The organism is Pseudomonas petroselini (assembly GCF_045037875.1).
GTDB classification, from domain to species: Bacteria; Pseudomonadota; Gammaproteobacteria; order Pseudomonadales; family Pseudomonadaceae; genus Aquipseudomonas; species Aquipseudomonas petroselini.
On sequence record NZ_CP173614.1, the window covers coordinates 6,541,952 to 6,657,294 of the forward strand.

Sequence of the window (115,343 nt, forward strand, 5' to 3'; positions counted from 1 at the left end):
GACTACGTCGGCCTGGCCGCTGACAGCGCCCTGGCGGTGTACCTGGAAGAACAGGCGCTGCATGCCGGTTTCCGCTTGCAGACACGCATCCGTGCCGAGGGGTTTGATGGGGTGATTCGCATGGTCGCCCGTGGCGCCGGCCTGGGTATCGTGCCCCAGGCGGCACTGGAGCGTTGGCATTCAGAACGTTGCTTCAAGGCCCAGCCGCTCACGGAGGGCTGGGCCTGTCGCCGGTTACTGCTCTGCGCGCGCGCGTTCGAACACCTGCCCGGTTACGCCAAAGCCTTGTTCGACGCCTTGGCCCTGCCCTTGCGGAAAAACCCGTAGTACACCGCCGACAGAATCAGCAGGAACGGCACGCCAAACACCAGGGTCATCTTGAACGCCTCGGTGAAATAGGTGGTGACCATGACCGCGCCCATCAGCACCAGGCCCAACAGCGTGCTGTAGGGAAACAGCCGCAGTTGGAACGACAGCTTCGGCCCGCCATGGCGCCTGCGGTAACGGCGGAAGCACAGGTGCGTGAGGAAGATCATGAACCAGGTAAAGATCGCGCCAAACATCGAGATCGCCATCATCAGGGTGAACGAGCTTTCCGGGTACACCACGTTCAGCAAGGTCGCCAGGGCAATGCCCGAGCTGGACAGCAGCAACGCGTTCAGCGGAATGCCGCTCTTGCTCAAGGCGCCCATGGACTTGGGCGCAAAGCCGGCGCGGGACAGGCTGAACATCATGCGCGTGGTGATGTAAAGCTGGCTGTTCATCGCCGACAGCGCCGCGATCAGGATCACGAAATTCATCACCCCGGTGGCGCCGGGAATACCAATGGTCTGCATCACTGTGACGAACGGGCTTTGGGTCTGCCCGGCCTGGTTCCACGGCACGATGGCCAGCATCAGCGCCAGGGTCAGCAGGTAAAATACCACCAGGCGCACGATGGTCGCGCGGAAGGCTTTTTTCACCGCCTGTTCCGGATCCGCCGCTTCACCGGCGGCCACCGCGATCATCTCCACACTCAGGTAGCTGAAGATCGACACGATCACCGCGATCCACATGCCGCTCAGGCCATGGGGGAAAAAACCATCGTGGGCCGTGTAGTTCTGCACGCCGTAGTCCGGGTTGCCGGAACCAAACACCACGTACACGGCAAGGAGGATGAAGCCGACGATGGCGCTGATCTTGATCGTCGAGAACCAGTATTCGAAGTTACCGAAGGTCTTCACGCTGATGGCGTTGAGCAGGATCAGCACGCTGGAAAACGACACGATCCACACCCATTCCGGCACGTTGGCGAACCAGTACTTCATGTACATCGCCACCGCCGTAACCTCGGCGCCCACCGCCAGCACAATCGCCGCCCAGTAGGCGTAGCGCACCAGGAAACCGGCCAGCGGGCTGATGTAGAACTCGGCGTAGGCGCCGAAGGAGCCCGAGGTGGAATGGGCCACCGTCATCTCCGCCAGGCACCCCATCAGCAGCAACGTGATCAACGCGCCGATGGCGTAGCTCACCAGCACACTGGGCCCGGCATAACCGATGGCGTAGGCGCTGCCCATGAACAGCCCGGTGCCGATGGCGCCACCGATGGCGATCATGCTCATCTGGCCGGAAGTGAGCTGGCGCCGCAGGCCCAGTTCGCGGTGGGTGATCTCGGCAAAGCCCTTGTCTGGCGTGGTCACGTGGTGTGCCCCTTTATTATTGTGATTGCACCGTTTGGATATTCACGCAGATCCCCTGTGGAAGGGGGCAAGCCCCCTCCCACAGTTTGATCGGCGTTGTGTCAGGTGACGCTATTACGGACTTTGAATTGCGGTTGGTCCCAGGTGCGGTTGTCGAGGATGTCGCCCAGGATTTCGACGGCATCAAACACTTCGGTAAAGCTTGTGTACAACGGCGTAAATCCGAAACGCATGATGCGCGGCTCGCGGTAGTCACCGATCACGCCACGGGCGATCAAGGCCTGGATCACCGCGTAGCCTTCAGGGTGCTCGAAGCTCACATGGCTGCCACGCCGGGCGTGCTCACGCGGGGTGATCAACACCAGTTCATGGGCCGCGCAACGCGTTTCCACCAGCGCAATAAACAGGTCGGTCAACGCCAGGGATTTGCTGCGCAAGCTGGCCATGTCGGTCTGGGCAAAAATCTCCAGGCCGCACTCCACCATCGCCAGCGAGGTGATCGGCTGCGTGCCGCACAGGTAGCGTGCGATACCGGCACTCGGTGCGTAAGTCGATTCCATGGCGAACTGCCGGGTGTGCCCGAACCAGCCCGACAGCGGCTGACGCACCAGGTCCACCAACGCCGGGTTGACCCACACAAATGCCTGGGAGCCCGGGCCACCGTTGAGGTACTTGTAGGTGCAACCGATCGCGTAATCGGCACCGGCCTGATGCAGGTCGATGGGCACTGCGCCCGCCGAGTGCGCCAGGTCCCAGAGGCTCAACGCGCCACACTCATGGCTCAAGGCGGTCAGCGCCTGCATGTCGTACATGTAGCCGGTCTTGTAGTTGACGTGGGTGAGCATCACCACCGCCACGTCTTGGTCAATGGCCTGGGGCAATTCGTCCGGGCTGTTCACCAGGCGCAAGGAATAGCCGTGTTGCAGCAGTTCGGCCAGGCCCTCGGCGATGTACAGGTCGGTGGGAAAGTTGCTCGCCTCGCTGACGATCACCTTGCGATTCGGCTGGCGTTGACGCTGCACGCTCAACGCGGCGCTGAGCACCTTGAACAGGTTGATGGAGGTGGTGTCTGTAATCACCAGTTCGCCGTCACGCGCACCGAGCAGCGGTGCCAGGCGGTTGCCCAGGCGCTGGGACAAGTCCGCCCAACCGGCGCTGTTCCAGCTGCGAATCAGGCCATTGCCCCACTCTTCGACAATCACCGCCTGCGCCCGCGCCAACGCCGCCACCGGACGGGCACCGAGGGAGTTGCCATCGAGGTAGATCACCCCCTCGGGCAAGGCGAACTGACTGCGCAATGGCGCCAGCGAGTCCTGCGCGTCGAGGGCTTGGCAATGGCTTCGAGTGGTCATGGGCTGTCCTGGTTTTTATAAGTAAGAATGGACCAAATTTTGAACGAAGTTTTAGAGAATTTTCGTGCAAAGTGACGGGCAACAGGCTAATTAAGCTGTAGGAAATTCGAATTTAACCCCCAAACACGCGGATTTATTCTAACCATGATTCTCGACGCCACCGACCTGCGCCTCCTGCATTTCCTGCAACAGGATGGCCGCATCAGCAACCAGGAACTGGCGGAAAAAGTCGCGCTGTCGCCCTCCGCGTGCCTGCGCCGTCTGCGTCTGCTGGAGAGCGAAGGCATCATCTGCGGCTACCGCGCGGTGCTGAATGCCGAGCAGTTGGGGATCGAGCTGGAGGCCATCGTGCACCTGTCCCTGCGCCAGGATGTGGAGGATTGGCACGAGACGTTTATCAAGAAGGTGCAGGGCTGGCCGGAAGTCGCCAGTGCGTATGTAATCACCGGTGCCAGCAACTATGTGCTGCGGGTGCAGGCGCGCAACCTCAAGCACTTTTCGGACTTTATCGTGAACCACCTGAACCGCACGGCGGGGGTGATGGATATTCGCTCGGAGATTGTGTTGCAGAAAATCAAGGATAGGGATGAGGTGTTGGACCTGGTGGTACGCAAATAACCGCAACACCATCGGTCAAATGTGGGGGCTTGCTCCCGATAGCGGCGTATCAGTAGACCTATCGGTGACTGACACACTGCTATCGGGAGCAAGCCCCCTCCCACACTTTTTGACCGCGTTGATCAATCTTCCAGGGCACGCACGCGTTGCATGCGCTTCTGCTCCACCGGGGCATCCGCCACCTGCAACTCAAAGTCAAAATCAATCTGCGCAAACCGCCCTTCCACGCCAAACTCGCGCGCCAGCTGCGGATCCTCACTGAAGCGAATCTCGGCGATCAACTCATCCCGCGTCGCGTAGGCAAAATCGTCATGCAGGTACGGGTCGTCCGAGAGGTTGATCTGCGTGGTCAGGTGCCGATGCCCCGGCGCCGAAATGAAGAAGTGGATATGCGCCGGCCGCTGCCCGTGGCGTCCCAGTTGATCGAGCAACTGCTGAGTCGGCCCGGTCGGCGGGCAGCCGTAGCCGGATGGCACGATACTGCGGAATCGGTAGTTGCCCTGGGCATCGGTCTCGATGCGTCGGCGCAGGTTGAATTCGGATTGCGTCGGATCAAACCATGAATACGTACCGCCGGTGTTGGCCTGCCACACGTCCACAATCGCGCCCGCCAACGGCTTGCCGTCGGTGTCGCGCACCTGCCCACGCATGAACAGCGGCACCGCGTCGTCCTGGCCATCGTCCAGCCGCGCCTCGACCTTCGATAACGGCGCACCGGCCACATACAGCGGGCCTTCGATAGTGCGCGGGGTGCCGCCGGATTTACCGGCTTCTTCATCAGCGGCGTCCATCAGCAAGTCCAGATAATGCTCCAGGCCCAGCCCGGCGGCGAGCAGACCGGCTTCCTGGTGCTTGCCCAGCTCATTAAGGTAATTGACCGCCTTCCAGAACTCTTCCGGGGTCACGTCGAGGTCTTCGATGATGTTCACGGTGTCGCGCAGGATCCTATAGATCAGCGCCTTGGTGCGCGGGTTGCCGGCGTCGTTAAGGTTGCCGCTGGCTTCTTCGAGAAACTGTTGGGCATGGGCAGTCTGGGACAGTCGGGTGGACATGGTGCATTCCTCATCTTGTCATTATTGGGTGCATCACCGACCTAGCGGTCGTCCTCATGGATCGACGACGGGTGCCGGCACAGGGCGTTCACTTCGATGGCCATGTAGGGGTAAAGCGGCAGTTGCATCAGCAGGTCGTGCAGCTCTTGCACGCTGTCGACGTCGAACACGCTGTAGTTGGCGTAGTGCCCGGCGATGCGCCACAGGTGGCGCCACTTGCCTTCCTGTTGCAGGCGCTGCGCCAGGGCCTTTTCATCGGCCTTGAGGCTGGCAGCGCGCTCGGGGTTCATGTCGACGGGCAGGTTCACGGTCATTTTTACGTGGAACAACATGACGGGCGCCTCTTAGTGTTTGTCACGACGGAAGAACGCCAAACGCTCTTCATCAATGGCCAGGCCCAGGCCCGGTGCGTTGGAGACATGCAGTTGGAAATCGCGGTACACCGGTGGCTCGGTGAGGATGTCTTCGGTTAGCAGCAGCGGGCCGAACAGTTCGGTGTCCCACGCCAGTTTGTTCAGCGTGAGGAAAGCATGCGCCGACGCCAGTGTGCCGATGCCACCTTCGAGCATGGTGCCGCCATACAGGCCGATCCCCGCTGCCTCGGCAATCGCCGCGGTGCGCAACACCGCGCGCGGGCCGCCGTTCTTGGCGATCTTGAGGGCGAACACCGACGCCGCGCCTTCGCGGGCCAGGTTGAACGCATCCTCGACACACTCAATGGATTCATCCGCCATGATCGGCGCCGGGCTCGACAAATTAAGCCGCGCCATGCCGCCACGGTTGTTGCGTGAGATGGGCTGTTCGATCAGGTCGATGCCGTTGTCGCCGAGCACCTTGCACGCCCGCAGTGCCACTGCTTCGTCCCAGGCTTGATTGACGTCAACGCGCACACTGGCGCGGTCACCCAAGGCCTTTTTGATCGCGAGCACATGGGCCAGGTCATGGCTGACTTCGCCAGCACCGATTTTCAATTTGAAGATGCGATGGCGGCGCAGCTCGAGCATCTTTTCCGCCTCGGCAATGTCCTTTTCGGTGTTGCCGCTGGCCAGGGTCCAGGCCACCGGCAGTGCCTCGCGCACGCGGCCACCGAGCAGTTCGCTGACCGGCAGGTTCAGGCGCTTGCCAAGGGCATCGAGCAAGGCGCTTTCGATACCGGACTTGGCAAACGTGTTGCCACGGATGCTGCGCTCCAGGCGCAACATGGCGGCGTTGATATTGCTGGCGTCCTGGCCGATCAGCAGCGGCGCGAAGTGGCGGTCGATGTTGACCTTGATGCTGTCGGGGCTTTCATTGCCGTAACTCAGGCCGCCAATGGTGGTGGCTTCGCCGATGCCTTCGATGCCGTCGGCGCAGCGCAGGCGGATGATCACCAAGGTCTGGTTTTGCAGGGTGTGCATCGCCAGCGTGTGCGGGCGAATGGTCGGGAGGTCGACAATGATCGTGTCGATCGACTCGATGGGGCAAATCGGCATGGCTATACCCGCTGGGTTCTTTTTAGGTTTGAGCCGATTCTGTCCCGTATCTTTAAAGGCTTCCAATATAGAATGGGTCTCAAGCAATACCCTCAAGGTATGAAAGGAGCCATTATGGAACTGCGTCACCTGCGCTATTTCCAGGTGCTGGGGGAAACCCTGAATTTCACCCGCGCCGCCGAACGCCTGCACATCGCCCAGCCGCCGTTGAGCCGACAGATCCAGCAATTGGAGGATGAGCTGGGCGTCATTTTGCTCGAACGTAGCCGACCGCTGCGGCTGACCGAAGCCGGACGGTTTTTCTATGAACACGCCAATGCGCTGCTGGAACAACTGAACAAGGTCTGCGACAACACGCGACGTATCGGCCTGGGTGAAAAGACCTGGCTGGGCATCGGCTTTGCGCCTTCGACCCTGTACGGCGTGCTGCCGGAGTTGATTCGGCGACTGCGCAGCCATGAGGCGCTGGAGCTGGAGTTGGGGCTGTCGGAAATGACCACCTTGCAACAGGTTGAAGCGCTCAAGGCTGGGCGAATCGATGTGGGGTTCGGGCGGATTCGTATCGACGACCCGGCCATTGTCCAGCGCGTGCTGGTCGAGGACCGGCTGGTCGCCGTGCTGCCCGCTGGCCACCCGCTGCTGGGCGCGCCGGCCACGCTGGCTCAACTGGCCGCCGAACCGTTTGTGCTCTACCCCGGCAACCCACGCCCCAGCTATGCCGACCATGTGATCGCGCTGTTTGATGCCCATGGCTTGGGCCTCAAGGTGGCGCAGTGGACCAACGAGTTGCAGACCGCCATCGGCCTGGTCGGCGCCGGCATGGGCGTGACGCTGGTACCCGCCTCGGTGCAGGTGCTGCACCGCGCGGATATTGGCTATACGCCGATTGTGGAGGCCACGGCGACGTCGCCGATCATTCTCAGCCGGCGGGTGCATGATCAGTCGCCAGGGTTGAGTCATTGCCTGCAACTGGTGGAAGAGTTGATCTAGCCACGCAGGCGGCGCGCATCATTGCGCTGCAACGTCTGGCTCGGCGATTCATCGAACAGCTTGCGGTACTCCGCCGAGAACCGTCCCAGGTGGGTTAAGCCCCAGCCCAGGGCGATCTCGGAGATGGTGCGGGTGGAGCCGTGCTCAAGGATTTCCTGGCGCACGGCGCCTAGCCGGTACTTCTTCAAATAGGCCATGGGCGACAGGGCGAAGTATTTGCGAAAGGCATCGAACAGCTTGAAACGCGACACCCCCGCAGCGGCTTCCAGGTCTTCCAGGTGCACGGCTTCGCGGGCGTTGTCGTGGATGTACTGGCGCGCACGGATCAGGTAATGCGGCAGCTTCACGCCGAGGACATCGCGCAGTTCTTCGGAGTAGTTGTTCGGCTGGGCCAGGATCAGGCCCTTGATCAGCGAGCTTTCCAGGTCACGGGTAAAGGCAGCCTGCTCATACAGCTCGCTGCCGTGCTCCAGCTCGGCGATGAAGTAACGCGCCATGCGCCACCACGACGCCGACGCCCCCTCTACCGCGTCCATCACCGACTCAAAGCGCAACGGCGCTTCAATGGGCCGTTGCAGCAAACCTTCCAGCGACTCACTCATGGCCGCGCGCGTGATCACCACCTGCAACTTGCGGCAGTCGCCGGAGATCGCGAGCACCTGATGCTCGTTGGGCGAGATGATCACGCCCTGGTCGCGGTTGGAACTCAGGCGTTCACCGTTCTTGCTCAGTTCCTGCTCACCCACCAGGGGCAGGCTCAGGCTGTAGCTGCTGAAGTGCTCGGCGTCTTCGATGTCGATGGTCACGTCCGTGCCGTACTCGATCACGCCCAGGGTGGTGGCGCGGGACTTGAACACGTTGGCACTGTGGTGAAAACGCAGGCGCTCAGGCGTGGCGGTGGCCAGGCGATGGGGCCCGCAAATGCCGGACATCCAGCTGCGGGCGCCTTCCAGGTCGAAGCGTTGAATCGTTTGGCTGCTCATCAGGGTGCACCCACGGCGGTTAGGCTGTTGCGCGCTCTGGCGGCGCGTCGTTGGTGTAGGACAGCAAGTAATGCGCCACGCCAGCGCAATGGCCACTGGGTGGATAGCAACGGTCGATTAAGTGGATAAGAAGCGGTCTTTTCCGACAGTTGCCCTGCCAGACAGTAGCGCATCCCGTCACCGTGCTGCACCGGGTTGGGTATTTGCTGCCCATTTTTCGGCCCAGGTTCCCCCATTAAGCGGATAGCCCGCGCCCTGCCCCGCTGCCTCTAATAAACCACCGATTAGCCCCTATCAAAAAGGTGCCTCCCATGAGTGGTGCAAGAAGCGTCGAGCAGTGGAAAACGTTTATCGAAGGCTGCCTGGACTTTCGCCCGGCAGACGAAGTATTCCGTATCGCCCGCCACATGTTCACCGAGCCGGAACTGTTCGATCTGGAGATGGAACTGATCTTCGAAAAGAACTGGATCTATGCCTGCCACGAAAGCGAACTGGCCCATAACCACGACTTCGTAACGATGCGCGCCGGGCGCCAGCCGATGATCATCACCCGCGATGGCGAAGGCCGGCTCAATGCGCTGATCAACGCCTGCCAGCACCGTGGCACCACCCTGACGCGGGTCGGCAAAGGCAACCAGTCCACCTTTACCTGCCCGTTCCATGCCTGGTGCTACAAGAGCGATGGCCGACTGGTGAAGGTCAAGGCGCCGGGGGAATACCCGGAGGGCTTCGACAAAGCCACACGCGGCCTGAAAAAGGCGCGTATCGAGAGCTACAAAGGCTTTGTGTTCATCAGCCTGGACGTGAAGGGCACCGACAGCCTGGAAGACTTCCTGGGCGATGCCACCGTGTTCTTCGACATGATGGTCGCGCAGTCCGCTACCGGTGAGCTGGAAGTGCTGCCCGGCAAATCCTCCTACACCTACGACGGCAACTGGAAACTGCAGAACGAAAACGGCCTGGACGGTTATCACGTCAGCACCGTGCACTACAACTACGTGGCCACGGTGCAGCATCGCCAACAGGTGAACACCGAGCATGGCGCTAGCGCAGGCAGCACCCTGGACTACAGCAAGCTTGGCGCCGGCGACGCCAACACCGATGACGGTTGGTTCGCCTTCAATAACGGCCATAGCCTGTTGTTCAGCGACATGCCCAACCCCAGCGTGCGCTCCGGCTACGCCACCATCATGCCGCGCCTGATTGAAGAACACGGCCAGCAAAAAGCCGAATGGATGATGCACCGCCTGCGCAATTTGAATATCTACCCGAGCCTGTTCTTTCTCGACCAGATCAGCTCGCAACTGCGCATCATCCGCCCCGTGGCGTGGAACAAGACCGAGATCATCAGCCAGTGCCTGGGGGTGAAAAACGAGTCTGACGCCGACCGTGAAAACCGCATTCGCCAGTTCGAGGATTTCTTCAACGTGTCCGGCATGGGCACGCCGGATGACCTGGTGGAGTTCCGCGAAGCCCAGCGCGGTTTCCAGGGCCGGCTTGAACGCTGGAGCGATATCTCACGCGGCAGCCACCGCTGGGAAACCGGCCCCACGCCGAACAGCGAAGCCATCGGCATCCAACCGGCGATGACCGGCACCGAATTCACCCACGAAGGCCTCTATGTGAACCAGCATCGCAACTGGCAGCAGTTCCTGCTCAAGGGCCTCGATAACCAAGCGCTGAAATTGCGGGAGGTGGAATGATGAATGCGCAATTGCAGTACCAGATCGAGCAGTTCTTCTACCGCAAGTCCGAGCTGTGCGATGCGCAGGACTGGGACGCCTATGTGCAGCTGTTCGACCCGCAGAGTGAATTCCACCTGCCGCAGTGGGACTCGGAACACGTCTACACCCGCGACCCCAAGCGCGAGATGTCGCTGATCTATTACGCCAACCGTTCGGGCCTGGAAGACCGCGTATTCCGCCTGCGCACCGGCAAGGCGGCGTCGGCCACGCCGATGCCGCGCACGTTGCACCTGATCAACAACGTGCGCATCGCCGAGCGGGCGGATGGCAGGCTGGAGGTGAAACTGAACTGGCACACGCTGTTCTATCGCCTGGCCACGTCGGAGCAGTTTTACGGCCACGCCACTTACACCCTCAAGCCTGATGGCGACAGTTGGTTGATCACCCGAAAGCACGCGCTGCTGCTCAACGACACCATCAACTCGGTGCTGGATTTTTATCACCTCTAAAGCGCCCTTGTTGTGGTAGTGAGCGGGCTTTTTGTGGTGGTGATCGGGCTTGTTGTGGTGAGCGGGCTTGCCCCGCGCTGGGGCGCGCAGCGGCCCCTGGTGCAGGCACTACGGCTTGACTGGAGAAATGCGGTGACTTTATTGGGGCCGCTACGCGCCCCAGCGCGGGGCAAGCCCGCTCACCACAAAAAGCCCGCTCACCACAACAGGCCGTGCGTACGTTATAAATAGGCAGAGAACAACACATGAATCACAAAGTGGCCTTCAGTTTTGCCGACGGCAAGACCCTGTTTTTCCCGGTGGGCGCGAATGAAATCCTGCTGGATGCAGCGCTGCGCAACGGCATCAAGATCCCCTTGGATTGCCGCGAAGGGGTGTGCGGCACCTGCCAGGGTCGCTGCGAATCCGGCGACTACAGCCAGGACTATGTGGATGAGGAAGCCCTCTCCAGCCTCGACCTGCAACAACGCAAAATGCTCAGTTGCCAGACGCGGGTGAAGTCCGATGCGACGTTCTATTTCGACTTTGACTCGAGCCTGTGCAATGCGCCGGGACCGGTGCAGGTACGCGGCACGGTGAGCGCGGTACGGCAGGTGTCGACCAGTACGGCGATCCTGCAGGTGCAGTTGGATCAGGCGCTGGATTTTCTACCGGGCCAATACGCACGGCTGTCGGTACCTGGCACCGACAGTTGGCGCTCGTATTCCTTCGCCAACCTTGCGGGCAATCAATTGCAGTTTTTGGTGCGACTGTTGCCCGACGGGGTGATGAGCAACTACTTGCGCGAGCGCTGCCAGGTGGGCGATGAGCTGTTGATGGAAGCGCCCCTGGGCGCCTTCTACCTGCGTCACGTCACCAAACCCTTGGTGCTGGTGGCAGGCGGAACCGGGTTATCGGCCTTGCTGGGCATGCTCGACGAACTGGCCGCCAATGGCTGCGACCAACCCGTGCACCTCTACTATGGCGTGCGCGGTGCCGAGGACTTGTGCGAAGCGGCGCGCATCCAGGCCTACGCCTCAAGCATCGCGGACTTCCGCTACACCGAAGTCCTTAGCGCCCCCTCAGCGGATTGGCCCGGCAAGCGCGGCTACCTGACCGAGCATTTTGACGTGGCCGAATTGCGGGACAGATCGGCGGATATGTACCTGTGCGGTCCCCCGCCAATGGTCGAATCCGTCCAACAATGGCTGGCGGATCAGGCACTTGATGGCGTTCAGTTGTATTACGAAAAGTTCACGCAGAGTAATATCTGACCCTCAGCACTTCTGAGGGGCTGATGCGGCGTGCACTCAACCCTGAGAAAAACAAGTAGAAGGGAATGTTAATGGCGGATGACATGGTTAACCCGGTAGGCCTCAAGCGTGGCCTGAAGAACCGGCACATTCAACTGATCGCCTTGGGAGGGGCGATTGGTACGGGGTTGTTCCTCGGCTCGGCCGGGGTACTCAAGTCGGCGGGGCCGTCGATGATCCTGGGCTACGCGATTGCTGGTTTTATCGCGTTCCTGATCATGCGCCAGCTCGGCGAGATGATCGTCGAAGAGCCGGTAGCCGGTTCCTTCAGCCACTTCGCCCACAAATACTGGGGCGGCTACGCAGGCTTCCTGGCGGGCTGGAACTACTGGGTACTTTACGTCCTGGTGGGCATGGCCGAACTGACGGCGGTGGGCAAGTACATCCAGTTCTGGTGGCCGGAAATCCCGACCTGGGTCAGCGCACTGGTGTTCTTCGTGGCGGTGAACCTGATCAACACCCTGAACGTGAAGTTCTTCGGTGAGGCCGAGTTCTGGTTTGCGATCATCAAGGTGGTGGCGATTGTCGGCATGATCGCGCTCGGCTGCTACCTGCTGTTCAGCGGCACCGGCGGCCCACAAGCCTCGGTCAGCAACCTGTGGAGCCACGGCGGGTTCTTCCCGAATGGCGGCATGGGGCTGTTGATGTCCATGGCGTTCATCATGTTCTCGTTCGGTGGCCTGGAGCTGGTAGGCATCACCGCTGCCGAGGCCAGCGAGCCGCGCAAAGTGATCCCGAAAGCGATCAACCAGGTGGTGTACCGGATCCTGATTTTCTACGTCGGCGCCCTGACTGTGTTGCTGTCGCTGTACCCGTGGGACCAACTGCTGCAAACCCTCGGCGCGTCGGGCGATGCCTACAGCGGCAGCCCGTTCGTGCAGATCTTCTCGCTGATCGGTAACGACACCGCCGCGCACATCCTCAACTTCGTGGTGCTGACCGCGGCGCTGTCGGTGTACAACAGCGGCGTGTACTGCAACAGTCGCATGCTGTTCGGCCTGGCCGAGCAAGGCGATGCGCCAAAGGCGTTGATGAAACTCAACAAGCAAGGCGTGCCGCTGCGGGCGCTGGCGATTTCGGCACTGGTGACGATGCTGTGCGTGGTGGTCAACTACGTCGCGCCACAAAGTGCCCTGGAGTTGCTGTTTGCGCTGGTGGTTGCCTCGCTGATGATCAACTGGGCGCTGATCAGCATCACCCACATCAAGTTCCGCAAAGCCATGGGCGAGCAAGGCGTGACGCCGTCGTTCAAGACCTTCTGGTTCCCGTTCAGCAACTACCTGTGCCTGGCGTTCATGCTGATGATCATCAGCGTGATGCTGGCGATCCCAGGGATTCGTGAGTCGGTGTATGCGATGCCGGTATGGGTGGGGATTATCTATGTGGCCTATCGGTTGCGGATGAGAAACGCGAAAGTAGCCGTGGCGCAATAACCCCTGTGGGAGGGGGCTTGCTCCCGATGGCAGAGTACCAGTCAACCTATTAAGTGACTGACACTCCGCCATCGGGAACAAGCCCCCTCCCACATTTGTTTAGAGCGTTGAGCGTACTCGCCATAGCTCGGGGAAGAGCACGGTATCGAGCATCTTGCGCAAATACCCCACACCTTCCGTGCCACCGGTTCCTGGCTGGAAGCCAATGATCCGCTCCACCGTGGTCACATGGCGGAAGCGCCACTGGCGGAACGAATCCTCCAGGTCGATAAACTTCTCGGCCAACTGATACAAATCCCAGTAACGGTTCGGGTCGCGATACACCTCCCGCCACGCCGCCTCCACGGACTCATCGTGAACCGTCGCCGCCGTCGGGTCACGCTCGGCACGCTTGGGATCAATCGCCAGGCCCGCCTTGATCATCAGGTTGATCGCCTCGTCATACAGCGACGGCGTGGCAATCGCCACTTTCAGCTCGTTCAACAGCTCCGGCCGGTGGGCGTGAGGCCGCAACAGCGCCGCACTTTTATTGCCGAGGATAAATTCGATCTCGCGGTACTGGAACGACTGGAACCCCGACGACTGCCCCAGGAACGGGCGGATGGCCTTGTACTCCGACGGCGTCATCGTCGCCAGCACCGCCCAGGCGTGCACCAGTTGATCGAAGATCCGCGACACCCGCGCCAGCATCTTGAACGCCGGCGGCAATTCGCCCAGTCGTACGTGCTCGCGGGCAGCCTTGAGTTCGTGGAGCATCAGTTTCATCCACAACTCGGAAGTCTGGTGCTGGATGATGAAGAGCATTTCGTTGTGGTCCGGCGACAGCGGGTGCTGGGCGCTGAGGACTTTGCCCAGGTCCAGGTAATCGCCGTAGCTCATGGACTCGGAAAAATTCAGTTCGGCGTTATGCCATTCTTCGGGCGGCTGGTAATCAGCAGAGAAAGGACATTGGCTCATCGCGTGGGCTCCTTGAGCGGACGGAGAATGGCGCGGACCGGGCTCGCGTCCAGGTGGGCAAAACGCAGCGGCAGCGCGATCAGTTCATAGTCGCCTTCCGGTACGTCATCGAGCACGATGCCTTCAAGAATCGCCATGCCATGGCGGGCCACGGCGTTGTGGGAATCCATCGTCTTGGACTGCTGCGGGTCCAGCGAGGGTGTATCGATACCGATCAGGCGCACCCCCAGGCTGGCCAGCAGCTCGATGGTTTGCGGGGCAATGGCAGTGAAGTCCGCATCCCATTCGGTCAGCGGCGCTTGTGGATAAGTGCGCAGCAACACACGCTCGGGCACGTTATCCACACGCCCTTCCAACTGATGCGGCTGCACCAACGCGCCGCTGTCCAGGCAATGCAGCACCCGACACGGCCCCATGTACACGTCCAGCGACACTTCACCGATCGGTGCACCGTCGGCGCTGTAATGCAGCGGCGCATCCACATGGGCGCCGGTGTGCGGCGACAAGGTAATGCGCCCGACATTCACCGGGCACTCCGGGCCGAACTGCCACACGCGCTCTTCCTGGAACGGCGTGTCTCCCGGCCAGGTCGGGGTCGCCGTACTCAAGGGCGGGCTGATATCCCACCACGTTTTTATTGGGTTCATTTGCAGGCTCTCGGCGGTTACTGGGGTGAATGATACGAGGGCCAGCTGCGAATTTTCTTGCGAATTCTGGCGTGAAGCGGGAAATCTTTCGCACTTACTGCGAGGAAATAGCGGATTGGTGATGGGTTATATCAAATAAATACCGCTGCGCTTCTGGGCATCCCGATGTCGAGTTCAGACCACTGGTGCAACGCCCAAGGCCTTAGGGTGGATCTTTCCATTCACTGCCTCGGAGTCATCATGTCCAAGCCCATCACCGTACTGCGCGACACCCACCCACTGCCGGTCCTGGACGCGTGCAAATGGGAAAAGCTCGAAGGCGACCCGCACACCGTCAACCTCAACGCCTACACCAGCGAAGACGGCAGCAAGATCATGGGCACCTGGATCTGCACACCGGGCAAGTGGTACGTGGACTACGTGAAGTGGGAATACTGCCACTTCCAGGAAGGCTACTGCATCATCACGCCAGAAGGCATGGAGCCGATTCACCTGCGGGCTGGGGATATCTTCGTGGTGGAACCGGGGATGAAGGGAACGTGGGAAGTGGTCGAGACGGTGCGTAAGTATTTTGTGTTTGCTTGACCCGCTATGCCTTGGCGCACTGAACACGGATTCGGCCCAGTGCGCTCTTTAAGGCCCAAACTCATGGCGTATTAAGTGCTTTCCTACAGGCCTTCCGTGGGCTGATCGACAAGATCTGGACTGACTTCATCAAGCGAATTGAACAGTCGCCAGAGGGTAATCATGATCCGTACCGCGCCCCCAACTGCCTGGCCCTCAGTCATCCACCAACCGCCAGACCCGGTCAGCCAAATTGCCAAAAAGCAGGTGTTTCCCAACTCCTGCGGCGCGGCTGCCCTGCTGTGCGCGGCCAAAGAACTGGGGGTCGATAAAATCCCGGTTCTTACCGGATCAATGTCTGAGCATTTAGGCGTCGACACACTGGAGTTGGACAATCGTTGTGAAAGCGACCTGTACAGGATCACCAGCGGCTGCACAACCGTCAGGCACGGGCAGACCGACCTGGAACAAGCCGGTTATTCGATGCCGGACAGTCTTGTCATCGCGGGAAGGCTTTTGGGCTTGGACATGAAGGTGGAAAAGAACCCGGGCATGCTTGTCGCCGGGTTGAACTGGCTTTATCCGACGATCGAAAACAAGCTCAGAGGAATTGGCTGCCCTATTGACCTGCCGGGTCCCGCACTCGACAGCAACGAGGTAAAACTAGAGGCCATGGCGGTGTCGTGTGTCGGCTTGCCGATTGGATTGCACTGGGTGGTACAGCGGGCAGACGGCAGCTATATGGATCCCGCAACCGGCGAGAACCAAAAAAACTTTTCCGCGTTGAACAACAGGCTTAAAAAAGCCGCGGGCAGGGCACTCGGCTATTACCCTTCGGGGATTTCAATCGTTGCCAAATTGGCCCCCTTTAACACGGGTGTAAAAGCCGGGAGCCAGCCTTACGCCGGCCCCCCTCCCCTTAATTGGTTTTAAGGTAGCTGTTGATAATCGCTGAAAAGTCCTTGCCCCCCTCCCCGCGCTGGCTCATCGCTTGATACAGCTGCTGGGCCACGGCGCCGAGGATCACCGGCTGGTGCACCTGGCGCGCCGCTTCGGTGGCCAGGCCCAAATCCTTGAGCATCAGGTCGGCACCAAACCCGCCGGTATAGCCACGGGACGACGGCGCGGTTTCAATCACGCCAGGCCATGGGTTGTAGGTGTCGGAACTCCAGCAACGCCCGGTGGAGCTGTTGATAATTCCCGCCAGCACTTGCGTGTCGATACCCAGCGCATCGCCCAGGGCCATGGCCTCGCTGACGCCGACCATGCTGATGCCCAGCAACAGGTTGTTGCAGATCTTGGCGATTTGCCCGGTGCCCACCTCACCGCAATGCACGATGTTACGGCCCGTCTGCGCCAGCACCGGTTGCAGGGTGGCGAACAGTTCCGGGGTGGCGCCGACCATGAAGGTCAGCGTCCCTGCGGCGGCGCCGCCGGTGCCGCCGGAGACCGGGGCGTCGGCTACGACGACACCTTGCTTGGCCGCCGCAGCCGCTACGTCACGGATGGTTTGCGGGTCGATGGTGCTGCAATCCACCGCCGGTACACCTTTGCCGATACCGGCCAAAACGCCGTCGTCATTCAGCCATACGCTGCGCACATGCGCCGCCGCCGGCAGCATGGTAATCACCAGCTCAGCGTCTTTCGCCGCATCGCGTGGTGAAGCGCTGATGGTGCCGCCCAGCTCGGCCAGTTCCTTGAGCACCGTCTGGTTCAAGTCGAACAGGTTCAGCGCGTGGCCGGCCTTGATCAGGTTGCGAGCCATGGGCGCGCCCATGTTGCCCAAGCCGATAAATGCAATCTTCATGGTCGTCTCCCGAATCAGCGCAGGTTGATGGTGGTGTTAACGCCATCATTGACCGTGTCGTCATCGAACCAACGGCTGGTGACGGTTTTGGTCTGGGTGTAGAACTGCACCACTTGCTTGCCGTACGGGCCGAGGTCGCCGAGCTTGGAACCACGGGAACCGGTGAAACTGAAGAACGGCACCGGCACCGGGATCGGGATATTGATGCCGACCTGGCCGACATCGATTTCGCTCTGGAACTTACGCGCCGCCGCACCGCTCTGGGTGAACAGGCCGGTGCCGTTGCCGAACGGGTTGGCGTTGACCAGCGCGATGGCCTCATCGAGGGTCGCCACTTCCAGCACCACCAGCACTGGGCCGAAGATTTCCTGGGTGTAGATCTGCATGGAGGGGGTCACGCCCGAGAACAGGGTCGGGCCGACAAAGTTGCCTTGCTCGAAGCCCGGCACCTTGATGTCGCGGCCGTCCAGCTCCAGCTTGGCGCCTTCTTTCACGCCGCTTTCGATCAGTTCCAGGATACGTGCCTTGGCGCGCTTGGAAATCACCGGGCCCACATCCGTGCCCGCTTCGCTGCCCGCGTTGACCTTGAGCTTTTGCGCCAGCGCCTTGAGGTCTGGCAGCCATTGCTTGGACGCGCCCACCAGCACCACCACCGAGGTGGCCATGCAACGTTGGCCCGCCGCGCCGAAACCGGCACCGACCAGGGCATTGAGGGTGTGTTCGCGGTTGGCATCCGGCAGCACCACCGCGTGGTTCTTGGCGCCCATCATCGATTGCACGCGCTTGCCGTGTTTGCCGGCCAGGTCATAGACGTGGGTGCCCACGGCGGTCGAGCCGACGAAGGACACGGCCTTGATGTCTTTGTGGGTGCACAGCGCATCCACCACGTCCTTGCCGCCGTGTACCACGTTGAGCACACCGGCCGGTACACCGGCTTCCAGCGCCAGCTCCACCAACAGCATGGTCGACAGCGGGTCCTGTTCGGACGGTTTGAGTACGAAGGTGTTACCGCAGGCAATCGCCATCGGGAACATCCACAGCGGAATCATCGCCGGGAAGTTGAACGGGGTGATACCGGCGCACACGCCGATGGGTTGGCGCAGCGTGTAGGTATCGACGCCACCGGCGACGTTTTCAGCGAATTCGCCCATTTGCAGGGTGCCGATGGAACAAGCGTGCTCCACCACTTCCAGGCCACGGAAAATATCGCCCTCGGCATCGGCAATGGTCTTGCCTTGCTCGTTGCTGAGCACCACGGCGATGCGCTTGGAATGTTCACGGATCAAGGCTTGCAGCTTAAGCATGATGCGCATGCGCGCGCCGATTGGCGTCAGCTTCCAGGTTTGGAAGGCGCGGTGGGCGGCGTCGATGGCGGCGTTGACTTCATCGGCGGTGGCGAACGGGACTTTGGCCAGCACCTCTTGGGTAGCCGGGTTGACGATGTCTTGCCACTCGGTGGTCTTGGACTCGACCCACTCGCCGTTGATCAGCAACTTGACCTGTTGCACGGAAATATCGGCAGATGCGTTCATGTGGTCTCCAATCTTATATTTATACAGAGACAAGGCGCGTAACCGCCTTGGGAAATGAGGCGTTCGGACTGTTTTTGGAGTATAGATGTGCAAATCTCTAATAAGAACGCACATAAATGCCGGACCAATATGCAAAAAAACATCACGTCGCTGGGCTCCCTGAACTGGGATGACCTGAAGTTTTTCCTCGAAGTGGCCCGCACCCGCAAGGCCAGCGTGGCCGCCAAGCGCCTGGCGGTGGACTACACCACCGTGTCGCGGCGCATCAGTTCACTGGAAGTGTCCCTCGGCACCCTGCTGTTCGAAAAATCCCGGACCAACGGTTTCGTCCTCACTCCTGAGGGCCAGCGTTTGCTGGGCTACGCCGAGTCCATCGAAAGCACCCTGCACATGGCCTGCGAACAAGTCTCCGGCTCCGGCGTGGCGCTGTCCGGCCACGTGCGCATGGGCTGCACCGAAGGGTTCGGCAGCTTCTTCGTCACCCCGCAATTGAGCCACTTCGTCGACACCTACCCGGCCATCTCGGTGGACATCCTGCCCCTGCCCCACTTCATCAGCCTGTCCAAGCGCGAAGCCGACATCGTCATCGCCCTGGAACGGCCGGAACACGGGCCCTATGTGTGCTGCAAATTGTGCGACTACAAACTGCAGCTGTACGCGACCCAGGAATACCTGGACCAACACCCGCCGATCCGCAAACCCACGGATTTGGCCGAACATCCGTTTATCAGCTACGTGGATGATTTGGCGTTCAGTTCAGAGCTGCTGTACCTGGCGAACGTGGTGCCCGGCGCCAGCGCCAGCCTGCGCAGTACCAGCGTGATCGCGCAGTACGTGGCGGCGCAGCAGGGGCGGTCGATGGCGATATTGCCGTGCTTTTTGGCGGCGCAGGATCCGCGGTTGCTGCCGGTGCTGGGGGAGCAGATTGCGATTACACGGCAGTTCTGGATGTATTGCAGGGAGGATTTGCGCAAGTTGAAGCGGATTACGTTGTTGTGGGATTACATAAGGGAGGTGACGGAGCAGAATCAGGGGTTGTTGATGGGTGAGACGCGGGAGATGCGGTTCGCGGATTAAAGTGCCATCAACGACGATTCGCTTTAAATTGCAGGACGTTTCCTAGAGACTCTCTACCCCATTGCGCCTTACCGTTTGGGTCACTAGCCTCCTGACTTCGCTGCTCATCAGCGATCGGGTTTAGCGACTCGGATTAGTTGGGATGTGATGCCAAAGTATTGCCAGGCTTTTTATCTGTCTTTACCGTTTATGGCGGCTGTACGCGGGAGACCTTCGGGTCTGCCGGGTTCCCAAATTTACCGGTTCGCTAACCCGTGTACAGCTGCCACCTCTTCATGTTTAGCGACATGCCGTGGTGACCCCTACTGTAAATTTGGGAACCATCATGTCAAAAATCGTCCCCGACCCACCGCTTTCCTCCATCACCACCCTCGGCGTAGCCACCTTCGGCGACTACGGCGAAAATCAAAAACCCTTGTTCCGCGTCAACTCCGGCATGCCGATTGAGGAAGCTTTGGAACACGCCTCCACCTTACTTTTTTACTCCAAGAAACTCGCGATGGAAGCCGCCATGGATGTGCGTGGCGAGCAATACGCATGGGCTGCGCATTACCTGTGTGAGATGGGCAAAGCCGTGGTAGATGACTTGACGCAGGCGATGACGCCGGGCCGTTAAGCGATACCGTTCGAATGTGGGAGGAGCCTTGCGCCTTCCCACATTTAAACCGCACCAGCCCCGGCAATTTGCGGATACCGCGCCCGAACTTCGCGCAGAAACTTACTCGCACTGGTCTTGAGCCATTCAATCAGCCGAGCGATATCCGGCTCTGACTGCCGCCCGCTACGACAAATGATGTAGTAGGCCGCCGGCGACATCATCACGGGGCTTTTCAACGCAACCAACGCACCGTCTTCCAATTGGTCAAACACCAACGCAGTCCTGCCCAGCGCGATCCCTGTGCCTTTCACTGCCAAACTGATCGCCAGGCTCGAATCCGGAAATCGCGGCCCATGGTGATAAGGCGGCGGCGCCAACCCCTGAAACGCAAACCAGCTTTCCCACCCTGGACATACCTGATCGTCCACCCGATGAATCAGCGGGTACCGAGCGACACCCTCCAGTGAAATATCCCCCTTCAACCGCAGAAACTCCGGTGAACAAACCGGGAACACCGCGTCACGCATCAGCAGCTCAACATGATGATCCGGGTAATCGCCGTACCCCATCACCACCGCGACATCGTATTGATGAGCTTCCAGGCGGGTGTTGTTCATGTCGGCGCTGGTCAGTACCAGATCAAGGTTGAACGAGGCCTCAGTGTGCGACCCATGCAGCCTGGGGATTAGCCACGTCGAACAGAGGGAAGACGTGCATGAGAGGTACAACGGTTGGGATTTACCGGGGTTGAGGGACTGCAGTACCCCATCCAGTGCATTGAAAAAGCCATCGGTAACCGGCAATAAGGCTTGCCCCGCTGCGGTCAGCTTGACGCCGCGTGAATGCCGCTCAAACAACTGCACGCCCCACCACTCCTCCAGGCCTGCAATTTGATGGCTAATGGCACTGGCGGTAAGGTTAAGCTCAGACGCCGCACGCGAAAAACTACCGGTTTGCGCAGCACTGACGAACGCTTGAAGCATCGGTGTGGGAGGCGGACGCTGAGCCATCAGGTGCTCACTTTGATCAAGATGATCCCGCTAACAATGACGAATGCCGACAGCATCCGTCGCCAACCGAACCGTTCATGAAAGAACAGCGCGGCAATAATGGCGCCGATAATAACACTGGTTTCCCGCAGCGCTGAGACCTTGGCCACCGCGTCCAGCGACAACGCAAACAACACCAATCCGTAGGACGCCAGGTAAAAAACACCACCTAATAGGCCGATTCGCCAATGCCCACGTATCGTTTGAGCCAAGGCCGAGCGTTCTTTGGAAAACGCCAGCAGTGGAATTGGAATACTCTGGAACACCGTCAGATAGATGATGTACTGCAGCACCGTCTCACTGGCTCTTACACCCTTGGCATCCACCACCGTGTAAGACGCAATAAACGCCCCGGCGCACACCGCCATCAGGATCGGCTTGAACCTCTGCGCCGTCATCCTGCGAACAAAGGTCAGGCTGATAATTCCCGCACAAATCATCAACACTCCGGTTAAGGCCTGGAATGACAACTCTTCATGCAGCAGAAAGTAGGAAAACAGCGCGACCAGTACCGGGGGTACCCCACGCATCACCGGGTAAACCTGACCGAAGTCACCGGTTTCGTAAGCGTTGATCAGAAATAACCGATAGACCGTATTGAGGACCACGGAGACGAAGATATAACCCCCCACCTCCAGGCTCGGCACACTGACAAGCGGCAGCGCCAGCAGGCATATCACCAGCGCAGTGCCATCCACCATCGCCAAGGTCATGAAGCGACTGCTACCGGCGCGGACTACGGCGTTCCAAGTGGCGTGCATAAAGGCAGAGATCAAGACCAGCGTGATCGCAATATCGGAGTTATCCATGGGGCTCGGCTTATGGCGGATAGTGGCGGCTGCACGTTATGTGCGTCGGGGCATCATTGTTTGCGTAACCACATCCGTAGCATGTAGCGATTTAGATCACTCAAGCACTCCGAATCATCAATCACGCCACGTGGCGTATTCGTATCGATAAAGTGCGTACGGGTATGGAGAAACTTATTATCGGCTGAAATAAGTATCTGCCCTGGCTCGAGCAACACTCGATGCTGAACCGATGACTGATCAAGAACGGTGTCCAGAAAGTTTAGTGCTTGGGATTGAGCCAATGTTAATGGCACTCCCGCCTTAAGGTGAGCTGACTCAATGTAGACGCGAAAGTATCTGATCAGCGGAATACCTTCATTGGAAAAGCTAAGGATGGGCGCTTTGAACAACTGTTCCTCATCTGACATGCCGCGATTTTCAAAAAAAAAGTCGCACTTAAGTTCTTCCAGTATTTCTGGAAATGTCATCAACTCCGCGTATACCGCACTTGCATCAATCAGAATGCTCTCACCTCCCAAAAGTGCTTTCTGTCCGCAAGCCAGGATCAGGTAATCGATAGGTAACGGGTCGCTCACTCCATCGTTATGTACATAGGCGCCTTGGCGGGTTTGATGGTATCTCGCACCTTCCTCAATGCTCTTAGCGCCTCTGTCATAAACCTCGATCACCTTATGACCGAGATGGTTCTGCACCATCGGCACACCGAGTAGAGAACCAAATGTCCATATCAGCGATTTGAAACTTTCAAGTTTGTCGACTTCAAAACCTTCAAGAATCAAGACATGGCTTTCGTGATCGATCATGGTTCGAATTCTATCTAGTTCCTCACTTAGGACGGGTAATTGTAGAGGACTGATGTGGGCGACCTTGTTATCGAATCGAATGCCCTGTCTTTCAGACTCGAACAACTCTCTTGCGCTCAACAGCTCATCAAAAGCAACGTTTGAAAGCCTAGCCTTAGAAAATTTCTGGCGGAAATCACTGACGTTTATGCTCATCGCAGTCCTTTACGGTGGTTAGTTGGAGCGGCCATTTAACTAAGCCCACCCTTTGCGAAAAAGCGAAACTTCGTCAGCCTAGCCATCAAGATTCGTCATGGCAGACTTTTCCTACAGGAAAAATGCTTGAAGGTTTTTGCTGAGATTCGGTGATGGGGCATCAACGCAGGCAATGACACCGGACCGTTAAGCCAACACCAATCAAAAGGTGGTGGGGCTTGCTCCCGATGGCGGTGTGACAGTCAGCTTATCGATCACTGACCCACTGGTATCGGGGGCAAACCCTAATGCCGGTCAGTTAAGAAGTCTTAAGAGCGCAAAGTAACCTGTGGCGAGGGAGCTTGCTCCCGCTGGACTGCGCAGCAGTCCCAGTCTTTTTAAACAAAGAGCTGGGGCCGCTTCGCAGCCCAGCGCGGGACAAGCCCGCTCACTACAATATTGTGTAGATACCTTTGCTGCGATGGCGGTGTGACAGTCAGCTTATCGATCACTGACCCACTGCTATCGGGAGCAAGCCCCCTCCCACCTTTTGATCGTATTTCAGATTGAAACGGGTGAAGCCGCTCAGTCCGACATCACCACTATCGACACCCGTCGATTCTCCGTGCGCCCCGCCGCGGTGTCATTGGACGCCACCGGCTCGCTGCTGCCCAAGCCGCGCAGTTGGATGTTTTCTTCCTTCATGCCCACACTCATCAACACCGTCGCCACACTTTTAGCGCGGCGCAGGGACAGTTGCTGGTTGTAGGTTTCCTTGCCCGACGCGTCGGTGTGACCGTCGATGCGGACGCGTTCAATCCCCACGCCCAGCAGGGCCTTGCCGATGCGCTGGACGATGTCGGTGCTGGGTTGGTTGAGCGCCTCGACATCGCTGCCAAACAGCACTTTGCCGGACAAGCCGAATGCCCAGCCTTCGTCGGTCAGTTCAAAGCCTTGCTGCTTGAGAACGGCGACTTGCGCCGGGGTCAGGCCTTTGGGTGGGGCCGTCTGGCAACCGCCGAGGGCGAGCAATGACACCAGCAGGGTGATAAACATGAAACGCGCGGTCGAGAACAAGGGATCAACTCCTGTGTTTAACGTTGACGACGGGGTTCTCCGACTCCGCCGTTTGCTGGCCGCCCGAGGACAAACGCTTGGCCTGGTACATCGCTGCGTCGGCAGCATTGAGTAAGGTGCCGGGGGTGGCGCCATGATCGGGGTAGATGGCAATGCCGATACTGAGAGAGGTCAATACCTGGGTGTTGCCGGGCACGGAGATCGGCACGTCCATGCTGGCGATGATCTTGTCGGCGATGCGCTCGGCGTCTTCGACCTTGTGCAACGGCGCCAGCAGTATGGCGAACTCGTCGCCGCCCAGGCGCGCCACCAGGTCGTCTTCGCGCAATTGCGCGCGCACACGCTCGGCGACGGCCACGAGGACGGCATCACCGGCGGCGTGGCCAAAGCTGTCATTGATCTCTTTGAAGCGGTCGCTGTCGAGGTACAGCACTGCCACTTGTTCCTTGGCCTTGGCTGCGCTGCGCAGGGCGCGGATCAAACGGCCTTCGAAGAAGGCGCGGTTGGGCAGGCCGGTGAGGCTGTCGTGGTTGGCCTGGTGGGCGAGGGATTCGTTTTCGCTTTGCAGGTGGCTTTGCCAGGCTTCCATCTCGCCGAGCAAGGCGTTGAAGTCACTGCCCAGGCTGTCGAGTTCGGCGATTTTTGCCGGCGGTACGCGGCGGTCGAAGTCGCGTTCGCTGCGGGCGGCGTGGGCCACGGCGGCGAGGCTTTGCAGCGGGCCGGTGATGCCGCGCAACAAGCGTCGCGCCAGGTGCAGGGCAATCCACGCGCTGAGGGCGGTGCAGATGAAGATCCCGGCCAGGCCGCTGAGCAGGAAGCGCAGCAGGCTACCGCCGTGGCCGATGAGATGGATGCTGCCGATGGTTCGCCCTTGGTGAAGGATCGGCTGGCTGATGGGTTGTTCGAGCAGCGTATGCGCCAGCTCCAGTTCCACACGCGAGAGAAGGCCGGTATCCGGGCGTATCCACTGCGCCAGCAACTTACCATTGGCATCGAAGACTTCGGCCTGGGCCACCTCTTCGGTGGAGGCAATCAGGCTGAGGGCTTCGGTGGCTGCGGCGCTGTCGTTGAACACCACCGCCGCTTCCACGGTGTAGTTGATGGAGCGCGCGATCAGGTGCAGGTTGTGTTCGGCATACACCCGCAGCGCCAACACACCGAGCAGGGTCAGGGACACGCTGGCCAGGGTCACGGCCAACAGCGCCAGGATCAGGTGCCCTCGGCCGATGACCGAGCGCAGCGTCGGTCGCACCTTGGCGCCGCTCATTGCGCGGGCGCTCGGCGACGGGACAGTTGCAACACGCTGGGGTGAATGCGCACGCCGCTGCGGGCCACGGAGTCCAGGTTGACTTCGAAAGACACCTGTTGATCCCCCACCCGCAAGCAGAACAGGCTGCCCACGGTGCACTGGTCGCCGCCTTCGCTGATGCTGAGCACCGGGTGGCCGATCAATGCGGCGAACAGTTGGCTGCGCTCATCCGCGGAGAGTTTGCCGATGTACACCGCATCGCACGCGGTGACGATATCGGGATGGCTGGCCAGCAGGCGCTGCACCACGACCGGACGGCCGGTGGCCTGGGTAGTGCCTTTGATCAGGTCGTCGGTGTACTGGGTCGGGCCGACGATACACAGGCGCAATTGCGCCGGCTCGACTGGCCAGCGGGCATAACTGAGGATGCCAAGCACCACTTGGGTGACCGCCTGGGCGCGCTGGTCTGCAAGGTCTGCGGGATCGGGCGCCTGGGCGAAGGCGTGCGGCGCGAGCACACACAGGATTGCCAGCAGCAGGCGTCTCCAGCTCAAACTTCGCTCTGTGGGCGAGACGGCCACGTTCATGCAGCGATACTCTCAGGTGTTTTCGGGGTGATGCCGCAACGATAGCACAGCGTCGGATATTTCTGACTCCTGACCCAACTCCAGCATCAACCCACTCAAGCGCTTGACCTTGCGCCGCACGGCCTCTTCAAACACGCCGCCCCGGGGTTCGATCAGGCTGAACCAGCGTTTGGCACGGGTGATGCCGGTGTAGATCAACTCTTTGGTGAGCACCGGGTTCAGCGCATCCGGCAGGATCAGCGCCGTGTGGGTGAACTCCGAGCCCTGGGATTTGTGCACGGTCATGGCGTACACGGTTTCCACATCATTCAGACGGCTGGGCAGCACAAAACGCACGCCGCCCTGGCCATCGTTACGTGGGAACGCTACGCGCAGCACTGGGGGGCCGCCGTCGCTTTCGGGCAGTTTCAGCGCGATGCCGATGTCACCGTTCATCAAACCCAGGCCGTAATCGTTGCGGGTCATCAGCACCGGGCGCCCTTCGTACCATTGCTCGTCGCCTTCGATCAGGCGCACCTTGCGCAGGGCGGCGGTGATGCGCAGGTTGAGGCCTTCAACGCCCCAAGGGCCCTTGCGTACCGCGCAGAGCAGTTGGAAAGCATCGAAGGCTTGCAGCAGTTGTTGCGCCCAGTGGGTCCAGGCGGTGTCTTCGCGCGGGGTGGCGGCAGATGGCCGGGCGCTTTGCAACAGATTGAGGTAATAGCGATAGCCCTCGGCACCGTCACCCTGTCCGTCCAGTACCAGACGCTCCAGGGCGTAATCGTGTTCGCCTTTGAGGCTGACGCAAAACAGATCATCGTGACTACGCGCTGCCAGCAGCTTGCGGGCTTCTTCAGCGTTTTGCTGGTTGACCCAGCGCGCCAGTTGGCCGATGCCACTGCCTTCGCCGAAACGGCGTGAGTAACGCAGCATCACCACTTGCTGGGCCAGGGGATGGGTACCGTCGAGGTCTTCCTGCAAGCCACTGGCACTGAGGTCTTCGCCACTGACGGCTTGCAACCATTGGCGGGTCTCGGCGCTGTAGAAGCCGGCTTCGGCATCACGGCACAAATCACCGAGTACGGCGCCCGCTTCTACCGACGCCAGTTGATCCTTGTCGCCCAGTAATACCAGGCGAGCATGGGGTGGCAAGGCGTCGAGCAGGTTGGCCATCATTTCCAGGTCGATCATCGAGGCTTCATCCACGACCAACACATCCAGAGGCAACGGGTTACCGATGTGGTGACGGAAATGCCGCGTGCCTGGGCGACTGCCCAGCAGCCGGTGGACGGTGGTGACCTGAGTCGGGATTTTTTCCTTCACGTTGTCCGGCACTTTCAGCGACAGCACTTGCTGGCTGATGGACTCGGTGAGGCGTGCGGCAGCCTTGCCGGTGGGCGCGGCCAGGCGAATGCGCAACGGGCTGCCGGTTTCGACAGCCGGCGCCTGTAACAGCGCGAGCAGGCGCACCACGGTGGTGGTCTTGCCGGTGCCGGGGCCACCGGTGACGATGCTGAATGCACCGCGAGTGGCCAGGGCGCAGGCGAGCTTTTGCCAGTCGATTACGCCGTCAGGCGGCGGTTGGTCGAACAGGCTGTCCAGGCGCTGCGGCAAATCGGCGGCGACACTTTCCTGGGTGGCGAGCCGCAGGCGCAAGGCGGTGTCGATGCGCCGCTCGTAGGTCCAGTAACGGCGCAGGTACAGGCGTTTGCCGGACAGCACCAAGGGGCGACTTTGGGCGGATTCGCTACCATCGACTGCCAACGCGACCAAGTGGCTGGCAGCCAGCTCATGGCACCAGTGGGCGCCGTCCAGGCCTTCCAGCAACTGCGACGGCAGCAGCATGGCACCGGTTTGCAGGTCGCCTTCAGGCGGCAACGACAGGGCAAAGTCCGGCGCCTTGAGGGTTTCGAACAGGTCGAGGCAGACGTGGCCATGGCCCAATTGATGGCTGGTCAGTGCGGCCGCCAGCAGTACCAGCGGGTCAGCGTGCGGGTCAAGCTCGTGCAGGAAGCCGACGAAGGCTTTGTCCAGGGCGCGCAACCAACCGCGATCGACCCAACGCTCCAGCAGTTGCACCAGGTCGGCGGCGCGACTGAGCGGCATCAACGCCTCCAGCGGTAACGGCGACAGGCTCATAACAGCACTCCTTGTTCCCAGGCGGGCTCAACCTTGGGCGGGAGGGTCTTGCCCTGGAACAGCAGGTCCAGGCCTTCGATCAGGTCCCGTGGCGGCCGGGTGAAATACGCACCCTGGCTCGCGGACCGGGTTCCGCGCAGGAACAGATACAGCGCACCGCCGACATGGCGGTCGTAGTCGTAGTCCGGCAGGCGCGCCTTGAGTTGGCGGTGCAGGGCCAGCAGGTAAAGCACGTATTGCAGGTCGTACCGATGTTCGAGGATCGACTGTTCCATGGCGTCCTGGGTGTAGGCCGAATCGTCGGGGCCGAGCCAGTTGGATTTGTAATCCGCTACGTAATAGCGGCCGTCATGTTCAAAGGTCAAGTCGATAAAGCCCTTGAACATACCGTTGAGCAGCACGGGTTCGGCGGCAACGCGGGACACGCCGCTGTGGGTGTACTGGCACACCAGTTTATCGAGGGCGAGTACGTCGACTTTGTGGCTGGCGAACCAGAACTCCATTTCGATCTGGTACTGCTGCAAACCGTTGAGGGAAACGTGACCGTTATGCACCGGCAATGGCGTTTGCAACAGGTGGCCGAGCCAACCGCTGAGGGTGATGATCCAGCCTTCCCAGTTACGACGATTGCAGCGGGCGCCCACGGCCTTTTCGATGGCCTCGGGTGTGACGTTGAAGCCCTCCTCCCCTGCCCACTCGAGCAGACCGTGAAGGAAAGTCCCTGGGTTAGGACCGCGTGGGAAACGGTGGATGTCGCCGCCGGACGCCGCCACTTCGCGGGGGGCATCGGGGTCGAGGCGCTCGTCATCGAACAGCTTCTGGGCCTGGGGGCTTTCCGGCGCTTCGAGCGTGGCGGCACTCATGCTGTCGCCGATACGCAAGGCGCTGTAGGAGGCAATCCACCAGTTTTCCGCGGCCTTGCGCTTGGGCAGCAAGGGCGCCCGCAGTGTGGCTTCGTTGCGGGGTGGGTGGAAGACGATGGGTTGCGCTTCGGGCACCTGGGCATAGTCGATGGCAGGGCAACCTGCTTGCAGGTCCAACAGCCAGCGCGCCAGACCGGCAGACTCCCCCAGCGAAGCACCAGCGCCGAGCAGATAGCCCAACGCCGACAGGTGCAACACGGAGCTATTGCTGTTGCCACGCTTGAGGTCAGCGATGCCCAGCCAGCATGCATGCTTGGCGCGGGTCAGGGCGACATACAACAGGCGCAGGTCTTCGGCCAGGCGCTCGTTGTCGGCCTGGGCGATCAACTCGGGCGTAGGGCGCAGGCTGACGTGGGATTTGCCGTGTTCATCGTGGTAGTGCAGCGGCAAGCGGCTGCCGTCGACCGGTTTGGCCGAGCAGATGAAAGGCAGGAAAACCAGGTCGTACTCCAGGCCTTTCGACTTGTGGATCGTCACCACCTTGACCAATTGCTCATCACTTTCCAGGCGCAGGATTTGTTCTTCACCCGCCTGGCCGGAGAGTGCCAGGTGTTCCGCCAGGTGTCGGATCAGTGCCTGTTCGCCGTCCAGTTCCGAGGCTGCCTGTTGCAGCAATTCGCTGAGGTGCAGCAGGTTGGTCAGCACCCGTTCGCCATCACTGCGGGCGATCAGGGTTTGCGGCAGTTTGAAGTCGTGCAGCAGGCGGCGCAGCATCGGCAGCACGCCTTGGGTACGCCAGATCGCGCGGTAGCCACGGAACTGCATGACACGGCTTTCCCACGCGAGCTCATCCTGGTTCAGACGCTCCAGTTCCGGCAACGACAGGTTCAGCGTGACGCAGGCCAAGGCGGCGCGCAGCGGGCGCTCGACATCCGGCTCGGCGCAGGCCTTGAGCCAGGCGAGCAGGTCGTGGGCTTCCTGGGCGGCGAAGACTGAGTCCTTATCGGAGAGGTAGACGCTGCGTACGCCACGGGCTGCCAGTTCGGTGCGCACGGCTTGGGCTTCCTTGCCGTCGCGAACGAGAATGGCGATGTCTGACGGAAGCACACCGGTGAAGCTCACGTCCGGCCGTAGGAAACCGGCGGTACCTTGCTGCCCGCCGTTGAGCAATTCAACAATGTGCGTGGCACAGGCGGCCGCCAATTGCTGACGATAAACCGCATTGGACACTGGCTGGTCGGTAGGTAAGTGCCAGAGGTTCATGGCCGGCAGCGTTTGCCCATTAACCTGCAATTGTTCCTTGCGGCCCTGGGACAGCACCGAGTGGAAAGGCACAGGGTTTTCACCGTTGGGTTCGCGGAACAGGAACGCACCGCGACCTGTTTCTGCACGCTGGAATACGTGATTTACCGCCTCGACCATCGCATGGCTGGAGCGGAAGTTGGTGCCCAATGTGTGGTGGCGACCGGTAGTGGATTGGCGGGCGCGCAGGTAGGTGTAGATGTCGGCGCCACGGAAGGCGTAGATCGCTTGCTTGGGATCGCCGATCAGGAACAGCCCGCTGTCGAGGTGGTTTTCTTCGATGCGGTAGATGCTGTCGAAGATGCTGTATTGCACCGGGTCGGTGTCCTGGAATTCATCGATCAAGGCCACCGGAAACTGCTCGCGGATCACACTGGCCAAGCGTTCACCGCCGTCGGCTTGCAGGGCGGCGTTGAGGCGGATGAGCATGTCGTCGAACCCCATCTCGGCGCGGCGACGTTTTTCGTCCTCGAAGCGTTTGCCCACCCAGCCGGCGGCGTGTTGCAACACGGCGGCGTCGGGGGTCGGCAGCGCATCAAGGGCGGCCTTGAGGCCGGCCATGGCGTCGATACCGGGATGCTGCGGCGGTTCGCCCTTCCAGGCTTCGGCCATACCATCGGGCGTGAGACGGGTGAAACCGGTGCCGATGTCCAGTTGCTCAAGGGTTTCGTCAGCGGCCCAGGCGCTGATCTTTTCGAACCAGGGCTCGAAGTAACGGGCTTGCATCTTGCGGCCGTCGACGGTTTTTGCGGCCACGGCTTGCAGGCAGATATCGCGCAGTTCGGCGGCCCATTGTTGCCAGGGGGCCTTGAGCGTTTGCAGTGCTTCGCGGCGTTCCTGCAGGCACGCGTTGATCAGCTCGGCGGGCTCGCGGGTTTCACCCGTCGGCCGTTCGCTGCCAAATAGCGCACGTACTCGCGGCATTAACGCGGCGGGGCCGCCCCAGTTGCTGCGCACCCAGTTGAGGGCGTCGTCGTGCATCGGGTAGCAGAACAGCCGCCAGTAATCGCGCAACACTTCGCCGAGCAGGTCGCTATGGTCGGTTTCCAGGGTCTGGGTGAACAGGCTGCCGCTGTCGAAGGCATGTTCGCGCAGCATGCGCTGGCACCAACTGTGGATCGTCGAGACAGCGGCTTCATCCATCCACTGGGCGGCGATGTCCAGTCGGTTGGCGCAGGCAGGCCATTGTTCGGGTGGGTACTCGGCGCGCAGATCGGCGATCAGGGCATCGGGCTGTTCGATTTCTTCGCGAAAAAAGCGTGCGGCTTCGGCCAGGCGGATGCGGATGCGTTCGCGCAGCTCCTTGGTGGCGGCGTCGGTGAAGGTCACCACCAGGATTTGCGGCGGCAGCAATTCACGGCCGAAGCCTGCTTCGTCGCCACCGTGGCCGAGGACCAGGCGCAGGTAGAGGGCGGAGATAGTGAACGTCTTGCCGGTACCCGCGCTGGCTTCGATCAGCTGACTGCCTTTGAGCGGGAAGGCCAGGGCCAAGGGTTTACGGGTCATGCGCCGTCCTCGCCGGTGAGTGATCGCCATGGTGCGTTGAGCAAGGGGCGATACAGGGTTTCGCACCAACCTTCAAACTCTTCGCTGGCGATCAGTGTGGCGTAGTCGGGGAATTGCCGGGTGAGCGCCGAGGTTTCGCGACGCTCGCCATGGTTGGTCAGGCCATCGCCTTCGTAGGTTTTACTGGCGGCGGCTTCGGCCTTGACTGGGTCGGTTTGGCTGAGCCACGCGAAGGCGGTTTTCACGGCAACGGGTAGCGGTTTGCTCATTCCGGTATGCCAGGCCAGCAGCAGGTTGCAGAGGATTTCCCGGGCATTGGATGTATCCAGTGGTGGCAGGAGCAGGGTGTCGTCGCTGGCCACCAAGCCCGTGCTTAACGGCAGGCCGCAGGCGCAGGCAACCACGTGATTGACCCAGGGGCGAATCAGGCGATGCCACTTGCGGGTCTTGATCGAGCCGATGCTGTTGGGAATGGTGGTGACGCTGAGCAACCCGCCATCACTGCGCCGATGCAATCCGCTGATCCAGCCTTCCAATTGAACGTCATGATGCTCAAAACTGACGGGTTCGGCGCCGGGGTGCGGGGTGGGCCAAAGGGCCAGTAATTGCTGGTAGCGTCGCAGCAGGTCGGGCAAGGGCTCGATCAGTTCGTTACGCAGGCATTCGCCAAAACCGACCATCGGCAACAGGCCACTGCCTTGCAGACGCAGGGCCTGGGCATTCAGCGCCTGGTCGAGGTGATCGGGTTGGGTGAGTGCAGCACTGAGCAGGCTGTCGCTCAGGCTGTAGCGTTGCAGTGCGTCGAGAACGAAGGGCTCTTCGTCGGCCAGCGGGACTTCGGCGGCCTCGAAGAATACTTTCAGGCGTTGGCTGAAGAAGTGTTTGACCGGGTTGCGCAGGAAGTCTTGGAGCTGGCCGAGGCTCAGGGGCTCTTCCTGTTGGTGGGGAGCCAGGTCGTGTTCGGTTGGGAGGGCATCGGACGCTTCGTGGAGCAACTGCCATTCGCGCGCGTAGCTGAACAGCGCATCGCCCTCATGGAAATAGCGGGCGCTGAACGGTTGCAGCGGATGCTCTTGTGTCATGGCATCTATCAGTGGCTCGTCGCTGTTTGCGTGGTGCCAGCCACTGGCGAGATGGTCACGCAGTTGACCGATCAGTACCGAGGCCGGGCGGTCACTGTTGTCGCGGATGCTACGGCCGACCCAACTGATGTAAAGCTGGTCACGGGCTGAAAGCAGGGCTTCGAGCAGCAGGTAGCGGTCGTCTTCACGGCGTGAGCGGTCGCCGGGGCGGTAGTCGCTGCCCATCAGGTCGAAGTCCAGCGGTGGTTGCGCGCGCGGGTAATCACCGTCGTTCATGCCGAGCAGGCAGACGAGCTTGAAGGGGATCGCACGCATGGGCATCAGGGTACAGAAATTGACAGCGCCGGCGAGGAAGCGCTGGGACAGGCGCCCTTGGTCGAGGCCGGCCAGCCAGGCTTCACGGACTACAGTGAGGGGTAACTCGTCCTGCAGACCTACGGACTCGCAGGTTTCCAGCCAGGTTTCTCTGAGTTGTTCGAGTTGGCCCAGCAGGTAATCGTCGTGTTCGCTGCTGGGTAGGAAGAACAGTTGCATCAGGCGTTGCAGACGCTCACCCCACACCCTCGGAGGTGCGGGTTGGGACAGGGCTTGGTGGGCGTCGTTGAGTGCGTCGAGCAAGGCGACCAATGGGCCGATCAGGGCGGCGTCCAGACCACCTATTTCGTCGTAGGGCTCGATGCCGTCACACGCGGCGCCGGTGCCTACGGCGTAACCGAGCAGCATACGGCGCAGGCCGAAACGCCAGCTGTTTTGCTCCAGCTCCGTTGGCAGGCCTAGGCCGGCACGTTGTTCGGCGTTGAGCCCCCAGCGGATGCCGGCACCTTCTATCCAGCGGTGCAACGTGGGCAGGTCGCGTTCCTTGATGGCAAAGCGTTCGCGTAGGGCCGGAACATCAAGCAGGTCGAGGATCTCGCTGACGGGGAAGCGGCTGTCGGGGAGTTTCAGCAGGTGTTCGACGGCGATGAGCAGAGGGTCGCGGCCACGTTGGCCTTGGTCGGTCAGGGTGAACGGGATGAAGCGCGGGTCATTGCGCTCGAGCTGGCCAAACACGGCGCGGATGTGCGGCGCGTAACTATCGACGTCGGGAACCATGACGATGATGTCCCGGGGGCGCAGCGCGGGGTCCGCACTGAAGCGTTGGAGCAGTTGATCGTGGAGGATTTCCACTTCGCGTTGGGCGCTGTGGGCGATGTGGAAGCGGATTGAGGTATCGCGGTCCAGGTCGACGGCAGGCCAAAGCTCGCGGGTTTCGTTGAGTGGGCGCAGTTCGAGGATGTCGTCCTGGAGCTGGTTGAGCAGTGTGGTGGGCTCGCTGTCGCTGAACAGGTCGATACGACCATCGCGGAAGGCAGCGCGGTAGCTGTTGGGGTCGTCGTAGCTGTCCAGCAGGCTGATGTAGTCGCGGCCCTGTTTACCCCAGGCAGCCAGCAGCGGGTGGGCGTGCTGGTGCAGGGTTTGTGGGTCGATGGGGACCGGCATGCCACTCTTACGCGCTTGGCGTTTGTATTCGTTACGCAGCAGGTCTTTGTCGGCGACGATGTCTGACCAATGGTGGCGACAGGGGTTGTGCACGCAGAGTAAAACTTGGCTGAATCGTGCGAGACCGGCAAGGGCTTCGAGTGCCTGCGCAGGTAACGAGGAGATGCCAAAAACGATGACTCGGGATGGCAGGCCTGGGGGCGCGTGCTCGAGCGTGTTTATGCGCTCAATAAAGCGCTGGTGAACGCCTGCACGACTTTCGGCCATGCCTTCTTCACCTACATCCAACAGCAGCGCACGCCACAGCTCGGCTTGCCAGCAGTTGGCAGTGTTGAGCGGTTTGGATTCGCCTCGGCCATTGCGCAGTTGGTGACGGCCGGCAGCCCAGTCTTCCAGCCAATCGGCACGGTAAACCTGGTATTGGTCGAACAAATCAGCCAGGCGCTCGGCGAGTTGATAGCGTTTTCGCAGATCAGTGTCGTGGGTGAGGAAACGCTGCAGCGGCTCGAAGTGCGGCTGATCGATAAGCTCCGGGAGCAGGCGCATCAGGCGCCAGGTCAGTGGGGCTTTATCGAGCAGGGACTTGGGGGGGATTTCATCACGGCCCAGGACCATGCGGTACAGCTGCCACATGAAGCTGCCGGGCAGTTGCACGTCGATTGCTGCGGCGATTCCACAACCGCCCATATCATCATCTTCAGGATCTTCAGCCAAAGCCAGCTTGAGCCACTGCGCGATGCCGTTGCTCTGCACCAAGGCGATTTCGTTTTCCAGGGGAGCCAGTGGGTAGCGGCGCATCCAACTGACCACCAGGCTGCGCAGTTCGTCCAGGCGGTTGCCGTGAACCACCATGAATCCAGCACTGAGGGACGTCGCGTCCGGCATAACGGCTTCCTTGGGAAAAGCAAAAATCGAAGGTGCGACTTTAGCACTGTGGGCAGTTATTGGCGGAATTGAGATGTGTTAGACATTTTCGACCGCCCAAAACAAAACCCCATCTGCTTTCGCAAATGGGGTTTCGGAATTTAATCTTGACGATGACCTACTCTCACATGGGGAAACCCCACACTACCATCGGCGATGCATCGTTTCACTACTGAGTTCGGGATGGGATCAGGTGGTTCCAATGCTCTATGGTCGTCAAGAAATTCGGGTACTGAGTCGTGGCCAGCTGGCCTCGCTTCAGCAAATTGGGTATGTGACAGCTTTCGGTGTTTTGTGAGCGTCGAACTTTCGGTTCATTTCGTCTTCACACACCGCAATCTGATGCTCGTTAGAGTAATCAAATTGCTTGGGTGTTATATGGTCAAGCCTCACGGGCAATTAGTATTGGTTAGCTCAACGCCTCACAGCGCTTACACACCCAACCTATCAACGTCGTAGTCTTCGACGGCCCTTCAGGGAACTCAAGGTTCCAGTGAGATCTCATCTTGAGGCTAGTTTCCCGCTTAGATGCTTTCAGCGGTTATCTATTCCGAACATAGCTACCCGGCAATGCCACTGGCGTGACAACCGGAACACCAGAGGTTCGTCCACTCCGGTCCTCTCGTACTAGGAGCAGCCCCTCTCAAATCTCAAACGTCCACGGCAGATAGGGACCGAACTGTCTCACGACGTTCTAAACCCAGCTCGCGTACCACTTTAAATGGCGAACAGCCATACCCTTGGGACCGGCTTCAGCCCCAGGATGTGATGAGCCGACATCGAGGTGCCAAACACCGCCGTCGATATGAACTCTTGGGCGGTATCAGCCTGTTATCCCCGGAGTACCTTTTATCCGTTGAGCGATGGCCCTTCCATACAGAACCACCGGATCACTAAGACCTACTTTCGTACCTGCTCGACGTGTCTGTCTCGCAGTCAAGCGCGCTTTTGCCTTTATACTCTACGACCGATTTCCGACCGGTCTGAGCGCACCTTCGTACTCCTCCGTTACTCTTTAGGAGGAGACCGCCCCAGTCAAACTACCCACCATACACTGTCCTCGATCCGGATAACGGACCTGAGTTAGAACCTCAAAGTTGCCAGGGTGGTATTTCAAGGTTGGCTCCACGCAGACTGGCGTCCACGCTTCAAAGCCTCCCACCTATCCTACACAAGCAAATTCAAAGTCCAGTGCAAAGCTATAGTAAAGGTTCACGGGGTCTTTCCGTCTAGCCGCGGATACACTGCATCTTCACAGCGATTTCAATTTCACTGAGTCTCGGGTGGAGACAGCGCCGCCATCGTTACGCCATTCGTGCAGGTCGGAACTTACCCGACAAGGAATTTCGCTACCTTAGGACCGTTATAGTTACGGCCGCCGTTTACCGGGGCTTCGATCAAGAGCTTCGCGTTAGCTAACCCCATCAATTAACCTTCCGGCACCGGGCAGGCGTCACACCCTATACGTCCACTTTCGTGTTTGCAGAGTGCTGTGTTTTTAATAAACAGTCGCAGCGGCCTGGTATCTTCGACCGGCATGAGCTTACGGAGCAAGTCCTTCACCCTCACCGGCGCACCTTCTCCCGAAGTTACGGTGCCATTTTGCCTAGTTCCTTCACCCGAGTTCTCTCAAGCGCCTTGGTATTCTCTACCCAACCACCTGTGTCGGTTTGGGGTACGGTTCCTGGTTACCTGAAGCTTAGAAGCTTTTCTTGGAAGCATGGCATCAACCACTTCGTTAACTAAAAGTTAACTCGTCATCAGCTCTCGGCCTTAAGATCCCGGATTTACCTAAGATCTCAGCCTACCACCTTAAACTTGGACAACCAACGCCAAGCTGGCCTAGCCTTCTCCGTCCCTCCATCGCAATAACCAGAAGTACAGGAATATTAACCTGTTTTCCATCGACTACGCTTTTCAGCCTCGCCTTAGGGACCGACTAACCCTGCGTCGATTAACGTTGCGCAGGAAACCTTGGTCTTTCGGCGTGGGTGTTTTTCACACCCATTGTCGTTACTCATGTCAGCATTCGCACTTCTGATACCTCCAGCAAGCTTCTCAACTCACCTTCACAGGCTTACAGAACGCTCCTCTACCGCATCACTTACGTGATACCCGTAGCTTCGGTGTATGGTTTGAGCCCCGTTACATCTTCCGCGCAGGCCGACTCGACTAGTGAGCTATTACGCTTTCTTTAAAGGGTGGCTGCTTCTAAGCCAACCTCCTAGCTGTCTAAGCCTTCCCACATCGTTTCCCACTTAACCATAACTTTGGGACCTTAGCTGACGGTCTGGGTTGTTTCCCTTTTCACGACGGACGTTAGCACCCGCCGTGTGTCTCCCATGCTCGGCACTTGTAGGTATTCGGAGTTTGCATCGGTTTGGTAAGTCGGGATGACCCCCTAGCCGAAACAGTGCTCTACCCCCTACAGTGATACATGAGGCGCTACCTAAATAGCTTTCGAGGAGAACCAGCTATCTCCGAGCTTGATTAGCCTTTCACTCCGATCCACAGGTCATCCGCTAACTTTTCAACGGTAGTCGGTTCGGTCCTCCAGTTAGTGTTACCCAACCTTCAACCTGCCCATGGATAGATCGCCCGGTTTCGGGTCTATTCCCAGCGACTAGACGCCCTATTAAGACTCGCTTTCGCTACGCCTCCCCTATTCGGTTAAGCTCGCCACTGAAAATAAGTCGCTGACCCATTATACAAAAGGTACGCAGTCACCCAACAAAGTGGGCTCCCACTGCTTGTACGCATACGGTTTCAGGATCTATTTCACTCCCCTCTCCGGGGTTCTTTTCGCCTTTCCCTCACGGTACTAGTTCACTATCGGTCAGTCAGTAGTATTTAGCCTTGGAGGATGGTCCCCCCATATTCAGACAAAGTTTCTCGTGCTCCGTCCTACTCGATTTCATGACTAAGAGATTTTCGCGTACAGGGCTATCACCCACTATGGCCGCACTTTCCAGAGCGTTCCGCTAATCTCAAAGCCACTTAAGGGCTAGTCCCCGTTCGCTCGCCACTACTAAGGGAATCTCGGTTGATTTCTTTTCCTCAGGGTACTTAGATGTTTCAGTTCCCCTGGTTCGCCTCTTAAGCCTATGTATTCAGCTTAAGATAACCATCTTATGATGGCTGGGTTCCCCCATTCAGACATCTCCGGATCAAAGTCTGTTTGCCGACTCCCCGAAGCTTTTCGCAGGCTACCACGTCTTTCATCGCCTCTGACTGCCAAGGCATCCACCGTATGCGCTTCTTCACTTGACCATATAACCCCAAGCAATCTGGTTATACTGTGAAGACAACATTCGCCGAAAATTCGAATTTCTCAATTAAGAGAACTCACAAATTTTACCTTAGCCTGATCCGTTACCAGTGAAAGTAACGTTCAGTCTATCTTTCTATCACATACCCAAATTTTTAAAGAACGATCTAATCAAAGACTAGAAATCAACATTCATCACCGTCTGCGTGGAATGCTCATTTCTAAGCTTTCAAAACTTTCAGAAGCAGTAGTGGTGGAGCCAAACGGGATCGAACCGTTGACCTCCTGCGTGCAAGGCAGGCGCTCTCCCAGCTGAGCTATGGCCCCGTATTTCTACAGGCGTTTCCCACACAAAATTGGTGGGTCTGGGCAGATTCGAACTGCCGACCTCACCCTTATCAGGGGTGCGCTCTAACCAACTGAGCTACAGACCCAATTTCGGGCTGCTTCTTATCGTCTTCTTCAATGAATCAAGCAATTCGTGTGGGAACTTATGGAGCAGCTGATGTCGTCGATTAAGGAGGTGATCCAGCCGCAGGTTCCCCTACGGCTACCTTGTTACGACTTCACCCCAGTCATGAATCACACCGTGGTAACCGTCCTCCCGAAGGTTAGACTAGCTACTTCTGGTGCAACCCACTCCCATGGTGTGACGGGCGGTGTGTACAAGGCCCGGGAACGTATTCACCGCGACATTCTGATTCGCGATTACTAGCGATTCCGACTTCACGCAGTCGAGTTGCAGACTGCGATCCGGACTACGATCGGTTTTATGGGATTAGCTCCACCTCGCGGCTTGGCAACCCTCTGTACCGACCATTGTAGCACGTGTGTAGCCCAGGCCGTAAGGGCCATGATGACTTGACGTCATCCCCACCTTCCTCCGGTTTGTCACCGGCAGTCTCCTTAGAGTGCCCACCATTACGTGCTGGTAACTAAGGACAAGGGTTGCGCTCGTTACGGGACTTAACCCAACATCTCACGACACGAGCTGACGACAGCCATGCAGCACCTGTCTCAATGTTCCCGAAGGCACCAATCTATCTCTAGAAAGTTCATTGGATGTCAAGGCCTGGTAAGGTTCTTCGCGTTGCTTCGAATTAAACCACATGCTCCACCGCTTGTGCGGGCCCCCGTCAATTCATTTGAGTTTTAACCTTGCGGCCGTACTCCCCAGGCGGTCAACTTAATGCGTTAGCTGCGCCACTAAGAGCTCAAGGCTCCCAACGGCTAGTTGACATCGTTTACGGCGTGGACTACCAGGGTATCTAATCCTGTTTGCTCCCCACGCTTTCGCACCTCAGTGTCAGTATCAGTCCAGGTGGTCGCCTTCGCCACTGGTGTTCCTTCCTATATCTACGCATTTCACCGCTACACAGGAAATTCCACCACCCTCTACCATACTCTAGTCAGTCAGTTTTGAATGCAGTTCCCAGGTTGAGCCCGGGGATTTCACATCCAACTTAACAAACCACCTACGCGCGCTTTACGCCCAGTAATTCCGATTAACGCTTGCACCCTCTGTATTACCGCGGCTGCTGGCACAGAGTTAGCCGGTGCTTATTCTGTCGGTAACGTCAAAACAATCACGTATTAGGTAACTGCCCTTCCTCCCAACTTAAAGTGCTTTACAATCCGAAGACCTTCTTCACACACGCGGCATGGCTGGATCAGGCTTTCGCCCATTGTCCAATATTCCCCACTGCTGCCTCCCGTAGGAGTCTGGACCGTGTCTCAGTTCCAGTGTGACTGATCATCCTCTCAGACCAGTTACGGATCGTCGCCTTGGTGAGCCATTACCTCACCAACTAGCTAATCCGACCTAGGCTCATCTGATAGCGCAAGGCCCGAAGGTCCCCTGCTTTCTCCCGTAGGACGTATGCGGTATTAGCGTCCGTTTCCGAACGTTATCCCCCACTACCAGGCAGATTCCTAGGCATTACTCACCCGTCCGCCGCTCTCAAGAGAAGCAAGCTTCTCTCTACCGCTCGACTTGCATGTGTTAGGCCTGCCGCCAGCGTTCAATCTGAGCCATGATCAAACTCTTCAGTTCAAACATCTTTGGGTTTTTAAGAAACCCTAAACTTGGCTCAGCAATCGTTGGTTACATCTTTGATTTCTCGCGGAGTAACTTGTGATGCTGATAATCTTGTTGACTATCAGTCTGACTCCACAAGCACCCACACGAATTGCTTGATTCAGTTGTTAAAGAGCGGTTGGTTAAGATCTTTCGTCTCAACCGAGGCGCGCATTCTACAGCAGCCTCATTTGCTGTCAAGTGATTATTTTCAGAAGTTTTCGAAGATTTCTTCAACAACTTCAACCACTTGCGCTTCCGATCTCTCGTTAGCGGGAGGCGAATTCTACAGCGTTACACGCTGCTGTCAACACCTCTTTTTCTCCGCTTTCGACCGAGAAGATCGAAACGTTAATAGAGCCAAACAACACTGCTCTACCAACTCCTTCTGGGCCTCGATGAACTGAAGCAACTCGCTGTCGAATTCTGCGTAACTCTTTGTTTACCAAGGAGTTTTCCGTTTCGACTGCGCCGGAAGTGGGGCGAATTATAGACTTCCAGAATCTGCCGTCAACCCTTAATTACGCTTTTGTTGCAGAAGGTGGTTTTTTCGCGATAAGTCGCGGAATCCGCCGCATCACCGGGGGTATCCGCAATACCAGAAGCAGCGCACCTATAGATGCATAGATAGCCCACTCCTTGAGATCAGCCCGCACTATCCACAACATATGCAGCAAGCCGAGCCCCAGAACGACATACACGAGACGATGCAGCTTTTTCCAACGGCTGCCCAATCGGCGCTGACTGTAACGATTAGAGGTCACCGCCAATACCAACAACAACAGGAAACCCAGCGCCCCGACAATAATGTAAGGCCGCTTGCGCAACTCCACACCCAGCTGCGACCAGTCCAACCCAAGCACAAACACACAATAAGCAGCCAGGTGCAGCACAACATAGGCGAAGCACCACAATCCCAATTGCCGGCGCACCGCTATCCACCCCGCCCAACCACTAAGCTTCTGCAGTGGCGTCATTGCCAGGGTGATCAGTAACAGAATCAATGTGCCGAGCCCCAGCCGATCTACCAGCACCTTGCCCGGATCCGGCCCGAGGACAGCACTCCATGCTTCATAGAGCCAGAACAGCGGCCATACCGCCGCAGCTATAAAAACGCCAACGCGCCAGATCGGGTAACGCATCAGTAGTTCTTCCGCAGATCGAGACCGGTATAAAGAGCAGCCACCTCATCCGAGTAACCATTGAACATCTGCGTCTCACGTACATTAGGACTAAACAGGCCACTCGGCAGACGACGCTCCCGCGCCTGAGTCCAACGAGGGTGATCGACCGTCGGGTTCACATTCGCGTAGAACCCGTACTCATCCGCGGCAATGCTTTGCCAGGTAGTTTTCGGTTGCTCACTCACGAGGCTGATCCGCACAATGGATTTCACGCTCTTGAAGCCATACTTCCACGGCACGACCAAGCGCAGCGGCGCACCGTTCTGGTTAGGCAATTCGCGCCCATACATACCCACCGCCAGAATCGCCAGGGGATTCATCGCCTCATCCAGACGCAAGCCTTCTATATAAGGCCAGTCGATCAAGCCAAAACTCGAGCGCTGCCCCGGCATGCTCTTTGGGTCCTGGAGGGTTTCAAAACGGATGTACTTGGCTTTGGACGTCGGCTCAACCTGCTTGAGCAACGCAGAGATAGGAAAACCGATCCAGGGAATCACCATGGACCACGCCTCGACGCAGCGTAGACGGTAGATCCGCTCTTCCAACTGATAAGGTTTCATGAAGTCTTCCAGAGCATAGCGGCCTGGCTTCGCAACCTCACCATCAATAACCACACTCCAAGGCTCGGTCTTGAGTGAGCCCGCATTCGCTGCCGGGTCGCCCTTGTCGGTACCGAACTCATAGAAGTTGTTGTAGTGCGTTGCGTCCTTGAAGGGCGTGATCGCCTCATCCTTCACCGTGATGGCCTGCCATTTTGTGCCTGGCAGCTTCTCGGCAAACCAGGCCGGCGCCCTGCCCGCCTCGACATCGGCATAACGCGAGGCCTCGTCCGCACTGGCCCAACGCGGCAAGCTGCTGGCAGCAATGCCGGCGAGCGCACCACCGAGCAAGCTACGGCGAGAGAGATAGAAGGATTCAGGCGTGACATCCGACTCGTGGCAATCGGACGCTTTGGGCAATTTGATTAACATGGCAACTCCGCAGCATTGGAGAACTGATGTACCAATAGACTGCGGAGTATGGGGGAAATTACATTAAGGCAATGTTTTGTCGCGGCGCAAATGCAGCAAGTACTGAACCGGCCCCGACGCGGCGTAGACCAGGAACGCCAGCAACAGAATACGCGGCGGATCACTGAACACCACGGCGAACACCAGCACCACTGCCAGAATCGCCACGAAAGGCACACGCCCCTTGAGGTCCAGTTCCTTAAAGCTGTTGTACTTGATGTTGCTGACCATCAGCATGCCGGCAGCAGCCACCATCAAGGCCACCAGGAACGACATCTTCGAACCCTGGATCCCGTAATCACTGAATGCCCAGACGATACCCGCCACCACACCCGCAGCAGCAGGGCTGGCAAGACCGATGAAGTAACGCTTGTCGGCGGTTCCCACCTGGGTGTTGAAGCGCGCCAGACGCAAAGCAGCGCCAGCGACATAGATGAAGGCAACCATCCAGCCGACCTTGCCCATATCGCCCAGCGCCCAGGCAAATGCCAACAACGCAGGGGCGACGCCAAACGCGACCATGTCCGACAGTGAGTCGTACTCGGCTCCGAAGGCGCTCTGTGTGTTGGTCATGCGCGCCACTCGCCCATCAAGGCCGTCGAGCACCATGGCCACGAAGATTGCAATGGCAGCAAAACCGAAATACTTGCTGGCACTCACCGCATCACCTGCCGCCAGTGCGCTTTGGGCACTCATGGAGTTGATGATGGAATAGAACCCGGCAAACAGGTTCGCCGTGGTGAACAGGTTGGGCAGCAGATAGATGCCACGATGCCGGACCTTGCGACCTTCCGCGTCATGCCCTTCTTCGACATGCTCATCGATCGGCAGCAGGCTTTCGGCGTCAGAAGCCTGGCTTGGCTCTTCGGGACGTTCGCTCATGGACTTTACCTTGCAACGGTGTGAAAAAAATTCGACAGATACTTGCGGCGAGTGTTCGCCCGCAAACGATGCAGCTTTATACCAGAACCCGCCCCTCAAACGAAAAAACGCGGCCTAAGCCGCGTTTTCTCTTGATACGTTCGACTTAGTTCTTGGCTTTGTCGACGATCTTGTTGGCACCGATCCACGGCATCATCGAGCGCAGTTGCTCGCCGATGACTTCGATACCGTGAGCGGCGTTGTTACGACGCTTGGCGGTCATCGAAGGGTAGCCGGTAGCGCCTTCGCTGATGAACATTTTGGCGTATTCGCCGTCCTGAATACGTTTCAGGGCGTTGCGCATGGCCTGACGGGACTCGGCGTTGATCACTTCCGGGCCAGTCACGTACTCGCCGTATTCGGCGTTGTTGGAGATCGAGTAGTTCATGTTGGCGATACCGCCTTCGTACATGAGGTCAACGATCAGCTTCAGTTCGTGCAGGCACTCGAAGTAGGCCATTTCTGGCGCGTAGCCAGCTTCAACCAGGGTTTCGAAACCGGCTTTAACCAGCTCAACGGTACCGCCGCACAGTACGGCTTGTTCGCCGAACAGGTCGGTTTCAGTCTCGTCCTTGAAGGTGGTTTCGATGATGCCGGTACGACCGCCACCCACGCCAGCAGCGTAGGACAGTGCGACGTTCTTGGCGTTGCCCGATGCGTCCTGGTAGATCGCGATCAGGTCAGGGATGCCGCCGCCTTTGACGAACTCGGAACGCACGGTGTGGCCCGGTGCTTTTGGCGCGATCATGATCACGTCGAGATCAGCGCGTGGCACTACTTGGTTGTAGTGGATCGCGAAGCCGTGGGAGAAGGCCAGGGTGGCGCCCTTCTTGATGTTCGGCTCGATTTCATTCTTGTACAGCGCGGACTGGAACTCGTCCGGGGTCAGGATCATGACCAGGTCGGCAGCAGCAACGGCGGAAGCAACGTCAGTCACTTTCAGGCCGTGGGCTTCAGCCTTGGCAACAGTGGCCGAGCCTTTACGCAGGCCAACAGTCACGTCAACGCCGGAATCTTTCAGGTTGCAAGCTTGCGCGTGACCCTGGGAACCGTAGCCGATGATGGCGACTTTCTTGCCCTGGATGATCGACAGGTCACAATCTTTATCGTAATAAACTTTCATGAGGTTCCTCTATATATCCAGGCCGTAAGGCCATTCACTAATTTGGGTTAAATGCTGAGTACTTTGTCGCCACGGGCAATCCCGGTGACACCACTGCGTACTGTTTCCAGAATCGAGGCCGTCCCGATCGACTGGATGAAGCTGTCCAGCTTGTCGCTTGTACCGGTCAGTTGAACGGTATAAACGCTGGCGCTCACATCAACGATCTGCCCGCGATAAATGTCGGTAGTCCGTTTGATCTCGGCACGTTGGGCACCCGTGGCTTTGACCTTAACCAGCATCAGCTCACGCTCGATGTGGGCACTTTCCGACAGGTCGACCAGCTTGACCACTTCGATCAGCTTGTTGAGGTTCTTGGTGATCTGCTCGATCACCTCATCGTGGCCCACGGTGGTCAACGTCAGGCGCGACAGGGTCGGGTCTTCGGTCGGGGCCACGGTCAGGCTTTCGATGTTGTAGTTGCGTTGCGAAAACAGGCCGACAACACGAGACAGAGCGCCGGGTTCGTTCTCCAGAAGCAGGGAGATAATGTGCCGCATGATTAAGTACGCTCCGTCTTGTTCAGCCACATGTCGCGCATAGAGCCGTCTTTGATCTGCATCGGGTAGACGTGCTCGCTGGTATCCACCTGAATATCGATGAACACCAAGCGGTCCTTCATGGCGAACGCCTCTTCCATCTTCGGCTTCAGATCTTTCAAATCGGTGATGCGAATGCCGACATGGCCATAGGCTTCAACCAATTTTACGAAATCCGGCAGCGACTCCATGTAGGAATGGGAGTGACGGCTGTTGTAGCTCATGTCCTGCCATTGACGAACCATGCCCAGCACGCCGTTGTTCAAGCACACGATCTTCACCGGAAGGCCGTACTGCAGGCACGTCGACAGTTCCTGGATGTTCATCTGGATGCTGCCCTCGCCGGTGACGCACGCAACGTCAGTGTCCGGGAAGCTCAGTTTTACGCCCATGGCCGCAGGGAAACCAAAGCCCATCGTGCCCAGGCCACCGGAGTTGATCCAGCGGTTAGGCTTGTCGAACTTGTAGTACTGCGCGGCGAACATCTGGTGCTGGCCCACGTCGGAGGTCACAAAGGCGTCGCCCTTGGTCACTTCGCACAGGGTCTCGATCACGGTTTGTGGCTTGATGATGCTGCCGTCGCCCTTGTCGTAAGGGAACAGGCCGCGATCACCGCGCCATTCGTCGATCTGCTTCCACCAACTGGCAACGGATTCCTTGTTCGGCGTCTCGCCGATGTCCTTGAGCGCAGCAACCATTTCGGTCAATACGCTTTCAACAGGACCCACGATCGGCACATCGGCCTTGATGGTCTTGGAGATGGACGCCGGGTCGATGTCGATATGGATGATCTTGGCATTCGGGCAGAATTTGCTCGCGCCGTTGATCACGCGGTCATCGAAACGCGCGCCCACTGCCAGGATCACGTCGGCGTGGTGCATCGCCAGGTTAGCGGTGTAGCTGCCGTGCATGCCGAGCATGCCGACAAACTGACGGTCGGTACCTGGGAAGGCGCCGAGGCCCATCAACGTATTGGTCACCGGCAGGTTGAGCAGTTTGGCCAACTCAGTCAAAGGCGCAGAACCGCCGCCCAGAATCACGCCACCACCCGAGTACAGCACTGGACGCTTGGCCGCCAGGAGCATTTCTGCGGCCTTGCGGATTTGCCCCGAGTGCCCACGGACGGCCGGGCTGTAGGAGCGCAGCTTGGCCTTCTTCGGGAAGATGTATTCGAATTTTTCGGCCGGGTTGGTCATGTCTTTCGGGATGTCGACCACCACAGGACCTGGACGACCGGACTGTGCGAGGTAGAAGGCCTTTTTCATGACTTCCGGGATTTCCGACGCATGCTTGATCATGAAGCTGTGTTTCACGATCGGCCGGGAGATACCGATCATGTCGGTTTCCTGGAATGCATCGGTACCGACCATGGTGCTAGCCACCTGACCGGAAATGATCACCATCGGGATGGAGTCCATATACGCCGTCGCGATGCCGGTAATGGCATTGGTTGCGCCAGGGCCGGACGTTACCAGTACCACACCGGCTTTACCGGTGGCACGGGCGTAACCGTCAGCCATATGGGTCGCGGCCTGCTCGTGGCGAACCAGGATGTGGGTAACAGCCGGTTCCTTGAACAGTGCGTCGTAGACATGCAGCAGAGCACCACCTGGGTACCCGTAGATATAGTCGACGCCTTCGTCACGCAAAAAGCGGACGAGCATCTCACCGCCAGATAAAAGCTCCACGTTGTTCACCTCTAAAACGCCAGAATACCGTCCGTTAAAAAACCGACGGGTCTTAATAGGTTTACTTCTCAACAGAGCATGAGCGACGGTGGTCGCCGACTACGTCAGCACTGACTGAGCAAGTATTGGGATCGTCCCAAGTGTTGCGGGCTTTTCCCACCCAGCGCGAGGTAACGCGTTGCGGGTGTAACAGGTCGGCGCGGATGTGCGCCTCATGATCTGCTGAGCGGGCCTGCTTCTGGCAGTCCCGATACAGCGGACTTTGGATTCTTCTGTTTCAGGACGTTCAAGTCAAGCAATAATTGCGCTTTTTTCCAACTAAGCGCATGAGAACGTAGAAGAAAGGGCTTTGAGGAGGGATAAAACTCGCCTGAATGTCGTCAAGCGGTAGAAATGTGCGCAAGACTGCCGGAAAAACCGGCAGTCAGGCAATTAACGAGCGTCGACGATCAGTTGGTCGAACTTTTTCAGCGCATTACGTAAGCCAAGGCTTTCCAGCGGGCGGTCGGCGTAGACCATCTCGGCCATTTCCAGGATGCCCGACGCATTGGGCAGCGGCAGGTCCTGTTCGAGGATCTGCTTCATGCGCACCAGGAATACCCACTGCAGCCACTGGTGAAAATCCAGCGTATCCACCGAAAAAGGTTCAATGCTGCTGAGCGCCTCGACGCTGGGGGACACCTCGTCCCACCAGCCCTGCACGCGCAACTCGCGCTCAATCAGCAATAACTGTTCGGCAATGGCGGGGAAGCGTGCATCCATCAGAGGCTGACCTTGGCTTTTTGCCGAGCCTGCGCGGCACCGGCGGCATCGCCTTGCGCGGCGCGCGCGTCACCAATCAAGGCCCACAGGCTGGCTTGCAAGTCGGGACGACCGTTGGCTAGGCTCAGGCCACGACGGGCGAACTGCTCGGCCTGCGGAGCATCACCCTGGGCCATGCGAACCTGGGCCAGGCGATACAACACTTGCGGCTCACGCGGAGCAACGCGCTGGGCACGTTCGAGGCTCGACGACGCACCATTCAAATCACCACCCGCCTGCTGTTGCTGGGCCGTGGTCAGCAGCGCAAGCACCGGGCCATCCAGTTGCTCGTCAGCCGACAGGCCGCCGCCGCTGGAAGACGATGGAATGCCACTTGGCGTCGACGGCATGGTGTAGGTGCCCTGATTGATCGGCGCAGTTTGAATCGGCGTGGAGTCGATCGGACCCGAGGTGCTTGGCCCTGGCGTCCACGGCTCGGCACTGATCGGCGCAGACGTGGCAGCGCCAGCGCCTGGCACCATGACCACTACACCGGAATCCTGTGGCATCGCCTGGGTCGCAGCTTGCGCTGGACGATTGGTCACGGTCTGGCGGAAGCCGCCATTGGCCGAAATCCGGTCGTTATTGGAGACGGCAGTGCTCGAATCCACCACGGGAATGGAGCCGCGCTGCACGCTGGCGCAACCGTTGAGCAAAGCCAGAGCTGTAATAGCTGGAATCCACCACTTGTTCACTTGAAACCCTCTTTGCTTAATTCATCCAGCCCTTGACCCAATCCATCACCGACTCCGCGTCAGCGGGGGCACTGCCACCGCATGCGGCGCCGGGAGGCGGTTCGCTGCCGCGAATATACGGCATCTGCACCGCGCCCGGACAGTTGGCATCGGAGCCCTGCCCTGTGTGCGGATCGATCCAAGCCTGCACGATGTTATCCGGCTGCGGCATGTTCAACGGCAGCGGATCAGCTTTGCGCATGAAACTGGTCCAGACCTGCAGTGCACCGGTGGCACCGGTAAACGGCGTCTTGCCGTTATCGTCGCGCCCCAGCCACACCACCGCCAGCACGTCCTGGCCGAAACCTGCGAACCAGCTGTCACGCGAATCGTTACTGGTACCGGTCTTGCCTGCCAATGTCAGGTTCGCCGGCAGCACGCTATAGACCGAACGCCCGGTACCTTCACGCATCACGCGTTGCATGGCGTTCTGGATCAGATAAATGGAGCCCGCATCAAACCGTTGCTGAATCTGGAACGGGTAGCGCTTGAGCGGCTCACCCTCGGCGGTCAGCACGCTGCGGATCCCGCGCATGGGGGTATTGAAACCACCGTTGGCGAGGGTCTGGTACATCGTCGCGACTTCCATCGGGGTCATGGCGCCAGCACCCAGCAGGATCGACGGGAAGGCCGGGAACTCACGGGTGACACCCAGCCGCGCGATGGTCTTGAGGACATTCGGCACGCCGACCTCAAGGCCCAGCCGCGACGTGGAAATATTGTAGGAATGCGCAATGCCCTGATACAGGAATATCGTGCCGTGGGAACGACGGTCGAAGTTCTGGGGCGTCCACACTTGGCCATCGGCACCTTTGACCGATAGCGGGTCATCTGAGAGCCAACTGGTCAGGGTGTATTTGCTCGGCTTTTCCAACGCGGTCAGGTAAACCGCAGGCTTGACCAGGGAACCGATTGGCCGCACCGCATCCAGCGCGCGGTTGAACCCGGCAAAGCTGGCCTGACGGCTGCCAATCATGGCTTGCACTTCACCGGTTTCCGGATTGGTCACGACCATGGCCGCTTCGACTTCATCGGAACCTTTACGGCCTGTCAGACGCTTGAACGTGTCATTGACGGACGCTTCGGCCTTCATCTGCAGGATCGGGTCGAAACTGGTGAAGATTCTCAGGCCTTCTTCGGTCAAGTCTTCGTCGCGGTAGTCTTCACGCAGTTGGCGCTTGACCAGATCGATAAAGCCCGGGAAGGAGCTGTCCGCCAGCTTGCCGCGGGTAGTGACACCCAACGGCATTTTCTTCGCGGCAGCGACCTGTTCAGCCGTGGCAACACCTTGTTGCTCAAGTACATCAAGCACGAGGTTGCGTCGCTCCAGCGCACGCTCAGGATTGCGGCGCGGGTTGTAGTAGGAAGGCCCCTTGACCATGCCCACCAGCAACGCCACCTGGTGCAGCTTCAGTTCGGACAGCGGCTGGCCAAAGAAGAACTGGCTGGCCAGGCCGAAACCATGCACGGCGCGCTGGCCATCCTGGCCGACGAATACCTCGTTGAGGTACGCCTCAAGGATTTCCTGCTTGCTGTAGTGCAGCTCCAGCAGCATCGCCATCATGGCTTCAGTGAGCTTACGGGTGAGGCTGCGCTCGTTGGTCAGGTAGAAGTTCTTGACCAATTGTTGCGTCAGCGTACTGCCGCCCTGAGTCATCTTGCCGCCGGAGGTGTTCACCCAGACCGCGCGGGCGATCGACTTCGGCGAAACGCCCCAGTGGTGGTAGAAATCGCGGTCTTCAACAGCAACCAGGGTTTCCAACAGGTACGGCGGTACCTGGTCAAGCTTGATCAGGATGCGATCTTCGAGGTTTTTAGGGTAAATGCCGCCGATCATCAGCGGTTCGAGGCGAACCACCGGCAGCTTCGAGCCATTGAGGGACGACAACTCAGCGACGTAATCGCCGGAAAAGCGCACGCGCACAGGCTGGGCTTTTTCCAGGCCTTCATAGAACTGGAAGCCACGGGTATTCAAGTCGACGGTGTTACCACTGACAGCCGCCGCGCCCGGCCCGTTGCTCACGGGTTCGCGGCGATAGCCCAGGGCGTCGAGTTCGGTCAGGAAGTCATCCTTGCTCAGCTTCTGGCCGGTAAACAACTCCAGCGGGCGTGCATACACCTTGGCGGGAATGGTCCAACGCTTGCCGGAGAACTTCTCCTGGACCACAGCGTCGAGGTACACCGCAAAGCCGGCGAGCACTACGAGGCCCACGAGGCCGAGCTTGAGCGCCCAGCCCAGCCAAGGGCGCAGGCCGCGGGAAGGAGGTTTTTTACGGGAACGGGGAGATCGGGTTCGAGTCATGGCGGCGGATTATACGCACTTTATTGATGATCAACATGAGCCGGACAGCGGTTTGCACGACCGGCCGCAGCAGCCATAATGCCCGCCATGTTTTCCGCCAGACTCTGAAGGATCGCCCGTGAGCCAGACCCTGATCGCCGCCCTGCAAAACCCGGCCTTATACCCCCATCCGGTTGAAGCGTTCCAAGTCATCGAGACCCATATTTCCTGGGTCGTGCTGACCGGGCCCTATGCCTATAAATTGAAGAAACCGATGAACTTCGGCTTCCTGGACTTCACCGATCTGGAAAAGCGCGGCCACTTCTGCAATGAAGAGCTGCGCCTCAACCAGCGTTTGACCGAAGATTTGTATCTTGAAGTGTTGCCGATCACCGGCACGGCCGAGGCCCCGCAGTTGGGTGGCGATGGCCCGGTCATCGAATATGCGCTGAAAATGCGTCAGTTCCCGCAAAGCCAACTGCTCAGCACCTTGCAAGCCAACGGCGAATTGACCAGCGCGCACATCGATGAGATGGCCAAGCAAATCGCGCACTTCCACCTCACCGCACCGAAAGTACCGCAGGACCACCCGGCCGGCACCCCGGACGAGGTGATGGCACCGGTTCGCCAGAACTTCGACCAGATTCGCCCGTTCCTCAGTGACAAGGCCGACCTGGCGCAACTGGACGCTTTGCAAGCCTGGGCCGAAAGCAGCTTCGAGCGCCTCAAGCCGCTGTTCTCCCAGCGCAAACAGGAAGGTTTCACCCGCGAATGCCACGGCGATATTCACCTGGGTAACGCGACGTTGATCGATGGCCACGTAGTGATCTTCGACTGCATCGAATTCAACGAGCCTTTCCGTTTCACCGATGTGTACGCCGATACCGGTTTCCTGGCCATGGACCTTGAAGACCGTGGCCTCAAATCCCTGGCGCGCCGCTTTATCAGCCAATACCTGGAGTTGACCGGCGACTATCAAGGCCTGGAGGTGCTGAACTTCTATAAAGCCTATCGCGCCTTGGTGCGCGCCAAGATTGCGCTGTTCAGCATGCCGAGCGAGGCCAGCCCAGTGCAACGCGCCACGACCCTGCGCCAATACCGCAACTACGCGAATCTGGCGGAAAGCTACAGCACCATTCCGTCGCGCTTCCTGGCAATTACCCACGGTGTTTCGGCCGTGGGCAAAAGCCACGTGGCCATGCGCCTGGTGGAAGCGCTGGGTGCTGTGCGCCTGCGCTCGGACGTGGAACGCAAGCGTCTGTTCGGTGAGCAACACGTCGAAAACACGCCGCAGGCCGGTATCTATGCGGCCGACGCCAGCGTGGCGACCTACACCCGGTTGAATGAAATCGCCGACACCGTACTGCGTGCCGGTTACCCAGTGGTGTTGGATGCCACCTTCCTGAAACGCGAACAACGCGATGCAGCGGCCAAAGTCGCCGAAGCCACCGGTGCGCCGTTCCTGATCCTGGATTGCAACGCGCCGCAAGCCGTAATCGCCAGCTGGTTGGCACAACGTCAGGCAGACAAAAATGATCCTTCCGACGCGACACTGGCCGTTATCGAAGAGCAGCAAGCCAATCGCGACTCGCTGACCGCCGAGGAGCTGCTCCTCAGCAAACGCGTCGAGACCAATGAAAGCGGTACGCTCGATGCGTTGGTGGCGCATATTCGCCAGCGCCTGCCAGGCCTGTAAGAAAAAATTCTTGGTCGTGTCGTCTACTTGGGCGCACGACCCAGCAGTAGTGGCACTATAATGGCACCATAAATCCAACAGGAGTTGCCTGTCATGAGTCAGCCCAAGCTTCTTGATACTCCGCTTTACTCGCTCCTGCATAAAGATGATATCCGGGGCTTCAACCAGCAACGTCCAAAAGACGGCGTCATCGACATGCGCGGCGGGGACTTTCGCGGCCTGGACTTGCGTGAGTTGAACGCCACCGGCGTGGACTTTACCGATGCCTACTTCCGCTCTGCCGATTTGCGCGGCCTCGACCTGCGCGATTGCTCGCTGGAAGGCGCCAGCCTAGCCCACGCGCAGATATCCGGGACCTATTTCCCTGCGGAGCTGACCGCCGATGAAATCCTCATGTCAGTCAACTTTGGCACCCGCCTGCGTTACCGTACCCGCTAATACTCGCTGCTTCAGCCCGGTATCGCACAGGCGTGCCGGGCTTCCCGCCTGCCGGACCACACCACTCCTCTCGGTCTTTAGGCCGTTTCCGACTAAAGAACTACGCTTTTCCTACTGAGCGCTACACTCCTTTCAGGCTTGCCTGGTCACGATACCCACCGAACCATTCGGCCGTCGCAAGGAGGCTTGATGAACGATGAGCTGCAACACCTGAAAAACCTTGGCAAGACGTCAGCACAGTGGCTGCATGCGGTGGGCATCCACAGTGCGTCCGACTTGCGTCGCCTGGGTGCGGTCGATGCCTACCGGGCCGTACGGACGCGCGGGTTTCGCGCATCGAAAGTGCTGCTGTATGCAATCGAAGGGGCCTTGATGGATGTGCATTGGAATGACATTCCTGCCGAGCGCAAGGAAGCGTTGAACCGGCAATTGGACGCTATTTCGGCCCGCCAAAAAAATTAGATCGACTGGCAAAGCCAACGTTTACAGGCATTCCGAACGGACGTTTGAGAAAACCTGAAGAGCCATTGAAAACAAATGTTGACTCTCAAATGAGAATCGTTATGATTATCACAACTGGTCGCGAGATCAGCCGATAACTGAAAGACCATTGGTTCGGACTCTCAGATTATCTCCTCATCAGGCTAATCACGGTTATTTGACCCGGCTCTTGCCGGGTCTTTTTTTGCCCGTAAAACGCTATCGGCACAAAGCCGCCCACACTGCAGTTCAGCGGGCAATGATCAACGGATGCCCACGCTCCGGATGAGGCTGCACAAGCACATCCAAACCATACACAGCTTTCAACGGCGCCGGCTGCATCACCTGCGCCGGCGCACCCAAGACATGCGGGCGCCCTGCCTCCAGCAGCAGAATCCGATCACAATAACGCGCCGCCAGGTTCAAGTCGTGAAGGATCACCAACACCGCTGCCCCTCGATCGGCAAAAGTGCGAATGGCCTGCAAGGTCGTGTGCTGGTGCAAGGGGTCCAGCATTGACGTCGGCTCATCCAGCAGCAACGTCTGCCCAGCCTCGCCCGGCCATAACTGCGCCAGCACCCGCGCCAAATGCACCCGTTGACGCTCTCCGCCGGACAGCGCCAGGTAGCTGCGACCGCTCAGGTGGCCGACATCTGCCGCCTGTAGGGCTGCCTCGATAATCGCGTCATCACGCACGCGCCCGGTCTGGTGTGGCAAGCGCCCCATGCCGACAACCTCTTCAACACGGAAAGCGAAGTCCAGCGTCGAACTTTGCGGCAATACCGCCAGGCGTTGCGCCCGTTGCGCGCCACTCCACGCGCTCAACGGGCGTTGGTCCAACCACACGTTGCCGTGGTCAGGAGGCAACTCGCCGCACAATCCGCCGAGCAACGTACTCTTGCCCGCACCATTGGGGCCCAGGACCCCGAGCACCTCGCCCGGCAACAGATCGAGGGTGACGCCTGCCAATACAGTTGTGCGACCGCGACGGATCTGCAGGTCTTCCCCACGCAACATCAGGCACGCCCCCGCAACAACAGATAAAGAAAAAATGGCGCGCCGATAAATGCGGTCACAATACCGATCGGCAATTCAGCCGGTGCCAAGGCCAAGCGCGCGACCAGATCGGCAAACAGCAGCAGGCTCGCCCCCGCCAGGACCGAAGCCGGTAGCAGCACACGATGATCCGGCCCCGCCAGCAAACGCACCAGATGTGGCACCACCAGCCCCACAAAACCAATCATGCCCGCAGCGGCCACGGCGGCTCCCACGCCTAACGCCGTGCAGAAGACCAACTCGCGCTTAAGCCTTTCTACATCGATACCTAAGTGATTGGCCTCTGATTCACCGAGTAGCAGCGCGTTCAGCGCTTTGGCCCGACGCGGCAACCACAGCGCGACACCCGCGCTTACCAGCAACAGGGGCCATAACCGCGAATAGCTGGCGCCGTTGAGGCTGCCCAGGTTCCAGAACGTCAGGGTGCGCAAGGTGGCGTCGTCGGCCAGGTAGGTAAATAGTCCTACCGCCGAGCTGGCGAGGGCGGTAAGGGCGATGCCGGCCAGCAACATGGTCGCGACATGGGTCTGGCCGTTGCGCCGCCCTAGTCGATAGACCAGTGCAGTGACACCCAAGCCGCCAAGGAATGCGCATAGCGACAACAGATAGGGCCCGAATGCATCCGGCAAACCGCCGAAAAACGAACCCCCTACAATCGCCACCGCCGCCCCCAGCGCGGCACCGCTGGAAACCCCGATCAACCCCGGATCAGCCAAGGGGTTGCGAAACAGCCCCTGCATCGCCACGCCCGACAAGGCCAACACGCCGCCGACCGCCAACCCCAGCAGCGTGCGCGGCAAACGGATCTGCCCCAGGATCAGCTCAGCCTGCTCCAGCCCTTGGGCCTCGATCGGCACGCCCACCCACCGCAACGCAGCCTTGAGCGTATCCAGCAAGGGCAGGCTGACTGGCCCCAGCGCCAGCGAGAGCCAAATAGCGAATACACACAGCAGCGCCAACCCCACAAACAGCGTCTTCGGTTTAACCAGAATGGTCATGGGGCTGGCTTGGTCAGGGACGGATAAAACCCGGCGGACAGGTCCGCGAGGCTTTGTGGCAGCCGCGGCCCAAGCCCACCGACCAGCAAGGTGGGATCGACCTCAAACACTCGCCCGCTTTTGGCCGCCGGCGTGGAAGCCAGGATCGGGTTCTCCTTGAACAGTGCGGCACGCGCCGCCTCACCGGTCAGGGCACGATCAGCAAACACCAGCACATCCGGTCTCAACCCTGCCAACGACTCCACCGAAAACGGCTTGTAGCCAGTATGGGTCGCCAGGTTGCGCCCGCCAGCCTGCTGCAACATCCAGTCAGCCGCCGTGTCTTTGCCCGCGATCAGCGGCTTGCCGCCTGCATGACCGAGCAACAGCAACACGCCTGGCGCCTTTTGGGTCGATTGGGCCTTGGTCACCCAGCGCTTTTGCTGATCCAACGCCTGCTCATATCCGGTAAACAATTCGTTGGCCTTGGCCTCATTGCCCAGCAACGCGCCCAAGTGCTGAAGGTTACCTTTCAGCGTGGGCAGGTCCGGCTGCGCCGAGAACATTTCCACCTGCACACCCGCGTTGCGAATCTGCGCCAGCACGGGCGGCGGCCCCATTTCTTCAGTACCGACCAGCACCTGCGGGCGCAAACTCAGAATGCCTTCCGCCGACAACTGCCGCTGATAGCCAATGCTCGGCAACGCCTTGAGAGACTCCGGATGCTGACTGGTGGTATCCACACCCACCAATTTCGACTCACCGCCCAGGGCCGTCACCCATTCCGACAGCGCCCCACCGGCACTCACCCAGCGTTGTGGCAGTTCGGAGGCTTGAGCCCCGTGGTTGACCAGCAATCCGACAACAAGCGCAATAGCGCTGGTACTCAGGCGCATAACAGGGTTTCCTTGCAAAGGCGGGGCCGCTCAAGCACTCATCGATGAGGCAGATAACGCCCGCCTGGCATCGCATTGAGCGCCCGCTCAGCTAACGGGCGAAGCCGGCATTTGATAATTGTTTGCATTTGAACGTCAAGGCACTTAAGGATTGAAATGAAGTTTCTCTGCCCCTCCGAAACCCTCGCGCCTAACTGCAGCCTCGGTTTTGATATCGACGGCTGCAAGGTGTTGGCGGTGCGTCGGGACGGTGTAGCCTACTTCTACATCAACCGTTGCCCCCATCGCGGCATTTCGCTGGAATGGCAACCCGACCAGTTTCTCGACGCCAGCGCCAGTTTGATCCAGTGCGCCACTCACGGCGCCCTGTTCCTGATCGAGAGCGGCGAGTGCATCGCCGGCCCTTGCGCCGGGCAAAGCCTTACCGCCCTGCCCGGCCGCGAAGATGACCAGGGCCTGTGGGTGGCGCTTTAGTCGAGCAGCACGTCCAGCCGCCGATCCACACAGATTTCTTCGGAAGTCATCCGCACGCCATACGCAAGCACTTCCACCCCCACCGACTTGGCTTCACGCAGGGCGGCGGCGTAGGCGGCGTCGATTTCCACCGCCGGGCGCACGGCATCAATGCCCGAGAGATTGACGCAGTACAACTGCACTGCACGCACACCCTGCCGCGCCAGATGGGCCAGCTCGCGCAAATGCTTGGCGCCGCGCTGGGTCACCGCATCAGGGAACGCGGCAACCGCAGAGCCATCAAAGCCCAGGGTCACACTTTTGACTTCGACGTAGGCCGCGCCATCGGGATAGTCCAGACGAAAATCGATGCGGCTTTTCTCCTGCCCGTAAGGCACCTCGCGCTTCAACGCAGTAAAGCCGTTGAGTTCGGTGATGACCCCCGCCAGCAACGCCTCCTCGACCAACTGATTAGCACGCGCGGTGTTCACGCAGGCCAAACGCCCCTGGGGCGTCTCGGCGATTTCCCAGGTGCCAGGCAACTTGCGCTTGGGGTCATTGGAGCGACTGAACCAGACCTGCCCACCTTCCACCATGCAATTGAGCATCGAGCCGGTGTTGGGGCAGTGAATGGTGAGCAACTCGCCGGTAACGGTTTCGATATCGGTGAGAAAACGCTTGTAGCGACGAATCAGCCGCGCTTCTTCGAGGGGAGGATTAAAGCGCATCAGCCTTGCCAGCTCCGCAAGCCACGGGCGATTCGCTCCACCGCCTCCTGCAGGCGATCGAGGTTTTGCGTGTAGGCAAAGCGCACATGATGACCGGCTTTAAAGCGGCCAAAATCCAGGCCAGGGGTAAAGGCCACATGCTCGGTTTCGAGGAAGTGACGACAGAATGCGAAGGCATCACCGCCAAACGCGCTGATATCGGCATACAAATAGAACGCCCCTTCCGGCTCGACGGCGATGCCAAACCCCAACTCGCGCAAGGCAGGCAGCAGGAAGTCACGACGACGGCCGAATTCAGCGCGGCGTTCTTCAAGAATGCTCAGGGTTTGCGGGGTGAAACACGCTAGCGCCGCGTGCTGGGCCATGCTTGGCGCACTGATGTAAAGGTTTTGCGCCAGTTTCTCCAACTCCCCCACTGCGGCCGGGGGCGCCACCAGCCAACCCAGGCGCCAGCCGGTCATGCCGAAATACTTGGAAAAACTATTCAGGACAAATGCTTCGTCGTCGACTTCCAGAACGCTGGCCGCGTCCGTGCCGTAGGTGAGGCCATGGTAAATCTCGTCCACCACCAAGTGGCCGTTGCGCGCCTTGATGGCGGCGGAAAGCCCGGCCAATTCGTCACGCGTCAGGATAGTCCCGGTCGGGTTGGCCGGGGACGCCACGAGCGCGCCGACACTGTCTTGATTCCAGTGCTTGGCCACCAGGTCGGCGGTCAACTGGTAGCGCACTTCGGGGCCGACCGGCACCAGTTGAGCCGCGCCCTCCACCAACCGCAGGAAGTGACGATTGCACGGGTAACCGGGGTCTGCGAGCAGCCAATGCTTGCCCGGATCCACCAACAGGCTGCTGGCCAGCAGCAAAGCGCCGGAACCGCCGGGGGTGATCAGGATACGCTCGGGGTCGACGTTCAGCCCGTAGCGCTGCTGATAGAACCCGCTGATGGCCTCGCGCAATTCCGGCAGACCACGGGCCGCGGTGTAGCGGGTCTTGCCGTTGGCCAATGCTGCCTGGCCGGCCTGGATGATGGGCTCGGCAGTGGTGAAATCCGGCTCACCGATTTCCAGGTGGATCACGTCATGGCCGGCGGCTTGCAGCTCATTGGCCCGCGCCAGCAATGCCATGACATGAAAAGGTTCGATGGCGCGACTGCGCGCACTGTAGGGCTGAGCCATTAGCCTTCCTTAACGGTAGGGACAAAATCTGGATTCTACCGAACCCTCGCGGGAAAACATGTTCTATTGCCTGCCCGGAGGCATGTGCCGGCCGAGCAAGCGCCTGCAAAACGACTAAAATCAACATTCGAGGCAATGCATACCCAGCAATGGCGGGCTGTCGCAGTTTGCAAGCGATTTGCCATGGGCCTCGACAACCGGGAGTGGCGCACCCCGAATCTATCTGGTAAGTTCGCCCGCTTGCAGCCGCAGGGCCGGCAGGTGTCGGTGACGTTGCAATCCTGCGCAATGGATTAGAAGAGTGAGAGGCGGTCTATTCATGTCCACCCAAGCAAAGCAACAGCAGCAGAGCCTCAGTGGCTTCACACCTTACGTCGAAGCGAAGGGTGAGGAGTACATGGGCAAGCCCATGCGCCAGCACTTCACCAAGATCCTGCAAAAGTGGAAGCAGGACTTGATGCAAGAGGTCGACCGCACCGTTGACCACATGAAGGACGAAGCCGCCAACTTCCCGGACCCGGCCGACCGTGCCAGCCAGGAAGAAGAGTTCGCCCTTGAACTGCGCGCCCGTGATCGCGAACGCAAGCTGATCAAGAAGATCGACAAGACGCTGCAACTGATCGAAGACGAAGAATACGGCTGGTGCGAATCCTGCGGCGTCGAGATTGGTATTCGTCGCCTGGAAGCCCGCCCAACCGCGGACCTGTGCGTAGACTGCAAGACCTTGGCTGAAATCAAGGAAAAACAGGTCGGCAAGTAATCCCTGCCGAACTGAACGAATGGGGCGTGCAAACGCCCCATTTTTGTTTCTGGCGTTTACCGAATTTCCAGTAGTATCCGGCCCATGACAGCCTCTACCTATATCGGGCGTTTCGCCCCCACGCCCAGCGGCCATTTGCATTTTGGCTCCCTGGTCGCCGCCCTCGCCTCCTACCTCGACGCCCGCGCCAACCAAGGCCGCTGGCTGATGCGCATGGAGGACCTTGACCCACCGCGTGAAGAGCCGGGCGCCCAGGCAGCGATCCTCCACGCCTTGGAAGGCTACGGTTTCGAATGGGACGGTGAACTCGTCCGACAAAGCGAGCGGCATGATGCCTACGCCAAAGTGCTGAACGATATGTTCAACCATGGCCTGGCCTACGCGTGCACCTGTTCACGTAAACAGCTGGAACCCTACAACGGTATCTACCCTGGGCTGTGCCGCAATGCAGGACACGATCAGCAGGATGCCGCCATACGGTTACGCGTTCCGGAGCTGGAATACCACTTTACCGACCGCGTCCAGGGCGAATTCCGACAGCACCTGGGCCGCGATGTAGGCGATTTTGTCATCCGTCGCCGCGACGGCCTGTATGCCTATCAACTGGCCGTGGTCCTCGACGATGCCTGGCAAGGCGTCACCGATATCGTGCGCGGCGCCGACCTGCTCGACTCCACGCCACGCCAGCTCTACCTGCAGGAACTGCTCGGCCTGCGCCAACCGCGCTACCTGCATGTGCCGCTGATCATCCAACCGGACGGCAACAAGCTGGGCAAATCCTACCGTTCCCCGCCGTTGACACCCGACCAGGCCACGCCTTTGCTATTGAGAGCCCTGCGTGCCCTCGGCCAGCAACCCGGCGACGAGTTGCTGCACGCCAGCCCACGGGAACTGCTGGACTGGGGCATCCAGCACTGGGATGCCGGCCGGATACCTCGCACACTCACGCTGGCCGAAGCGCAATTGAGCTGAAGGCGCTTGCAGCTTGCCAGGCATCCGTTACCATCGCCGCAGTTTTTCAATCAGAGGCCAACATGTACATCTATCGATTGGTCCTGCTGCTGGTCGTCGGGATCTACCTGTTTTCTCCCGCCATCATGGATTGGTGGATCGACGCCACGGGCGCCTGGTATCGCCCCTATCTGCTGTGGCTGATCCTGATCGTCGTGACTTTCATCCTGCAGAGCCAAAAAGATGCCGATGAGCTTTAGCCTCACCCAGATGCTGCTGATCAGTGCCGCCTACCTGGCCGCGCTGTTCGGGGTGGCCTGGATCAGTGAGCGCGGAATGATTCCGCGGGCGATCATTCGCCATCCGCTGACCTACACCTTGTCCCTGGGCGTGTACGCCAGTGCCTGGGCGTTCTATGGCACGGTGGGCCTGGCCTATCAATACGGCTATGGCTTTCTTTCCAGTTACCTCGGGGTGTCCGGCGCGTTCCTGCTGGCACCGGTGTTGCTGTACCCGATCCTGAAAATCACCCGTACCTATCAGCTGTCATCCCTGGCCGACCTGTTTGCCTTCCGCTTTCGCAGCACCTGGGCCGGCGCGCTGACCACCATTTTCATGCTGATCGGCGTGTTGCCGTTGCTGGCCCTGCAAATCCAGGCAGTGGCTGACTCCATCAGCATCCTGACCCGTGAGCCGGTGCAGCACCGCGTTGCCCTGGCCTTCTGCGCGTTGATTACGCTGTTCACGATTTTCTTCGGTTCACGCCATATCGCCACCCGCGAGAAACACGAAGGCCTGGTGTTTGCAATTGCCTTCGAGTCCGTGATCAAGCTGATCGCCATCGGCGGTGTCGGCCTTTATGCACTTTACGGCGTGTTCGACGGCCCGCAGCAGCTTGAGCTTTGGTTGCTGCAAAACCAGACCGCCCTCGCCGCCCTGCACACGCCGCTGCAAGAGGGCCCATGGCGCACGCTGCTGCTGGTGTTCTTCGCCTCGGCGATCGTGATGCCACACATGTATCACATGACCTTTACCGAGAACCTCAACCCGCGCTCGCTGGTCAGCGCCAGCTGGGGTTTGCCGCTGTTCCTGCTGTTGATGAGCCTGGCGGTGCCGCTGATCCTGTGGGCTGGCCTGAAACTGGGCGCCACCACTAACCCGGAATACTTCACCCTCGGCATCGGCATTGCCGCCAACAGCCCGGCGTTGGCTTTGCTGGCGTACGTCGGTGGTTTGTCAGCCGCCAGCGGGCTGATCATCGTCACGACCCTGGCGCTCTCGGGCATGGCGCTCAACCATCTGGTGCTACCGCTGTACCAGCCGCCGGCCGAGGGCAACATCTACCGCTGGCTGAAATGGACGCGGCGCGCGCTGATCGTCGCGATCATCATGGCCGGCTACGGGTTCTACCTGTTGCTGGGCGCCGGGCAAGACCTCGCCAACCTGGGTATCGTCGCGTTTGTCGCCACCTTGCAGTTCCTGCCGGGCGTGCTGTCGGTGCTGTACTGGCCGACCGCCAATCGCCGTGGCTTTATCGCCGGCTTGCTGGCGGGGATCCTGGTGTGGATCGTGACCATGCTGCTGCCGCTGGTCGGTAATCTGCAGGGCTTCTACATCCCATTGCTGAACATGATCTACGTGCTGGATGACACCAGCTGGCACATGGCGGCGATTGCGTCCCTGGCCGCCAACGTCTTGATGTTCACGCTGATCTCGCTGTTCACCAATGCCAGCCCCGAAGAAACCAGCGCCGCCGAAGCCTGCGCGGTGGACAACGTGCGCCGCCCGCAACGCCGTGAATTGCATGCCGCCTCACCCCAGGAGTTCGCCACGCAACTGGCCAAGCCTTTGGGTGCCAAAGCCGCACAAAAGGAAGTCGAACAAGCGCTGCGCGATCTCTACTTGCCGTTCGACGAGCGGCGCCCTTACGCGCTGCGGCGTCTGCGCGACCGTATCGAAGCCAACCTGTCCGGTTTGATGGGACCCAGTGTGTCCCAGGACATGGTGGAAACTTTCCTGCCCTACAAGGCCGGCGGCGAAAACTACGTGACCGAAGACATCCATTTCATCGAGAGCCGGCTCGAGGATTACCACTCACGCCTCACGGGCCTCGCCGCCGAACTCGATGCCCTGCGCCGCTACCACCGCCAGACCCTGCAAGAATTGCCGATGGGCGTGTGCTCGCTGGCCAAGGATCAAGAGATCCTGATGTGGAACAAGGCCATGGAAGAACTCACCGGTATCGCAGCGCAGCGCGTGGTCGGTTCCCGCCTCAATACCTTGGGCGATCCGTGGAAAGAATTGCTGCAAGGGTTCATCAATCTGCCCGACGAGCACTTGCACAAGCAGCATCTGGCCCTCGACGGCCAAACCCGTTGGCTCAACCTGCACAAAGCCGCGATCGACGAGCCCCTGGCGCCCGGTAACAGCGGCCTGGTGCTACTGGTGGAAGACCTCACCGAAACCCAGATGCTCGAAGACAAGCTGGTGCATTCCGAGCGTCTGGCCAGCATTGGCCGACTGGCGGCGGGCGTGGCCCATGAAATCGGCAACCCGATCACCGGTATCGCGTGCCTGGCGCAGAACCTGCGCGAAGAGCGCGAGGAAGATGGCGAGATCATCGAGATCAGCGGGCAAATCCTCGAACAGACCAAGCGCGTGTCACGCATCGTGCAGTCGCTGATGAGCTTTGCGCACGCGGGCGGGCATCAGAACCAAGATGAAGCGGTGTGCCTGGCAGAAGTGGCGCAGGATGCCATTGGGCTGCTGGCCTTGAACCGGCGCAATTTCGAAGTACAGTTCTTCAACTTGTGCGACCCCGACCACTGGGTGGACGGCGACTCACAACGCCTGGCCCAAGTGCTGATCAACCTGCTCTCCAACGCCCGCGATGCAACACCTGCCGGTGGCGCGGTACGCGTCAAGACCGAGGTTTTCGAACATACGGTCGATCTGATCGTCGAAGATGAAGGTAGCGGTATTCCACAGAACATCATGGACCGATTGTTCGAACCCTTCTTCACCACCAAGGACCCAGGTGAAGGTACCGGTCTGGGCCTTGCACTGGTCTATTCCATCGTTGAAGAGCATTATGGACAAATCACCATCGACAGCCCGGCTGACACCGAAAGCCAACGCGGCACCCGTATTCGGGTGACCTTGCCGCGTCATGTCGAAGCGACGTCCGCTGTGAACTGAGACCGTCGAGAGAATTGAATCAATGCCGCACATTTTGATCGTCGAAGACGAAACCATTATCCGCTCTGCCTTGCGTCGCCTGCTTGAACGAAATCAGTACCAGGTCAGCGAAGCCGGCTCGGTGCAGGAAGCCCAGGAGCGTTTCAGCATTCCCACGTTCGACCTGATTGTCAGTGACCTGCGCCTTCCCGGCGCGCCTGGCACCGAGTTGATCAAGCTGGGCCAGGGCACCCCGGTGCTGATCATGACCAGCTACGCCAGCCTGCGCTCGGCGGTGGACTCCATGAAGATGGGCGCGGTGGACTACATCGCCAAGCCTTTCGACCATGACGAGATGCTTCAGGCCGTGGCCCGTATCCTGCGTGACCGCCAGTCGGCCAGCAGTGCGCCCGTCGAGCAACGCCCGGCAGGCAAAGCGGCCGATAAACCAGGCGTCGACAACAGCAACGGCGAGATCGGCATCATCGGCTCCTGCCCGCCGATGCAGGACCTCTACAGCAAGATCCGCAAAGTCGCGCCGACCGACTCCAATGTATTGATCCAGGGCGAGTCCGGCACCGGTAAAGAACTGGTGGCCCGCGCCCTGCACAACCTGTCCAAGCGTGCCAAGGCACCGATGATCTCGGTGAACTGCGCGGCGATCCCTGAATCCCTGATCGAGTCCGAACTGTTTGGTCACGAGAAAGGCGCATTCACCGGCGCCAGCGCCGGGCGTGCGGGCCTGGTAGAAGCCGCGGACGGCGGCACGCTGTTCCTCGACGAGATCGGCGAGCTGCCTCTGGAAGCCCAGGCGCGCTTGCTGCGTGTGCTACAGGAAGGTGAGATTCGCCGCGTAGGCTCGGTGCAGTCGCAAAAGGTCGATGTGCGCCTGATCGCGGCCACTCACCGTGACCTGAAGAGCCTGGCCAAGATCGGCCAGTTCCGTGAAGACTTGTACTACCGCCTGCACGTGATCGCGCTCAAGCTGCCAGCCCTGCGTGAACGTGGTGCCGACGTCAACGAGATCGCCAGCGCGTTCCTGCTGCGCCAAAGCGCGCGCATCAACCGTACCGACCTGAAGTTCGCCCCCGACGCCGAGCAGGCCATTCGGCATTACTCGTGGCCGGGTAACGTGCGGGAACTGGAAAATGCGGTCGAGCGGGCAGTGATCCTGTCGGAGAGCCCGGAAATTTCCGCCGAGCTGCTGGGTATCGATATCGAGCTCAGTGATCTGGAGGAGGACGATTTCATCGGCCTGGCCCCACAGCACGGCGGCGGCAGCAATACCAGCCATGAGCCAACGGAAGATCTGTCACTGGAAGATTACTTCCAGCATTTTGTCCTGGAACACCAGGACCATATGACCGAGACCGAACTGGCGCGCAAATTGGGCGTGAGCCGCAAATGCTTATGGGAACGCCGCCAGCGCCTGGGTATTCCACGGCGCAAGACCGGTGTGGCCAGCGAGAGTTGAGGGTGCGCCCCCACAGGTAACACCCACAGATGTGAAAAAACTGTTACCGCGGATATTTCGCGTAACAAAAGCCGGGGCTTACGGTAACGAAGCCCCGGCTTTTTTTGGCCCATCAAAAACCCGAAACCCCCTCAAACCCCTGGTTTTGCTGGGCGACGCAAAAGTTGGCACGCACCCTGCTATATGCTTAGTACAAAAACAATAACAAGCTTTGTACAAGACAATAAAAATAAGACGAATCGACTCACGCATAATAAAAACAACACGGCGGAGGCGCAGCTAACTGATTCTTTTGGAGAGGCGTTGCATTTGGGGCTTGCCCCGCAACCAGGCCGAGAACAACAAAAACTGCCCTAAGGCAGAGCCTGAACTGGTTGGATCGTAGATCAGCAACACAGCGACCAAAGCAATCCGTTTGCTCTTGGCTCCCGATTGGGAGTGCCATGAAGGTGAAGCTTCATGGCGAGGGCGATCAACAAAAACAAGAAGCCCGCAACCAATAATAAAAATAGAGCACGCAACTACTTCTGGGGGAGCTTCGGCTCCCCTTGTAGTTTCCGGGATTTGTCTGGCATGAATCACCGTAAAGGCTTATGGCGCAATGCCCTTAGCTTGTTCCTACACCATCCCCTGACTAAATGCTAGAATCCCGGCCCATCATGCGGTCATTCTTCGTTATGGCCGAACATTCCTTCAAACAGTGCATCCCATGCTGAAGAAGTTGTTCCAGTCATTCCGTTCTCCCTTGCGTCGTACGCAACACAAACGCAGCACGCCTGAAGTGCTCAACAGCAGCCAGCATTCGCTGCAACGTGCTCAATTCAGCCGTTATGCAGTGAACATCGTCGAGCGTTTGCAGAACGCCGGTTACCAGGCCTATCTGGTGGGCGGGTGCGTGCGTGACATGCTGCTCAATATCACGCCCAAGGACTTCGACGTTGCCACCAGCGCTACGCCTGAGCAGGTACGCGCCGAATTCCGCAATGCGCGCATCATCGGTCGGCGCTTCAAGTTGGTGCATATCCACTTCGGACGCGAAATCATCGAAGTCGCGACGTTCCGTGCAGGCCACCCGCAAAACGATGAAGAGGAAGACACCAACCAGTCCTCCCGCAACGAAAGCGGGCGCATCTTGCGCGACAACGTCTACGGCACCTTGGAAGAAGACGCGCAGCGCCGCGACTTCACCATTAACGCCCTGTATTACGATCCGGTCAGCGAGCGCATTCTCGATTACGCCAATGGCGTACACGACATTCGCAATAACCTGATCCGACTGATCGGCGACCCGGTCCAGCGCTACCAGGAAGACCCGGTGCGCATGCTGCGGGCTGTGCGGTTTGCCGCCAAGCTGAACTTCGGCATCGAAAAACACACGGCTGCGCCGATTCGCGAACTGGCACCGATGCTGCGGGAGATCCCTTCAGCGCGCCTGTTCGAAGAAGTGCTCAAGCTGTTCCTCTCGGGGTATGCCGCCGACACCTTTGAAATGCTGGTGGACCTGCAGCTGTTCGATCCCCTGTTCCCGGCCAGCGCCGAGGCGTTGGAATACAACCCCACGTACACCCACACCCTGATCAGCGAAGCACTGATCAACACTGACCTGCGCATCAAGCAGAACAAACCGGTGACCCCGGCGTTCCTGTTTGCCGCCCTGCTGTGGCCAGCCCTGCCAAAACGCGTACTGCGCCTGCAAGACCGTGGCATGCCACCGATTCCGGCCATGCAGGAAGCCGCGCATGAGCTGATCGCCGAGCAGTGCCAACGCATCGCAATCCCGAAACGCTTCACCATGCCGATCCGCGAGATCTGGGACATGCAGGAACGCCTGCCGCGCCGTAGCGGCAAACGTGCTGACCTGCTCCTGGATAACCCGCGCTTCCGCGCAGGCTATGACTTCCTGCTGCTGCGCGAAAGCGCTGGCGAGCAAACCGACGGCCTGGGCGAATGGTGGACCGACTACCAGGATGCCAATGACAGCGAGCGCCGCGACATGATCCGTGACCTCGGCAGCAAAGGCGACGGCGAAGGCGCTGGGCCGAAGAAGCGTCGCCGCAGTGGTACCAAGCGCAAGCGCAGTGCCGCTGATGCCTCGGGCGCTGCAGGCGAATAAACGTGGAGCGCATCTACATCGGCATGGGCAGCAACCTGGCTGCCCCGGATCAGCAATTGCGCAGTGCTATTGAAGCGCTGGCGCAATTGCCAGGCACCACCGTCGCCGGTGTCTCCGCCTTTTATCAAAGTGACTCTCTGCTCCCGGGCCAGCCGCGCTATACCAATGCGGTGGCCGCCCTGGACAGCAGCCTCGCGCCCCTTGAGTTACTGGATGCGCTGCAAGCCATCGAAAACGACCAAGGCCGCGAACGCCTGGAGCGCTGGGGGCCGCGCACGCTCGACCTGGATATCCTGCTGTTTGGCGATCACCTGATCGACGAGCCACGCCTCAAGGTGCCCCATTACCAGATGCACCTGCGTGCGTTTGTACTGTACCCGCTGGCGGAGTTGGCGCCCGCCACCCTGTCATTGCCTGACGGCCAAACCCTGCGCGACTTGCTGGCCGCTTGCCCGTTTGTCGGCCTGGAACGCCTTCCCCAGGACTGACTCAGCCAGCGCCCACATGCTGATCTCCTGTGACGTGAAAACGGGGCTCCAGTTGCTGAATCGCGTCAGTAACAGCGGTAACACCGCCATCGTAACAATGCGGTAACACATCCAATTGACTTCCCGTGTCCTCCTCACGACTATAGGCGTCCCGCTGCCGCCAACCCGGCGCTAAAGGGCGCAATCCAGGCCTTATAAGCACTGCTCTCAAGACAGTGCGCCTGTATAAACGAAGACTCACGCGCGTTACTCGCTGTTTCCAAGCGCCTGAACGAGGACCCTTTTCATGCCAGACATTACCCTGACCACCTTGCAGAGCCTCAAGCTCAAAGGTGAAAAAATCACCATGCTGACCTGCTATGACGCCACCTTCGCCCACGCCAGCTGCCAGGCCGGGGTTGAAGTGCTGCTGGTGGGCGACTCCCTGGGCATGGTTCTTCAAGGGAATGACAGCACCCTGCCCGTCACCACCGATGAACTTGCGTACCACACCGCCAGCGTCAAGCGTGGCAACGATGGCGCCTTCATCATCGCCGACCTGCCGTTCATGGGTTACGCGACGCTTGAACAGACCTTCCAGAATGCCGGCAAACTGATGCAAGCCGGTGCGCACATGATCAAAGTCGAAGGTGCGGTGTGGCTTGCCGAGTCGATCCGCCTGCTGGCTGAGCGCGGCGTGCCGGTGTGCGCGCACATGGGCCTGACACCACAGTCGGTGAACCTCCTCGGCGGCTACAAGGTACAGGGCCGTAATGAGGCCCAGGCGCGCCAGATGCGCGCCGATGCCATCGCCTTGGAACAAGCCGGCGCGGCAATGATCCTGCTCGAATGCGTGCCAAGCGAACTGGCGGCAGAAATCACCCAGGCCGTGAAAGTGCCGGTGATCGGTATTGGCGCGGGTTCCGCCACCGATGGCCAGGTACTGGTGTTGCACGACATGCTCGGCCTGTCGATCACCGGTCGCGTGCCGAAGTTCGTGAAAAACTTCATGACCGGCCAAGCCAGCATCCACGACGCATTGAGCGCCTACGTCGCTGAAGTCAAAGGCGTGACCTTCCCTGGCGCCGAACACGGATTCTCTGCATGAACACCGTAAAAACCGTACGTGAACTGCGCGCAGCCGTAACGCACGCCCGCAGCGCCGGCAAGCGCATTGGCTTTGTGCCCACCATGGGCAACCTGCACAGCGGCCATGCCACCCTGGTGACCAAGGCCGCCCAACAGGCCGACTTCGTGGTGGCGAGCATCTTCGTCAACCCGCTGCAGTTTGGCGCCGGCGAAGACTTGGACAAGTACCCACGCACCCTCGCCGCCGACCAGGAAAAGCTGCTGCAAGCCGGCTGCAACCTGCTGTTCGCGCCCACCGTCGAGGAAATGTACCCCGGCGGCATGACCGGCCAGACCCGCGTGAGTGTGCCGCAACTGTCTGAAGGCCTGTGCGGCGCCAGCCGTCCAGGGCACTTCGAAGGCGTGGCGACGGTGGTCAGCAAGCTGTTCAACATGGTCCAGCCGGACATGGCCGTGTTTGGCCAGAAGGATTACCAACAACTGGCGGTGATCCGCGCCATGGTCCACGACCTGAACATGCCCATCCAGATCATCGGCGAACCCACCGTGCGCGCCGACGACGGCCTCGCACTGTCGTCGCGCAATGGCTACCTCACCGATGAGCAGCGGGCCATTGCCCCGGTGCTGTACCGCAGCCTCAGCCAGATTGGCGCAGCGATCAAAGCCGGTGATCACGACTTCGCCAAGCTGCGTGCCGAACAGGTCCAGCAGATCGAAGCCGCCGGTCTGCGCCTGGACTACCTCGAAGTGCGCCAGGGCGTGCATTTGCGCCCAGCCACGCCCGAGGACCGCGATATCGTGATCTTGGTAGCCGCTTATCTGGGAGCCACCCGCCTCATCGACAACCTGCACCTGACCCTCGACTGACCCCTCCTTGCTGCGGAAATAAAAAGTGCCGGTATAAAAAAGTACCGGCCTGAGCGCAGACAAAGCCAAGACATATCGACACGCTAGGTTTAATGTAATCGCCCTGCGCTATGGTTAGCGCTGTCCGGAACCCATTGCTTGATGAAAGACTGGACGTTCCGGGCTTAGAAGTGTCCTAAAGGCAGTCCCCGTAATAAAAGGAAACCCGCAGCGATGGCGTACTACCGCACTCCTCATGACGTTACCGCTCTGCCCGCCTGGCAAGCGCTCAATCAACATCGCCAAGCCATGCAGGATTTCAGCATGCGCGAAGCATTCAATGCCGATCCTCAGCGTTTCTCCCAGTTCACCTTGAGCAGCTGCGGACTTTTCCTCGATTACTCGAAAAACCTGATCACCAGCGAAACCCGTGACCTGCTCGTGGGCCTGGCCAACGAAGTCGGGCTGAAAGACGCGATCAATTCGCTGTATGCCGGCGAGCCCGTCAACTCTTCCGAAGGTCGCCCAGCGCTGCACACCGCTCTGCGCCGTCCGGTGGGTGACAAGCTGTCGGTGAACGGCGTGAACATCATGCCGGACGTGCACAAGGTGCTGAACCAGATCACTGATCTGGTCGGCCGCATCCACGATGGCCTGTGGCGTGGCTACACCGAAAAGCCGATCACCGACGTGGTGAACATCGGTATTGGTGGCTCGTTCCTCGGCCCGGAGCTGGTCTCCGAAGCGCTGTTGTCCTACGCCCACAAAGGCGTGCGCTGCCATTACCTGGCGAACATCGACGGCAGCGAGTTCCACGAGCTGACCATGAAGCTGCGCGCCGAGACCACGCTGTTTATCGTCTCGTCAAAATCCTTCAACACCCTCGAAACCCTGAAAAACGCCCAGGCCGCCCGCGCCTGGTATCTGGCTCAGGGTGGCTCGGAAGCCGAGCTGTATCGTCACTTCATTGCCGTATCCAGCAACAACGCGGCAGCCGTGGCCTTCGGTATCCGCGAAGAAAACATCTTCCCGATGTGGGATTGGGTCGGCGGCCGCTACTCGCTGTGGTCAGCCATCGGCTTGCCCATCGCCCTGGCGATAGGCATGTCCAACTTCAAGGAACTGCTGTCCGGTGCCTACACCATGGACCAGCATTTCCAGAACGCCCCATTCGAAGCCAACATGCCGGTGCTGCTGGGCTTGCTGGGCGTGTGGTACGGCAACTTCTGGGGTGCGCAGAGCCACGCGATCCTGCCGTACGACCACTACCTGCGTAACATCACCAAGCACTTGCAACAGCTGGACATGGAATCCAACGGCAAGAGCGTTCGCCAGGACGGTACGCCCGTCGCTACCGATACCGGCCCGGTGATCTGGGGTGGCGTGGGTTGCAACGGCCAGCACGCTTACCACCAGTTGCTGCACCAGGGGACCCAACTGATCCCGGCCGACTTCATCGTGCCGATCGTCAGCTTCAACCCGGTGTCCGACCACCATCAGTGGCTGTACGCCAACTGCCTCTCCCAGAGCCAGGCGCTGATGCTCGGCAAGACCCGCTCCGAAGCCGAAGCCGAGCTGCGCGACAAAGGCATCCCGGAAGACGAAGTGCAGAAGCTGGCACCGCACAAGGTGATCCCGGGTAACCGTCCAAGCAACACCCTCGTGGTCGAGCGCATCAGCCCGCGTCGCCTGGGGGCACTGGTCGCCATGTATGAGCATAAAGTGTTCGTGCAGAGTGTGATCTGGGGCATCAACGCCTTCGACCAATGGGGCGTGGAACTGGGCAAAGAGCTGGGCAAAGGCGTCTACAACCGCCTGACCGGCGCCGAAGAAACCTCGGCCGAGGACGCTTCGACCCAGGGCCTGATCAACTACTTCCGCGGTCGTCACCGCGGCTGATACAGGTATTGCAGGGCCAACGTCCGTTTGGAGGTTGGCCTTGAACCCTCCCCTTGCAGGGTGCATCTTTATGACTTGTGGCTAAAACAAGAATAAGGATCGCTCATGTTCGATATCAGCACGTTTCCCACCGCCGATGCCGTCCGCCGGGCTGCGCAACTCAGTCAAGAGGACTATCAGCGCCTCTACCGCCAATCCATCGAACAGCCGGATACCTTCTGGGCTGAACAGGCCAAGGCCTTTCTCGACTGGACAACCCCTTGGCACACGGTTCATCGCTCAGACATCAACACCGGCGCCGCCCAATGGTTTGCCGGCGGGCAACTGAACGTCAGCTACAACTGCATCGACCGTCACCTGGCGCAACGCGCCGATCAGCCGGCCTTCATCTGGGAAGGCGATGATCCTGCGAAATCTTCCACAATCACTTACCGCCAGCTGCACCAGAACGTCAGCCGCCTGGCCAATGTACTGAAAAGCCGTGGCGTGAAAAAAGGCGACCGGGTGTGCATCTACATGCCGATGATCCCGGAAGCCGCCTACGCCATGCTTGCCTGCACGCGGATTGGCGCCGTGCACTCCGTAGTGTTTGGCGGGTTCTCGCCGGACGCCCTGCGCGATCGCATTCTCGACGCGGACTGCCGCACCGTGATCACCGCCGACGAAGGCGTACGCGGCGGCAAGCCGGTGGCGTTGAAACAAAATGTCGACAAAGCCCTGGCCAGTTGCCCCAACGTCAGCACCGTGCTGGTGGTGGAGCGCACGGGGGCTGACCTGATCTGGGTGAAAGACCGCGACATCAAGTATCGACAAGCCCTGGACGCCGCCAGCGACGACTGCCCGCCCGAGCCGATGGAAGCTGAAGACCCGCTGTTCATCCTCTACACCTCCGGCAGCACCGGTAAACCCAAGGGCGTGTTGCACACCACCGGGGGCTACCTGCTGCAAGCAGCCATGACCTTCAAGTACGTGCTCGACTACCGCGACGGCGAAGTGTTCTGGTGCACCGCCGATGTGGGCTGGGTCACCGGCCACAGTTACATCGTGTACGGCCCGCTGGCCAATGGCGCGACCTCGCTGATGTTTGAAGGGGTGCCGAGCTACCCGGACAGTTCGCGCTTCTGGCAGGTGATCGACAAGCACAAGGTCAATATTTTCTACACCGCGCCCACGGCCTTGCGTGCATTGATGCGTGAGGGCCAGGGTCCGCTGGAGAACACGTCCCGCGCCAGCCTGCGCCTGCTGGGCAGCGTCGGCGAACCGATCAACCCGGAAGCCTGGGATTGGTACTTCAATGCGGTAGGCGAACAGCGCTGCCCGATTGTCGACACCTGGTGGCAGACCGAAACCGGCGGCATCATGCTCAGCCCCTTGGTCAGCGCGCAACGGATCAAGCCGGGCTGTGCAACCCAACCCATGTTCGGCGTACAGCCCGTGTTACTGGATGAACACGGCAAGGCCTTCAGCGGCGCCGGCAGTGGCGTGCTGGCGATCAAAGCGAGCTGGCCGGGGCAGATCCGCAGTGTGTACGGCGATCCGCAGCGGATGATCGACACCTACTTCAAACCCTACCCCGGCTACTACTTCACCGGTGACGGTGCGCGGCGCGATGAAGACGGTGACTACTGGATCACCGGACGCATCGACGATGTGATCAACGTGTCCGGTCACCGTATCGGCACCGCCGAGGTCGAGAGCGCCCTGGTATTGCACGACCAGGTCGCCGAAGCCGCCGTGGTGGGCTACCCCCATGACGTCAAAGGCCAGGGCATTTATGCCTTTGTCACACCCATGAATGGCGTGGAGCCCAGCGACGCGTTAAAAAAACATTTGCTGGAATTGGTCAGCAAGGAAATTGGCAGCTTCGCCAAACCGGAACTGATTCAATGGGCACCGGCCTTGCCCAAGACCCGCTCCGGCAAGATCATGCGCAGGATTTTGCGCAAGATCGCCTGCAACGAACTCGACAGCCTCGGCGACACGTCGACCCTGGCTGACCCGAGCGTCGTAGAGGGCTTGATCGACAAGCGCCTGAACCGATAGGAAACCCCACGTCGCCATGGAATTTATTCGCAGCCGTATCGAAACCCAGTTGATGAGCCTCACCGGCCTGTCGCTGGGCCAACTGGACCTGGAAAACCCCAAGGGTGACCCGGGCCTGTTCGGGCCTGACTCGGTGAGTTGGCAAGTCCATGGCGACTTCACCAGCATGCTCGTCGGCGGCATCAGCGCCTTGATGCTGCAGGCCTTGCACCCCTTGGCCCTGGCGGGTGTATGGGACCATTCGAACTTTCGCCAGGACATGCTCGGGCGCTTACGGCGTACCTCGCAGTTCATCTCGGGCACGACCTTTGGCTCGCGCAAAGACGCCAAATGGCTGATCGAAAAGGTCCGTACCATTCATTTGCAGGTGGTCGGCCATGCGCCGGATGGTCGGCCCTATGCGGCCAGCGATCCGGAACTGCTGACCTGGGTGCATGTGGCGGAAGTCAGTCACTTCCTGGCCGCCCACTTACGGTATCGCAACCCACACCTTTCAGGCCGGGACCAGGACCGTTACTACAGCGAAATTGCCTTGGTGGCCGAGCGGCTGGGCGCACGGAATGTTCCGCGCTCGCGGCAGGAAATTTCGGATTATCTGGCACGTATTCGTCCACAACTGCTGTGCGACGATCGCAGCCGCGAGGTCCTGCGTTTGCTGCTGAATGCGCCCTCTCCCAGTACGCTGGCCAGACCTTTTGGCGCCTTGATGATGCAAGCCGGGATCGACCTGTTGCCGGATTGGGCCAGCGCCATGCTTGGACAGCACCAGAGCCCGCTGCAACGCCAGATGATCCGAGCCGGGGTCAAACGCAGTGCGCCGATGCTGCGTTGGGCCATGCGCAACGGTTCGGTACAACGCGCCCATCGGCGGATGGGGTTGATGTAGGCGACGGCGCATAGCTGTTAAACTTCGCGCCCTCAATTCCCCAGCAAGGCGCGCTCCATGTCTTCCTTGAATCAGGCGCTGCGCGCCGCCCTCGATCATCGCCAAGACCTGATCAGCGAGTTGCACGCCCAGGGCACCGACTGTTACCGCGTGTTCCACGGCAGCCAGGAAGGCACCGGCGGCCTGACCATCGACCGCTACGGCCCGCAATTGCTGGTGCAAAGCTTCCACCAATCCCTGCAAACCGAAGCGCTGTTGGACCTGCATCAACAGATCAACCAGTCCATGGGCCTGGAATTGCTGCTGGTGTACAACGACCGCTCCCGTGGTAATTCGCGCATCGACCGCGAAGACACGGTATACCGTGCCGAGCCCGCCGCGCTGGAAGACCTGGTTGGACACGAGTGGGGCCTCAATTACCGCGTGCGCGGGCGCCACGCCGGGCAGGACCCACTGCTGTTCCTTGACCTGCGCAACACCCGTGGCTGGGTCAAGGCGCACAGCGCCGGCAAAAGCGTGCTGAACCTGTTCGCCTACACCTGCGGCGTGGGGTTGAGCGCGGCTGCCGGCGGTGCGCGTGAGGTGTGCAACCTGGACTTTGCCGAGGGCAACCTGGCGGTCGGTCGCGAAAATGGCCTGCTCAACCCGCAATTGCCCACCATGGAGTTCGTACAATCCGACTACTTCCCGGCCATTCGCCAACTGGCCGGCCTGCCGATCACCCAGCGGCGTGGGCAGAAACTGCCGAGCTATCCGCGCCTGGAGCAACGTCAATACGACCTGGTTTTGCTTGACCCTCCGGCCTGGGCCAAGAGCGCATTCGGTACCGTCGACCTGCTGCGCGACTATCAGAGCCTGCTCAAACCCGCGCTGCTTGCCACGGCTGACAATGGCGTGCTGATCTGCTGCAACAACGTGGCAAAAGTCAGCATGGAGGATTGGCGCGAGCAGGTACTGCGTTGCGCTGAAAAAGCCGGCCGACCGGTGCGCGACTGGAAAATCATGACGCCCGGAGTGGACTTTCCCTCACAGGATCAACAGCCCCCCCTGAAAACCCTGATACTTCAACTGTAAGACCTTTCCCAAAGGCCCGGCTCTTCGGAACCGAAAACCCGTGCCATACTCCAAGGCACTCCTGTATGACATAGATGGCGCCGCCCCATGCCCAAAGGATTGATCCGCGCCGCTGGCGCCTTGTTGACTGCCCTTGCCCTGTACAGCTTACTGGGCTTTCTGATTCTTCCCGGTATTGCGCTTCGTATCGCCAACCAGCAGTTGGCGAATTACGCCACGGTGCCGGCGCGGATCGAACGGATCGAGTTCAATCCGTTCAGCCTGGAAGTGACGGCCTGGGGCCTGCAGATCGGTGAGCCCGGCAAGGAGCAGGTAGGTTTCGAACGCCTCTATGCCAACCTGCAGATCGACAGTCTCTGGACCCGCGCCTTGCACCTCGCTGATATACAACTGGACAAGCCCAAGACCGAGCTGTTGTTCGACAAGTCCGGCCAGTTGAATCTGGCGCAGTTGTTCAAGCTGCCACCCAGTGAGCCCACCCCGACCGATCCGGATGCCAAGCCTTTTCCGTTGCGTATCGACAGCATCAAGCTGGCGGCCGGCTACGTGCACTTCCAGGATTTACGCCCCAGCGAGCCTATCGAATTCCTCTACGACACACTCGACTTCGAGCTGAAGAACCTCAGCACCTTGCCAGAAGACAATGCCGACATGACCTTGGTCGCGGCAGGCCCTGAAGGTGGGCAGATCGACTGGAAAGGCAATTTCAGCCTGGTGCCGATCACCTCCGAAGGTACGTTGAAGGTCACTGGCGGAAAGATGAAAGCCTGGTGGCCCTACGTACGTGACGCGCTGCCACTGGTGCTTGAAGACGGCGTGCTCAACTTCAGCACCGAGTACACGTTCAGCCTGGCCAAAGAGACCGAACTGAAGCTGACCAACACCGCCGCCAGCATCGCACCGTTCTCCATCAAGGCCCCCGACGGCCGCCCATTGGTACGCCTGGAGCGCCTGGACGTCAGCGAGACCACCGTGGACCTGGCCAAGCAGCAGGTGGTCGTCGGCAAGATCCGCAGCAACAAACTGGAAACCTGGGCGGCGCTTGAGGCGGACGGGCAACTGGACTGGCAAAAGCTGTTCGCCGGCCAACCGAGTAAACCCGCCAAGGCGCCGGAGCCTGCGACCGCACCGGCCACCGCCGACTCGCCAAAACCCGCTCCCGCCGCGCCAAGCAAACCGTGGCAAGTGCTGCTCAAGGACGTGCAACTGCGCAATTACCAGGTGCACCTGGCTGACCGTCAGGCCAAGCCGGCGGTCGCGTTGGAAGTGGGCCCGCTGAACGTCGATATGCAGAACTTCGATAGCCTCAACCAGAGCCCGTTCACCTTGAAAGTCGACACCGGCCTGGGCAAGCAAGGCAAGCTCCAGGCGACCGGCGAAGTCAACCTCAACCCGGTCAGCGCCAAGCTCAAAGTGAACACCCAAGACATCGACCTGCGAGTTGCCCAGTCCTATATCAGCCCGTTCATCCGCCTGGAACTGCGTAGCGGCATGCTCGGCAGCGCCCTCGATGTAAACCTGAAAAGCACCGCCCCGTTGAAACTGCAAGTCACTGGCCGGGCACAGGTCGACCAGTTGCACACGCTGGACACCCTCAAGACCCGCGACTTCGTCAAGTGGCAGCGCCTGGTGCTGGAAGGTGTGAACTATCAACACGGCGACAGTCTGTCGATTGACAAGGTCAACCTGCTGCAGCCGTATGCGCGCTTCATGATCAACGATGACCGCACCACCAACGTGGATGACCTGTTGATACCGCAGCCGGCAGACAAAGGCGCCAAGCCCGCCAGCAAAGACAAGCCCTTGGGCATTCGTATCGGGCAAATCGCGATCAATGACGGTTCGGCCAACTTTGCTGACTTCAGCCTCACACCCAACTTCGCCACGGCCATTCAACAGCTCAACGGGCAGATCGGCACGATCGACAGTCGCCAGGCCAAGCCGGCCAGCGTCGATATCAAGGGCAAGGTGGACCGGTATGCGCCGGTGACCATCAAAGGCAGCGTGAACCCGTTTGATCCTATGGCAGCGCTGGATATCGCCACCAGCTTCAAACGTGTCGAGCTGACCACCCTGACCCCCTATTCCGGTAAGTTCGCGGGGTTCCGGATCCGTAAGGGGCGCCTGAATCTCGACCTGCACTACGTGATCACCAAGGGCCAATTGAAGGCTGAGAACAAAGTGGTGGTTGAACAGCTGCAACTGGGTGAGAAAGTTGACAGCGCCGATGCCGTGGACTTGCCGATTCGCCTGGCAATCGCCCTGCTGAAGGACTCCGACGGCAAGATCTCCATCGAACTGCCGGTGACCGGCGACCTGAATAACCCGCAATTCAGCGTAATGCCGATCGTCTGGCAGACCCTGCGTAACTTGGTAGTCCGCGCGGCGACAGCGCCCTTCAAGTTTATCGGGGGGTTGGTGACGGGTGGGGGATCGGAAGACCTGGGGAATGTGTCGTTCGCCGCAGGTTCCAGCGAGTTGAACAAAGACGCTGAGGGCGCGTTGAATAAGCTGGCCAACGCGCTGAAAGAGCGCCCTACCCTGCGCCTGGAAATCGAAGGTACCGCCGCTGCCAGCAGCGATGGCCCACTTCTCGCCGCACAGCGTCTGGAGCGCGAATACCAATACAACTACTACAAGATGCTCCAGCGCCGTGGCGACAAGGTTCCGGCCCAGGCTTCCTTGGTGGAAGTACCGGAAAGTGAAAAAGCGCCCTTGCTGGAAGGCATCTACCGCACCCGTTTGAAACAGCAGCCGCCGGCGGAGTGGAAAGACCTTAGCCGTGATGAGCGCACAGCGAAGCTCAAGGACGGCGTGATCAAGTTCTGGAGCACAAGTGATGTACTGCTGCGCCAGTTGGGTCAGGACCGGGCCAGCACCATCAAGGACTACTTGGTCGACAAAGGGAAGTTGGAAGATGACCGGGTGTACTTCATCGATGCCAACCTGGGCCAGGCCGAGAAGGATGGCCGGGTCGTGACACCGATGCACCTGGATGCGGAGTAACGCCTGAGCGACACCTGTGCAACGGTGGGAGCTGGCTCGCCTGCGATACCGACACCTCGGTGATTCAGCTGAATCGAGGTGGTGCTATCGCAGGCGAGCCAGCTCCCATAGTTGTTATCGGCTGACCTTGCGATTGTGTTCCAGCCCACAATAGAACAGGCCCCGACACAAGTGCCGGGGCCTGTAATGACCACATCCGTGTGGTCGGTCGCATGAACCTTAGAGGTGCATTGAGTGGATATCTAACTCACGCGCCGCCGCCGCCTAGTTCAGACGAATTATTGAGCGTTACTCTGCTTTCAGGCCGTCGGCCGATACAGCTTTAACGCCTTTGATTTTCTTGGTGATATTCACCGCGGTAGTTTTCTGAGCTTCGGTGACTGCTGCAGTCGAAGACAGGGAAACTACGCCTTTGTTGGTCTCGACTTTGATGTCGGTGCCAGGAATGCCTTTCTCGGTTACCAGATCAGCTTTTACTTTGGTAGTGATCCAAGTATCGGAGGTCGACTCTTTGGCGTTAGCCGCTGCGCCTTTGGTTTTGTCGATGTTGTCAGCCTTGGTAGCGCCGCCAGCCATCAGGCCGTCAGCAGAAACGGCAGTCACACCTTTAATTTTCTTGGTGATGGCAACAGCAGTCGCTTTTTGCGCATCCGAGATAGCGACTTCCGAGGACAGGGAAACCACACCTTTGTTGGTTTCAACCTTGATGTCCGAACCCGGAATGCCTTTTTCGGTCAGCAGATCAGCTTTAACTTTGGTGGTGATCCAAGTGTCAGAAGTCGATTCTTTTGCCTTGGTGACTTCACCGGCTGCCAGGGTCATTGGCGCCTGGGAATTCTGTGCGAAGGCTACGTTAGCCATAGCCAGGGTCAGAGCGGTAGCAGTTGCAGTAGCGAGAGCGAACTTCTTCATACGAGTAACTCCTGTTTTATTAAAAGTCTGCAGTGTGTGAACCTTGATGCTGCAGCGTTAACAGGGTTATTGCAGGCAGTGTGCCAAGTCTTGATCTGGAATTAAATCGTTATAAAACAATCACTTATAAAAACAGGTAATTTTCGAAATCGTGCAACTTGCATGAAACAGTCCGCCCCTGCATGCAAGTTGCGGCTTTTTTCGAGTTTAGTAAGCGCCTGATTATTAGGCATTTTCTCACGGGCATAAAAAAAGGACTCCGAAGAGTCCTTTTTTCAGCGTGAAGCCCGGGGTGATTAAACGCCCGAAGCCTTCGCTGCTGCTACGTCCTTGATGGACAGCTTGATACGGCCGCGGTTGTCCACGTCCAGAACCAGCACTTCCACTTCCTGGCCTTCTTTCAGAATGTCGGTCACTTTCTCAACGCGAGCGTCGCTCAGCATGGAGATGTGAACCAAACCGTCTTTGCCTGGCAGGATGTTGACGAATGCGCCGAAGTCGACGATGCGCTCAACTTTACCTACGTAGATCTTGCCGATCTCGGCTTCAGCGGTGATGCCCAGAACGCGCTGACGCGCGGCTTCTGCGGCTTCCTTGGTTTCGCCGAAGATCTTGATCGAACCGTCGTCTTCAATGTCGATCGAAGCCTTGGTTTCTTCGCAGATCGCACGAATGGTCGCGCCGCCTTTACCGATAACATCACGGATTTTGTCGGTGTCGATTTTCATCGCGATCATGGTCGGAGCATTTTCCGACAGCTCGGTACGCGACTGACCAATGATCTGGTTCATCTGACCGAGGATGTTCAGGCGCGCTTCCAGGGCTTGGCCCAGAGCGATTTCCATGATTTCTTCGGTGATGCCTTTGATCTTGATGTCCATCTGCAGCGCGGTCACACCTTTGGCGGTACCGGCTACTTTGAAGTCCATGTCACCCAGGTGGTCTTCGTCGCCCAGGATGTCGGTCAGGATGGCGAACTTCTCGCCTTCTTTAACCAGACCCATGGCGATACCCGCAACCGGCGCCTTCATCGGCACACCGGCGTCCATCAGTGCCAGGGAAGCACCGCAAACGGAAGCCATGGAGCTGGAACCGTTCGACTCAGTGATTTCCGATACGACACGAATGGTGTACGGGAACACGTCGGCGGCCGGCAGCATGGCCGAAATCGAACGACGGGCCAGGCGGCCGTGACCGATTTCGCGACGCCCAGCACCGCCCATGCGACCACACTCGCCCACCGAGAACGGAGGGAAGTTGTAGTGCAGCATGAAGGGGTCTTTTTTCTCGCCTTCCAGGGTGTCCAGCAGCTGTGCGTCGCGGGCAGTACCCAGGGTCGCAACAACCAGTGCCTGGGTTTCACCACGGGTGAACAGGGCCGAACCGTGAGTCTTCGGCAGAACGCCGACTTCGATGTTCAGCGGGCGCACGGTGCGGGTGTCGCGGCCGTCGATACGTGGCTTGCCGTTAACGATGTTTTCGCGAACGGTGCGGTATTCGATTTCACCGAAGGCTGCTTTGACTTCGCTGGAAGAAGGCTGGCCTTCTTCGCCGGACAGCTTGGCAACGACTTGGTCCTTCAGCTCACCCAGGCGAGCGTAACGGTCGGCCTTGACAGTGATGGTGTAGGCGTCGGAGATAGCAGCGCCGAACTCGGAGCGGATAGCGCCCAGCAGTGCGGTGGCTTCTGGCTGAGGAGCCCAGGTCCAGGTTGGCTTGGCCGCTTCGGCAGCCAGTTCTTTAACGGCGTTGATCACCACTTGGAACTCGTCGTGAGCAAACAGTACCGCGCCCAGCATCTGGTCTTCGGTCAGCTCTTTGGCTTCCGATTCAACCATCAACACGGCTTCCGAAGTACCGGCAACGACCATGTCCAGGCTCGAAGCTTTCTGCTGCTCGTAAGTCGGGTTCAGCAGGTAGCCGGTGCTTTCGTGGAAGGCGACGCGGGCAGCGCCGATCGGGCCATCGAAAGGAATGCCGGAAATAGCCAGGGCCGCCGAGGTACCGATCATCGCAGCGATGTCCGGATCGGTCTTCTTGCTGGTGGAAACGACGGTGCAGACAACCTGCACTTCGTTCATGAAGCCTTCTGGGAACAGCGGACGGATCGGACGGTCGATCAGTCGGGAAGTCAGGGTTTCTTTCTCGGAAGGACGGCCTTCGCGCTTGAAGAAACCGCCAGGGATCTTACCGGCAGCGTAAGTCTTTTCCTGGTAGTGAACGGAAAGAGGGAAGAAGCCTTTGCTCGGGTCAGCGGTCTTGGCGCCAACAACGGTCACCAATACGGTGACGTCGTCGTCAACGGTAACCAGCACTGCGCCGGAGGCTTGACGGGCGATACGGCCTGTCTCGAGGGTAACGGTCGACTGACCGAACTGGAATTTTTTGATAACCGGGTTCACGGTGTCCTACCTTCTTTGTGGCTCTTGGGGAACTTGTCTTCTTGCGAAATTCTTGGGCAATGTCGGGAATCGGCCCGCCGCTTGTCCAGGGTAAAACGTGTATCCAGATAAAACTTGAGGCTGGGAGCCTGCCATGGGCCAGCGGGAATCCCACTGACACACGGCAGACAACCAACCTCTAGCGCAATCGCTGATTAGCGACGCAGACCCAGGCGACCGATCAGAGTCTGATAACGACCCAGATCCTTGCCTTTCAGGTAGTCCAGCAGCTTACGGCGCTGGTTTACCATGCGGATCAGACCACGACGGGAGTGGTGATCTTTACCGTTGGCCTTGAAGTGACCTTGCAGCTTGTTGATGTTGTGGGTCAGCAGTGCAACTTGCACTTCTGGCGAACCAGTGTCACCAACAGCTTGCTGATAGTCAGCTACGATTTGTGCTTTTTCTTGAACGTCGAGAGCCATGAGGCAATCCTTTTTTCAGGAAACCACCCAAAGGGCGGTTTCAACAGGCCAGGGACAAATCCCTGTATCTAAAAATGAGTGTTGACCGTGCCTGTTAACAGCCACACTCGTTCGGTCATTCTGACCGAATCAGTCGACGCGGCGCGATGCGCCCGTCTTCGCTCACTTCACCGATACCGATAAAGCGACCGTTATGATCCTGTACCCGCACCATACCGAACTTCGGAGCGTCCGGGGCGCGTACCGGTTGGCCGTTGAGCCAGTAGAACGCGCTGTGCTCCGAAAAGTGCAGCAATGGCCAATCCAGTAGACCGCTGTCCGACGGCATCAGGAAACGATCAACCGCTTCGTTCCCCCCTTCGGCGTGTACGGCTTCCAACTCTTCCAGCGTGACCGTCTGGGCCAGGCTGAACGGACCTGCCTGGGTGCGTCGCAGTTCTGCAACGTACGCGCCGCAACCAAGCTTTTCACCGATATCTTCCACCAGGGTACGGATATAGGTGCCTTTGCTGCAGTCCACGGCCAAGCGGGCAGTGTCGCCTTCATGAGCGAGCAATTCCAAGCGCGCAATAGTAACAGAACGCGGTTCGCGCTCCACTACTTCGCCCGCACGTGCCAGCTTGTAGAGCGGCTGGCCATCACGCTTGAGAGCCGAGTACATCGGCGGTATCTGACTGATTTCCCCACGAAAACCGGGTAAAGCAGCTTCAATATCAGCACGACCAACGGTCACGTCGCGAACCTGCAAAACATCACCTTCAGCGTCGGCCGTGGTGGTGGTCTTGCCCAGTTGCATCAGGGTTTCGTACCCCTTGTCGGAATCGAGCAGGTATTGCGAGAACTTGGTGGCCTCACCAAAGCACAACGGCAGTACGCCGGTGGCCAGGGGATCAAGGCTGCCGGTGTGCCCGGCCTTCTCCGCATTGAGCAGCCAGCGGACTTTCTGCAACGCGGCATTGGAGGTGAAGCCAATGGGCTTGTCGAGCAGAATGATGCCGCTGACATTGCGACGGATACGTTTGACCTGAGCCACCGCTTACTCCTTGGCGTCTTCAGGTGTGGACGGATGCTGGCTGTCTTCAGCCACGGCGCGCTCGATCAGCGCCGACAGGTGCGCACCACGTACGACGCTTTCGTCGTAGTGGAAGTGCAACTGGGGAACACTGCGCAGCTTCATCTCACGGGCCAACTGCATACGCAGGAAGCCTGCGGCGGCGTTGAGCACCTTGATGCTTTGTGCAATTTCTTCGGCGCTGTCCTGCCCCATCACGGTGATGAAGATCTTGGCGTGACCCACGTCACGGCTCACTTCAACAGCAGTGATCGTGACCAGGCCAACGCGGGGGTCTTTGACTTCGCGACGGATCAGTTGGGCCAGCTCGCGCTGCATCTGATCGCCGATACGCTGGGTACGGCTGTATTCTTTTGCCATGTCTTGTTACCTGTTACTGCCACACGGTGAAACCCGTGGGGTCTGAAAGCGGCAAACGCCCGGCCTGACAAAAGCCAGACCGGGCGTTGCGTTTAGAGTCCGGACACTGCGCGGGGCATTTGCATGCCCACACACGGCGTGGCTCCTGAAGTGCGCGAGTTAGAGGCTGCGAGCAACCTGAACCTTCTCGTAGACTTCGATCTTGTCGCCAGCCTTGACGTCGTTGTAGCTCTTGACGCCGATACCGCATTCCATGCCGGCACGTACTTCGGAAGCGTCATCCTTGAAGCGGCGCAGGGATTCCAGCTCGCCTTCGAAGATAACGATGTCTTCACGCAGTACACGGATTGGACGGTTACGGTACACAGTACCTTCGATAACCATGCAACCGGCGATCGCGCCGAACTTCGGCGAGCGGAACACGTCACGCACCTCGGCCACACCCAGGATGTTCTCCCGGACGTCGCTGCCAAGCATGCCGGTGAGGGCCTTCTTGACGTCTTCGATGATGTCGTAGATGACGTTGTAGTAACGCATATCCAGGCCTTCCTGCTCGACGATCTTGCGAGCGCCAGCATCGGCACGCACGTTGAAGCCGAACAGTACAGCGTTGGAGGCCAGTGCCAGGTTGGCGTCGGATTCGGTGATACCACCGACACCGCCACCGACAACGCGCACTTGCACTTCGTCGTTACCCAGGCCGTTCAAGGCGCCGTTCAACGCCTCGAGGGAGCCACGGACGTCAGATTTGAGGACGATGTTAAGCGTCTTCTTCTCTGCCTGGCCCATGTTCTCGAAGATGTTTTCCAGCTTACCGGCGTGAGCACGAGCGAGTTTGACTTCGCGGAACTTGCCTTGACGGAACAGAGCCACTTCACGGGCTTTCTTCTCGTCCGACAGCACGCTCATCTCGTCGCCAGCGTCCGGGGTACCGTCCAGGCCGAGGATCTCGACAGGGATGGAAGGACCGGCTTCTTTGATTGGCTTGCCGTTCTCGTCGAGCATGGCACGTACACGGCCGTAGTTCGAACCAACCAGCACCATGTCGCCTTGGCGCAGGGTACCGTCTTGAACCAGAACGGTTGCAACCGGGCCACGACCTTTGTCGAGACGCGATTCAACCACAACACCGCGACCTGGGGCCGACGGGGTTGCCTTGAGTTCGAGTACTTCAGCTTGCAGCAGGACGGCTTCGAGCAGCTCGTCTACGCCAGTACCGACTTTCGCCGAGACCGAAACGAACGGCGTATCACCGCCCCACTCTTCGGACGTCACGCCGTGAACCGACAGTTCGCTACGGATGCGATCGAGATCGGCGCCCGGCTTGTCGATTTTGTTCACGGCAACAACCAGTGGAACACCAGCGGCCTTAGCGTGCTGGACAGCTTCAATGGTCTGCGGCATCACGCCGTCGTCCGCTGCAACTACCAGGATCACGATGTCAGTCGCCTTGGCACCACGGGCACGCATTGCGGTAAACGCGGCGTGACCAGGGGTGTCGAGGAAGGTGACCATGCCGCGCTCGGTTTCAACGTGGTATGCACCGATGTGCTGGGTGATACCGCCGGCTTCGCCAGCAGCTACCTTGGCACGACGGATGTAGTCGAGCAGCGAAGTCTTACCATGGTCAACGTGGCCCATTACGGTCACAACTGGCGCACGGGAGAACGTCTCACCTTCAAACTTCAAGGACTCGGCCAGGGAGTCTTCCAGGGCGGTGTCGCTGACCAGGGTCACTTTGTGGCCCAGCTCTTCGGCTACCAGCTGAGCAGTTTCCTGATCAAGCACCTGGTTGATGGTCGCTGGGGTACCCAGTTTGAACATGAACTTGATGATTTCAGCAGCCTTGACCGACATCTGATTGGCGAGATCGCCAACCGTGATGGTCTCGCCGATCTGCACATCACGCACGACAGGGCCGGTTGGGCTCTGGAAACCGTGGGCGTTGCGTTTTTTCAGCTTGGCCTTGCCGCGACCACCACGACGGAAGCCATCGCTTTCTTCGTCGGTAGTGCGTGGAGCAACGCGTGGAGCAGGCGCTTTCTCTTTGACCGAGGCACGATGCGGAGCGTTTTTACGCTCGCCATCGCCACCACCACCGCGACGATTGTTATCGTCGGCACGTGGTTTGTCCGGACGACGAGGTTCGTCGCGCTTGCGGGCGTCAGCAGCCGGTGCTGGTGCGGCGGCAACCGGAGCGGCCTCACGCACAGCTTCAACAGGCGCTACAGGAGCGGCGACCGCTTCAGTACCAGCAGGTTGCGCAGCAGCAGGCTGGCGACGCGCTTCTTCTTCGGCGCGACGCTTGGCTTCTTCTTCAGCCTTCTGACGAGCAGCATTTTCTACTGCGCGACGTTCTTCCAGTTCGCGTTTGCGCTCGGCTTCGATTTCTTCCGGGCTGCGCTGTACGAAGACTTTCTTCTTGCGTACTTCAACGCTGATGCTCTTGCTACCAGCAACACGCAGGGTGCTGGTGGTTTTGCGCTGCAATGTAATCTTGCGCGGTTCTTCCACTTTCGCCTTGTGGCTGCTCTTCAAGTGAGTCAGCAAAGACTGCTTCTCACTATCGCTCACACCTTCATCGGCGGCGGTGTGCGGCAGACCTGCCTCACGCATCTGCTGCAACAGGCGCTCTACCGGTGTTTTGACCTCATCGGCCAGTTGTTTCACCGTGACTTGCGTCATGCACTTCTCTCCTCAGGCCGCGCCTAGTTACTCGAACCAATGGGCTCGGGCGGCCATGATCAACTTGCCGGCACGATCATCGTCAATGCCGTCGATGTCGAGCAGATCGTCAATAGACTGCTCGGCCAGGTCTTCGCGGGTAATTACGCCGCGCACCGCCAGTTCCATCGCCAAATCCTTGTCCATACCCTCAAGCGAGAGCAGGTCTTCGGCCGGATGGGCGTCTGCCAGCTTTTCCTCAGTAGCGATGGCTTTAGTCAACAAACGATCCTTGGCCCGAGCGCGAAGCTCGTTGACGGTGTCTTCGTCAAAGCCGTCGATGTTGAGCATTTCTTCCAACGGTACGTAGGCAATCTCTTCCAGGCTGGTGAAGCCTTCATCTACCAGCACCTGTGCCAGGTCTTCGTCGACTTCCAACTCGTCGATGAAGTTGCGCAGGATGTCACCGGTTTCAGCTTGCTGCTTAGCCTGGATGTCCGATTCGGTCATCACGTTCAGGGTCCAACCGGTCAGTTGGCTCGCCAGACGCACGTTCTGACCACCACGACCAATGGCCTGAGCCAGATTGTCTGCGCCAACGGCGATGTCCATTGCATGGGCATCCTCGTCAACGATAATTGCCGCCACTTCAGCTGGCGACATGGCGTTGATCACGAACTGCGCCGGGTTATCGTCCCACAGGACGATGTCCACACGCTCACCACCCAGTTCGCCCGACACTGCCTGGACGCGCGAACCGCGCATACCAATGCAAGCGCCTTGCGGGTCGATGCGTTTGTCCTTGGACCGAACCGCGATCTTGGCGCGCGAACCCGGGTCGCGGGACGCAGCCATGACTTCGATCAGGCCTTCGGCAATTTCCGGCACTTCGATACGGAACAGCTCGATCAGCATTTCCGGCGCGGTACGCGACAGGATCAACTGAGGGCCGCGGTTCTCGGTGCGGATTTCCTTGAGCAGCGCACGCAAGCGCACGCCAACCCGGAAGGTTTCGCGAGAGATGATGTCTTCGCGGGCCAGCAACGCTTCGGCGTTGTTGCCCAGGTCAACGATCACGTTGTCGCGGGTTACTTTTTTCACGGTGCCGGAGATGATTTCACCCAGGCGTTCGCGATAGGCGTCAACGACTTGAGCGCGCTCAGCTTCGCGAACCTTCTGCACGATGACCTGTTTGGCGGTCTGTGCAGCAATACGGCCGAATTCGATCGACTCGATCTTTTCTTCGACGACATCACCGACCTGGGCGCCTGGATGCGTTTCGGCAACCTTGCTTGGCCAGGTTTCGATGGCCGGATCATCAAGATCGGCCTCTTCGACGACCGTCCAGCGACGGAAAGTCTCATAGGCACCGGTGTGGCGGTTGATTTCCACACGCAGATCAACTTCGTCTTCAAAACGCTTTTTGGTAGCAGTGGCCAGGGCCAGTTCCAGCGCTTCAAAAATCACGTTTGCCGGTACGCCCTTTTCATTGGATACCGACTCAACAACCAGCAGTACTTCTTTGCTCATCGTACGCCTCGCCTTTCGCAAGCCATTGGATCCGCGGGATCCGCGTCTCAGTCAAAACTGGGAATAATGTTGGCCTTGTCGATCATATCGATCGGCAACAGGAACTCATGGTCTTCTACCTGCACCACGACGTCCTGCTCTTCTACACCGCGCAGAAGGCCCTGAAAGTTGCGTCGCCCTTCGAACGGGGAGCGCAGCTTGATCTTCACTTGTTCACCGGCAAATTTTGCAAACTGATCAATAGTGAACAGTGGGCGTTCCATGCCTGGCGAGGAAACTTCTAAGGTGTATTCAACGGAGATCGGATCTTCAACATCCAGCACACCGCTGATCTGACGGCTGACAATGGCACAATCGTCCACCAGCACGCCGCCCTCTTTATCGATATAAACGCGCAACATTGAGTGGCGACCTTGAGCCGAAAACTCAATACCCCAGCATTCATAGCCTAGGGCCACGACCACCGGGGCCAACAAGGCCTGCAACTCTTCTAGCTTGCTCGACACCTGAACCCCCTCGTGCATGTATGTGCATGCTGTGCAAAATAAAAAAATGGGCGAAACGCCCATCCTTGAAACGCCGTCGAACAGCGGCGTTGAAAGTGTCCAGCTAACAAAAAGCCCCTTAAAAGGGGCTCCGCTAAAACTGGTTGCGGGGGCCGGATTTGAACCGACGACCTTCGGGTTATGAGCCCGACGAGCTACCAGACTGCTCCACCCCGCGACAAAGCTGGGGCGGAAGTATACGACCGATCCCTTACAGGGTCAATGTAACCTTCCACCTACAAGAAAGCCCGCAACAGCGGGCTCTCCTGATAATTGGTACCGAGAAGGGGACTCGAACCCCTACACCCTATGGGCACAACCACCTCAAGGTTGCGTGTCTACCAATTCCACCACCTCGGCAATACAGCGCTTACAACCCTTCTTACTTCTGCTCTTGAGCTGGAGGTACGTCAGTCGCTGGAGTAGCCGACTTTTGCTCTTGAAGCACCGGGACATCATCAGAAGCCGGTTTTGCTTTTGGCACTTCCAACACTGCTGGGTTTGGGAGACCTACTTGAGTCAGCACATGAGCTTTCTCTTTAGCAAAGTAACCTAACCCCAAGCTGGTTATGAAGAAACCGGCGGCAAGTATAGCAGTAAACTTACTAAGAAAGGTAGAGGAACCTTGGCTTCCGAATACAGTATTTGAAGCACCTGCACCGAAAGACGCACCAGCATCCGCACCTTTACCCTGTTGCAACAAGACCAGGGCAACTACGCCCAAGGCAGCCAACAGATGAAAAACGACTACGACTGTTTCCAGCATTTTTTCAGTTTCCCGCGGCGCGACAGATCGCACCGAACTCATCTGCATTCAGGGAAGCTCCACCAATGAGCCCCCCATCGATATCCGGCATGCCGAACAGTTCGACCGCATTGGCCGCCTTCACGCTGCCGCCGTATAGAAGCCGCACACCTTGTGCGACTTCAGAATTCTCTGCCGCCAACTGCGCGCGGATGGCTGCGTGCACATCCTGCGCCTGTTGCGGTGTAGCAGTCAGCCCGGTGCCAATGGCCCAGACCGGCTCGTAAGCAATAACCGCCTTTGCAAACGCACCAACACCCAGCTCCTCGATGATGCTGCCAAGCTGACGCGAGACAACTTCAAGAGTCTTGCCCGATTCACGCTGCTCAAGGGTCTCCCCTATGCACAACACTGGAATCAAGCCACAAGCCTGTGCCGCTGCGAACTTGCGATTGAGTGTCCCATCACGCTCGCCCATCATCTGACGACGTTCGGAGTGCCCGACAAGCACATAGGAACAACCCGCATCAACCAGCTGACTCGGTGCAATCTCACCGGTCAACGCACCTTGCATGGCTTCCACCGCAGAATTCTGCGCGCCGACCTGAATCGACTTACCTTTCAAGCCATCAACCACTTGGGTGATATGCAAGCAAGGCGGAAACACCGCGATATCAACACCGCTAGGCAAGGCCAAGTGACGAAGGCCATTGATCAGCTCAGCGACACTGGCGCGGGTACCGTGCATCTTCCAGTTACCAGCTACCATAGTGCGACGCATGCTGTACCTCGTCGGTCAAAGTGGGCGCAGATGTTACCCAACCACATCATCACTGGCAAGCCGAATTCAGGCGCAAACTTCAGTTACCAGTTTTGCCAGGTCTTCGGCATGGCCGCGAACCTGTGTTTCGTCATCACCTTCGACCATGACACGCACCAGAGGCTCTGTGCCGGACTTGCGCAACAACACTCGACCACGCCCCGCCATTGCCAGGGTCACGCGCTCGCAAGCCTCTTTGACAGCGGGGTGCTCGATCGGGTTTTCACCACCGGCAAAACGCACATTGAGCAGCACTTGCGGGCATTTGCGCAGCGCCTGACGCGCCTGGGCAAGACTCTCTTCACGACGACGCAACGACAGCAGAACCTGCAACGCAGCAATGATCGCATCGCCCGTAGTGGTGTGCTGGAAGCAGACAACGTGCCCGGAATTCTCACCACCCACCTGCCAGTTACGCTCCAGCAGTTCGGCGATCACATAGCGGTCACCGACATTGGCGCGCACGAACGGAATGCCCAGGTCCGCCAAGGCCAATTCAAGCCCCAGGTTGCTCATCAGCGTACCGACGACACCGCCTTGCAGCTTGTTACGCTCATGCAGGTCGCGGGCAATGATGAACAAAAGGTCGTCCCCATCAACGATCGCCCCCGTGTGGTCCACCATCAGCACACGGTCACCATCACCATCGAAGGCAATACCCAGGTCAGCATGCTCGGCAAGGACGGCGGCCTGCAGTTGCTCCATATGCGTGGAGCCGCAGTTGTCGTTGATATTCAGCCCGTTCGGCTGGGCCGACAGAACGGTCACGTCAGCCCCCAATTCCTTGAATACGCTTGGCGCCACTTTATAGGTCGCACCATGGGCGCAATCGACCACAATCTTCAGACCGGCGAAATTGGTGCTGCTCGGCACACTGCTCTTGCAGAATTCGATATATCGACCCGATGCGTCGTTGATACGCGACACCTTGCCCAACTTGCTGGACTCAACCACCGTCATCGGCGCATCCAGCAGCTCTTCGATCATCAACTCGATCTCATCCGGCAGCTTAGTGCCCTGACCTGAGAAGAATTTGATGCCGTTGTCGTCATGGGGGTTGTGCGAGGCACTGATGACAATACCGGCTTCAGCGTGAAAGGTGCGCGTCAGGTAGGCGATCGCCGGGGTCGGCATAGGGCCCAGCAGCATGACATCGGCACCCGCGGCGGACAGGCCTGCCTCCAGTGCGGACTCAAACATGTACCCTGAAATACGGGTGTCCTTGCCCACCAGGATGCGACACGCCCCCATACTGCGGAACGCCATACCCGCCGCCCAACCCAGCTTGAGCATGAAATCAGGAGTAATCGGAAATTCGCCGACCCGACCACGGATACCGTCGGTGCCAAAGTATTTTTTAGTCATAAGTGCTCCATCATTCTTATTCGGCTGATTCTACCGCAGCAATCATGCGCACCACATCCACCGTCTCGGCGACATCATGCACACGCAAGATACGCGCGCCCTTGCTGACTGCAAGCGCCGCCAGTGCAAGACCACCATACAGCCGCTCACCCACCGGACGATTCAGCGCCAGCCCTATCATGCTCTTGCGCGAAACGCCGACCAAAAGAGGCCGACCAAGCGCATGCAGGGATTCCATATGCTTGAACAGGCTTAGATTGTGCTGCAGGGTTTTAGCAAAGCCGAAGCCGGGATCGAGGATGATCTTTTCCGCGGCAATCCCCGCGACAGCACACTGAGCGACCCGCTCAGCGAGAAAACCACTCACCTCGCCAACAAGGTCCTCGTAATGAGGGCTGTCCTGCATGTTGCCGGGCTCTCCCAGCATATGCATCAGGCACACCGGCAAACCGGTAGCGGCAGCGGCATCGAGGGCACCGTCACGCTGAAGAGAGCGCACATCGTTGATCAACCCCGCTCCCAGTCGCGCAGTTTCGCGCATCACGGCCGGGGTTGAAGTATCAACAGAGATGATCACATCCAGCTCGCGCGCAATGCGCTCGACTATCGGCGCCACCCGCTCCAGCTCCTCCAAGGGAGAAACAATGCGAGCGCCAGGCCGGGTCGATTCACCACCGACATCAATGAGCGTCGCTCCCGCAGCCACCATTGCCTCAGCGTGACGCAACGCAGCATCGAGCTGGCTGAAGCGGCCGCCATCGGAAAAGGAGTCAGGGGTAACGTTAAGAATGCCCATGACATGTGTATGGGCCAAATCAAGAACCCGGTTGCCGCAAGGCAACCGGGTGGAGGACAACGCAGAAGTCATTTCAAACCTTAGTGGTCGGCTGCCGGGCCGCCGATTGGGGTTTCAGGGCGCTCGTTCTGAACCACTGGCGGAGTGCCAGAGGTGCCCGAACCGCCTTCCCAATCGCGAGGCTCGCGGGGTGCGCGACCGGCCATGATGTCATCGATCTGGTCGGCATCAATGGTCTCGTACTTCATCAGCGCATCAGCCATGGCGTCCAACTTGTCGCGGTTGTCAGTCAGGATTTGCTTGGCCGTGCCGTAGCACTGGTCAATGATGCTGCGCACCTCGGAGTCGATCAGCTTGGCTGTCTCACCCGAGAAGCTGGCGCTTTGACCGCCACCGCCACGACCCAGGAACACTTCGCCTTCTTCCTCGGCATACATCAGCGGGCCGAGTTTTTCCGACAAGCCCCACTTAGTCACCATGTTCCGCGCGATCTGGCTGGCACGCATGATGTCGTTGGAGGCACCGGTAGTCACGCCGTCGAAACCCAGGGTCATCTCCTCAGCAATCCGGCCGCCGTACAGCGAGCAGATCTGGCTGATCAGGGCGCGCTTGGAAAGGCTGTAGCGGTCCTCTTCCGGCAGGAACATGGTGACACCCAGCGCCCGCCCCCGAGGAATGATCGACACTTTGTAGACCGGGTCATGCTCAGGCACAACGCGACCGACAATGGCGTGACCGGCTTCGTGATAAGCGGTGTTCTGTTTCTCTTTTTCGGACATGACCATGGATTTGCGCTCGGCGCCCATCATGATTTTGTCTTTGGCCAATTCGAACTCTTTCATCTCCACGATGCGCTTGCCGGTACGGGCAGCGAACAACGAAGCCTCGTTGACCAGGTTGGCCAGGTCAGCACCCGAGAAACCTGGCGTACCACGGGCAATCACGGCCGGAGCCACGTCATCGCCCATGGGCACCTTGCGCATGTGCACTTTCAGGATCTGTTCACGACCACGGATATCCGGCAGGCCAACCACAACCTGGCGGTCGAAACGGCCTGGACGCAGCAACGCAGGGTCCAATACGTCCGGACGGTTGGTTGCAGCGATGACAATGATGCCGTCGTTCATTTCAAAGCCGTCCATCTCAACCAGCAACTGGTTAAGGGTCTGCTCACGCTCATCATGACCGCCGCCCATGCCGGCACCACGATGGCGACCAACGGCGTCGATTTCATCGATGAAGATGATGCAAGGCGCATGCTTTTTAGCCTGCTCGAACATATCGCGAACACGGCTGGCACCCACACCCACGAACATCTCGACGAAGTCAGAGCCGGAAATAGTGAAGAACGGCACCTTGGCTTCGCCGGCAATTGCCTTGGCGAGCAGGGTTTTACCGGTACCTGGTGGCCCCACCATCAAGACGCCGCGAGGAATGCGGCCACCCAGACGCTGGAACTTGCCCGGGTCGCGCAGGAACTCGACCAACTCACCTACTTCTTCCTTGGCTTCGTCGCAACCGGCAACGTCAGCCAGGGTGGTCTTCACCTGATCTTCGGAGAGCAGGCGTGCCTTACTCTTGCCGAAGCTCATCGGCCCGCCCTTGCCTCCCGCGCCGCCCTGCATCTGGCGCATGAAGAACATGAACACGGCGATGATCACCAGGATCGGGAAGCTGGCTACCAGCAATTGGGTCCAGATGCTTTGCTGCTCAGGCTGCTTGCCTTCAACAACCACATGGTTATCAACCAGATCGCCGATCAGGCCATTGTCCGGGATATTCGGACGTATGGTTTTGAAGCCATCGCCATCGTTGCGCTTGCCGGTGATCACAGCGCCATCAACCGTAACGCGCTCGACCTTGCCATCCTTAACTTGCTGGATGAAGTCGGAATAGTTGAGGGTCTGCGGCTCGTTAGGGCTGGAGAAGTTGTTCATCACCGTCACCAGGACTGCCGCGATGATCAACCACAGGATCAGATTCTTTGCCATATCGTTCAATTAACTACCCTCTGAAGCAAGCTCCGCTACTGGCGCGCGCTTCGCATGATATTCACCGGCCTAACTTACTACATTACCTACAACACTGGCAGGCGCCGTCTGTAACCCTTTGTGAAACTTTGACTACACAATATTCGTAAAGCTTCGTGACGAAAGCGATATAAAAAAACCTATCGCCCTCCTCGAATTCCTTAAAAGCGCTCTTCACTCGCCGCGCCTTCGACGCCGCGGAAGCCGCGGCACAGCAGGTATTGCTCTCTGGAACGGTCTCGGGAGGAGTCGGGCTTGCGCGTCTGCACCTTGTCGAACAACTTGCGGATGTTCTTGTGGTACTCGTCGAAACCCTCGCCCTGGAAGACCTTCACCAGGAAATCACCACCCGGACGCAACACCCGACCCGCCAAATCCAGCGCTAATTCGCAAAGGAACATGGCACGTGGCATATCGACAGCCGGTAATCCACTCATATTGGGGGCCATGTCGGAAATCACAAGGTCTACCTGCGAATTTCCCACAGCCTCAAGAATCTGTGCGAGCACCGTATCCTGGGTAAAGTCACCATGAACAAAGGTCACATCGGGGATGCTGTCCATTTCCAGAATGTCGGAAGCGATCAGACGACCCTGCCCACCAATCAGACGACTGGTCACCTGGGACCAGCCACCTGGGGCCGCGCCAAGGTCGATTACGCTCATGCCTGGACGAATCAACTTATCCTTGTCCTGGATCTCCAGCAACTTGTAGCTGGCCCGGGAACGGTAGCCATCCTTTTGCGCCTTTTTGACGTAAGGATCGTTGAAATGTTCTTGTAGCCACTTAAGGCTGGTTTTGGAACGGGCCACGGGCCACCTCGAAAAATAAAACGGGTCGTGATTAACTGGGCGGTCCCGGACTCGCTCGGGTAAACTGGCCGCCGCTTTTTACAAGATCAGACGCAGGGGTCAGATTATGCCGCTCACTCAAGAGCAGAAGAAACAGTACAAATCCATTGGCCACCATCTGAAACCAGTTTTGATTGTGGCAGATAACGGTTTGACTGAAGGTGTGTTAGCCGAGTTCGAACGCGCACTGAACGATCATGAACTGATCAAGATCAAGGTCAATATCCTCGACCGCGAAGCGCGCCTGGCCGCCATTGCAGAATTGTGCAAGGTGGGCAAAGCGGACCTGGTCCAGGTCATCGGCAAGATGGCGCTGCTGTATCGCAAGAACTTCAGCGTCAACAAGCAGCTGTCGAACGTACATCGCTTCAAGTAGTTTTCAAATGATAAAAAGGGTCACGGGCGCGCTTCGCGCGCCCCGCCACTCCATCCCGGTGCGGGCTGTATAACCAGCATCAGGCCGGAGAACCCTAGCACAAGATAGCTGAATAGCTGCCAGCGCAACGCTTCCGGCTGCCAGACATGCACGATGCAATACATTGCACACGCATACAGCGCCATCAACAGCAGTTGCCCGCGAATATCCCGCCACAAACTCTCCAAGCCTTCGGCCCTGACCAGCACCAATGCCTGGAGCGTTACGCACGCCGCCGCAAAACCCACCAGCAACGCACTGAGCAATCCGTCGATCTCATCGATCAACAACGGCGCCAGCCCAATCAGGCCCAGCGCCGGTAACACACCAATATGCAGCAACCACAGGCCGCCGACCCAAAGCATCTGGGAGAGCTGCCAAAGCATGGCGCCCGCATGAAGCGGGCGCCGCCTTTCAGACGTGACGAACTTCAACAATCTCGTACTCGATCACGCCACCCGGCGTCTTCACGGCCACCACATCACCCTCTTCCTTGGCAATCAAGGCGCGGGCAAGCGGGGAACCGACGGAGATTTTGCCGAGCTTGAAGTCAGCCTCGTCCTCGCCAACGATGTGGTAAACCACGCTCTCGTCAGTTTCGACGTTGGCGATTTCCACGGTGGTGCCGAAAATCACCTTGCCGGTGTGCGGAATAGTCGTGACGTCGATGATCACCGCATTCTGCATACGGCCTTCGATGTCACGAATCCGCGCCTCGACCATACCCTGCTGCTCGCGAGCAGCGTGGTATTCGGCGTTTTCCTTCAAGTCACCCAGCTCGCGGGCCGTACCGATGTCCTGGCTCAGCTTTGGACGTACGACCTTGGTCAGATGGGCGTGCTCCTCTTCCAGGGCCTTGGCGCCCTGGACGGTCATTGGGTATTTGATCATGCCTTCAATCCTGCGTGTAGGTCCTGCAAGCGACGCACGGTTTTTTCCGGACCGAACTTGAGCGCTTCGCAGATGGCTTCGCCAGCAGCAATGGTAGTGGTGCAGTAGATCTTGTGCTGCAAGGCATTACGACGAATGGAGTAGGAGTCCGCGATCGACTGGCGACCTTCGGTGGTGTTGATGATCAGGGTGACTTCGTCATTCTTGATCATGTCGACCACGTGCGGACGGCCTTCCGTCACCTTGTTCACGCGACGCACTTTCAGGCCGGCAGCTTCGATGAGCTTGGCGGTCCCGGCAGTGGCCACGACTTCGAAGCCCAAGTTGATCAGATCACGGGCTACGCCCGCAACCAGCGGTTTGTCGTCATCACGCACGCTGATAAACGCGGTACCGCCGGTTGGCAACACTTCGCTGGCGCCCATCTGAGCCTTGGCGAACGCTTCACCGAAGGTATCGCCCACGCCCATCACTTCACCGGTGGACTTCATCTCTGGGCCCAGGATCGGGTCCACGCCAGGGAATTTGGCGAATGGGAATACCGCCTCTTTCACGCTGTAGAAGTTCGGAATGATTTCCTTGGTGAAGCCGATTTCCTTCAGGGTCTTACCGGCCATCACGCGAGCAGCGACCATGGCCAGGGACACACCAATGCACTTGGAAACAAATGGCACGGTACGCGAAGCACGCGGGTTGACTTCGATGACGTAGATGTCTTCGCCTTGCAGCGCCAACTGTACGTTCATCAAGCCGACCACACCCAGCTCCAGGGCCATTTTCTTGACCTGTTCGCGCATTTCGTCCTGGATATGCGCCGGCAGCGAGTACGGCGGCAGCGAGCAAGCGGAGTCACCGGAGTGAACGCCCGCCTGTTCGATGTGCTGCATGATCGCGCCGATCACCACGTCGGTCCCGTCGCAAACAGCGTCTACGTCCATCTCGATGGCGCAGTTGAGGAAGTGGTCCAGCAGCACCGGGCTGTCGTTGGACACTTTCACCGCATCGCGCAGGTAACGTTTGAGCTCGTCTTCTTCGTAGACGATTTCCATCGCACGACCGCCCAGTACGTAGGACGGACGCACCACCAAGGGGTAACCGATCTTGCTGGCCGCGCGGATCGCTTCATCTTCGCTGCGCACGGTGGCGTTCGGCGGCTGGCGCAGGTTCAGACGCTCAACCATCTGCTGGAAACGCTCACGGTCTTCGGCACGGTCGATAGCGTCAGGGCTGGTGCCGATAATCGGGACGCCAGCGGCTTCCAGTGCGCGAGCCAGTTTCAACGGGGTTTGGCCGCCGTACTGGACGATCACGCCTTTTGGCTTCTCGACGCGACAGATTTCCAGCACGTCTTCCAGTGTTACCGGCTCAAAGTAAAGACGGTCGGAAGTGTCGTAGTCAGTGGAAACAGTTTCCGGGTTGCAGTTGACCATAATGGTCTCGTACCCGTCTTCGCGCAGGGCGAGAGCGGCGTGTACGCAGCAATAATCGAACTCGATGCCTTGGCCGATACGGTTTGGACCGCCACCCAGGATCATGATTTTGTCGCGACCCGACGGCGCAGCTTCGCACTCTTCCTCGTAAGTGGAGTACATATACGCAGTGTCGGTTGCGAACTCGGCCGCACAGGTATCAACGCGCTTGTAGACCGGGAAGATGTCCAGCTTGTGGCGATGCGTGCGCAGGTTCTTCTCGGTCACACCCAGCAGCTTGGCCAAGCGCTGGTCAGAGAAACCTTTGCGCTTGAGGCGGAACATCAGGTCGCGGTCGATAGAGGACAGACCGAGGGTCTTGACCTTCTCTTCTTCCTTGATCAGATCTTCGATCTGCACCAGGAACCACGGGTCGATCATGTTCATGCCGAAGATGTCTTCGACGGTCATGCCAGCGCGGAAAGCATCGGCTACGTACCAGATACGCTCGGCACCCGGCACGGTCAGCTCACGCTTGAGCACGCTCATGCTTTCCGGGTTGCTCAGGTCGAGCTTCTCGTCCAGACCGCAAACGCCCACTTCCAGGCCACGCAGGGCTTTCTGCAGGGACTCTTGGAAGGTCCGGCCGATAGCCATGACTTCACCGACTGACTTCATCTGAGTGGTCAGGCGGGCGTCGGCTTTCGGGAATTTCTCGAAAGCGAAGCGTGGCAGCTTGGTGACGACGTAGTCGATCGACGGCTCGAAGGACGCCGGCGTTGCGCCGCCCGTAATTTCGTTCTGCAGCTCGTCCAATGTGTAACCGATCGCCAGCTTGGCAGCGATACGCGCAATCGGGAAGCCGGTAGCTTTCGATGCCAGCGCCGAAGAACGCGATACACGCGGGTTCATCTCGATCACAACCATGCGGCCAGTGTCCGGGCAGATGCCGAACTGGACGTTGGAGCCACCGGTCTCCACGCCAATCTCACGCAGCACCGCCAAGGAGGCGTTACGCATGATCTGGTATTCCTTGTCCGTCAGGGTCTGTGCCGGAGCAACAGTGATCGAGTCACCGGTGTGCACGCCCATCGGGTCAAAGTTTTCGATAGAGCAAACGATGATGCAGTTGTCCTTCTTATCGCGGACAACTTCCATCTCATATTCTTTCCAGCCGATCAGGGACTCGTCGATCAGCAGCTCTTTGGTCGGAGACAAGTCCAGGCCACGGGCGCAGATTTCTTCGAATTCTTCACGGTTGTAGGCAATACCGCCGCCCGTGCCGCCCATGGTGAAGGACGGACGGATGATGCACGGGAAGCCCAAGCGTTCCAGGACAGAATTGGCCTCTTCCATGCTGTGGGCGATACCGGAACGCGGGCAATCAAGGCCGATGGACTTCATGGCCTTGTCGAAACGCGAACGGTCTTCAGCCTTGTCGATGGTGTCGGCATTGGCGCCGATCATCTCTACGCCAAACTTTTCCAGGACGCCTTCGCGCTCCAGGTCCAATGCGCAGTTCAGGGCGGTCTGGCCACCCATGGTTGGCAGCAGCGCGTCCGGACGTTCTTTCTCGATGATCTTGGCAACGGTCTGCCACTTGATCGGCTCGATGTAGGTGGCGTCGGCCATGTCCGGGTCGGTCATGATGGTGGCCGGGTTAGAGTTCACCAGGATGACGCGGTAACCCTCTTCACGCAGGGCTTTACAGGCCTGGGCGCCGGAGTAGTCGAATTCGCAGGCCTGGCCGATCACGATCGGGCCAGCGCCGAGAATCAGGATGCTTTTTATGTCTGTACGTTTTGGCATGGGTTTGTCACTCAAATCCGCAGGTCAGTCGGCAAGCCGTCTTGAACAATCTTTGATGAGCCTGCGGGGGCCACCGAAGCTCGGGGCCGCCCGCAAGCCGCTCAGTCAGCGTCGCTTGGCCATCTCATTGATGAAACGGTCGAACAGCGGCGCTACGTCGTTCGGGCCCGGGCTGGCTTCAGGGTGGCCCTGGAAGCTGAACGCGCTCTTGTCGGTGCGCTCGATGCCCTGCAGGGAACCGTCGAACAGCGACTTGTGAATCGCGCGAACGTTGCTCGGCAGGGTCGCTTCATCCACCGCAAAACCGTGGTTCTGGCTGGTGATCATCACAATGCCGGTGTCCAGGTCTTGCACAGGGTGGTTGGCACCGTGATGGCCGTGCCCCATTTTCAGGGTCTTGGCGCCAGAGGCCAGGGCCAGCAGCTGGTGACCGAGGCAGATACCGAATACCGGAATCTCGGTCTCCAGCACTTCTTTGATCGCCTGGATAGCGTAGTCGCAAGGCTCAGGGTCACCCGGGCCGTTGGACAGGAACACACCGTCCGGCTGCAGGGCGAGCACGTCGCTGGCCGGGGTTTGCGCCGGCACCACGGTCACGCGGCAACCGCGCTCGACCAGCATGCGCAGGATGTTGTACTTGACGCCGTAGTCGTAGGCGACCACGTGGTAAGGCAACTCGGCCGCATCGATGGTCGCGTGGCTATCGGTCTTCAAGTCCCAGACAGTGGAGCGCCACTCGTACTTCTCTTTGACGCTGACGACTTTCGCCAGGTCCATGCCCTTCAGGCCAGGGAAGCCTTGGGCTGCGGCAATCGCCGCCTCTTCGGAAATATTGTCACCGACCATGATGCAGCCGTTCTGCGAGCCTTTCTCACGCAGGATGCGTGTCAGGCGACGCGTATCGATACCGGCGATTGCCACAACGTTGTTGGCTTTCAGGTAATCGGACAGCGACATCGTGTTACGCCAGTTGCTCGCAACCAGCGGCAGGTCACGAATCACCAGACCGGCCGACCAGACACGATCAGACTCGACATCTTCCGGTGTCGTACCAGTGTTGCCGATGTGCGGATAGGTCAGGGTAACGATCTGTTGGGCGTAGGAAGGATCGGTAAGGATTTCCTGATAGCCGGTCATGGCAGTGTTAAACACCACCTCTCCAACGGTTTGACCGTCGGCTCCAATGGCTTCGCCGCGAAAAATGCTGCCATCAGCAAGGGCGAGTATGGCTGGCTTAGTCAAGAAGACCTCCCGTAAATAAAGCCTGAAAGGGCGATCGCAGGTTGTAAAAAAGCGGAGTGACGTATGGACACGTCACCCCGCTTCTTCACTGAATTATTCTGCGCGCTTTTAGTGGACACACTAAAGCTGTAGCTTACAGAAAAAGGCTTTTTTGGTCCACCGCTAATGAGCCTTAAAGGCAGGGGAATGCGACAGGACGTCGCTTAGCGGGTAAAAACGGGGCCTAAGCATAAGCTTGAGCCCCTGTTTTAGCTACTGATTAGTGCAGATCCAGCACGTCACGCATGTCATAAAGGCCCGCCGCACGACCTTCCAGCCAGAGCGCAGCACGTACCGCCCCCTTGGCAAACGTCATGCGGCTGGACGCCTTGTGCGTGATTTCCAGGCGCTCGCCCTCGGTGGCGAACAATACGGTGTGATCACCCACCACATCGCCACCGCGCACGGTTGCAAAACCAATGGTGTCACGCGCACGCGCACCGGTATGGCCTTCACGGCCGTACACCGCCACTTTCGACAAGTCGCGACCGAGCGCATCGGCGATCGCTTCCCCCATGCGCAACGCGGTACCCGACGGTGCGTCGATCTTGTGACGGTGATGAGTCTCGATGATTTCGATATCCGCCTCATCCCCCAGCACGCGCGCCGCCAGATCCAACAGCTTGAGCGACAGGTTCACACCCACACTGAAGTTGGCCGCGAAGACGATCGGAATGTCCTTGCCCGCCTCCGCCAGCAACTGCTTCTGTTCAAGCGTCAAACCGGTGGTGCCGATCACCATCGCCTTGCCCGCCTTGCGGCAGAAAGCCAGGTTTTTCAGCATAACGTCCGGCAGAGTGAAATCGATCAGCACGTCGAATTCGTCAGCCACCTGCTCCAGGTTGCCGGACAACGAAACACCGATACGCCCCAGCGAAGCCAACTCACCCGCATCCGCACCGATCAATGTGCTGCCGGGACGAACGATCGCTGCGGTCAGCCCGGAGGCCGGCGAGCGCTGCTGCACCGCCTCGACCAGCGTCTTGCCCATGCGCCCGGCAGCGCCCATTACGGCTATACGTCGCATACCCAACTCCTTACAGGTCGCCGAAGAAGCGCTTCACGCCATCGAAAAAGCCCGTGGTTTTCGGCGAGTGGGAGTCATCGCCTTCCAGCGAGCTGCGGAACTCTTCCAGCAATTCGCGCTGACGACGCCCCAGATTGACTGGCGTCTCAACGGCAACGCGGCACATCAGGTCGCCAGCACCACCACCGCGCACCGGCGCAACGCCTTTGCCACGGATACGGAACTGTTTGCCGGTCTGCGTGCCTTCAGGGATCTTGAGTTTGACGCGACCATCAAGGGTCGGAATCTCCAACTCGCCACCCAGCGCCGCATCAACAAAGCTGATTGGCACTTCACAGAACAGGTGCTTGCCGTCGCGCTGGAAGATCGAGTGCTCGCGCACATTGATCACCACATACAGATCGCCCGTAGGGCCACCTTGAGTACCCGCCTCGCCTTCGCCCGACAGGCGAATACGGTCGCCGGTATCCACACCCGCAGGCACTTTTACCGACAGCGTCTTGTACTCTTCGACACGACCTTCGCCGTGGCAGGAGTCGCACGGGTCGGAAATGATCTTGCCCTGGCCATGGCAACGCGGGCAGGTCTGCTGCACCGAGAAGAAGCCCTGCTGCATGCGGACCTGGCCAATACCGCCACACGTCGGGCAAGTGATCGGCGAGGAGCCTTTCTTGGCACCCGAACCATCGCACGGCTTGCAGTTGACCAGCGTCGGCACACGGATATTGACGCTGGTGCCGCGCACGGCTTCTTCCAGGTTCAACTCCAGGGTGTAGCGCAAATCACTGCCACGCTGGGCGCCGCCCCGCTGACCACCCCGGCCACCGCCGAAGAAGTCGCTGAATACGTCACCGAAAATATCGGAGAAGTTCTGGCCGCCAAACCCGGCACCGCCACCGCCCATGCTCGGGTCGACCCCTGCGTGACCGTACTGGTCGTAGGCCGCACGCTTGTTGGGATCAGACAGGCATTCGTAGGCCTCATTGGCCTCTTTGAACATTTCTTCGGATTCTTTGCTATCCGGATTACGGTCCGGGTGATGCTTCATCGCCAGGCGACGGTAGGCCTTCTTCAGGTCCGCCTCGCTGGAGCCGCGCTCCACACCCAACACTTCGTAATAGTCACGCTTTGCCATAAGTCTTTGCACTCTTAAGGACGTTCGGCCAGACCCTCCTGAGCCCTGCCAAACTCGTTGAGCCCCAATACAGGCCCGGACCCAACTCACGTCAATTCAACGATCCTGGTCATTACTACTTTTAGCCAGGGACCCGGCCAAAATGCGGTACTTCTTACTCGGAAAGCAGGAGCATTCCCGATCGCACCGCCAGCATCCGAACCTTGTCGCATGCTGTAAAAATTCGCATACCCCAGACACGCCAACGCGGGAGCAAGCTCCCGCGCGGCGACATCCTACCAGTCACCGCTTGATAGCGGTCAACCGGGCGACCAACTTACTTCTGGTCTTTGACTTCTTCGAACTCGGCATCGACAACATCGTCGTGCTTGGCTTCAGGCTCTGCCTGTTGCGCGGCACCATCAGCTGGCTGACCTTGTTCGGCATACATTTTCTGCGCGACGGGTGCAGAAACTTTCGACAGCTCTTCGATCTTGGCTTCGATAGCAGCCTTGTCGTCGCCTTTGACGGCGGCTTCCAGGGCAACTACGGCAGCTTCGATAGCGGCTTTCTCTTCAGCCGTCACTTTATCGCCAGCATCAGCGACCATTTTGCGCGTCGAGTGAACCAGTGCATCACCCTGGTTACGGGCGCCAGCCAGCTCGGCAAACTTGGCATCCGCATCAGCGTTGGCTTCAGCATCACGAATCATCTGTTGAATTTCTTCATCAGACAGACCGGAGTTGGCCTTGATGGTGATCTTCTGCTCTTTGCCAGTTGCCTTGTCTTTCGCGCCGACGTGCAGGATGCCGTTGGCGTCGATGTCGAAGGTCACTTCAATTTGTGGCACGCCACGCGGTGCTGGTGGAATCTCAGCCAGGTCGAACTTGCCCAGGGACTTGTTCTGCGCCGCTTGCTTACGCTCACCTTGCAGCACGTGAATGGTCACCGCGCCTTGGTTGTCGTCGGCAGTCGAGAACACTTGGGATTTCTTGGTAGGAATCGTGGTGTTTTTCTCGATCAGCGCAGTCATCACGCCGCCCATGGTTTCGATACCCAGGGTCAGCGGGCTGACGTCCAGCAGCAGCACGTCTTTCACGTCACCGGCCAATACCGCGCCCTGGATGGCAGCACCCATGGCAACCGCTTCGTCCGGGTTCACGTCTTTACGTGCTTCCTTGCCGAAGAACTCGGTAACTTTCTGCTGCACCAGTGGCATACGGGTTTGACCGCCCACCAGGATCACGTCGTTGATGGAACCTACGTCGATACCGGCGTCTTTCAGCGCAATGCGGCAAGGTTCGATGGTGCGCTGAACCAAGTCTTCAACCAGTGCTTCCAACTTGGCGCGAGAGATCTTCACGTTCAAGTGCTTAGGACCGGTGGCATCTGCAGTGATGTACGGCAGGTTCACGTCGGTCGACATGCTCGAGGACAGCTCGATCTTGGCTTTCTCAGCAGCCTCTTTCAGGCGCTGCATGGCCAGCGGGTCACCCTTGAGGTTCATGCCGCTTTCTTTCTTGAATTCGTCAACGAGGTAGTCGATCAGACGAATGTCAAAGTCTTCACCACCCAGGAAGGTGTCACCGTTGGTGGCCAACACTTCGAATTGGTGCTCACCGTCAACTTCAGCGATCTCGATGACCGAAACGTCGAACGTACCGCCACCCAGGTCATAAACGATCACAGTGTGGTCGCCCTTGGCCTTGTCCATACCGTAAGCCAGAGCAGCTGCGGTGGGTTCGTTGATGATACGTTTTACGTCCAGACCCGCGATGCGGCCGGCGTCTTTGGTTGCCTGGCGCTGGCTGTCGTTGAAGTAGGCCGGAACGGTGATGACCGCTTCGGTGACGGTTTCGCCGAGGTAGTCTTCGGCGGTTTTCTTCATCTTTTTCAGGACTTCAGCCGAAATCTGCGGTGCAGACATCTTGTTGCCATTTACTTCAACCCAGGCATCACCGTTGTCAGCCTTGGCGATTTTGTAAGGCACCATCTTGATGTCTTTCTGTACGACTTCTTCGTCGAACTTACGACCGATCAGACGCTTTACCGCGTACAGAGTGTTGTGCGGGTTGGTGACAGCCTGACGCTTGGCCGACTGACCAACAAGGATCTCGCCATCATTTGCGTAAGCGATGATCGACGGCGTGGTACGCGCGCCTTCGGCGTTTTCGATAACTTTGGCTTTGCCGTTTTCCATGACAGAGACGCAGGAGTTGGTAGTCCCCAGGTCGATACCGATAATTTTGCCCATGATTTACTCTCCCGAAACTTGAATTTGGATGCCGCAGCAGTGGTGGCTAACTGCGGTAGCACTTAAACGCTTGACTTATAGATGGGGGCCTTACGGCGTATTTCAAGCCTGCTCATCAATAGAAGGCGAAACCGGTGCAGGTGCTTTGCTCACCACCACCATCGCCGGACGCAGCAAGCGACCGTTGAGCTGATAACCCTTCTGGAACACCTTCAACACACTGTTAGGCTCCAGATCATGGCTTTCCTGCATGGCCATGGCTTGGTGATGCTCAGCGTTGAACGGTTCGCCGCCGACTGGATCAATGGCTTCCAACTGGTAACGCTTCAGGGTGTCCTGGAACATTTTCAGGGTCAGCTCGATCCCTTCGCGCATCGGGCGGATGTTTTCGTCATCCGGGTTGGACAACTCAAGACCACGCTCCAGGCTGTCGATGATCGGCAGCAAGTCACTGGCGAATTTTTCCAGTGCGAATTTGTGAGCCTTCTCTACATCCTGCTCGGCACGGCGGCGGACGTTCTGCAGATCGGCGGCAACACGCAAAGACTGGTCCTGCGCAGCGGCCAATTGCTCTTCGAGCACCTGCACACGAGTTGCCAGCTCATCGCCGACAGCCGAATTGGCGTCTGGAGTTTGCGTATCCTGCGTCTGTTCGTCAGCCATAGTTTTCTCCTTTCAAAATCATGCGCGAACTCAACTCGCGCTTCTGTTCCGGTATATGGGGCCACAATTTCCAGGTTCAAGGGCGCGGGCGTTACCAAAAATCTTTCCTATGACCGGGATCAATTCCTGCCCATACATTCCTCATCGCGCTAAAAAAAGCGCTCATCCAAGCAAATCGAGCTAATCATCAGGATTGTCAGCCTCGAACAAAACACTGTATAAATAACCAGACCTAAAGCCTGGGAGCGGCCGTCATGCTCGTGCACCTGTCCGTACATAACTACGCCATCGTTGAACACCTGGATCTCGAACTGGATCGCGGGATGAGCGTAATCACAGGCGAAACCGGCGCCGGCAAGTCGATCATGCTCGACGCCCTGGGCTTGACCCTTGGGGACCGTGCCGACAGCGGCGTGGTGCGCCCCGGCGCGGACAAGGCCGATATCCTGGCCACTTTCGACCTGGCGGATATTCCCGAGGCCGAGGCCTGGCTGGCGGAGCGCGACCTTAATAATGAAGGCCCGTGCATCCTGCGCCGGGTCATTACTGCGGAAGGCCGCTCACGCGGCTATATCAACGGCACCCCCTGCCCACTGGGCGACTTGAAAGCCCTGGGCGAACTGCTGATCGATATCCACAGCCAGCATGAACACCAGTCGCTGCTGAAAACCGACACTCATCGCCGCCTGCTCGACGAATACGCCGGTGCGACAGACCTTGCCCGCCAGGTGCAACTTGCCGCCCAGCGCTGGCGCCAAACGCGCCAGGAACTGGAGCGACTCTCCAATTCCGGCGACGAACAACGCGCACGCCACCAGCTACTCAGCTATCAGCTCGAAGAGCTGGAAAGCCTGGGCCTGGGCGAGACTGAACTGGAGCAACTCGAGCAGGAACACAAGAACCTCACCAACGCAGAAACCCTGCTGGGCATTTGCCGCCAGGTGGTGGAGCAATGCAGCGAGAGCGACTCCGGTAACGTACTCAACGCGCTGACCGCCAGTCTCAATCGCCTGTCCAGCGTGAACAACGCCTCCGGCTCCCTGAGCGAGGCCACGACCTTACTCACCAGTGCACAGATCCAAGTAGAAGAAGCCGTCGGCGAATTGAACCGCTTCCTGGATCACTTCGATGCCGACCCGGCACGCCTGCAGGAAATAGAAGAACGCCTGGACACCATCTATACCCTGGCGCGCAAACATCGAATCCAGCCCACCGAAGTGGCGACGATGCAGCAAAAGTTGCTGGATGAAATCGAGACCCTGAATGCCAACGACGAATCCATCGAGCGCCTAGGTGACGAGCTCGCGTCCTTCGCCCGCCACTACCAGGAAAAAGCACGCGAACTGAGCGACCTGCGCCACCAGGCAGCAACCGGCCTGGCCAGCGCAGTGGAGCTGGAGATCCAACGCCTGGGCATGCCCGGCGGGCGCTTCACCATTGAACTGCACGCCAGCACCAGTAACGAATTGCAGCCACATGGCCTGGAACAGGTTGAACTGCTGGTCAGCGCCAACCCTGGGCAGCCGCTCAAAGCATTGGCAAAAGTGGCCTCCGGCGGTGAGCTGTCTCGGATCAGCCTGGCGATCCAGGTGATTACCGCGCAAACCTCTCGGGTACCGACACTGGTATTCGACGAAGTTGACGTGGGGATTGGCGGGCCGACAGCGGAGATTGTTGGCCAATTATTACGACGCCTCGGGGATCGGGGCCAGGTACTGACGGTCACTCACTTGCCACAAGTGGCCGCCCAGGGGCATCAACATCTGTTTGTGCACAAGGTACGCGGCAGTGATGCAACGCACACAGCCGTGTCCAAGCTGAACAAGTCGGAACGTGTGGAGGAAGTGGCGCGCATGCTTGGCGGCATTGATTTGACCAAGGAGTCCCTGGCACACGCGAAGAAAATGGTCGTGGCTGCGAAAGCCTGAGCAGAGCACTTTCGCTCATCTTTCCCGCTTATAGAAAGCACGAAGGCGACCCTAAGGTCGCCTTCAATCGTTTTGCAGAGCGAATCTGCAGCGATTTTTACTTTTTCTTACGGATGTACAGAACCAGATTATGGTCGACCAAATCGAAGCCATGCTCCTCGGCAATCTTATGCTGAAGCGCCTCGATTTCCGGGCTGGTGAACTCGATAACCTCATTGGTATCCAGGTCAACCATATGGTCGTGATGACCACCGTCAGCCAATTCGAACACTGCATGACCGCCGTCGAAATTATGACGAACCACCAGCCCTGCGGCTTCAAACTGGGTCAGCACACGGTAAACCGTGGCCAGGCCGACGTCCTCGTTAGACTCCATAAGCGCCTTGTAAACATCCTCGGCACTCATGTGGCGCTGCTCAGCAGAATCGAGCATTTGTAGAATCTTGACTCGTGGCAGAGTCACTTTAAGACCGGCTTTGCGTAGTTCGCTATTTTCAACCATGGTTAGCTTTCTCGCGGATGCTGCTTCGCAGCTTCTCTTAATACGGGTATGATCGGCGTTTACGTTGTCCCAGCCAAGATAGTGGAAGTCGCCCACCGATGCAAAACACCAAGCTCTTGCTAACCAGTTTCACCTTTGTGGGACTGCTCGCACTCGCCGGTTGTTCATTCCCCGGGGTTTACAAAATCGACATCCAGCAGGGCAATGTCGTCACGCAGGACATGATAGACCAGTTACGCCCCGGAATGACCCGACGGCAAGTACGGTTTATCATGGGTAACCCCCTGCTGACCGACACTTTCCATGCCGATCGCTGGGATTACCTCTACAGCCTGCAGCCAGGTGGCGGTGAACGCCAACAGGAGCGCGTCAGTGTCATCTTCAATGGCAACGACCAGCTTGTCAGCCTGTCCGGCGACTTCATGCCCGGCGTGAGTCGTGATGAAGCCCTGCTCGGCAAGGATAACGGCACTAACGTGACCACGCCTGCGCAGGAAGGTGAAAAGCCGAAGTCGGAAGTACCGGCCAAGCCAGGCTCCCTGCTCGACAAGATCCAGAAAGACGTCGACGGCGTGAAAACAGTTCCCGTCCCGACACCACAGCCTCTGGACACCAGCCCGCAGTAAGCTTGCGTTGCTCAACAAAAAGCCCGGCATGCCGGGCTTTTTGTTGCCTGCCATTTGGCTAGCCTATGAGCCCTGCAGCTTAGCCAGCGCAGCCTTGGCCGCGCGCAGTCGGCGCACCTCTTTTGGGTCCGCCAGCAACGGTCGGTAAATCTCAATACGATCACCTGCCTGCACGGCATGCACCTCAGCATCCGCAACCACCTTGCCGAATATACCCAAAGGGCAACCAGCCAGATCCAGCTCAGGAAACTGCGCTGCGATACCTGACGCCCGCACCGCCGCGCGCAGGCTGGTGCCCGCCGCCACCTTCATCGCCAGCAGAACCTGGCGATCCACGGCCGCATACACCACTTCAATCTCAACCATGCAGTTGTTTGGCCCGCTGGCAAAATGCATCCACCAGCGTATTAGCTGCCTGATTGAACAAGGGGCCCAGCGTTGCTCGCACGATAGGCCCGGCGTAATCAAACGAAAGGTCCAGGCTGATTTTGCAGGCCTTATCCGTCAGCGCCTTGAATACCCACACCCCATGCAGCTGGGTGAACGGGCCTTCCTGCAAATTCATTTCGATGGATTTCCCAGGCACCAGCGCATTACGCGTCACAAAGTGCTGGCTAAGGCCGCCTTTCGCGACCCCAACACTGGCGACCATGTACTCATCACCGCTTTCCAGCACCTCGGCCTTCGAGCACCACGGCAGGAATTCCGGGTAACGCGCCACGTCGTTGACCAGGTCATAGAGCGCCTGAGCCGGATAAGGCAGCAGCGCTGAACGTTGAATATGCGTCGTCATGTGTGCGTTATTTCCACAGCTGAGCGGCAAACATCGCGAAAGAACAGCCCGATCCGCGAAAGAAAAAAACCAGAGAACTGCCCGCATTGTCCGGGATTCGTCGAACACGCTCAAGCACGCAGGTTGACCGTAGCCGACACGCTCGCAACTCCCTATAATGCCGCCCCTATGGCTAAACAAAAGAAACACCCCACAGGGACCATCGCGCAAAATAAAAAGGCGCGACACGATTACTTCATCGAACATCGGTTCGAGGCTGGTCTGGTCCTGGCCGGCTGGGAAGTAAAGAGTTTGCGCGCCAGCAAGCTGCAACTGGTCGACAGCTATGTGCTGCTCAAAGATGGCGAGGCATGGCTGCTGGGCAGTCATATCACCCCGCTGACTACCGCGAGCACCCACGTGATTGCTGACCCGGTGCGTACGCGCAAGCTGCTGCTCAATGCACGCGAACTGGAAAAGCTTGCCGCCGCCGTACAGCAGAAAGGCTATGCCTGTATCTGCCTGTCCTGGTACTGGAGCAAGCACCTGGTCAAATGCGAGATCGCGCTGGGCAAAGGTAAGAAGGAATACGACAAGCGTGATACCGAGCGCGAGCGCGATTCCAATCGCGAACTGCATCGCGCCGTGCGCAACAAGGGCAAGGAAGACTGATCCTTGCAAGCCCGTAGCCCTGGGAGCCTCCCTCGGCTACAGGCCCTTGCGCCGCTCCGCACGCGCCACGCGCTGAACCTCCTGACGAACCTCCTCCAACACTTCCTGCACATACAGCAGATGACGCGTTGAAACTTCCCGCGCCTGCTCGGCACGCCCTTCGATAATCGCCAGGTATAAATCCCTGTGCTGACTGATCAGCATGTCGCGGGTTTCCGTACGCTGTTGATACATCCCCCCGATGTTGGTCACCACGTTACGTTTCAGCAGGTCGAACAGACCGCGAATGGTGTGCAGCAATACGGCGTTGTGGCTGGCTTCGGCGATAGCCAAGTGAAACCTGGCATCCGCCGCCCCCTCTTCAGCTCGACTCACCTCATCGGAGCGGGTGTAGCAGTCCTGGAGCGCTTCGAAAGCCGCCGTAAGCCGTTCGCGGTCGACCTCGGTGGCACGTAGCGCCGCGTAATAGGCGCAGGAGGCTTCAAGGGTCTGGCGGAACTCCAGAAGATCACGCTGAACCTCGGGATTATTCTCCAACAGGTGGAGCAGCGGATCACTGAACGTGGAGCCCAAGGACTCCGCCACGTAGTTACCACCACCCTGACGACTGACGAGCAAACCTTTGGCCGCCAATTTCTGGATGGCCTCCCGCAAAGACGGACGCGACACACCAAACTGCTCAGCCAAAGCGCGCTCGGCGGGCAAGCGCTCACCCGACTTCAGCGTACCCTCAAGGATCATGCCCTCAAGCTGCTCGACGATATCGTCGGACAAACGGCGCTGACGCACCTGATCAAACCCCATAACTCACTCTCCACCATCCCGACCACTCGCCGGGCCCTCTATTCTGGCCTATCGCCGCACTCGCAGCACCTATCAGAACGCCTTCGATTTATCCGCTCAGATCCGTCGCCTACCCACCTACGACCAAAGTTTCGCGAGCGGCAAATTGACACACCGCCCCGAAGCCTTTTAACCTAGCCCACAGCGATTGTAAATTGGTATTACCAATTATCCAAGCTGACCAAACAACAACAATCAGGGGCCACCCCATATGCAAACCTGGCAACAGCTCTACAGCCCGCTCGGCAGCCTCGGCCTGTCCGCATTAGCGGCCGTCATTCCGATCGTATTCTTCTTCCTGGCCCTGGCCGTGTTTCGCCTCAAAGGCCACGTGGCCGGCAGCATCACCTTGGCGCTGTCGATCCTGGTGGCGATCTTTGCCTTTAAGATGCCGGCGGACATGGCACTGGCCGCCGCCGGTTATGGCTTTGCCTACGGCCTGTGGCCTATCGCGTGGATCATTGTCGCCGCGGTGTTCCTCTACAAACTCACGGTCAAGAGCGGCCAGTTCGAGATCATTCGCAGCTCGGTGCTGTCGATCACTGACGACCAGCGCCTGCAAGTGCTGCTGATCGGCTTCTGTTTCGGCGCCTTCCTGGAAGGTGCGGCCGGTTTCGGCGCCCCCGTGGCAATCACCGCCGCACTGCTGGTCGGCCTCGGCTTCAACCCGCTGTACGCCGCGGGTCTGTGCCTGATTGCCAACACCGCACCGGTGGCCTTTGGCGCATTGGGCATCCCGATCATCGTTGCGGGTCAAGTGACCGGCATTGATGCGTTCAAGATCGGCGCCATGACCGGTCGCCAACTGCCGCTGCTGTCGCTGTTCGTGCCGTTCTGGCTGGTGTTCATGATGGACGGCCTGCGCGGCGTGCGTGAAACCTGGCCGGCGGCGCTGGTAGCGGGCTTGAGCTTTGCCATCACCCAGTACTTCACGTCCAACTTCATCGGCCCGGAACTGCCGGATATCACCTCGGCCCTTGCCAGCCTGATTTCCCTGACCCTGTTCCTGAAAGTGTGGCAACCCAAGCGCACCGCTGGCGCACAGATTGCCGGCGCCACTTCCAGCGCGGCAGTCACCGCCAGTGCCGGCGGTTTCGGCCTGCCACGCAACACGGTTGTCTCACCCTACAGCCTGGTGCAGATTTTCAAGGCTTGGTCACCGTTCCTGATCCTTACCGTGCTAGTGACGATCTGGACGCTCAAACCGTTCAAGGCGATGTTCGCCGCCGGCGGCTCGATGTACAGCTGGGTGTTCAACTTCGCGATTCCGCACTTGGACCAAATGGTGATCAAGGTCGCACCCATCGTGACCAACCCCACCGCGATCCCGGCCGTGTTCAAGCTGGACCCGATTTCCGCGACCGGCACCGCGATTTTCTTCTCTGCATTGATCTCTATGCTGGTGCTTAAGATCAACATTAAAACTGGTCTTACCACTTTAAAAGAGACCTTCTATGAGCTTCGCTGGCCCATCCTGTCCATTGGCATGGTGTTGGCGTTCGCATTCGTCACCAATTACTCCGGCATGTCGTCGACCATGGCGCTGGTATTGGCCGGCACCGGTGCCGCCTTCCCGTTCTTCTCGCCTTTCCTCGGGTGGCTGGGCGTTTTCCTGACAGGCTCTGATACCTCGTCCAACGCCCTATTCAGCTCGCTGCAGGCCACCACTGCGCATCAGATCGGCGTGAACGACACGCTGCTGGTCGCGGCGAATACCAGCGGCGGCGTCACCGGCAAAATGATCTCGCCTCAATCGATCGCCGTGGCGTGCGCCGCCACTGGCCTGGTAGGCAAGGAATCCGACCTGTTCCGCTTTACCCTCAAGCACAGCCTGTTCTTTGCCACGATCGTCGGGCTGATCACCCTGGCCCAGGCCTACTGGTTCACCGGTATGCTGGTGCACTGAGACCTGCACGCAATAGGGTAAGAATCGACGCCGGATACGATTCCGGCGTCAGCTATTTCTGGAGGACCGATGAGCCTGCCTGCTGCTTTCCTGAGCGACGTCGCACACTTGATCCCGAAAGATCGGCGTTTCGACGACGCGCTTTCCACCCTCGCTTTCGGTACCGACGCCAGCTTTTACCGACTGATCCCACAGTTGGTGATCCGCGTGGAATCGGAGGACGAAGTCGTTACGCTGCTGCAACTCGCTCAGCGCGACCGCGTACCGGTAACCTTCCGCGCTGCGGGCACCAGCCTGTCCGGGCAAGCCATCAGCGATTCGGTGCTGATCGTACTGGGCGACAACTGGAACGGCCGCGAAATCCGTGGGCAAGGCACACAAATCCGCCTGCAGCCCGGTGTCATCGGCGCTCAGGCGAATGCGTGGCTGGCACCGTTCGGGCGCAAGATCGGGCCGGATCCGGCGTCGATCAACGCCTGCAAAATCGGCGGCATTGTCGCCAATAACGCCAGCGGCATGTGCTGCGGCACCGCGCAGAACACCTATCACACCTTGGCCGGGATTCGCCTCGTACTGGCTGACGGCAGTCGCGTGGACACCGAAGACGCGGCCAGCGTTAAGGCGTTTCGTGAACAGCACGGGCCGCTGCTTGAACGCCTGGCGACACTGGGCCGCGAAACCCGGGCGAATGCTGAGCTGGCGGCAAAAATACGCCACAAATACCGCCTGAAAAATACCACCGGGCTGTCACTCAACGCCTTGGTGGATTTTGATGAGCCACTGGATATCCTCAGCCACCTGTTGGTGGGCTCCGAGGGCACCCTTGGTTTTATCAGCGCGGTCACCTACGACACCGTGATCGATCACCCGAACAAAGCATCGGCGTTGATTGTGTTTCCGGACGTCGAGACCTGCTGCAACGCAGTGAGCGTCCTTAAAACCCAACCGGTCTCGGCCGTCGAGCTACTGGACCGTCGCAGCCTGCGCTCGGTACAGAACAAGCCGGGCATGCCCGCGTTCGTACAGCAGCTATCGGAAACTGCCTGCGCCCTGTTGATCGAATCCCGTGCGGCGTCGTCGCCCTTACTGCATGAGCAACTGGCGCTGATCATGGCCTCCCTCGCCCAATTCCCGGTAGAGAAGCAGGTCGATTTCACGGAAGACCCCGTGGAAAACGCCCGCCTGTGGGCAATCCGCAAAGACACCTTCCCAGCCGTCGGTGCCGTGCGCAAAACCGGCACCACCGTGATCATCGAGGACGTGACCTTCCCGGTTGAGCAACTGGCAATCGGCGTCAACCGCTTGATCGAACTGTTCGACAAACATCACTACGACGAAGCGATACTTTTCGGACACGCACTGGAAGGCAATCTGCACTTCGTGTTCACTCAAGGCTTCAACAGCGCGGAAGAAGTCACGCGCTACCAAGCGTTCATGGACGACGTGGCGCAATTGGTGGCGGTGGAGTTTGGGGGCTCGTTGAAAGCCGAACACGGCACCGGCCGCAATATGGCGCCGTTTGTCGAGCTGGAATGGGGCAGCGACGCCTATCAATTGATGTGGCAACTCAAGCGGCTACTCGACCCCAACGGCATCCTCAATCCGGACGTGGTGCTCAGCGAAGACCCACACATCCACCTCAAGCACCTCAAGCCGCTGCCCGCCGCCGATGAGCTTGTGGATAAGTGCATCGAATGCGGCTTCTGCGAGCCGGTGTGCCCGTCGAAAGGCCTGACCTTGAGCCCACGCCAACGCATCGTGATCTGGCGCGATATCCAGGCAAAAAAACGCGCCGGTGTCGACACCACTGAGCTGGAAGCCGCCTATCACTACCAGGGCATCGACACCTGCGCTGCCACCGGCCTGTGCGCCCAACGCTGCCCCGTGGGAATCAATACCGGCGACCTGGTGAAAAAACTGCGCAGCCGCGACGCCGACCGTACGAAAACGGCCGAATGGCTCGCCACTCATTTCGCCACTGCACTGCAAGGCGCGCGCTTCACCCTGCATGTGGCCAATGGCGCGCGCATGCTGCTGGGCGCACCTCGCCTGGCGAA

The 115,343-nt window shown here is 59.1% G+C and carries 94 protein-coding genes, 4 tRNA genes and 3 rRNA genes (2 of these 101 running past the window's edge); 35 read left to right on the plus strand and 66 right to left on the minus strand.

Annotated elements, in window-relative coordinates; all coding sequences use genetic code 11:
* A protein-coding gene (locus tag ACI512_RS30300; RefSeq protein ID WP_236382524.1) for a LysR substrate-binding domain-containing protein crosses the window boundary here: on the plus strand, nucleotides 1-327 show its end. 570 nt of this gene lie to the left of the window's left edge; the window shows 327 of its 897 coding nt (coding positions 571-897); its start codon lies off the left edge, out of view; the stop codon is at nucleotides 325-327.
* Here the strand turns inward: ACI512_RS30300 and ACI512_RS30305 are convergent.
* The gene (locus ACI512_RS30305; RefSeq protein ID WP_231810133.1) at nucleotides 273-1,679 is read right to left on the minus strand and encodes an amino acid permease; all 1,407 of its coding nucleotides are present in this window, start codon (nucleotides 1,677-1,679) and stop codon (nucleotides 273-275) included. The genes ACI512_RS30300 and ACI512_RS30305 overlap by 55 nt on opposite strands.
* Before the next feature lie 101 nt (nucleotides 1,680-1,780).
* Nucleotides 1,781-3,031 (minus strand): kynureninase, encoded by a 1,251-nt coding sequence (kynU, locus tag ACI512_RS30310; RefSeq protein WP_236382565.1) that lies wholly within the window; start codon nucleotides 3,029-3,031, stop codon nucleotides 1,781-1,783.
* Between the two features lie 144 nt (nucleotides 3,032-3,175).
* On the opposite strand from kynU, the gene ACI512_RS30315 reads away from it, so the two are divergent.
* Entirely contained in the window at nucleotides 3,176-3,649 is a 474-nt protein-coding gene (locus tag ACI512_RS30315; protein ID WP_015885860.1) for an Lrp/AsnC family transcriptional regulator, read from the plus strand.
* 122 nt (nucleotides 3,650-3,771) lie between these two features.
* Here the strand turns inward: ACI512_RS30315 and catA are convergent, their stop codons facing one another.
* From catA to ACI512_RS30330, 3 genes are read right to left on the minus strand one after another with little or no spacing between them, the layout of a single operon-like run.
* On the minus strand, nucleotides 3,772-4,701 hold the full coding sequence (gene catA, locus ACI512_RS30320; protein WP_015885861.1) for a catechol 1,2-dioxygenase: 930 nt from the start codon (nucleotides 4,699-4,701) through the stop codon (nucleotides 3,772-3,774).
* Nucleotides 4,702-4,742: 41 nt separating this feature from the next.
* Nucleotides 4,743-5,033, minus strand: a complete 291-nt coding sequence (gene catC / locus ACI512_RS30325) for a muconolactone Delta-isomerase (RefSeq protein ID WP_236382650.1) — start codon at nucleotides 5,031-5,033, stop codon at nucleotides 4,743-4,745.
* Between the two features lie 12 nt (nucleotides 5,034-5,045).
* Complete coding sequence (locus ACI512_RS30330; RefSeq protein WP_405121477.1) at nucleotides 5,046-6,173, minus strand: muconate cycloisomerase family protein; 1,128 nt, start codon at nucleotides 6,171-6,173, stop codon at nucleotides 5,046-5,048.
* 114 nt (nucleotides 6,174-6,287) lie between these two features.
* Here ACI512_RS30330 and ACI512_RS30335 point away from each other — a divergent pair, with 114 nt between their 5' ends.
* Complete coding sequence (locus tag ACI512_RS30335) at nucleotides 6,288-7,163, plus strand: LysR family transcriptional regulator (RefSeq protein WP_015885864.1); 876 nt, start codon at nucleotides 6,288-6,290, stop codon at nucleotides 7,161-7,163.
* On the opposite strand, the gene ACI512_RS30340 is transcribed toward ACI512_RS30335, so the two are convergent.
* Nucleotides 7,160-8,146, minus strand: coding sequence for a helix-turn-helix domain-containing protein (locus ACI512_RS30340; protein WP_236382647.1), 987 nt, complete (start codon nucleotides 8,144-8,146; stop codon nucleotides 7,160-7,162). The two genes, ACI512_RS30335 and ACI512_RS30340, sit on opposite strands and share 4 nt — an antisense overlap.
* Nucleotides 8,147-8,457: 311 nt before the next feature.
* Between ACI512_RS30340 and antA the strand changes: the two genes are divergently transcribed.
* From antA to ACI512_RS30360, 4 genes are all read left to right on the plus strand, one after another.
* On the plus strand, nucleotides 8,458-9,849 hold the full coding sequence (antA, locus tag ACI512_RS30345; protein ID WP_236382645.1) for an anthranilate 1,2-dioxygenase large subunit: 1,392 nt from the start codon (nucleotides 8,458-8,460) through the stop codon (nucleotides 9,847-9,849).
* Nucleotides 9,849-10,340, plus strand: coding sequence for an anthranilate 1,2-dioxygenase small subunit (gene antB, locus ACI512_RS30350; protein WP_236382643.1), 492 nt, complete (start codon nucleotides 9,849-9,851; stop codon nucleotides 10,338-10,340). The genes antA and antB overlap by 1 nt, the downstream gene beginning before the upstream one ends.
* A 245-nt stretch (nucleotides 10,341-10,585) precedes the next feature.
* A complete protein-coding gene (gene antC, locus ACI512_RS30355; protein WP_231810123.1) occupies nucleotides 10,586-11,593 on the plus strand; it encodes an anthranilate 1,2-dioxygenase electron transfer component AntC in 1,008 nt (335 codons plus the stop codon).
* Nucleotides 11,594-11,664: 71 nt separating this feature from the next.
* Nucleotides 11,665-13,065: an amino acid permease gene (locus ACI512_RS30360; protein WP_064055205.1), complete on the plus strand. Its 1,401-nt coding sequence runs from the start codon at nucleotides 11,665-11,667 to the stop codon at nucleotides 13,063-13,065.
* 99 nt (nucleotides 13,066-13,164) lie between these two features.
* Here ACI512_RS30360 and kynA read toward each other — a convergent pair whose 3' ends face one another.
* Both kynA and kynB read right to left on the minus strand, forming a co-directional pair.
* Nucleotides 13,165-14,022 carry a tryptophan 2,3-dioxygenase gene (kynA, locus tag ACI512_RS30365; protein WP_015885870.1) on the minus strand — a complete coding sequence of 286 codons (858 nt, stop codon included), beginning with the start codon at nucleotides 14,020-14,022 and terminating at the stop codon, nucleotides 13,165-13,167.
* A complete protein-coding gene (gene kynB / locus ACI512_RS30370) occupies nucleotides 14,019-14,669 on the minus strand; it encodes an arylformamidase (protein WP_015885871.1) in 651 nt (216 codons plus the stop codon). Before kynB ends, kynA begins: the two co-directional genes overlap by 4 nt.
* Before the next feature lie 240 nt (nucleotides 14,670-14,909).
* Here kynB and ACI512_RS30375 point away from each other — a divergent pair, with 240 nt between their 5' ends.
* Both ACI512_RS30375 and ACI512_RS30380 read left to right on the plus strand, forming a co-directional pair.
* Nucleotides 14,910-15,254 carry a cupin domain-containing protein gene (locus tag ACI512_RS30375; RefSeq protein ID WP_015885872.1) on the plus strand — a complete coding sequence of 115 codons (345 nt, stop codon included), beginning with the start codon at nucleotides 14,910-14,912 and terminating at the stop codon, nucleotides 15,252-15,254.
* 162 nt (nucleotides 15,255-15,416) lie between these two features.
* Entirely contained in the window at nucleotides 15,417-16,166 is a 750-nt protein-coding gene (locus ACI512_RS30380; protein ID WP_185753836.1) for a hypothetical protein, read from the plus strand.
* Here the strand turns inward: ACI512_RS30380 and mmsB are convergent.
* On the minus strand, nucleotides 16,153-17,040 hold the full coding sequence (gene mmsB, locus ACI512_RS30385) for a 3-hydroxyisobutyrate dehydrogenase (protein WP_405121478.1): 888 nt from the start codon (nucleotides 17,038-17,040) through the stop codon (nucleotides 16,153-16,155). The genes ACI512_RS30380 and mmsB overlap by 14 nt on opposite strands.
* 14 nt (nucleotides 17,041-17,054) lie before the next feature.
* Entirely contained in the window at nucleotides 17,055-18,572 is a 1,518-nt protein-coding gene (locus tag ACI512_RS30390) for a CoA-acylating methylmalonate-semialdehyde dehydrogenase (RefSeq protein ID WP_015885874.1), read from the minus strand.
* 129 nt (nucleotides 18,573-18,701) lie between these two features.
* Here ACI512_RS30390 and ACI512_RS30395 point away from each other — a divergent pair, with 129 nt between their 5' ends.
* Together ACI512_RS30395 and ACI512_RS30400 are read left to right on the plus strand one after the other, a co-directional pair.
* The gene (locus ACI512_RS30395; RefSeq protein WP_064055211.1) at nucleotides 18,702-19,649 is read left to right on the plus strand and encodes a LysR family transcriptional regulator; all 948 of its coding nucleotides are present in this window, start codon (nucleotides 18,702-18,704) and stop codon (nucleotides 19,647-19,649) included.
* A 325-nt stretch (nucleotides 19,650-19,974) separates the two neighbouring features.
* On the plus strand, nucleotides 19,975-20,265 hold the full coding sequence (locus tag ACI512_RS30400; protein ID WP_043205893.1) for a DUF3077 domain-containing protein: 291 nt from the start codon (nucleotides 19,975-19,977) through the stop codon (nucleotides 20,263-20,265).
* Between the two features lie 44 nt (nucleotides 20,266-20,309).
* On the opposite strand, the gene ACI512_RS30405 is transcribed toward ACI512_RS30400, so the two are convergent.
* The 23 genes from ACI512_RS30405 to mrcB form a co-directional block, all read right to left on the minus strand.
* Entirely contained in the window at nucleotides 20,310-21,257 is a 948-nt protein-coding gene (locus tag ACI512_RS30405; protein WP_015885877.1) for a LysR substrate-binding domain-containing protein, read from the minus strand.
* Nucleotides 21,257-22,105, minus strand: coding sequence for an EamA family transporter (locus ACI512_RS30410; protein ID WP_236382042.1), 849 nt, complete (start codon nucleotides 22,103-22,105; stop codon nucleotides 21,257-21,259). The genes ACI512_RS30405 and ACI512_RS30410 overlap by 1 nt, the downstream gene beginning before the upstream one ends.
* A gap of 53 nt (nucleotides 22,106-22,158) precedes the next feature.
* Nucleotides 22,159-23,106 carry a TauD/TfdA family dioxygenase gene (locus tag ACI512_RS30415; protein WP_236382040.1) on the minus strand — a complete coding sequence of 316 codons (948 nt, stop codon included), beginning with the start codon at nucleotides 23,104-23,106 and terminating at the stop codon, nucleotides 22,159-22,161.
* Nucleotides 23,107-23,670: 564 nt separating this feature from the next.
* On the minus strand, nucleotides 23,671-24,162 hold the full coding sequence (locus ACI512_RS30420) for an OmpA family protein (protein ID WP_015885880.1): 492 nt from the start codon (nucleotides 24,160-24,162) through the stop codon (nucleotides 23,671-23,673).
* Between the two features lie 4 nt (nucleotides 24,163-24,166).
* Entirely contained in the window at nucleotides 24,167-25,429 is a 1,263-nt protein-coding gene (locus ACI512_RS30425) for a diguanylate cyclase domain-containing protein (protein WP_236382038.1), read from the minus strand.
* Nucleotides 25,426-25,998 (minus strand): YfiR family protein, encoded by a 573-nt coding sequence (locus tag ACI512_RS30430; protein ID WP_236382030.1) that lies wholly within the window; start codon nucleotides 25,996-25,998, stop codon nucleotides 25,426-25,428. Before ACI512_RS30430 ends, ACI512_RS30425 begins: the two co-directional genes overlap by 4 nt.
* Before the next feature lie 12 nt (nucleotides 25,999-26,010).
* A complete protein-coding gene (recD, locus tag ACI512_RS30435; RefSeq protein WP_236382028.1) occupies nucleotides 26,011-28,116 on the minus strand; it encodes an exodeoxyribonuclease V subunit alpha in 2,106 nt (701 codons plus the stop codon).
* Nucleotides 28,113-31,787 (minus strand): exodeoxyribonuclease V subunit beta, encoded by a 3,675-nt coding sequence (recB, locus tag ACI512_RS30440; RefSeq protein WP_236382026.1) that lies wholly within the window; start codon nucleotides 31,785-31,787, stop codon nucleotides 28,113-28,115. The genes recD and recB overlap by 4 nt, the downstream gene beginning before the upstream one ends.
* Complete coding sequence (recC, locus tag ACI512_RS30445; RefSeq protein ID WP_236382024.1) at nucleotides 31,784-35,233, minus strand: exodeoxyribonuclease V subunit gamma; 3,450 nt, start codon at nucleotides 35,231-35,233, stop codon at nucleotides 31,784-31,786. Before recC ends, recB begins: the two co-directional genes overlap by 4 nt.
* A 144-nt stretch (nucleotides 35,234-35,377) precedes the next feature.
* Nucleotides 35,378-35,493 (minus strand): 5S ribosomal RNA (gene rrf, locus ACI512_RS30450).
* 157 nt (nucleotides 35,494-35,650) lie between these two features.
* Nucleotides 35,651-38,542: ribosomal RNA gene (locus tag ACI512_RS30455) — 23S ribosomal RNA — on the minus strand.
* Between the two features lie 249 nt (nucleotides 38,543-38,791).
* Nucleotides 38,792-38,867: transfer RNA gene (locus ACI512_RS30460), tRNA-Ala, on the minus strand.
* 30 nt (nucleotides 38,868-38,897) lie between these two features.
* Nucleotides 38,898-38,974 (minus strand) — tRNA-Ile (locus ACI512_RS30465).
* An 82-nt stretch (nucleotides 38,975-39,056) separates the two neighbouring features.
* A 16S ribosomal RNA gene (locus ACI512_RS30470) occupies nucleotides 39,057-40,593 on the minus strand.
* The 16S, 23S and 5S rRNA genes sit together here with 2 tRNA genes alongside, the layout of an rRNA operon.
* 545 nt (nucleotides 40,594-41,138) lie before the next feature.
* The gene (gene msrQ / locus ACI512_RS30475) at nucleotides 41,139-41,759 is read right to left on the minus strand and encodes a protein-methionine-sulfoxide reductase heme-binding subunit MsrQ (RefSeq protein ID WP_405121479.1); all 621 of its coding nucleotides are present in this window, start codon (nucleotides 41,757-41,759) and stop codon (nucleotides 41,139-41,141) included.
* Nucleotides 41,759-42,772, minus strand: coding sequence for a protein-methionine-sulfoxide reductase catalytic subunit MsrP (gene msrP, locus ACI512_RS30480; RefSeq protein ID WP_015885887.1), 1,014 nt, complete (start codon nucleotides 42,770-42,772; stop codon nucleotides 41,759-41,761). Before msrP ends, msrQ begins: the two co-directional genes overlap by 1 nt.
* A gap of 63 nt (nucleotides 42,773-42,835) precedes the next feature.
* Nucleotides 42,836-43,693 (minus strand): CDP-diacylglycerol--serine O-phosphatidyltransferase, encoded by an 858-nt coding sequence (gene pssA, locus ACI512_RS30485; RefSeq protein ID WP_015885888.1) that lies wholly within the window; start codon nucleotides 43,691-43,693, stop codon nucleotides 42,836-42,838.
* 145 nt (nucleotides 43,694-43,838) lie between these two features.
* Entirely contained in the window at nucleotides 43,839-44,855 is a 1,017-nt protein-coding gene (gene ilvC / locus ACI512_RS30490; RefSeq protein WP_003176099.1) for a ketol-acid reductoisomerase, read from the minus strand.
* A gap of 47 nt (nucleotides 44,856-44,902) precedes the next feature.
* Entirely contained in the window at nucleotides 44,903-45,394 is a 492-nt protein-coding gene (ilvN, locus tag ACI512_RS30495) for an acetolactate synthase small subunit (RefSeq protein WP_003176102.1), read from the minus strand.
* 2 nt (nucleotides 45,395-45,396) lie between these two features.
* Nucleotides 45,397-47,121 (minus strand): acetolactate synthase 3 large subunit, encoded by a 1,725-nt coding sequence (locus tag ACI512_RS30500; RefSeq protein WP_015885889.1) that lies wholly within the window; start codon nucleotides 47,119-47,121, stop codon nucleotides 45,397-45,399.
* A gap of 432 nt (nucleotides 47,122-47,553) precedes the next feature.
* The gene (locus ACI512_RS30505; RefSeq protein ID WP_231808066.1) at nucleotides 47,554-47,883 is read right to left on the minus strand and encodes a YqcC family protein; all 330 of its coding nucleotides are present in this window, start codon (nucleotides 47,881-47,883) and stop codon (nucleotides 47,554-47,556) included.
* Nucleotides 47,883-48,617: a M48 family metallopeptidase gene (locus ACI512_RS30510; protein WP_015885891.1), complete on the minus strand. Its 735-nt coding sequence runs from the start codon at nucleotides 48,615-48,617 to the stop codon at nucleotides 47,883-47,885. Before ACI512_RS30510 ends, ACI512_RS30505 begins: the two co-directional genes overlap by 1 nt.
* Nucleotides 48,618-48,633: 16 nt before the next feature.
* Complete coding sequence (mrcB, locus tag ACI512_RS30515) at nucleotides 48,634-50,958, minus strand: penicillin-binding protein 1B (RefSeq protein ID WP_015885892.1); 2,325 nt, start codon at nucleotides 50,956-50,958, stop codon at nucleotides 48,634-48,636.
* A gap of 118 nt (nucleotides 50,959-51,076) precedes the next feature.
* Here mrcB and ACI512_RS30520 point away from each other — a divergent pair, with 118 nt between their 5' ends.
* From ACI512_RS30520 to ACI512_RS30530, 3 genes are all read left to right on the plus strand, one after another.
* On the plus strand, nucleotides 51,077-52,633 hold the full coding sequence (locus tag ACI512_RS30520; protein WP_236378417.1) for an AAA family ATPase: 1,557 nt from the start codon (nucleotides 51,077-51,079) through the stop codon (nucleotides 52,631-52,633).
* 93 nt (nucleotides 52,634-52,726) lie between these two features.
* Entirely contained in the window at nucleotides 52,727-53,071 is a 345-nt protein-coding gene (locus tag ACI512_RS30525) for a pentapeptide repeat-containing protein (protein ID WP_064052110.1), read from the plus strand.
* A 189-nt stretch (nucleotides 53,072-53,260) separates the two neighbouring features.
* Nucleotides 53,261-53,533 carry a TfoX/Sxy family protein gene (locus tag ACI512_RS30530; RefSeq protein ID WP_010562703.1) on the plus strand — a complete coding sequence of 91 codons (273 nt, stop codon included), beginning with the start codon at nucleotides 53,261-53,263 and terminating at the stop codon, nucleotides 53,531-53,533.
* 267 nt (nucleotides 53,534-53,800) lie between these two features.
* On the opposite strand, the gene ACI512_RS30535 is transcribed toward ACI512_RS30530, so the two are convergent.
* The 3 genes from ACI512_RS30535 to ACI512_RS30545 are packed head-to-tail and all read right to left on the minus strand — an operon-like array spanning nucleotide 53,801 to nucleotide 56,480.
* Entirely contained in the window at nucleotides 53,801-54,565 is a 765-nt protein-coding gene (locus ACI512_RS30535) for a heme ABC transporter ATP-binding protein (protein ID WP_405121924.1), read from the minus strand.
* Between the two features lie 2 nt (nucleotides 54,566-54,567).
* Nucleotides 54,568-55,605 (minus strand): iron ABC transporter permease, encoded by a 1,038-nt coding sequence (locus ACI512_RS30540; RefSeq protein WP_064052108.1) that lies wholly within the window; start codon nucleotides 55,603-55,605, stop codon nucleotides 54,568-54,570.
* On the minus strand, nucleotides 55,602-56,480 hold the full coding sequence (locus tag ACI512_RS30545) for a hemin ABC transporter substrate-binding protein (RefSeq protein ID WP_064052107.1): 879 nt from the start codon (nucleotides 56,478-56,480) through the stop codon (nucleotides 55,602-55,604). The genes ACI512_RS30540 and ACI512_RS30545 overlap by 4 nt, the downstream gene beginning before the upstream one ends.
* A 156-nt stretch (nucleotides 56,481-56,636) precedes the next feature.
* On the opposite strand from ACI512_RS30545, the gene ACI512_RS30550 reads away from it, so the two are divergent.
* Nucleotides 56,637-56,954, plus strand: a complete 318-nt coding sequence (locus ACI512_RS30550; protein WP_046034296.1) for a Rieske 2Fe-2S domain-containing protein — start codon at nucleotides 56,637-56,639, stop codon at nucleotides 56,952-56,954.
* On the opposite strand, the gene sfsA is transcribed toward ACI512_RS30550, so the two are convergent.
* The gene (sfsA, locus tag ACI512_RS30555; RefSeq protein WP_236378421.1) at nucleotides 56,951-57,661 is read right to left on the minus strand and encodes a DNA/RNA nuclease SfsA; all 711 of its coding nucleotides are present in this window, start codon (nucleotides 57,659-57,661) and stop codon (nucleotides 56,951-56,953) included. The two genes, ACI512_RS30550 and sfsA, sit on opposite strands and share 4 nt — an antisense overlap.
* Nucleotides 57,661-58,833 (minus strand): pyridoxal phosphate-dependent aminotransferase, encoded by a 1,173-nt coding sequence (locus ACI512_RS30560; protein WP_015885900.1) that lies wholly within the window; start codon nucleotides 58,831-58,833, stop codon nucleotides 57,661-57,663. The genes sfsA and ACI512_RS30560 overlap by 1 nt, the downstream gene beginning before the upstream one ends.
* 319 nt (nucleotides 58,834-59,152) lie before the next feature.
* On the opposite strand from ACI512_RS30560, the gene dksA reads away from it, so the two are divergent.
* From dksA to ACI512_RS30630, 14 genes are all read left to right on the plus strand, one after another.
* Entirely contained in the window at nucleotides 59,153-59,593 is a 441-nt protein-coding gene (gene dksA, locus ACI512_RS30565) for an RNA polymerase-binding protein DksA (RefSeq protein ID WP_026083092.1), read from the plus strand.
* Between the two features lie 84 nt (nucleotides 59,594-59,677).
* Nucleotides 59,678-60,565: a tRNA glutamyl-Q(34) synthetase GluQRS gene (gluQRS, locus tag ACI512_RS30570; RefSeq protein ID WP_015885902.1), complete on the plus strand. Its 888-nt coding sequence runs from the start codon at nucleotides 59,678-59,680 to the stop codon at nucleotides 60,563-60,565.
* A 62-nt stretch (nucleotides 60,566-60,627) separates the two neighbouring features.
* On the plus strand, nucleotides 60,628-60,804 hold the full coding sequence (locus ACI512_RS30575) for a hypothetical protein (protein ID WP_003176118.1): 177 nt from the start codon (nucleotides 60,628-60,630) through the stop codon (nucleotides 60,802-60,804).
* Nucleotides 60,788-63,742, plus strand: coding sequence for a sensor histidine kinase (locus ACI512_RS30580; RefSeq protein WP_015885903.1), 2,955 nt, complete (start codon nucleotides 60,788-60,790; stop codon nucleotides 63,740-63,742). The genes ACI512_RS30575 and ACI512_RS30580 overlap by 17 nt, the downstream gene beginning before the upstream one ends.
* Before the next feature lie 22 nt (nucleotides 63,743-63,764).
* A complete protein-coding gene (locus ACI512_RS30585) occupies nucleotides 63,765-65,195 on the plus strand; it encodes a sigma-54 dependent transcriptional regulator (protein WP_015885904.1) in 1,431 nt (476 codons plus the stop codon).
* 709 nt (nucleotides 65,196-65,904) lie between these two features.
* The gene (locus tag ACI512_RS30590; RefSeq protein WP_015885905.1) at nucleotides 65,905-67,308 is read left to right on the plus strand and encodes a polynucleotide adenylyltransferase PcnB; all 1,404 of its coding nucleotides are present in this window, start codon (nucleotides 65,905-65,907) and stop codon (nucleotides 67,306-67,308) included.
* Nucleotides 67,309-67,310: 2 nt separating this feature from the next.
* The gene (folK, locus tag ACI512_RS30595; RefSeq protein WP_064052105.1) at nucleotides 67,311-67,796 is read left to right on the plus strand and encodes a 2-amino-4-hydroxy-6-hydroxymethyldihydropteridine diphosphokinase; all 486 of its coding nucleotides are present in this window, start codon (nucleotides 67,311-67,313) and stop codon (nucleotides 67,794-67,796) included.
* A 286-nt stretch (nucleotides 67,797-68,082) separates the two neighbouring features.
* Nucleotides 68,083-68,883 (plus strand): 3-methyl-2-oxobutanoate hydroxymethyltransferase, encoded by an 801-nt coding sequence (gene panB, locus ACI512_RS30600; RefSeq protein ID WP_046034293.1) that lies wholly within the window; start codon nucleotides 68,083-68,085, stop codon nucleotides 68,881-68,883.
* Entirely contained in the window at nucleotides 68,880-69,731 is an 852-nt protein-coding gene (gene panC / locus ACI512_RS30605; protein WP_046034292.1) for a pantoate--beta-alanine ligase, read from the plus strand. Before panB ends, panC begins: the two co-directional genes overlap by 4 nt.
* A 213-nt stretch (nucleotides 69,732-69,944) precedes the next feature.
* On the plus strand, nucleotides 69,945-71,609 hold the full coding sequence (gene pgi, locus ACI512_RS30610; RefSeq protein ID WP_064052102.1) for a glucose-6-phosphate isomerase: 1,665 nt from the start codon (nucleotides 69,945-69,947) through the stop codon (nucleotides 71,607-71,609).
* 105 nt (nucleotides 71,610-71,714) lie between these two features.
* Nucleotides 71,715-73,652 (plus strand): acetate--CoA ligase, encoded by a 1,938-nt coding sequence (gene acs, locus ACI512_RS30615; RefSeq protein ID WP_236378431.1) that lies wholly within the window; start codon nucleotides 71,715-71,717, stop codon nucleotides 73,650-73,652.
* A 16-nt stretch (nucleotides 73,653-73,668) separates the two neighbouring features.
* Nucleotides 73,669-74,538, plus strand: a complete 870-nt coding sequence (locus tag ACI512_RS30620) for an oxygenase MpaB family protein (RefSeq protein ID WP_236378446.1) — start codon at nucleotides 73,669-73,671, stop codon at nucleotides 74,536-74,538.
* Between the two features lie 57 nt (nucleotides 74,539-74,595).
* Nucleotides 74,596-75,612 carry a class I SAM-dependent rRNA methyltransferase gene (locus ACI512_RS30625; protein ID WP_236378457.1) on the plus strand — a complete coding sequence of 339 codons (1,017 nt, stop codon included), beginning with the start codon at nucleotides 74,596-74,598 and terminating at the stop codon, nucleotides 75,610-75,612.
* Between the two features lie 87 nt (nucleotides 75,613-75,699).
* The gene (locus ACI512_RS30630) at nucleotides 75,700-78,618 is read left to right on the plus strand and encodes a DUF748 domain-containing protein (protein ID WP_231808055.1); all 2,919 of its coding nucleotides are present in this window, start codon (nucleotides 75,700-75,702) and stop codon (nucleotides 78,616-78,618) included.
* Between the two features lie 288 nt (nucleotides 78,619-78,906).
* Here ACI512_RS30630 and ACI512_RS30635 read toward each other — a convergent pair whose 3' ends face one another.
* The 16 genes from ACI512_RS30635 to rlmE all read right to left on the minus strand — a co-directional run bounded on the left by ACI512_RS30635 (nucleotide 78,907) and on the right by rlmE (nucleotide 95,135).
* Nucleotides 78,907-79,530 (minus strand): BON domain-containing protein, encoded by a 624-nt coding sequence (locus ACI512_RS30635; protein ID WP_015885914.1) that lies wholly within the window; start codon nucleotides 79,528-79,530, stop codon nucleotides 78,907-78,909.
* 296 nt (nucleotides 79,531-79,826) lie between these two features.
* Nucleotides 79,827-81,932: a polyribonucleotide nucleotidyltransferase gene (pnp, locus tag ACI512_RS30640; protein ID WP_046034287.1), complete on the minus strand. Its 2,106-nt coding sequence runs from the start codon at nucleotides 81,930-81,932 to the stop codon at nucleotides 79,827-79,829.
* Between the two features lie 194 nt (nucleotides 81,933-82,126).
* Nucleotides 82,127-82,396 (minus strand): 30S ribosomal protein S15, encoded by a 270-nt coding sequence (gene rpsO / locus ACI512_RS30645; protein ID WP_003177875.1) that lies wholly within the window; start codon nucleotides 82,394-82,396, stop codon nucleotides 82,127-82,129.
* Between the two features lie 115 nt (nucleotides 82,397-82,511).
* Nucleotides 82,512-83,429 carry a tRNA pseudouridine(55) synthase TruB gene (gene truB / locus ACI512_RS30650; protein ID WP_015885916.1) on the minus strand — a complete coding sequence of 306 codons (918 nt, stop codon included), beginning with the start codon at nucleotides 83,427-83,429 and terminating at the stop codon, nucleotides 82,512-82,514.
* A 3-nt stretch (nucleotides 83,430-83,432) separates the two neighbouring features.
* Nucleotides 83,433-83,828, minus strand: a complete 396-nt coding sequence (gene rbfA, locus ACI512_RS30655; RefSeq protein ID WP_015885917.1) for a 30S ribosome-binding factor RbfA — start codon at nucleotides 83,826-83,828, stop codon at nucleotides 83,433-83,435.
* A gap of 159 nt (nucleotides 83,829-83,987) precedes the next feature.
* The gene (gene infB / locus ACI512_RS30660; protein WP_015885918.1) at nucleotides 83,988-86,513 is read right to left on the minus strand and encodes a translation initiation factor IF-2; all 2,526 of its coding nucleotides are present in this window, start codon (nucleotides 86,511-86,513) and stop codon (nucleotides 83,988-83,990) included.
* Nucleotides 86,514-86,540: 27 nt separating this feature from the next.
* Nucleotides 86,541-88,022, minus strand: a complete 1,482-nt coding sequence (gene nusA / locus ACI512_RS30665; protein WP_003212187.1) for a transcription termination factor NusA — start codon at nucleotides 88,020-88,022, stop codon at nucleotides 86,541-86,543.
* Between the two features lie 47 nt (nucleotides 88,023-88,069).
* Nucleotides 88,070-88,528 (minus strand): ribosome maturation factor RimP, encoded by a 459-nt coding sequence (gene rimP / locus ACI512_RS30670; protein WP_003235029.1) that lies wholly within the window; start codon nucleotides 88,526-88,528, stop codon nucleotides 88,070-88,072.
* A 140-nt stretch (nucleotides 88,529-88,668) separates the two neighbouring features.
* Nucleotides 88,669-88,745, minus strand: a tRNA-Met gene (locus ACI512_RS30675).
* Nucleotides 88,746-88,841: 96 nt separating this feature from the next.
* A tRNA-Leu gene (locus ACI512_RS30680) sits at nucleotides 88,842-88,927 on the minus strand.
* 22 nt (nucleotides 88,928-88,949) lie between these two features.
* Complete coding sequence (secG, locus tag ACI512_RS30685) at nucleotides 88,950-89,333, minus strand: preprotein translocase subunit SecG (RefSeq protein WP_010206600.1); 384 nt, start codon at nucleotides 89,331-89,333, stop codon at nucleotides 88,950-88,952.
* A 4-nt stretch (nucleotides 89,334-89,337) separates the two neighbouring features.
* Complete coding sequence (gene tpiA / locus ACI512_RS30690) at nucleotides 89,338-90,093, minus strand: triose-phosphate isomerase (protein ID WP_015885920.1); 756 nt, start codon at nucleotides 90,091-90,093, stop codon at nucleotides 89,338-89,340.
* A 66-nt stretch (nucleotides 90,094-90,159) separates the two neighbouring features.
* Complete coding sequence (gene glmM, locus ACI512_RS30695) at nucleotides 90,160-91,497, minus strand: phosphoglucosamine mutase (RefSeq protein WP_015885921.1); 1,338 nt, start codon at nucleotides 91,495-91,497, stop codon at nucleotides 90,160-90,162.
* 16 nt (nucleotides 91,498-91,513) lie between these two features.
* Nucleotides 91,514-92,365 carry a dihydropteroate synthase gene (folP, locus tag ACI512_RS30700; RefSeq protein ID WP_231808054.1) on the minus strand — a complete coding sequence of 284 codons (852 nt, stop codon included), beginning with the start codon at nucleotides 92,363-92,365 and terminating at the stop codon, nucleotides 91,514-91,516.
* 8 nt (nucleotides 92,366-92,373) lie between these two features.
* The gene (ftsH, locus tag ACI512_RS30705) at nucleotides 92,374-94,284 is read right to left on the minus strand and encodes an ATP-dependent zinc metalloprotease FtsH (RefSeq protein WP_159937279.1); all 1,911 of its coding nucleotides are present in this window, start codon (nucleotides 94,282-94,284) and stop codon (nucleotides 92,374-92,376) included.
* 200 nt (nucleotides 94,285-94,484) lie between these two features.
* The gene (rlmE, locus tag ACI512_RS30710) at nucleotides 94,485-95,135 is read right to left on the minus strand and encodes a 23S rRNA (uridine(2552)-2'-O)-methyltransferase RlmE (protein ID WP_015885924.1); all 651 of its coding nucleotides are present in this window, start codon (nucleotides 95,133-95,135) and stop codon (nucleotides 94,485-94,487) included.
* Between the two features lie 106 nt (nucleotides 95,136-95,241).
* Between rlmE and ACI512_RS30715 the strand changes: the two genes are divergently transcribed.
* Nucleotides 95,242-95,550 carry a YhbY family RNA-binding protein gene (locus ACI512_RS30715; protein WP_010206607.1) on the plus strand — a complete coding sequence of 103 codons (309 nt, stop codon included), beginning with the start codon at nucleotides 95,242-95,244 and terminating at the stop codon, nucleotides 95,548-95,550.
* 20 nt (nucleotides 95,551-95,570) lie between these two features.
* Here the strand turns inward: ACI512_RS30715 and ACI512_RS30720 are convergent, their stop codons facing one another.
* The 8 genes from ACI512_RS30720 to grpE form a co-directional block, all read right to left on the minus strand.
* Nucleotides 95,571-95,975, minus strand: coding sequence for an MFS transporter (locus tag ACI512_RS30720; RefSeq protein ID WP_236378462.1), 405 nt, complete (start codon nucleotides 95,973-95,975; stop codon nucleotides 95,571-95,573).
* 28 nt (nucleotides 95,976-96,003) lie between these two features.
* Nucleotides 96,004-96,480: a transcription elongation factor GreA gene (greA, locus tag ACI512_RS30725; RefSeq protein WP_015885926.1), complete on the minus strand. Its 477-nt coding sequence runs from the start codon at nucleotides 96,478-96,480 to the stop codon at nucleotides 96,004-96,006.
* Entirely contained in the window at nucleotides 96,477-99,698 is a 3,222-nt protein-coding gene (gene carB, locus ACI512_RS30730) for a carbamoyl-phosphate synthase large subunit (protein ID WP_015885927.1), read from the minus strand. The genes greA and carB overlap by 4 nt, the downstream gene beginning before the upstream one ends.
* A gap of 105 nt (nucleotides 99,699-99,803) precedes the next feature.
* Nucleotides 99,804-100,940, minus strand: a complete 1,137-nt coding sequence (gene carA / locus ACI512_RS30735) for a glutamine-hydrolyzing carbamoyl-phosphate synthase small subunit (RefSeq protein ID WP_046034282.1) — start codon at nucleotides 100,938-100,940, stop codon at nucleotides 99,804-99,806.
* A 259-nt stretch (nucleotides 100,941-101,199) separates the two neighbouring features.
* Entirely contained in the window at nucleotides 101,200-102,006 is an 807-nt protein-coding gene (gene dapB, locus ACI512_RS30740) for a 4-hydroxy-tetrahydrodipicolinate reductase (protein ID WP_064053115.1), read from the minus strand.
* 10 nt (nucleotides 102,007-102,016) lie between these two features.
* Nucleotides 102,017-103,141, minus strand: a complete 1,125-nt coding sequence (dnaJ, locus tag ACI512_RS30745) for a molecular chaperone DnaJ (RefSeq protein ID WP_015885930.1) — start codon at nucleotides 103,139-103,141, stop codon at nucleotides 102,017-102,019.
* Nucleotides 103,142-103,457: 316 nt separating this feature from the next.
* Complete coding sequence (dnaK, locus tag ACI512_RS30750; protein WP_015885931.1) at nucleotides 103,458-105,374, minus strand: molecular chaperone DnaK; 1,917 nt, start codon at nucleotides 105,372-105,374, stop codon at nucleotides 103,458-103,460.
* A 102-nt stretch (nucleotides 105,375-105,476) separates the two neighbouring features.
* A complete protein-coding gene (grpE, locus tag ACI512_RS30755) occupies nucleotides 105,477-106,037 on the minus strand; it encodes a nucleotide exchange factor GrpE (protein WP_015885932.1) in 561 nt (186 codons plus the stop codon).
* 254 nt (nucleotides 106,038-106,291) lie between these two features.
* Between grpE and recN the strand changes: the two genes are divergently transcribed.
* A complete protein-coding gene (gene recN / locus ACI512_RS30760) occupies nucleotides 106,292-107,965 on the plus strand; it encodes a DNA repair protein RecN (protein ID WP_046034280.1) in 1,674 nt (557 codons plus the stop codon).
* A gap of 97 nt (nucleotides 107,966-108,062) precedes the next feature.
* On the opposite strand, the gene fur is transcribed toward recN, so the two are convergent.
* Complete coding sequence (fur, locus tag ACI512_RS30765) at nucleotides 108,063-108,467, minus strand: ferric iron uptake transcriptional regulator (protein ID WP_003194220.1); 405 nt, start codon at nucleotides 108,465-108,467, stop codon at nucleotides 108,063-108,065.
* 98 nt (nucleotides 108,468-108,565) lie between these two features.
* On the opposite strand from fur, the gene ACI512_RS30770 reads away from it, so the two are divergent.
* Complete coding sequence (locus ACI512_RS30770) at nucleotides 108,566-109,093, plus strand: outer membrane protein assembly factor BamE (protein ID WP_236378467.1); 528 nt, start codon at nucleotides 108,566-108,568, stop codon at nucleotides 109,091-109,093.
* Between the two features lie 63 nt (nucleotides 109,094-109,156).
* On the opposite strand, the gene ACI512_RS30775 is transcribed toward ACI512_RS30770, so the two are convergent.
* On the minus strand, nucleotides 109,157-109,459 hold the full coding sequence (locus ACI512_RS30775; RefSeq protein ID WP_236378469.1) for an RnfH family protein: 303 nt from the start codon (nucleotides 109,457-109,459) through the stop codon (nucleotides 109,157-109,159).
* Nucleotides 109,452-109,886 (minus strand): type II toxin-antitoxin system RatA family toxin, encoded by a 435-nt coding sequence (locus ACI512_RS30780; protein WP_015885936.1) that lies wholly within the window; start codon nucleotides 109,884-109,886, stop codon nucleotides 109,452-109,454. The genes ACI512_RS30775 and ACI512_RS30780 overlap by 8 nt, the downstream gene beginning before the upstream one ends.
* A gap of 168 nt (nucleotides 109,887-110,054) precedes the next feature.
* Here ACI512_RS30780 and smpB point away from each other — a divergent pair, with 168 nt between their 5' ends.
* The gene (gene smpB, locus ACI512_RS30785) at nucleotides 110,055-110,537 is read left to right on the plus strand and encodes an SsrA-binding protein SmpB (protein WP_003235073.1); all 483 of its coding nucleotides are present in this window, start codon (nucleotides 110,055-110,057) and stop codon (nucleotides 110,535-110,537) included.
* A 36-nt stretch (nucleotides 110,538-110,573) separates the two neighbouring features.
* On the opposite strand, the gene ACI512_RS30790 is transcribed toward smpB, so the two are convergent.
* Nucleotides 110,574-111,341, minus strand: coding sequence for an FCD domain-containing protein (locus tag ACI512_RS30790; protein WP_015885937.1), 768 nt, complete (start codon nucleotides 111,339-111,341; stop codon nucleotides 110,574-110,576).
* Between the two features lie 250 nt (nucleotides 111,342-111,591).
* Here ACI512_RS30790 and ACI512_RS30795 point away from each other — a divergent pair, with 250 nt between their 5' ends.
* Both ACI512_RS30795 and ACI512_RS30800 read left to right on the plus strand, forming a co-directional pair.
* Nucleotides 111,592-113,286, plus strand: a complete 1,695-nt coding sequence (locus tag ACI512_RS30795; RefSeq protein ID WP_236378477.1) for a lactate permease LctP family transporter — start codon at nucleotides 111,592-111,594, stop codon at nucleotides 113,284-113,286.
* Between the two features lie 69 nt (nucleotides 113,287-113,355).
* On the plus strand, nucleotides 113,356-115,343 hold the 5' portion of the coding sequence (locus ACI512_RS30800) for an FAD-binding and (Fe-S)-binding domain-containing protein (protein WP_236378478.1). Its footprint extends 823 nt past the window's final position; 1,988 of the gene's 2,811 nt are visible here — the first part of the coding sequence; its start codon is at nucleotides 113,356-113,358; its stop codon lies beyond the right edge, outside the window.

Coding starts and splice junctions, on each gene's coding strand:
- panB (WP_046034293.1), top strand. CDS start 68,083: ATGCCAGACATTACCCTGACCACCTTGCAGAGCCTCAAGCTCAAAGGT.
- ACI512_RS30380 (WP_185753836.1), top strand. CDS start 15,417: ATGATCCGTACCGCGCCCCCAACTGCCTGGCCCTCAGTCATCCACCAA.
- acs (WP_236378431.1), top strand. CDS start 71,715: ATGTTCGATATCAGCACGTTTCCCACCGCCGATGCCGTCCGCCGGGCT.
- msrP (WP_015885887.1), bottom strand. CDS start 42,772: ATGTTAATCAAATTGCCCAAAGCGTCCGATTGCCACGAGTCGGATGTC.
- recB (WP_236382026.1), bottom strand. CDS start 31,787: ATGACCCGTAAACCCTTGGCCCTGGCCTTCCCGCTCAAAGGCAGTCAG.
- catC (WP_236382650.1), bottom strand. CDS start 5,033: ATGTTGTTCCACGTAAAAATGACCGTGAACCTGCCCGTCGACATGAAC.
- ACI512_RS30530 (WP_010562703.1), top strand. CDS start 53,261: ATGAACGATGAGCTGCAACACCTGAAAAACCTTGGCAAGACGTCAGCA.
- dksA (WP_026083092.1), top strand. CDS start 59,153: ATGTCCACCCAAGCAAAGCAACAGCAGCAGAGCCTCAGTGGCTTCACA.
- catA (WP_015885861.1), bottom strand. CDS start 4,701: ATGTCCACCCGACTGTCCCAGACTGCCCATGCCCAACAGTTTCTCGAA.
- ACI512_RS30335 (WP_015885864.1), top strand. CDS start 6,288: ATGGAACTGCGTCACCTGCGCTATTTCCAGGTGCTGGGGGAAACCCTG.
- tpiA (WP_015885920.1), bottom strand. CDS start 90,093: ATGCGTCGCACTATGGTAGCTGGTAACTGGAAGATGCACGGTACCCGC.
- ACI512_RS30635 (WP_015885914.1), bottom strand. CDS start 79,530: ATGAAGAAGTTCGCTCTCGCTACTGCAACTGCTACCGCTCTGACCCTG.
- ACI512_RS30315 (WP_015885860.1), top strand. CDS start 3,176: ATGATTCTCGACGCCACCGACCTGCGCCTCCTGCATTTCCTGCAACAG.
- ACI512_RS30720 (WP_236378462.1), bottom strand. CDS start 95,975: ATGCTTTGGCAGCTCTCCCAGATGCTTTGGGTCGGCGGCCTGTGGTTG.
- pssA (WP_015885888.1), bottom strand. CDS start 43,693: ATGAGCGAACGTCCCGAAGAGCCAAGCCAGGCTTCTGACGCCGAAAGC.
- dnaK (WP_015885931.1), bottom strand. CDS start 105,374: ATGGGCAAAATTATCGGTATCGACCTGGGGACTACCAACTCCTGCGTC.
- ACI512_RS30505 (WP_231808066.1), bottom strand. CDS start 47,883: ATGGATGCACGCTTCCCCGCCATTGCCGAACAGTTATTGCTGATTGAG.
- ACI512_RS30790 (WP_015885937.1), bottom strand. CDS start 111,341: ATGGGGTTTGATCAGGTGCGTCAGCGCCGTTTGTCCGACGATATCGTC.
- kynA (WP_015885870.1), bottom strand. CDS start 14,022: ATGAGCCAATGTCCTTTCTCTGCTGATTACCAGCCGCCCGAAGAATGG.
- ACI512_RS30540 (WP_064052108.1), bottom strand. CDS start 55,605: ATGACCATTCTGGTTAAACCGAAGACGCTGTTTGTGGGGTTGGCGCTG.
- ilvC (WP_003176099.1), bottom strand. CDS start 44,855: ATGAAAGTTTATTACGATAAAGATTGTGACCTGTCGATCATCCAGGGC.
- mrcB (WP_015885892.1), bottom strand. CDS start 50,958: ATGACTCGAACCCGATCTCCCCGTTCCCGTAAAAAACCTCCTTCCCGC.
- ACI512_RS30390 (WP_015885874.1), bottom strand. CDS start 18,572: ATGAACGCATCTGCCGATATTTCCGTGCAACAGGTCAAGTTGCTGATC.
- ftsH (WP_159937279.1), bottom strand. CDS start 94,284: ATGGCAAAGAATCTGATCCTGTGGTTGATCATCGCGGCAGTCCTGGTG.
- ACI512_RS30330 (WP_405121477.1), bottom strand. CDS start 6,173: ATGCCGATTTGCCCCATCGAGTCGATCGACACGATCATTGTCGACCTC.
- folP (WP_231808054.1), bottom strand. CDS start 92,365: ATGACTTCTGCGTTGTCCTCCACCCGGTTGCCTTGCGGCAACCGGGTT.
- antB (WP_236382643.1), top strand. CDS start 9,849: ATGAATGCGCAATTGCAGTACCAGATCGAGCAGTTCTTCTACCGCAAG.
- ACI512_RS30590 (WP_015885905.1), top strand. CDS start 65,905: ATGCTGAAGAAGTTGTTCCAGTCATTCCGTTCTCCCTTGCGTCGTACG.
- msrQ (WP_405121479.1), bottom strand. CDS start 41,759: ATGCGTTACCCGATCTGGCGCGTTGGCGTTTTTATAGCTGCGGCGGTA.
- grpE (WP_015885932.1), bottom strand. CDS start 106,037: ATGGCTGACGAACAGACGCAGGATACGCAAACTCCAGACGCCAATTCG.
- ACI512_RS30780 (WP_015885936.1), bottom strand. CDS start 109,886: ATGACGACGCATATTCAACGTTCAGCGCTGCTGCCTTATCCGGCTCAG.
- dapB (WP_064053115.1), bottom strand. CDS start 102,006: ATGCGACGTATAGCCGTAATGGGCGCTGCCGGGCGCATGGGCAAGACG.
- ACI512_RS30545 (WP_064052107.1), bottom strand. CDS start 56,480: ATGCGCCTGAGTACCAGCGCTATTGCGCTTGTTGTCGGATTGCTGGTC.
- carB (WP_015885927.1), bottom strand. CDS start 99,698: ATGCCAAAACGTACAGACATAAAAAGCATCCTGATTCTCGGCGCTGGC.
- secG (WP_010206600.1), bottom strand. CDS start 89,333: ATGCTGGAAACAGTCGTAGTCGTTTTTCATCTGTTGGCTGCCTTGGGC.
- sfsA (WP_236378421.1), bottom strand. CDS start 57,661: ATGCGCTTTAATCCTCCCCTCGAAGAAGCGCGGCTGATTCGTCGCTAC.
- ACI512_RS30580 (WP_015885903.1), top strand. CDS start 60,788: ATGCCGATGAGCTTTAGCCTCACCCAGATGCTGCTGATCAGTGCCGCC.
- greA (WP_015885926.1), bottom strand. CDS start 96,480: ATGATCAAATACCCAATGACCGTCCAGGGCGCCAAGGCCCTGGAAGAG.
- antC (WP_231810123.1), top strand. CDS start 10,586: ATGAATCACAAAGTGGCCTTCAGTTTTGCCGACGGCAAGACCCTGTTT.
- ACI512_RS30625 (WP_236378457.1), top strand. CDS start 74,596: ATGTCTTCCTTGAATCAGGCGCTGCGCGCCGCCCTCGATCATCGCCAA.
- kynB (WP_015885871.1), bottom strand. CDS start 14,669: ATGAACCCAATAAAAACGTGGTGGGATATCAGCCCGCCCTTGAGTACG.
- rpsO (WP_003177875.1), bottom strand. CDS start 82,396: ATGGCTCTCGACGTTCAAGAAAAAGCACAAATCGTAGCTGACTATCAG.
- ACI512_RS30405 (WP_015885877.1), bottom strand. CDS start 21,257: ATGGCTCAGCGTCCGCCTCCCACACCGATGCTTCAAGCGTTCGTCAGT.
- dnaJ (WP_015885930.1), bottom strand. CDS start 103,141: ATGGCAAAGCGTGACTATTACGAAGTGTTGGGTGTGGAGCGCGGCTCC.
- ACI512_RS30715 (WP_010206607.1), top strand. CDS start 95,242: ATGCCGCTCACTCAAGAGCAGAAGAAACAGTACAAATCCATTGGCCAC.
- ACI512_RS30630 (WP_231808055.1), top strand. CDS start 75,700: ATGCCCAAAGGATTGATCCGCGCCGCTGGCGCCTTGTTGACTGCCCTT.
- ACI512_RS30400 (WP_043205893.1), top strand. CDS start 19,975: ATGTCAAAAATCGTCCCCGACCCACCGCTTTCCTCCATCACCACCCTC.
- fur (WP_003194220.1), bottom strand. CDS start 108,467: ATGGTTGAAAATAGCGAACTACGCAAAGCCGGTCTTAAAGTGACTCTG.
- recN (WP_046034280.1), top strand. CDS start 106,292: ATGCTCGTGCACCTGTCCGTACATAACTACGCCATCGTTGAACACCTG.
- ACI512_RS30430 (WP_236382030.1), bottom strand. CDS start 25,998: ATGAACGTGGCCGTCTCGCCCACAGAGCGAAGTTTGAGCTGGAGACGC.
- ACI512_RS30795 (WP_236378477.1), top strand. CDS start 111,592: ATGCAAACCTGGCAACAGCTCTACAGCCCGCTCGGCAGCCTCGGCCTG.
- infB (WP_015885918.1), bottom strand. CDS start 86,513: ATGACGCAAGTCACGGTGAAACAACTGGCCGATGAGGTCAAAACACCG.
- ACI512_RS30620 (WP_236378446.1), top strand. CDS start 73,669: ATGGAATTTATTCGCAGCCGTATCGAAACCCAGTTGATGAGCCTCACC.
- ACI512_RS30425 (WP_236382038.1), bottom strand. CDS start 25,429: ATGAGCGGCGCCAAGGTGCGACCGACGCTGCGCTCGGTCATCGGCCGA.
- ACI512_RS30550 (WP_046034296.1), top strand. CDS start 56,637: ATGAAGTTTCTCTGCCCCTCCGAAACCCTCGCGCCTAACTGCAGCCTC.
- ACI512_RS30360 (WP_064055205.1), top strand. CDS start 11,665: ATGGCGGATGACATGGTTAACCCGGTAGGCCTCAAGCGTGGCCTGAAG.
- smpB (WP_003235073.1), top strand. CDS start 110,055: ATGGCTAAACAAAAGAAACACCCCACAGGGACCATCGCGCAAAATAAA.
- ACI512_RS30410 (WP_236382042.1), bottom strand. CDS start 22,105: ATGGATAACTCCGATATTGCGATCACGCTGGTCTTGATCTCTGCCTTT.
- mmsB (WP_405121478.1), bottom strand. CDS start 17,040: ATGAAGATTGCATTTATCGGCTTGGGCAACATGGGCGCGCCCATGGCT.
- ACI512_RS30375 (WP_015885872.1), top strand. CDS start 14,910: ATGTCCAAGCCCATCACCGTACTGCGCGACACCCACCCACTGCCGGTC.
- nusA (WP_003212187.1), bottom strand. CDS start 88,022: ATGAGCAAAGAAGTACTGCTGGTTGTTGAGTCGGTATCCAATGAAAAG.
- ACI512_RS30585 (WP_015885904.1), top strand. CDS start 63,765: ATGCCGCACATTTTGATCGTCGAAGACGAAACCATTATCCGCTCTGCC.
- glmM (WP_015885921.1), bottom strand. CDS start 91,497: ATGACTAAAAAATACTTTGGCACCGACGGTATCCGTGGTCGGGTCGGC.
- ACI512_RS30525 (WP_064052110.1), top strand. CDS start 52,727: ATGAGTCAGCCCAAGCTTCTTGATACTCCGCTTTACTCGCTCCTGCAT.
- ACI512_RS30575 (WP_003176118.1), top strand. CDS start 60,628: ATGTACATCTATCGATTGGTCCTGCTGCTGGTCGTCGGGATCTACCTG.
- ilvN (WP_003176102.1), bottom strand. CDS start 45,394: ATGCGGCACATTATCTCCCTGCTTCTGGAGAACGAACCCGGCGCTCTG.
- antA (WP_236382645.1), top strand. CDS start 8,458: ATGAGTGGTGCAAGAAGCGTCGAGCAGTGGAAAACGTTTATCGAAGGC.
- recD (WP_236382028.1), bottom strand. CDS start 28,116: ATGAGCCTGTCGCCGTTACCGCTGGAGGCGTTGATGCCGCTCAGTCGC.
- pgi (WP_064052102.1), top strand. CDS start 69,945: ATGGCGTACTACCGCACTCCTCATGACGTTACCGCTCTGCCCGCCTGG.
- kynU (WP_236382565.1), bottom strand. CDS start 3,031: ATGACCACTCGAAGCCATTGCCAAGCCCTCGACGCGCAGGACTCGCTG.
- ACI512_RS30560 (WP_015885900.1), bottom strand. CDS start 58,833: ATGGCTCAGCCCTACAGTGCGCGCAGTCGCGCCATCGAACCTTTTCAT.
- ACI512_RS30415 (WP_236382040.1), bottom strand. CDS start 23,106: ATGAGCATAAACGTCAGTGATTTCCGCCAGAAATTTTCTAAGGCTAGG.
- rbfA (WP_015885917.1), bottom strand. CDS start 83,828: ATGGCAAAAGAATACAGCCGTACCCAGCGTATCGGCGATCAGATGCAG.
- recC (WP_236382024.1), bottom strand. CDS start 35,233: ATGCCGGACGCGACGTCCCTCAGTGCTGGATTCATGGTGGTTCACGGC.
- gluQRS (WP_015885902.1), top strand. CDS start 59,678: ATGACAGCCTCTACCTATATCGGGCGTTTCGCCCCCACGCCCAGCGGC.
- ACI512_RS30340 (WP_236382647.1), bottom strand. CDS start 8,146: ATGAGCAGCCAAACGATTCAACGCTTCGACCTGGAAGGCGCCCGCAGC.
- panC (WP_046034292.1), top strand. CDS start 68,880: ATGAACACCGTAAAAACCGTACGTGAACTGCGCGCAGCCGTAACGCAC.
- ACI512_RS30770 (WP_236378467.1), top strand. CDS start 108,566: ATGCAAAACACCAAGCTCTTGCTAACCAGTTTCACCTTTGTGGGACTG.
- ACI512_RS30395 (WP_064055211.1), top strand. CDS start 18,702: ATGCAAAAAAACATCACGTCGCTGGGCTCCCTGAACTGGGATGACCTG.
- ACI512_RS30775 (WP_236378469.1), bottom strand. CDS start 109,459: ATGGTTGAGATTGAAGTGGTGTATGCGGCCGTGGATCGCCAGGTTCTG.